Source organism: Nocardioides albertanoniae, assembly GCF_006716315.1.
GTDB classification, from domain to species: Bacteria; Actinomycetota; Actinomycetes; order Propionibacteriales; family Nocardioidaceae; genus Nocardioides; species Nocardioides albertanoniae.
Genome location: NZ_VFOV01000001.1, coordinates 4806501 through 4921843, shown reverse-complemented (window position 1 = coordinate 4921843; position 115343 = coordinate 4806501). Strand labels below are relative to the sequence as shown.

The 115343-nt window shown below is 68.7% G+C and carries 99 protein-coding genes, 1 tRNA gene, 1 other RNA gene and 1 pseudogene (2 of these 102 cut by a window edge); 66 read left to right on the top strand and 36 right to left on the bottom strand.

Features of this window, described 5'->3' with window-relative positions:
- Both FB381_RS23540 and FB381_RS23535 read right to left on the bottom strand, forming a co-directional pair.
- Positions 1-18, bottom strand: the start of a protein-coding gene (locus FB381_RS23540) for a serine/threonine-protein kinase (RefSeq protein WP_141782487.1). The gene continues 1605 nt to the left of window position 1, outside the view; the window shows 18 of its 1623 coding nt (coding positions 1-18); its start codon is at positions 16-18; the stop codon falls past the left edge of the window.
- Positions 19-227: 209 nt separating this feature from the next.
- On the bottom strand, positions 228-2048 hold the full coding sequence (locus tag FB381_RS23535; RefSeq protein ID WP_170225287.1) for a serine/threonine-protein kinase: 1821 nt from the start codon (positions 2046-2048) through the stop codon (positions 228-230).
- Positions 2049-2127: 79 nt separating this feature from the next.
- Between FB381_RS23535 and FB381_RS23530 the strand changes: the two genes are divergently transcribed.
- Entirely contained in the window at positions 2128-3306 is a 1179-nt protein-coding gene (locus FB381_RS23530; RefSeq protein WP_246088283.1) for a CaiB/BaiF CoA transferase family protein, read from the top strand.
- Positions 3307-3388: 82 nt separating this feature from the next.
- Here FB381_RS23530 and FB381_RS23525 read toward each other — a convergent pair whose 3' ends face one another.
- Positions 3389-4201, bottom strand: coding sequence for a hypothetical protein (locus FB381_RS23525; protein ID WP_141782484.1), 813 nt, complete (start codon positions 4199-4201; stop codon positions 3389-3391).
- Between the two features lie 274 nt (positions 4202-4475).
- On the opposite strand from FB381_RS23525, the gene FB381_RS23520 reads away from it, so the two are divergent.
- Together FB381_RS23520 and FB381_RS23515 are read left to right on the top strand one after the other, a co-directional pair.
- Positions 4476-5990, top strand: a complete 1515-nt coding sequence (locus FB381_RS23520) for a flavin-containing monooxygenase (RefSeq protein ID WP_141782483.1) — start codon at positions 4476-4478, stop codon at positions 5988-5990.
- Positions 5991-6073: 83 nt separating this feature from the next.
- On the top strand, positions 6074-6742 hold the full coding sequence (locus tag FB381_RS23515) for a TetR/AcrR family transcriptional regulator (protein ID WP_141782482.1): 669 nt from the start codon (positions 6074-6076) through the stop codon (positions 6740-6742).
- A 32-nt stretch (positions 6743-6774) separates the two neighbouring features.
- Here FB381_RS23515 and FB381_RS23510 read toward each other — a convergent pair whose 3' ends face one another.
- Complete coding sequence (locus tag FB381_RS23510; RefSeq protein WP_141782481.1) at positions 6775-7707, bottom strand: LysR family transcriptional regulator; 933 nt, start codon at positions 7705-7707, stop codon at positions 6775-6777.
- 81 nt (positions 7708-7788) lie between these two features.
- Here FB381_RS23510 and FB381_RS23505 point away from each other — a divergent pair, with 81 nt between their 5' ends.
- On the top strand, positions 7789-11202 hold the full coding sequence (locus FB381_RS23505) for a bifunctional proline dehydrogenase/L-glutamate gamma-semialdehyde dehydrogenase (protein ID WP_141782480.1): 3414 nt from the start codon (positions 7789-7791) through the stop codon (positions 11200-11202).
- A 198-nt stretch (positions 11203-11400) separates the two neighbouring features.
- Complete coding sequence (locus FB381_RS23500; protein WP_141782479.1) at positions 11401-11853, top strand: DoxX family protein; 453 nt, start codon at positions 11401-11403, stop codon at positions 11851-11853.
- Here FB381_RS23500 and FB381_RS23495 read toward each other — a convergent pair.
- The gene (locus FB381_RS23495; RefSeq protein WP_141782478.1) at positions 11780-13399 is read right to left on the bottom strand and encodes an amidohydrolase family protein; all 1620 of its coding nucleotides are present in this window, start codon (positions 13397-13399) and stop codon (positions 11780-11782) included. The two genes, FB381_RS23500 and FB381_RS23495, sit on opposite strands and share 74 nt — an antisense overlap.
- 106 nt (positions 13400-13505) lie before the next feature.
- On the opposite strand from FB381_RS23495, the gene proC reads away from it, so the two are divergent.
- A complete protein-coding gene (gene proC / locus FB381_RS23490) occupies positions 13506-14294 on the top strand; it encodes a pyrroline-5-carboxylate reductase (RefSeq protein ID WP_141782477.1) in 789 nt (262 codons plus the stop codon).
- A gap of 90 nt (positions 14295-14384) precedes the next feature.
- On the opposite strand, the gene FB381_RS23485 is transcribed toward proC, so the two are convergent.
- Together FB381_RS23485 and FB381_RS23480 are read right to left on the bottom strand one after the other, a co-directional pair.
- Entirely contained in the window at positions 14385-14780 is a 396-nt protein-coding gene (locus tag FB381_RS23485) for a VOC family protein (RefSeq protein ID WP_246088339.1), read from the bottom strand.
- A gap of 126 nt (positions 14781-14906) precedes the next feature.
- Entirely contained in the window at positions 14907-16055 is a 1149-nt protein-coding gene (locus FB381_RS23480; RefSeq protein WP_141782475.1) for an acyl-CoA dehydrogenase family protein, read from the bottom strand.
- A gap of 120 nt (positions 16056-16175) precedes the next feature.
- On the opposite strand from FB381_RS23480, the gene FB381_RS23475 reads away from it, so the two are divergent.
- The 8 genes from FB381_RS23475 (at position 16176) to FB381_RS23445 (ending at position 25152) form a co-directional block, all read left to right on the top strand.
- Positions 16176-16769 carry a MerR family transcriptional regulator gene (locus FB381_RS23475; protein WP_141782474.1) on the top strand — a complete coding sequence of 198 codons (594 nt, stop codon included), beginning with the start codon at positions 16176-16178 and terminating at the stop codon, positions 16767-16769.
- Positions 16770-16823: 54 nt separating this feature from the next.
- Complete coding sequence (locus FB381_RS23470; RefSeq protein WP_141782473.1) at positions 16824-18035, top strand: acetyl-CoA C-acetyltransferase; 1212 nt, start codon at positions 16824-16826, stop codon at positions 18033-18035.
- Between the two features lie 18 nt (positions 18036-18053).
- A complete protein-coding gene (locus FB381_RS23465; protein ID WP_141782472.1) occupies positions 18054-20225 on the top strand; it encodes a 3-hydroxyacyl-CoA dehydrogenase NAD-binding domain-containing protein in 2172 nt (723 codons plus the stop codon).
- Positions 20226-20366: 141 nt separating this feature from the next.
- Complete coding sequence (locus tag FB381_RS23460) at positions 20367-20891, top strand: SPFH domain-containing protein (RefSeq protein ID WP_141782471.1); 525 nt, start codon at positions 20367-20369, stop codon at positions 20889-20891.
- A 176-nt stretch (positions 20892-21067) separates the two neighbouring features.
- Positions 21068-21634, top strand: a complete 567-nt coding sequence (locus FB381_RS23455; RefSeq protein WP_141782470.1) for a PadR family transcriptional regulator — start codon at positions 21068-21070, stop codon at positions 21632-21634.
- On the top strand, positions 21631-21780 hold the full coding sequence (locus FB381_RS24005) for a hypothetical protein (protein ID WP_170225286.1): 150 nt from the start codon (positions 21631-21633) through the stop codon (positions 21778-21780). Before FB381_RS23455 ends, FB381_RS24005 begins: the two co-directional genes overlap by 4 nt.
- On the top strand, positions 21773-22495 hold the full coding sequence (locus FB381_RS23450) for an ABC transporter ATP-binding protein (protein WP_141782469.1): 723 nt from the start codon (positions 21773-21775) through the stop codon (positions 22493-22495). The genes FB381_RS24005 and FB381_RS23450 overlap by 8 nt, the downstream gene beginning before the upstream one ends.
- On the top strand, positions 22492-25152 hold the full coding sequence (locus tag FB381_RS23445) for an ABC transporter permease (protein ID WP_141782468.1): 2661 nt from the start codon (positions 22492-22494) through the stop codon (positions 25150-25152). Before FB381_RS23450 ends, FB381_RS23445 begins: the two co-directional genes overlap by 4 nt.
- A 173-nt stretch (positions 25153-25325) precedes the next feature.
- Here FB381_RS23445 and FB381_RS23440 read toward each other — a convergent pair whose 3' ends face one another.
- Positions 25326-25694, bottom strand: a complete 369-nt coding sequence (locus FB381_RS23440; RefSeq protein WP_141782467.1) for a VOC family protein — start codon at positions 25692-25694, stop codon at positions 25326-25328.
- Between the two features lie 113 nt (positions 25695-25807).
- On the opposite strand from FB381_RS23440, the gene FB381_RS23435 reads away from it, so the two are divergent.
- From FB381_RS23435 to FB381_RS23405, 7 genes are all read left to right on the top strand, one after another.
- Complete coding sequence (locus FB381_RS23435) at positions 25808-26407, top strand: TetR/AcrR family transcriptional regulator (RefSeq protein WP_211352518.1); 600 nt, start codon at positions 25808-25810, stop codon at positions 26405-26407.
- A complete protein-coding gene (locus FB381_RS23430; protein ID WP_141782466.1) occupies positions 26404-27210 on the top strand; it encodes a TIGR03084 family metal-binding protein in 807 nt (268 codons plus the stop codon). Before FB381_RS23435 ends, FB381_RS23430 begins: the two co-directional genes overlap by 4 nt.
- Positions 27207-28979, top strand: coding sequence for an acyclic terpene utilization AtuA family protein (locus FB381_RS23425; RefSeq protein WP_141782465.1), 1773 nt, complete (start codon positions 27207-27209; stop codon positions 28977-28979). The genes FB381_RS23430 and FB381_RS23425 overlap by 4 nt, the downstream gene beginning before the upstream one ends.
- Entirely contained in the window at positions 28976-30112 is a 1137-nt protein-coding gene (locus FB381_RS23420; RefSeq protein ID WP_141782464.1) for an acyl-CoA dehydrogenase family protein, read from the top strand. Before FB381_RS23425 ends, FB381_RS23420 begins: the two co-directional genes overlap by 4 nt.
- Complete coding sequence (locus FB381_RS23415) at positions 30109-31680, top strand: acyl-CoA carboxylase subunit beta (RefSeq protein ID WP_141782463.1); 1572 nt, start codon at positions 30109-30111, stop codon at positions 31678-31680. Before FB381_RS23420 ends, FB381_RS23415 begins: the two co-directional genes overlap by 4 nt.
- A gap of 144 nt (positions 31681-31824) precedes the next feature.
- Positions 31825-33702, top strand: coding sequence for an acetyl/propionyl/methylcrotonyl-CoA carboxylase subunit alpha (locus FB381_RS23410; protein ID WP_141782462.1), 1878 nt, complete (start codon positions 31825-31827; stop codon positions 33700-33702).
- Positions 33699-34877, top strand: coding sequence for an acyl-CoA dehydrogenase family protein (locus FB381_RS23405; protein WP_141782461.1), 1179 nt, complete (start codon positions 33699-33701; stop codon positions 34875-34877). The genes FB381_RS23410 and FB381_RS23405 overlap by 4 nt, the downstream gene beginning before the upstream one ends.
- Positions 34878-34991: 114 nt before the next feature.
- Here FB381_RS23405 and FB381_RS23400 read toward each other — a convergent pair whose 3' ends face one another.
- Together FB381_RS23400 and FB381_RS23395 are read right to left on the bottom strand one after the other, a co-directional pair.
- Positions 34992-35645 (bottom strand): RDD family protein, encoded by a 654-nt coding sequence (locus FB381_RS23400; protein WP_141782460.1) that lies wholly within the window; start codon positions 35643-35645, stop codon positions 34992-34994.
- A gap of 102 nt (positions 35646-35747) precedes the next feature.
- The gene (locus tag FB381_RS23395) at positions 35748-36323 is read right to left on the bottom strand and encodes an RDD family protein (RefSeq protein WP_211352517.1); all 576 of its coding nucleotides are present in this window, start codon (positions 36321-36323) and stop codon (positions 35748-35750) included.
- Positions 36324-36409: 86 nt separating this feature from the next.
- On the opposite strand from FB381_RS23395, the gene FB381_RS23390 reads away from it, so the two are divergent.
- The gene (locus FB381_RS23390) at positions 36410-37576 is read left to right on the top strand and encodes a YihY/virulence factor BrkB family protein (RefSeq protein WP_246088282.1); all 1167 of its coding nucleotides are present in this window, start codon (positions 36410-36412) and stop codon (positions 37574-37576) included.
- On the opposite strand, the gene FB381_RS23385 is transcribed toward FB381_RS23390, so the two are convergent.
- A complete protein-coding gene (locus FB381_RS23385; protein ID WP_246088281.1) occupies positions 37573-38151 on the bottom strand; it encodes a protein-L-isoaspartate O-methyltransferase family protein in 579 nt (192 codons plus the stop codon). The genes FB381_RS23390 and FB381_RS23385 overlap by 4 nt on opposite strands.
- A gap of 19 nt (positions 38152-38170) precedes the next feature.
- Here FB381_RS23385 and FB381_RS23380 point away from each other — a divergent pair, with 19 nt between their 5' ends.
- The 6 genes from FB381_RS23380 (at position 38171) to zwf (ending at position 46759) form a co-directional block, all read left to right on the top strand.
- The gene (locus FB381_RS23380) at positions 38171-38938 is read left to right on the top strand and encodes an enoyl-CoA hydratase family protein (RefSeq protein WP_141782458.1); all 768 of its coding nucleotides are present in this window, start codon (positions 38171-38173) and stop codon (positions 38936-38938) included.
- Positions 38939-39054: 116 nt separating this feature from the next.
- Entirely contained in the window at positions 39055-41244 is a 2190-nt protein-coding gene (locus tag FB381_RS23375; RefSeq protein ID WP_141782457.1) for a HelD family protein, read from the top strand.
- A 179-nt stretch (positions 41245-41423) separates the two neighbouring features.
- Entirely contained in the window at positions 41424-43364 is a 1941-nt protein-coding gene (locus tag FB381_RS23370) for an anthranilate synthase family protein (RefSeq protein WP_141782456.1), read from the top strand.
- Positions 43365-43388: 24 nt separating this feature from the next.
- Positions 43389-43952, top strand: coding sequence for an anthranilate synthase component II (locus tag FB381_RS23365; RefSeq protein ID WP_141782455.1), 564 nt, complete (start codon positions 43389-43391; stop codon positions 43950-43952).
- On the top strand, positions 43949-45211 hold the full coding sequence (locus FB381_RS23360; protein ID WP_141782454.1) for an anthranilate synthase component I family protein: 1263 nt from the start codon (positions 43949-43951) through the stop codon (positions 45209-45211). The genes FB381_RS23365 and FB381_RS23360 overlap by 4 nt, the downstream gene beginning before the upstream one ends.
- Positions 45212-45301: 90 nt before the next feature.
- The gene (zwf, locus tag FB381_RS23355; RefSeq protein ID WP_141782951.1) at positions 45302-46759 is read left to right on the top strand and encodes a glucose-6-phosphate dehydrogenase; all 1458 of its coding nucleotides are present in this window, start codon (positions 45302-45304) and stop codon (positions 46757-46759) included.
- 143 nt (positions 46760-46902) lie between these two features.
- Here the strand turns inward: zwf and FB381_RS23350 are convergent, their stop codons facing one another.
- From FB381_RS23350 to FB381_RS23325, 6 genes are all read right to left on the bottom strand, one after another.
- A complete protein-coding gene (locus FB381_RS23350; RefSeq protein ID WP_141782453.1) occupies positions 46903-47481 on the bottom strand; it encodes a hypothetical protein in 579 nt (192 codons plus the stop codon).
- On the bottom strand, positions 47478-48911 hold the full coding sequence (locus tag FB381_RS23345; RefSeq protein ID WP_246088280.1) for a sensor histidine kinase: 1434 nt from the start codon (positions 48909-48911) through the stop codon (positions 47478-47480). The genes FB381_RS23350 and FB381_RS23345 overlap by 4 nt, the downstream gene beginning before the upstream one ends.
- A complete protein-coding gene (locus FB381_RS23340) occupies positions 48908-49630 on the bottom strand; it encodes a response regulator transcription factor (RefSeq protein ID WP_281285069.1) in 723 nt (240 codons plus the stop codon). Before FB381_RS23340 ends, FB381_RS23345 begins: the two co-directional genes overlap by 4 nt.
- A 55-nt stretch (positions 49631-49685) precedes the next feature.
- Entirely contained in the window at positions 49686-50468 is a 783-nt protein-coding gene (locus tag FB381_RS23335; protein ID WP_141782452.1) for an ABC transporter permease, read from the bottom strand.
- A complete protein-coding gene (locus FB381_RS23330; protein WP_141782451.1) occupies positions 50461-51459 on the bottom strand; it encodes an ATP-binding cassette domain-containing protein in 999 nt (332 codons plus the stop codon). Before FB381_RS23330 ends, FB381_RS23335 begins: the two co-directional genes overlap by 8 nt.
- Positions 51460-51615: 156 nt before the next feature.
- Positions 51616-52257, bottom strand: coding sequence for a PadR family transcriptional regulator (locus FB381_RS23325; RefSeq protein ID WP_246088279.1), 642 nt, complete (start codon positions 52255-52257; stop codon positions 51616-51618).
- Positions 52258-52392: 135 nt separating this feature from the next.
- Between FB381_RS23325 and FB381_RS23320 the strand changes: the two genes are divergently transcribed.
- Positions 52393-53097: a winged helix-turn-helix transcriptional regulator gene (locus FB381_RS23320; protein WP_141782450.1), complete on the top strand. Its 705-nt coding sequence runs from the start codon at positions 52393-52395 to the stop codon at positions 53095-53097.
- A 17-nt stretch (positions 53098-53114) separates the two neighbouring features.
- On the opposite strand, the gene FB381_RS23315 is transcribed toward FB381_RS23320, so the two are convergent.
- Positions 53115-53426 (bottom strand): hypothetical protein, encoded by a 312-nt coding sequence (locus FB381_RS23315; protein WP_141782449.1) that lies wholly within the window; start codon positions 53424-53426, stop codon positions 53115-53117.
- Between the two features lie 125 nt (positions 53427-53551).
- Between FB381_RS23315 and FB381_RS23310 the strand changes: the two genes are divergently transcribed.
- Both FB381_RS23310 and FB381_RS23305 read left to right on the top strand, forming a co-directional pair.
- Positions 53552-54430 (top strand): AAA family ATPase, encoded by an 879-nt coding sequence (locus FB381_RS23310; RefSeq protein WP_141782448.1) that lies wholly within the window; start codon positions 53552-53554, stop codon positions 54428-54430.
- Positions 54427-55788 (top strand): vWA domain-containing protein, encoded by a 1362-nt coding sequence (locus FB381_RS23305; protein WP_141782447.1) that lies wholly within the window; start codon positions 54427-54429, stop codon positions 55786-55788. Before FB381_RS23310 ends, FB381_RS23305 begins: the two co-directional genes overlap by 4 nt.
- A 16-nt stretch (positions 55789-55804) precedes the next feature.
- Here FB381_RS23305 and FB381_RS23300 read toward each other — a convergent pair whose 3' ends face one another.
- Positions 55805-56581, bottom strand: a complete 777-nt coding sequence (locus FB381_RS23300; RefSeq protein ID WP_141782446.1) for a GntR family transcriptional regulator — start codon at positions 56579-56581, stop codon at positions 55805-55807.
- Between the two features lie 476 nt (positions 56582-57057).
- The gene (locus FB381_RS23295) at positions 57058-58566 is read right to left on the bottom strand and encodes a spermidine synthase (protein WP_246088278.1); all 1509 of its coding nucleotides are present in this window, start codon (positions 58564-58566) and stop codon (positions 57058-57060) included.
- Between the two features lie 105 nt (positions 58567-58671).
- Here FB381_RS23295 and FB381_RS23290 point away from each other — a divergent pair, with 105 nt between their 5' ends.
- The gene (locus FB381_RS23290; RefSeq protein ID WP_170225283.1) at positions 58672-59673 is read left to right on the top strand and encodes a MerR family transcriptional regulator; all 1002 of its coding nucleotides are present in this window, start codon (positions 58672-58674) and stop codon (positions 59671-59673) included.
- 87 nt (positions 59674-59760) lie between these two features.
- On the opposite strand, the gene FB381_RS23285 is transcribed toward FB381_RS23290, so the two are convergent.
- From FB381_RS23285 to FB381_RS23260, 6 genes are all read right to left on the bottom strand, one after another.
- Positions 59761-60861, bottom strand: coding sequence for a hypothetical protein (locus tag FB381_RS23285; protein WP_141782444.1), 1101 nt, complete (start codon positions 60859-60861; stop codon positions 59761-59763).
- Between the two features lie 93 nt (positions 60862-60954).
- Positions 60955-62058, bottom strand: coding sequence for a hypothetical protein (locus FB381_RS23280; protein WP_141782443.1), 1104 nt, complete (start codon positions 62056-62058; stop codon positions 60955-60957).
- A gap of 114 nt (positions 62059-62172) precedes the next feature.
- The gene (locus tag FB381_RS23275) at positions 62173-63549 is read right to left on the bottom strand and encodes a hypothetical protein (protein ID WP_141782442.1); all 1377 of its coding nucleotides are present in this window, start codon (positions 63547-63549) and stop codon (positions 62173-62175) included.
- Complete coding sequence (locus FB381_RS23270) at positions 63546-64427, bottom strand: hypothetical protein (protein ID WP_141782441.1); 882 nt, start codon at positions 64425-64427, stop codon at positions 63546-63548. The genes FB381_RS23275 and FB381_RS23270 overlap by 4 nt, the downstream gene beginning before the upstream one ends.
- A complete protein-coding gene (locus tag FB381_RS23265) occupies positions 64424-64786 on the bottom strand; it encodes a hypothetical protein (protein ID WP_141782440.1) in 363 nt (120 codons plus the stop codon). The genes FB381_RS23270 and FB381_RS23265 overlap by 4 nt, the downstream gene beginning before the upstream one ends.
- Positions 64787-64881: 95 nt before the next feature.
- A complete protein-coding gene (locus FB381_RS23260) occupies positions 64882-66057 on the bottom strand; it encodes a pyridoxal phosphate-dependent aminotransferase (protein WP_141782439.1) in 1176 nt (391 codons plus the stop codon).
- Positions 66058-66131: 74 nt separating this feature from the next.
- Here FB381_RS23260 and FB381_RS23255 point away from each other — a divergent pair, with 74 nt between their 5' ends.
- On the top strand, positions 66132-67622 hold the full coding sequence (locus tag FB381_RS23255) for a potassium/proton antiporter (protein WP_141782438.1): 1491 nt from the start codon (positions 66132-66134) through the stop codon (positions 67620-67622).
- Positions 67623-67637: 15 nt separating this feature from the next.
- On the opposite strand, the gene FB381_RS23250 is transcribed toward FB381_RS23255, so the two are convergent.
- Together FB381_RS23250 and FB381_RS23245 are read right to left on the bottom strand one after the other, a co-directional pair.
- Positions 67638-68153 (bottom strand): LytR C-terminal domain-containing protein, encoded by a 516-nt coding sequence (locus tag FB381_RS23250; protein WP_141782437.1) that lies wholly within the window; start codon positions 68151-68153, stop codon positions 67638-67640.
- A 25-nt stretch (positions 68154-68178) separates the two neighbouring features.
- Positions 68179-68472 (bottom strand): type II toxin-antitoxin system VapB family antitoxin, encoded by a 294-nt coding sequence (locus FB381_RS23245; RefSeq protein WP_141782436.1) that lies wholly within the window; start codon positions 68470-68472, stop codon positions 68179-68181.
- A 183-nt stretch (positions 68473-68655) separates the two neighbouring features.
- On the opposite strand from FB381_RS23245, the gene FB381_RS23240 reads away from it, so the two are divergent.
- The gene (locus tag FB381_RS23240) at positions 68656-70203 is read left to right on the top strand and encodes a helicase HerA-like domain-containing protein (RefSeq protein WP_141782435.1); all 1548 of its coding nucleotides are present in this window, start codon (positions 68656-68658) and stop codon (positions 70201-70203) included.
- Positions 70204-70287: 84 nt separating this feature from the next.
- A complete protein-coding gene (locus tag FB381_RS23235; RefSeq protein ID WP_141782434.1) occupies positions 70288-71781 on the top strand; it encodes an amidohydrolase in 1494 nt (497 codons plus the stop codon).
- Between the two features lie 86 nt (positions 71782-71867).
- Here the strand turns inward: FB381_RS23235 and FB381_RS24000 are convergent, their stop codons facing one another.
- Positions 71868-72041, bottom strand: a complete 174-nt coding sequence (locus tag FB381_RS24000; RefSeq protein WP_170225282.1) for a hypothetical protein — start codon at positions 72039-72041, stop codon at positions 71868-71870.
- Positions 72042-72278: 237 nt separating this feature from the next.
- Positions 72279-73163: a spermidine synthase gene (locus tag FB381_RS23230; RefSeq protein WP_141782433.1), complete on the bottom strand. Its 885-nt coding sequence runs from the start codon at positions 73161-73163 to the stop codon at positions 72279-72281.
- Between the two features lie 126 nt (positions 73164-73289).
- On the opposite strand from FB381_RS23230, the gene FB381_RS23225 reads away from it, so the two are divergent.
- The 12 genes from FB381_RS23225 to FB381_RS23170 all read left to right on the top strand — a co-directional run bounded on the left by FB381_RS23225 (position 73290) and on the right by FB381_RS23170 (position 85913).
- Positions 73290-74711 (top strand): RDD family protein, encoded by a 1422-nt coding sequence (locus FB381_RS23225; protein ID WP_141782432.1) that lies wholly within the window; start codon positions 73290-73292, stop codon positions 74709-74711.
- A gap of 67 nt (positions 74712-74778) precedes the next feature.
- Positions 74779-79284, top strand: coding sequence for a type VII secretion EssC family protein (locus FB381_RS23220; protein WP_141782431.1), 4506 nt, complete (start codon positions 74779-74781; stop codon positions 79282-79284).
- Positions 79285-79298: 14 nt separating this feature from the next.
- The gene (locus FB381_RS23215) at positions 79299-80024 is read left to right on the top strand and encodes a hypothetical protein (RefSeq protein WP_141782430.1); all 726 of its coding nucleotides are present in this window, start codon (positions 79299-79301) and stop codon (positions 80022-80024) included.
- A gap of 265 nt (positions 80025-80289) precedes the next feature.
- On the top strand, positions 80290-80577 hold the full coding sequence (locus FB381_RS23210) for a WXG100 family type VII secretion target (protein WP_141782429.1): 288 nt from the start codon (positions 80290-80292) through the stop codon (positions 80575-80577).
- A gap of 259 nt (positions 80578-80836) precedes the next feature.
- On the top strand, positions 80837-81124 hold the full coding sequence (locus tag FB381_RS23205) for a WXG100 family type VII secretion target (protein WP_141782429.1): 288 nt from the start codon (positions 80837-80839) through the stop codon (positions 81122-81124).
- 317 nt (positions 81125-81441) lie between these two features.
- Entirely contained in the window at positions 81442-81729 is a 288-nt protein-coding gene (locus FB381_RS23200; protein ID WP_141782429.1) for a WXG100 family type VII secretion target, read from the top strand.
- 125 nt (positions 81730-81854) lie between these two features.
- Positions 81855-82160 (top strand): flagellar protein FlgN, encoded by a 306-nt coding sequence (locus tag FB381_RS23195; protein ID WP_141782428.1) that lies wholly within the window; start codon positions 81855-81857, stop codon positions 82158-82160.
- Between the two features lie 47 nt (positions 82161-82207).
- Entirely contained in the window at positions 82208-83383 is a 1176-nt protein-coding gene (locus FB381_RS23190; protein WP_141782427.1) for a hypothetical protein, read from the top strand.
- A 31-nt stretch (positions 83384-83414) separates the two neighbouring features.
- Positions 83415-84041, top strand: coding sequence for a hypothetical protein (locus FB381_RS23185; RefSeq protein WP_141782426.1), 627 nt, complete (start codon positions 83415-83417; stop codon positions 84039-84041).
- Positions 84038-84760: a hypothetical protein gene (locus FB381_RS23180; RefSeq protein WP_141782425.1), complete on the top strand. Its 723-nt coding sequence runs from the start codon at positions 84038-84040 to the stop codon at positions 84758-84760. The genes FB381_RS23185 and FB381_RS23180 overlap by 4 nt, the downstream gene beginning before the upstream one ends.
- A 3-nt stretch (positions 84761-84763) precedes the next feature.
- Positions 84764-85396 carry a protein TPRXL gene (locus FB381_RS23175; RefSeq protein ID WP_141782424.1) on the top strand — a complete coding sequence of 211 codons (633 nt, stop codon included), beginning with the start codon at positions 84764-84766 and terminating at the stop codon, positions 85394-85396.
- A gap of 61 nt (positions 85397-85457) precedes the next feature.
- The gene (locus FB381_RS23170) at positions 85458-85913 is read left to right on the top strand and encodes a hypothetical protein (protein WP_141782423.1); all 456 of its coding nucleotides are present in this window, start codon (positions 85458-85460) and stop codon (positions 85911-85913) included.
- 74 nt (positions 85914-85987) lie between these two features.
- Here FB381_RS23170 and FB381_RS23165 read toward each other — a convergent pair whose 3' ends face one another.
- Both FB381_RS23165 and FB381_RS23160 read right to left on the bottom strand, forming a co-directional pair.
- Positions 85988-86848 carry a hypothetical protein gene (locus tag FB381_RS23165; RefSeq protein ID WP_141782422.1) on the bottom strand — a complete coding sequence of 287 codons (861 nt, stop codon included), beginning with the start codon at positions 86846-86848 and terminating at the stop codon, positions 85988-85990.
- 284 nt (positions 86849-87132) lie between these two features.
- Positions 87133-87765: a transcriptional regulator gene (locus FB381_RS23160; protein ID WP_141782421.1), complete on the bottom strand. Its 633-nt coding sequence runs from the start codon at positions 87763-87765 to the stop codon at positions 87133-87135.
- A gap of 281 nt (positions 87766-88046) precedes the next feature.
- Between FB381_RS23160 and FB381_RS23155 the strand changes: the two genes are divergently transcribed.
- The 4 genes from FB381_RS23155 (at position 88047) to FB381_RS23135 (ending at position 95893) form a co-directional block, all read left to right on the top strand.
- A complete protein-coding gene (locus tag FB381_RS23155; RefSeq protein ID WP_141782420.1) occupies positions 88047-89453 on the top strand; it encodes a hypothetical protein in 1407 nt (468 codons plus the stop codon).
- Positions 89454-89640: 187 nt separating this feature from the next.
- The gene (locus FB381_RS23150) at positions 89641-91272 is read left to right on the top strand and encodes an ABC transporter substrate-binding protein (protein WP_141782419.1); all 1632 of its coding nucleotides are present in this window, start codon (positions 89641-89643) and stop codon (positions 91270-91272) included.
- A gap of 71 nt (positions 91273-91343) precedes the next feature.
- Positions 91344-93554 (top strand): protein kinase domain-containing protein, encoded by a 2211-nt coding sequence (locus tag FB381_RS23145; RefSeq protein ID WP_141782418.1) that lies wholly within the window; start codon positions 91344-91346, stop codon positions 93552-93554.
- A gap of 290 nt (positions 93555-93844) precedes the next feature.
- A complete protein-coding gene (locus FB381_RS23135) occupies positions 93845-95893 on the top strand; it encodes a protein kinase domain-containing protein (protein WP_141782417.1) in 2049 nt (682 codons plus the stop codon).
- Between the two features lie 78 nt (positions 95894-95971).
- Here FB381_RS23135 and eccCa read toward each other — a convergent pair whose 3' ends face one another.
- Positions 95972-100009 carry a type VII secretion protein EccCa gene (eccCa, locus tag FB381_RS23130; protein WP_141782416.1) on the bottom strand — a complete coding sequence of 1346 codons (4038 nt, stop codon included), beginning with the start codon at positions 100007-100009 and terminating at the stop codon, positions 95972-95974.
- Positions 100010-100182: 173 nt separating this feature from the next.
- Here eccCa and FB381_RS23125 point away from each other — a divergent pair, with 173 nt between their 5' ends.
- The 6 genes from FB381_RS23125 (at position 100183) to FB381_RS23100 (ending at position 106437) form a co-directional block, all read left to right on the top strand.
- Positions 100183-101556, top strand: a complete 1374-nt coding sequence (locus FB381_RS23125; protein WP_141782415.1) for a ubiquitin family protein — start codon at positions 100183-100185, stop codon at positions 101554-101556.
- Between the two features lie 156 nt (positions 101557-101712).
- The gene (locus FB381_RS23120) at positions 101713-102042 is read left to right on the top strand and encodes a WXG100 family type VII secretion target (RefSeq protein ID WP_141782414.1); all 330 of its coding nucleotides are present in this window, start codon (positions 101713-101715) and stop codon (positions 102040-102042) included.
- Between the two features lie 27 nt (positions 102043-102069).
- Positions 102070-102363 (top strand): WXG100 family type VII secretion target, encoded by a 294-nt coding sequence (locus tag FB381_RS23115; RefSeq protein WP_141782413.1) that lies wholly within the window; start codon positions 102070-102072, stop codon positions 102361-102363.
- Positions 102364-102536: 173 nt separating this feature from the next.
- Complete coding sequence (gene eccD, locus FB381_RS23110) at positions 102537-103907, top strand: type VII secretion integral membrane protein EccD (RefSeq protein WP_141782412.1); 1371 nt, start codon at positions 102537-102539, stop codon at positions 103905-103907.
- Positions 103907-105316, top strand: coding sequence for a type VII secretion protein EccB (locus FB381_RS23105; RefSeq protein ID WP_141782411.1), 1410 nt, complete (start codon positions 103907-103909; stop codon positions 105314-105316). Before eccD ends, FB381_RS23105 begins: the two co-directional genes overlap by 1 nt.
- Before the next feature lie 5 nt (positions 105317-105321).
- The gene (locus tag FB381_RS23100) at positions 105322-106437 is read left to right on the top strand and encodes a S8/S53 family peptidase (protein WP_141782410.1); all 1116 of its coding nucleotides are present in this window, start codon (positions 105322-105324) and stop codon (positions 106435-106437) included.
- A gap of 65 nt (positions 106438-106502) precedes the next feature.
- On the opposite strand, the gene FB381_RS23095 is transcribed toward FB381_RS23100, so the two are convergent.
- Positions 106503-106590 (bottom strand) — tRNA-Ser (locus FB381_RS23095).
- Positions 106591-106689: 99 nt separating this feature from the next.
- Between FB381_RS23095 and ffs the strand changes: the two genes are divergently transcribed.
- The 8 genes and pseudogenes from ffs to FB381_RS23060 all read left to right on the top strand — a co-directional run bounded on the left by ffs (position 106690) and on the right by FB381_RS23060 (position 113629).
- Positions 106690-106780, top strand: an RNA gene (gene ffs / locus FB381_RS23090) — signal recognition particle sRNA small type.
- Between the two features lie 78 nt (positions 106781-106858).
- Positions 106859-109015, top strand: a complete 2157-nt coding sequence (locus FB381_RS23085) for a DNA polymerase III subunit gamma and tau (protein ID WP_141782409.1) — start codon at positions 106859-106861, stop codon at positions 109013-109015.
- 21 nt (positions 109016-109036) lie between these two features.
- Positions 109037-109426 (top strand): YbaB/EbfC family nucleoid-associated protein, encoded by a 390-nt coding sequence (locus FB381_RS23080; RefSeq protein WP_141782408.1) that lies wholly within the window; start codon positions 109037-109039, stop codon positions 109424-109426.
- Between the two features lie 31 nt (positions 109427-109457).
- The gene (recR, locus tag FB381_RS23075; RefSeq protein ID WP_141782407.1) at positions 109458-110054 is read left to right on the top strand and encodes a recombination mediator RecR; all 597 of its coding nucleotides are present in this window, start codon (positions 109458-109460) and stop codon (positions 110052-110054) included.
- Between the two features lie 100 nt (positions 110055-110154).
- Complete coding sequence (locus FB381_RS23070) at positions 110155-110742, top strand: DUF5063 domain-containing protein (protein ID WP_141782406.1); 588 nt, start codon at positions 110155-110157, stop codon at positions 110740-110742.
- Positions 110743-110753: 11 nt separating this feature from the next.
- Positions 110754-112055, top strand: a pseudogene (locus FB381_RS23065) (aspartate kinase); the annotation flags it as partial.
- Positions 112038-112589, top strand: a complete 552-nt coding sequence (locus FB381_RS24385; RefSeq protein WP_246088338.1) for an ACT domain-containing protein — start codon at positions 112038-112040, stop codon at positions 112587-112589. The pseudogene FB381_RS23065 and the gene FB381_RS24385, both read left to right, overlap by 18 nt.
- Positions 112586-113629 (top strand): aspartate-semialdehyde dehydrogenase, encoded by a 1044-nt coding sequence (locus tag FB381_RS23060; protein WP_141782404.1) that lies wholly within the window; start codon positions 112586-112588, stop codon positions 113627-113629. The genes FB381_RS24385 and FB381_RS23060 overlap by 4 nt, the downstream gene beginning before the upstream one ends.
- 231 nt (positions 113630-113860) lie before the next feature.
- On the opposite strand, the gene FB381_RS23055 is transcribed toward FB381_RS23060, so the two are convergent.
- Together FB381_RS23055 and FB381_RS23050 are read right to left on the bottom strand one after the other, a co-directional pair.
- On the bottom strand, positions 113861-114670 hold the full coding sequence (locus FB381_RS23055) for an MFS transporter (RefSeq protein ID WP_141782403.1): 810 nt from the start codon (positions 114668-114670) through the stop codon (positions 113861-113863).
- Between the two features lie 53 nt (positions 114671-114723).
- A complete protein-coding gene (locus tag FB381_RS23050; protein WP_141782402.1) occupies positions 114724-115182 on the bottom strand; it encodes a nitroreductase family deazaflavin-dependent oxidoreductase in 459 nt (152 codons plus the stop codon).
- A 156-nt stretch (positions 115183-115338) separates the two neighbouring features.
- Between FB381_RS23050 and FB381_RS23045 the strand changes: the two genes are divergently transcribed.
- Positions 115339-115343, top strand: partial view of a DsbA family oxidoreductase gene (locus FB381_RS23045; RefSeq protein ID WP_141782401.1) — the beginning only. The gene runs 673 nt beyond the window's last position; 5 of the gene's 678 nt are visible here — the first part of the coding sequence; the start codon lies at positions 115339-115341; the stop codon falls past the right edge of the window.

Here is a 115343-nt window from a genome sequence, read left to right as displayed (position 1 = left end):
CAGGGAGTACGGCCCCATCTCGCGAGGATCGTTCGCGGTCAGCGGACTGGGCGGGATCGGGCCGGGTTGGGTCGATCCGGTCGGGGTCGGGCCGATCGGGGTCGATCCGGTCTGGGTCGGGCCCGACGGGACCGGGGGCTGGGGGGATGCGGGGGTGTCCCGAGACAACGTTTCTCTCCTGTGCAGGTGTGCGTCGGAGCGTATCGGACCAGCGGGCAAGGTGGCAGTTACGCCGCTCTGACGGGCCCGCGTGTGTCGCTCTCACGCGCTTGACTCTTGTATCCGGTCTTGATGCCGTGGATCGTGCAGTAGATCTCGCGACCCTGTGCCTTCTTCGGGACCGTCGCGGAGGATCTGGGCGTGGCCTTCTCGCGGGTGCCGCCGAACTGCACCGGGCCGCTGTCGGTGCGGCGGTAGAACTTGATCCGGTACGTCACCCCCGACTGCTCCGTCGTGGAGCAGGTCACCGACCGGCCCACCCGCGCGGTGCCGGACAGCGTCGGAACGGGCACGTCGAGCCAGGGTTTCGTCACGGTCGAGGTGTACGCCGAGGAGCGGTCCGCCGCCCGGTAGCCACTCGCGCGACCGGTGAGCACCGCCTTGATCCGGTGGTCGATGTCGCCGGTCTGGACCGTGTACGCGCAGGACCCGTCCGTGCTGAGCCGACTGTTGTCGCGATACCAGACGCAGGTCGCGCTCGTCGGTGCCGGAGCCCAGCCGGAGGCGGCGGCCGTCAACCGGGTGCCGTACTTCGCCCTGCCCGAGATCGTCACCGTGCCGACGTCGAAGGTCTTCGCTCCGGAGGACGCCTCGTCGGCCGAGGAGGGGGCGGACGGCCGGCCGGACGCCGACTCTCCGCCGAGCGAGATCGCGCCGTCAGGGACGTTCCGTCCGTTGCCCGAAGCGCTCGACCCGGCAGATGCACCTGCCGACGAGCTCGAGCCCGACCGTGCCGGGTCCACCGCGACGGTGTCGGGCGTCGAGCCGCGGGTGACGGCGAAGACGACGACGGCCGTGGCCAGGACCGCGATCGCCGCGACGACGGCGGCGATGACCCGGTAACGGCGAGCGCCCGTCGGAGCCTCCGTCTCGGGGTGGGTCTGTGCCTGATGAGGTGCGGGGGTGTCGCCCGCGACGTCCGCGGCGCCGGTGCTCGACGACGTCGGACGTACCTCGGTGTCGGCCTCCAGGGAGACGCGGGGGCCCAGACGGGTCCAGTCGCCGTTGGCAGCCACGATGTCTTCGGCGGTCGGGCGGGCCGTGGGGTCGGACGCCAGGCAGGCCTGGACGAGCGGGCGGAGATAGTCGGGGCAGTGGCCGAGGTCGGGTTGCTCGTCGCTGAGCAGGTGGCCCATCGAACCGATCTCGCCGGCGTAGGGCCACTCGCCGGTGGCACACACGAACGCCACCAGCCCGAGGCCCCAGATGTCGACCGCGCTGGAGAACGTGCCGGTGCGGAGCTGCTCGGGAGCCTGGTAGCCCACGGTGCCGACGTTGCGCCCGGTCTGGGTCAGCGCGGTGTCGTCGACCGACCTCGCGATGCCCATGTCGATCACGCACGGGTCGCCGGTGCCGTACAGGATGTTGCCGGGCTTGATGTCTCGATGCACGAGCCCGACGGCATGGATCGCTCGCAGCGCCTGTGCGGTGCCGTCCACCACCGTGCGTACGTCGGCCTCCGGCAGCGCCGCGTGCGGACCGACCCGTCGGTTGAGCGGTGGGTCGGGGACGAACTCGGTCGCCAGCCAGGGCTGCTCGGCCTCCGCGTCGGCGGCCAGCACGCGGGCGGTGAACCGGCTGCGGACGCGCATCGCAGATTCGATCTCCCGCCCGAACCGTCGCCGGAACGACTGGTCAGCGGCCAGCTCGGGAAGGATGATCTTGACCGCGGCCAGCGCGCCGTCGGCGGACCTGCCCAGGTAGACGACGCCCATCCCGCCCCGGCCGAGACGCCCGAGGAGCACGTACGGCCCCACCTCGCGCGGGTCGTCGGAGGTGAGGGGCTGGGACGAGTTCGGAGGAGGGGGCGGGCTGGTGTCGCGGGACAACGGTTCGCCTTCCTGGACCGGTCCGGTCCGTGCACTGCAAGACTGACGTACGGTAACCGACTCTGCGAAGATCGCTCGCATGACTGAGTCGATGGAGAAATCCACAGTGACGTTGGGCCAGGGCACGGGTCCCCTCCGCGGGGTCAAGGTCGTCGAGCTGGCCGGGATCGGGCCGGGGCCGCACGCGTGCACGCTCTTGGCCGACATGGGCGCGGACGTGATCCGGGTCGACCGCCCGGGCGGAAATGTGCTCGGCGGTGGCTCCGGAGATCTGCTGACCCGCGGCCGTCCGAGCATCGCGCTGGACCTCAAGAACCCTGACGCCGTCGAGACCGTCCTGCAGCTGGTGGAGAGTGCGGATGTGCTCATCGAGGGGCTGCGTCCGGGCGTCACCGACCGCCTCGGGCTGGGCCCCGACACCTGCCTGGAGCGCAACCCGCGCCTCGTCTACGGCCGGATGACCGGCTGGGGCCAGGACGGCCCGCTGGCCCAGTCGGCCGGCCACGACCTCACCTACATCGCCACCACCGGCGTGCTCAACGGGCTCGGTCAGGACCGCGCCCGACCGCACTTCCCGCTCAACCTGCTCGGTGACTTCGGTGGTGGGTCCACCTATCTGGTGATGGGCATCCTCGCGGCGCTCGTCGAGGCCAAGACCACCGGCGAGGGCCAGGTCGTCGACGCGGCGATCGTGGACGGCACCGCCCACCTCGCCACGATGATCTCCGGCATGCTCGCCTCCGGCGCCTGGCACGAGCAGCGGCAGAGCAACCTGCTCGACGGCGCGATGCCGTTCTACGCGCTCTACGACACCGCCGACGGCCGCCAGGTCGCGGTCGGTGCGCTCGAGGGCAAGTTCTTCGCCGAGATGGTCACCCGGCTCGGGCTCGACGGCGTCTGCCCGGGGCAGTACGAGATGGAGCGCTACGACGAGATGCGCGACCTCTTCGCCAAGACCTTCGCGAGCAAGACGATGGCCGAGTGGGCCGAGCTCTTCGAGGGCACCGACGCCTGCGTCGCCCCCGTGCTCACCCCGTCCGAGGCCGCCGAGCACCCCCACCTGCAGGCCCGCCAGACGTACGTCACCCACCACGGTGTCACCCAGCCCGCTCCCGCTCCGCGGTTCAGCCGCACGGCCTCCACCTTGGGTGCGGCGCCGTCGGCCAGCGCCGGTCAGCACACCCGCGACGCGCTCGCCGCCTGGGGCGTCGCCGACGTCGACGCACTCATCGAGAAGGGCGCCGCGGTGCAGGACTGAGGACCAACACAGCTGCGAACGAGAAACGGCGCGGCGTACGACCCGAAGGTCGTACGCCGCGCCGTTCTCTCAGCGGGTGAGCTCAGTCGTTGCGGACCAGAGCGGCAGCGCGGCGACGCAGGACCACGACGAGCGCGGTGCCGGCGGCGGCAGCGCCGGCGAGCATGGCCAGCAGCGGCCACATCGCGGGCACGGGCGAGTCGTTCTCGCCGGCGAGACCGGCGTCGATGTTGGTCGGCACCGCGGAGTCGTCCTCGGCGACCGGAGCAGCGGAGGAGGTCTCCTCGGCGGGCTCGTCGGCGACCGGGGTGGCCTCGGTCGGGGTCTCAGACGGCTCCTCGGACGGCTCCTCGGCGGGCGTCGACTCGGACGGGGTCGGCGTGGGCTCCTCGGTGGGCTCCTCGGTCTCGCAGTTCTGGAACCAGAGGACCTTCGACTTCGTCTCGTTGCCCTTGCTGTGCGGCGTCTCGACGGTGACCTTCACGTGGAAACCCTGCTTGGGGTGGGCGAGGCCGGTGGAGGAGAGCGTGTAGGTCTGGCGGGCGTCGAGGTCGTTGCCGGCGCCGGACGCGGCGTCCTCGCCGACGTAGACCTCGGACGGGCCGTCGACGGTGAGCTCGCCGGTCAGGGTCGGGGCGTGCAGCTCGAAGTTGATCTTCGAGATGACGTCCTGGCCCTCGTCGAAGCCGTACCACTCGACATCGAGCTGGCAGCCGACGTGGGGCTCGTTGTCAGGGATGTCGTCGATGTTGCCGTGCTTGATGATCTTGACGGTGCCGTTGTTGCCCTTCGGGTCACCGTGACCGTGATCGCCGGTGGCGAACGCCGGAGCCGTCGCGAGGCCGGCCAGGGCGATGCCGGCGACAACCGCGCCGGCGCGAACGAAACTGAACACTCGAAAACCTTTCGAAGACCATGGATCGCACCTTGCGATCGGGTTCGTGGCGCAGCCCCGGCCATCGAAAGCGACAGGTGTCAGACCTCGGATCGCCGTGGACGCGTGCCGCCCCCCACGGCTGCCGACGGCAGCGTAGTGACCCGCGGGTACGCCTGGAAGGGAAAATCGGCGATGTTGCCGGTCCGTTCCTCAGCGGTAGGAATCTGCTGTGCTTGCAAAAGTTAGTGGGACAGGGTGTCGCAATGACCCTGGTTCCGGCTAGCCTGGCGATATGCATGTCGACGTACTCATCATCGGTGCCGGCGTCTCCGGCATCGGCGCCGCCGCCCAGCTCCGCGAGCGCCTGCCCGGAAAGACGCTCGCGATCCTGGAGCAGCGCGAGGCCAGCGGTGGCACCTGGGACCTGTTCCGCTACCCCGGGATCCGGTCCGACTCCGACATGTTCACCTTCGCCTTCCGCTGGCGCCCGTGGGAGAGCTCCCAGGCGCTCGCCGACGGTCACCAGATCCGTGACTACCTGCGTCAGACGGCGAAGGACTACGGCATCGACAAGCTGATCCGCTACGGCCACAAGGTCGACGGCGCCGCGTGGAGCTCCGCCGACAAGCAGTGGACGGTCTCGGTCGAGACGCCCGACGGTCCGGACGAGATCACGGCCGGCTTCGTGTGGAACTGCACGGGCTACTACGACTACGAGGGCGGCTACCAGCCCGAGTTCGCCGGCCTGGACGACTTCGAAGGCACCTTCGTCCACCCCCAGCACTGGCCCGAGGAGCTCGACTACGCGGGCAAGAAGGTCGTCATCATCGGCTCCGGCGCGACCGCCGTCACCCTGCTGCCCAACCTGGCCGGCAAGGGCGACGACAGGGCCGAGAAGGTCACGATGCTGCAGCGCACCCCGACGTACATCCTCTCCCGTCCGGGCCAGGACGCCATCGCCGCGCTGCTGAAGTCGGCGCCGTTCAGCCTGCTCGACAAGCTCCCCTTCAAGCGCGTGCGCGAGAAGGTCGGCCACGAGGCGGTCCGCTGGGAGAACATCGGCCTCACGGTCGGCACCTACCTGCTGGCCCGCAAGGCGCCGAATGTCGTCAAGAAGGCGATCCGCGACCAGTGGATCAGCGGTCTCTCCGCCCGAGGCGGCCGACCCGGCATGACGAAGGACGAGGCGGTGGCCTACGTCGACACCCACTTCAACCCGCCTTATGACCCGTGGGACCAGCGCATCTGCTTCGTGCCCGACGGCGACATGATGAAGTCGATCCGCGAGGGCTACGCCGCGGTGGTGACCGACCGGATCAAGACGTTCGTGCCGAAGGGCGTCGAGCTCGAGTCCGGCGAGACGCTCGAGGCCGACGTCGTCATCTCCGCGACCGGGCTCAACCTCAAGCTCTTCGGTGGCATCGACTACTCGGTCGACGGTGAGGCGATCAGCCTGCCCGAGCAGATGGCCTACAAGGGCCTGATGATCACCGAGATGCCCAACTTCGCCTACACGATCGGCTACACCAACGCCTCGTGGACGCTGAAGGCCGACCTGGTCACCGACTACGTGATCCGGCTGCTCGACTTCATGGAGGAGAACGGCTACGACGTCGCCTCGGTGACCCGGGACCCGAGCGTCGAGGAGCGACCGTTCATGGATCTCGCCTCCGGCTACATCCAGCGCTCGCTGGACCAGATGCCGAAGGCCGGCGACCGGGCGCCCTGGGCGGCGAAACAGAACTATCTCGTCGACATGAGGGCGCTCGGGGCGCAGGTCGCCGACGGTGTGATCCGCTTCGGCTGAGGTCATCGCGCCGCGTCGTTGCGGTAAGTGCGACACCGGTTCCATGACCGGCGTGAAGTACGTGGGACTACGATGGTCCCACTATGGATGGCCGGGCGGTGCGCTGGAAGCGGCACAACGATGACCGACGCAAGCGCATCGTCGACGCTGCGATCGGCCTGATCGAGGTCGAGGGCGCCAGCATCAGCCTGCAGTCGATCGGAGAGGCCGCCGGGCTCTCCCGCTCGGTCGTCTACCGTCACTTCGCCGACCGCCGCGAGCTCGACCTGGCCATCCAGGCCGACATCCTCGCCGGGCTGTGGGCCAGGCTGCTGCCGGCGATGGAGCTGACCGGCTCGATGCGGCAGATCATCGCCCGCACCGTCGGCGCCTACGTCAACTGGGCGCTCGAGCACCCGCTCCTGCACAAGGTGGCCGACGTCGACACCGCACCCAACGGCAGCGGACCTCTCCAGCAGGGCCTCGACCGGATCGCCGTGCGGATCAGGGAGCTCATCCTGACCGCCTTCGAGCTGGCCCAGGTGGAGGTCTCCGAGGTCGACAAGAAGGCGATCGACCCGCTCATCTACGGCCTGATCGGGATGGTCTTCGGTGCCGTACGCCGCTGGGTGCACCTCGACGAGCGCATCCCCGACGCCAAGCACCTCACCGACGTCGTCACCGAGTGCATCCTGGCCATGATCGACACCCGCACCGTGGCGTACGGGCTCACGGTCGACCACGACCAGCCGCTCGAAGAGCTCTTCGGCTGATCCGTCAGCCGGGCAGGCTCAGCCGGGCAGGCTCAGCCGGGCAGGGTCAGGTCGGGCAGGGTCAGGTCGGGCGGTACGACGCGGGCCAGTGCCGCGCGGCACGCGATGATCCCCGGATCCTCGGCGATGGTGGTGCGGGTGGCAGTGAAGACCGTGCGCCGAGGCGACGCCGGCAGCTCGATGAGCCGCACGGCCGTGCGGTGGCGCACGCGCATGAGGTCGGAGAGCAGGGCGACGGCGTTGCCGGACTCGACCAGCGCGACATGGGCCTCGACGTCGTCGGTCTCGTAGCGCACCTCGGGCTCGAATCCCGCCCGGCGGCACTGCTCCTCGATCCAGTGACGCGACGCCGTGCCCGGCGGCTCCATCGCCCACGGCACGCGGCCGGCATCGGCGAGAGAGGTGATGGCGTCCCAGGCCGGCCCCGATCCCGCGGGCGGCACGGCGAGCCTGAGCCGGTCGGTGGTGAGCGGCTGCCGGTCGACACCCTCGAAGTGAGGAGCGCCGTGGTCGGGGTAGAACTCGGCGACCACCAGGTCGAGCTCGCGCATGGCGAGGTCGTTGAGCGCCTGCTCGGGTGCGCGCTGGGAGAGCATGACCCGCAGCCGCGGATGGCGGCGGGTCAGGTCGGCGAGGGCCTGCGGCATGTAGGCGAGCGCGACGGACTGGAAGACGGCGACCCGCACGGTGCCGGCGGTCTCGTCGCCGAGCGCGGTGACCGCGGCCTCGGCCGCCTCGAGCCGGGCCAGGATCTCGGTGGTGTGCTCGACGAGCACCTCGGCCGCAGCGGTGAGCTGCACCCGTCGCCCGGTCTTGCGCAGCAACGGCACCCCGACCTCCTTCTCGAGCTGGCCGAGCTGCTGGGAGACCGACGACGGGCTCTGGTGGAGCGCCTCGGCGACCTCGGCGAGGGTGCCGCGGGCGGCGAGCTCCGCGAGCAGTCGGAGGCGGCGTACGTCGAGCATCTAAACGTTCATCTCTGCTTATGAATCATCCTCAGGAAACATCGCTTTATCTTACGTGATACAGGTCGCATACTCGGGAGCATGACCACCTCTGACGCGCTCATCGACGAGGTCGACCACCTCGTGCGCAGCTGGCTGGAGACGGCTTCGACCAAGCCGGCCGATCCCGCCGCTCAGCGCCTCGCCGACGTTCTCAAAGATCCCGCCGGCCTCGGCTTCACCGTCGGCTTCGTCGACCGCGTGATCCGCCCCGAGGATCCCCGTGCCGCGGCGGCCGCGCTCCAGGATCTCGCCCGCAACACCCCCGGCTTCCTGCCGTGGCACCTCCGCCTCGGCCTCAAGCTGGGCGCGCTGGTCTCGATGGTCGCGCCGGGCTTCGTCATCCCCGTGGTGCGTCGCGCGCTGCGCGAGATGGTCGGTCACCTGCTCATCGACGCCACCGACCGCAAGCTCGGCCGGGCCGTCGAGAAGCTCCGGGCGCGCGGGGTCGACCTCAACATCAACCTCCTCGGCGAGGCCGTGCTGGGGCAGAAGGAGGCCGACCACCGTCTGGCCGGCATCCGCAAGCTGCTCGAGCGTGACGACGTCGACTACGTCTCGGTGAAGGTCTCCTCGCCGGTCGCACCGCACTCGGCGTGGGCCTACGACGAGGCGGTCGCCCACGTCGTCGAGCGGCTGCTCCCGCTCTACCGTTATGCGGCGAAGTCGTCGGCCGCCGGGTCGAAGAAGTTCATCAACCTCGACATGGAGGAGTATCGCGACCTCGACATGACGATCGACGTCTTCACGCGGCTCCTCGACCTGCCCGAGCTGGCCGACCTGGAGGCCGGCATCGTGCTGCAGGCCTACCTGCCAGACGCGATGAGCGCGATGATGCGGCTTCAGGAGTGGTCGGCCGCGCGACGTGCGCGAGGCGGCGCGGCGATCAAGGTGCGCCTGGTCAAGGGCGCCAACCTGCCGATGGAGCAGGTCGAGGCCTCGCTGCACGGCTGGCCGGTCGCCACGTGGTCGACCAAGCAGGACTCCGACACCAACTACAAGCGGGTGCTCTCCTGGGCGCTGACGCCCGAGCGGATGGACAACGTGCGGCTCGGCGTCGCCGGCCACAACCTCTTCGACGTGGCGTACGCCTGGATCCTCGCGGGTCAGCGCGGTGTTCGTGACTCGGTCGAGTTCGAGATGCTGCTGGGTATGGCCGAGGGCCAGGCCGAGGCCGTGCGCGAGACCGTCGGCAGCCTGCTGCTCTACGTGCCGGTCGTGCACCCGAAGGCCTTCGACGTCGCGATCTCCTATCTCGTGCGTCGTCTCGAGGAGGGCGCGAGCACCGACAACTTCATGTCGGCCGTCTTCGACCTCAACACCTCCGAGACGCTCTTCGAGCGCGAGAAGACCCGTTTCGTACGCTCCCTGGCGGCCGTCGACTCCTCGGTGCCCGAGCCGAATCGCACCCAGGACCGGCGACAGCCCGTCAGCGACGAGGTGCTCGTCGATTTCGACAACACCCCCGACACCGACCCCCACCTGCCGGGCAACCGCGCGTGGGGCAAGGCGATCACCGCGCGGGTGGCGTCCTCGACGTTGGGTGACCAGCTCGTCGCCGACCACACGCTGACCTCGGTGGACGCCGTCGAGTCGGTGCTCGAGGGTGCCGTCGGCGCGCAGGCCGACTGGGCGAGCAAGACCGGTGCCGAGCGGGGCGCCGTGCTGCGGGCCGCCGCGGTCGAGGTCGAGCACCGCCGGGCCGAGTGGCTCGAGGTCGCAGCCTCGGAGTGCGGCAAGACGCTCGACCAGGGCGACCCCGAGGTCTCCGAGGCGATCGACTTCCTCAACTACTACGCGAGCCTGGCCGAGGAGCTCGACGAGGTCGACGGCGCGCGTCACCGGCCGGTGCGGCTCACGCTGGTCACACCGCCGTGGAACTTCCCGCTCGCCATCCCGACCGGTGGCGTCGCCGCGGGGCTCGCGGCCGGGTCGGCCGTCGTGATCAAGCCGGCCCCGCAGGCTCAGCGCTGCGGCTCGGTGCTGGTCGAGACCCTGTGGGCTGCCGGTGTGCCGAAGGAGGTGCTGCGCCTCGTGCACGTGCCCGAGAACGAGGTCGGTCGCGCGCTGATCGCGTCGCCGCTGGTCGACCGGCTCGTGCTGACCGGTGCGTTCGAGACCGCCGAGCTCTTCCGTACGTTCCGTCCCGACGTGCCGCTGCTGGCCGAGACGTCGGGCAAGAACTCGCTCATCGTGACTCCCGACGCCGACCTCGACCTGGCGGTCAAGGACCTCGTCTACTCCGCCTTCGGTCACGCCGGGCAGAAGTGCTCCGCGGCGTCGCTGGGCATCCTGGTCGGCTCCGTCGCCAACTCGCGGCGCTTCCGCGACCAGCTGATCGACGCGGTCACCTCGCTCCAGGTCGGCTACCCGACCGATGCGACCGTGCAGGTCGGACCGGTCATCGAGCCCGCCTCCGGCAAGCTGCTGAAGGCGCTCACCGCGCTCGCTCCCGGCGAGTCGTGGCTGGTGAAGCCGCGTCAGCTCGACGACACCGGCAAGCTCTGGTCGCCGGGTGTGAAGACCGGGGTCGAGCGCGGCTCCGAGTTCCACCTGACCGAATACTTCGGCCCGGTGCTCGGTCTCGTCTCCGCCGACTCGCTGGAGGAGGCCATCGAGATCCAGAACCAGGTCGACTACGGCCTCACCGCCGGCATCCACACCCTCGACCGGAGCGAGATCTCGTCGTGGCTCTCCTCGGTCGAGGCGGGCAACGCCTACGTCAACCGCGGCATCACCGGTGCGATCGTGCGCCGCCAGCCCTTCGGCGGTTGGAAGAAATCGGCCGTCGGGGCGGGCACCAAGGCCGGCGGCCCCAACTACCTGGTCGGGCTCAGCGACTGGGTCTCGGCGCCCGCCGCCGAGCTCGCCGCGCCGTCGGCAGCCGTCCAGGCTCTCGTCGACCGCGCCCAGGACCTGCAGCTCGACGACATGGAGATGCTCGAGCGCGGCACCGGCTCCGACGCGGCCGTGTGGGCGCGTGAGTTCGGCACCGCCCGCGACGTCTCCGGACTGATCGCCGAGGTCAACGTGCTGCGCTACTCCACGGTGCCGGTCACGATCCGCTACGAAGGCGGGCCGATCGCCCACCTGCTCCGGGTCGTTGCCGCGGGCGTCGCCGCGGAGGCTCCCGTGACGGTCTCCGTCGCGGCCGATCTCGACGACGGAGTCGTCGCGCTGGTGCGCGCCAGCGGCGCCACCTATGTGGTCGAGGATGCCGACGCGTGGACAGCGACGCTTGCGGGGGCCGATGCGCCCGGCCGCGTACGTCTCCTCGGTGGGTCGCGCGAGGTCTTCGCCGCCGCGAGCCGGGGCCGGGTCGACATCGCCCTCTACGCCCAGCCCGTGCTGGAGGCCGGCCGCGTCGAGCTGCTCACCTTCCTCCGCGAGCAGGCAGTCTCCGTCACCGCCCACCGCTTCGGATCGCCGACCCAGCTGGCCCAAGGCCTGTTCTGACCCCATCGCCGTCGAGTCGGCTCGTTCTGACACGAATAACTGTCGAGTCGGCTCGCTCTGACCGAAATCAGCGTCGAGTCGGCCCGTCCTGACACGAATGAGTGCCGAGTCGGCTCGTTAGAACGAGCCGACTCGGCGGGGGATCTGGTTAGGACGAGCCGACTCGGCGTACGGGCGGGGTGCTCCTACAGTGGAGCGATGATCTCGATCGCGCGCACTGTGGCGCGCCTCCTGCTGGGTGTGGCGATGACGGTCGTCGGGGTGGCGCACCTGACCACCCTGCGTCAGGAGTTCCGGGCGCAGGTGCCTGGCTGGTTCCCCATCGACGAGGATCTGACGGTGCTCGGCTCGGGTGTCGTCGAGATCGGGCTCGGGCTGGCGTTCCTCCTGCTGCCGGCCAAGCGCCGTCTCGTCGGGGCGCTGCTCGCCGCGTTCTTCGTGGCCGTCTTCCCCGGCAACATCGCGCAGTATGTCGAAGGCGTCGACGCGTTCGGTCTCGACACGGACAGCGCGCGGCTGGTCCGGCTGTTCTTCCAGCCCGTGCTCATCCTCTGGGCTTTGTTCGGGGGCGGGTGGTTCAGTCGGCCGCAGCCCGAGCCCCCGCCCACGTACGCAGGTAGGAATCGGGGCCGCGGACGAGGTCGTCGATGACGTCTTGGCCTCCGGTGAGGCGGAGGTCCTCGACGTAGTCGGGGACCATCCCGTAGTGGGCGACGCCGTCGGTGTTGTAGTCCCAGATGCGCTGGCCGGTGACCTGGCGGTCGATCATCGAGTCGCCGACGACGCTGCGGAAGGGGTAGGTGACCTGCGACTTCGCAGGACCCGGGGTGCCTCCGAAGCCGTTCATGTCGAAGCCGAACCCGATCCCGGCGCCGTGGCGGTCACGGATCGGCGCGGTCCGCGAGTACTCCTCCAGCAGCTGGTCGGTGTTGTGGCCGTAGATCGTGGAGAAGCCGCCGAGGGCGTAGAGCCGGTCGAGATAGCGCTCGTCCATCCAGGAGTGGCTGGCGAGCACGCCGGGGTAGTCGGCGGCCTCGAGGATGTCGAAGGCCTGGCCGGCGGCCTTGGCGCTCATGTGGTCGACCTCGACCATCATCCCGCGCTCGATCAGCCCGTTCAGGGCGTACTCACCCAGCGAGGTGAGGCCGTAGGGGTTGCAGACGGTGCCGGAGGGGTAGATCGGCGGCTGGGGGAGCCAGTCGAGCTCCTTCGGCCGCTCGACGAGACGCGGGTTGTTGTCGTGCGGCTGGCCGGGGTCGCAGGACTTCGGCGTCCAGAAGGTGCCGGTGGTGAGGAACTGACCGGCGTTGACCAGCAGCCCGGTGGTGCCCTTGTCGTAGCGCACCCCGCACAGCGCGTTGTCGAACTTGTGGCACAGGAACATCGAGGAGACGCCGAGCGACTTCAGCTCGTCGAGCCCCGCGTCGATGTTGGCGCGGGTGCAGGAGGGCAGGTGCAGCTTCTGGGAGCAGCCGAACGGCTCCGAGGTCTCCATGCCGAGCACGACGGCGAGCTTGCCGTCCTCGATCACCTCGCGTGCCTGCCCGGGGTCGGTGACGATCCGATACCAGCCCTTCCCCTCGCCGCCGTACTGCTCGTCGATGAAGGCCTGGGTGTCGTAGGCGTCCTGCGCCTGCTTGCGCACCGCGGTCATCTCGTCGCAGCTCTGGTTGGTGCCCGGGTTGATCTGGCACAACGCCTTGTTGCTGGTCAGCTGCACCACCAGCGTGCGCTGGCCGGCGCGCCAGGCGCGCTCGACCCAGCGGTAGTACATCTGCTGGTGGGTCAGCGAGTCGTGGGCCGGCCAGTCGGCGAACGAGGGCCAGCCGGTGGTGTCGTGGAAACCGAGCGGGCTGCCCGTGCGGGTGAGGTTCTCCAGCAGCGCCGTCTCACCGGCGATGCCGTGGGAGGGGCAGTCCTGCAGAGCGTCGGCGATGCCGGCCTCCGACCAGGCCTTCCCGCACACGGCCGCGCCGCCGATGCCGTCCTGCATGAACATGTGGCTGTGGGCGTCGATCAGCCCCTGCACGGTGCCGTCGGGTGCGGTGCCGGTGAACGGCTCTCCGGTGACGTTGACCTCCGACTCCGGGGTCGGCAGCCGGGGTTGGTCGCTCTCGGCCGAAGCCGGCGGCCCGGTCATCGCGAACGTCGCCGCGAGGGCGACCACAGCAAGCAGGGACGTACGACGGATGCGCATGTGGCCTCCCGATGACCAGCGACACTTACTGGGGCGGGTATCGAAACTAGCAGCGCCGGAGGCCGGCCGGGGCGGAATCGCGAGGGTGCTCTGAGAGACTGCGACCATGACGATCGCGATCATCGGTGCAGGCAACATGGGCGGGGCTGTCCTCGCCGGACTTCTCGAGGCCGGACACGCGCCCGAGAGCGTCATCGTCGTCGAGGCCCGCGAGGAGCAGGCGGCCGCGCTGCGCGAGAAGCACGGTATCCGTACGCTGCCCGCCGCCGAAGCCGTCGCGGAGTCCGACATCGTGGTGCTGGGCGTGAAGCCCTACGGCGTGGTGCCGGCGCTGGAGTCGATCGCGTCGTCGCTGCGCGAAGGGGCCACGGTGGTCTCGCTGGCCGCCGGCGTGCCGACCTCCGCGATGGAACCGGCCGTGCCCGAGGGCGTCTCGGTCGTGCGGGTCATGCCCAACACCCCGGCCCTGGTCGGCGAAGGCATGTCGGCGGTCGCGGGCGGCGCTTCGGCAACCCCCGAGTCGATCGCCGCGGCCGCTGAGCTGATGGAGGCGGTCGGCAAGGTCGTGACCGTGCCCGAGTCGCAGATCGACGCGGTCACCGCTGTGAGCGGGTCGGGCCCGGCGTACGTCTTCCTGATGGCGGAGGCCTGGATCGAGTCAGGCGTCCACCTGGGTCTGACCAGGGACGATGCGACCACGCTCGTCATCCAGACGCTCGCCGGATCTGCCGAGCTGCTCAAGAGCGGCACCCACCCGGCCATCCTCCGCGAGCAGGTCACGTCGCCCGGCGGCACCACCGCCGCCGCGCTGGGCGCGCTGGAGCAAAACGGCCTGCGGGCGGCCTTCCTCGAGGCCACCCGCGCCGCCTACGTACGCAGCCAGGAGCTCTCCTGACGAAAGTGGTCGATATGGGTCCTCGTCGGGTGTCGTGGCGGGCCGAAACGACCATTCCTCGGCTGATGCCGGTCTCCTGGATGCGTGAGGTCACGCTTCCGACGGCTGTGTTGGCTGCACAACCTGGATCAGATGTCCGTCAGGATCCTCGAGCCATGCGATGAGGAGGCGTCCGAGCCACGGTGAGGGCGCCTTCGCGGGCTTTGCCCCGAGTCGTTGAAGATGCTCGTAGGCCATCGATGTGTCGTCAGTCCACAAGATCACGGCTGCCCGCTGACCTGCGACGACCGGATCCATCTCATGGTCGTTTCGCGTCGACTCCTCGCTGGCCACACCGATGCGGTAGCCGTCGAGCTCGAGGTCGATATGTATGGGCGTCCCCTCTGTCGGGGTTCGGAAGAGCTCGCTGAATCCCGCGCTCTTGTAGAAGGTCGCAGCACGTTCGACATCGCTGCTGAACAGCACGATCTGCGGAGTCTTGAACATCGGCACGGTCCCATGCTCACAGACGTGATCGGCTCCCGTCGCGCGTCGACCAGGATCGCGTGTAGATGCGGAACAGCGGCGTCGGTCGAGCCGAAGCCCGTCCGACGCCGCTGCGTACGACCTTGGTCAGAGCCCCAGGTGGCGGCTGATGATCAGCTTCTGCACCTCGGTGGTGCCGCCGTAGATGGTCTGGATGCGGCTGTCGACGAAGGCCTTGGCGATCGGGTATTCCATCATGTAGCCGTAGCCGCCGTGGATCTGGACGCCCTGGTCGACGAACTTCTTCTGCAGCTCGGTGGTCCACCACTTCGCCATCGACGCGAGCACGGTGTCGGCGGTGCCGGCGTTGAGCTGGGTGACGGCGTCGTTGAGGAAGAGGCGGGCGAGGTAGGCCTCGGTGGCCATCTCGGCGAGCGTGAACGAGGTGTTCTGGAAGCGGCCGATGGGGCGGCCGAAGGCCTCTCGGGTGCGGGCGTAGTCGAGGGAGAGCTCGAGCACCTGCTCGACGGCGGCGACCGCGATCGAGGCGACCGAGATGCGCTCCTGCGGCAGCAGGGTCATCAGCGAGATGAAGCCGGAGCCCTCCTCGCCGAGGAGGTTCTCCTTCGGCACGACCACGTCGGTGAAGGAGAGCTCGGCGGTGTCCTGCGCCTTCATGCCGACCTTGTCGAGGTTGCGGCCGCGCTCGAAGCCCTCCATGCCGCGCTCGACGACGAGCAGCGAGATGCCGTGGGCGCCGGCGTCGGGGTTGGTCTTCGCGACCACGATCACCAGGTCGGCGTTGATGCCGTTGGAGATGAAGGTCTTCGAGCCGTTGAGGAGGTAGTGGTCGCCCTTGTCGACCGCGGTGGTGCGTACGCCCTGGAGGTCGGAGCCCGCGCCCGGCTCGGTCATCGCGACGGCGGTGATGATGTCGCCCGAGACGCAGCCCGGCAGCCAGCGCTGCTTCTGCTCGGGGGTGCCGAGGTGGGAGATGTAGGGGACGATGATGTCGGTGTGCACGAAGAAGCCGGGGCCGCTGGCGCCGATCTTCGCCATCTCCTCGTGGAGCACCGAGTTGAAGCGGAAGTCCTTGATGCCGGGGCCGCCGTACTCCTCGTCGACGTCGAAGCAGAGCAGCCCGGTGTCGCCGGCCTTCTTCCACAGCTCGCGCGGGACGATGCCTGCCTTCTCCCACTCGTCGTGGAACGGCACGACCTCCTTCTCGAAGAAGGCCTTCGCGGTGGAGCGGAAGTCCTCGTGCTCGGCTTCGTAGATGGTGGGCTTCTCGGGCATGACACTCCTTGGTAGACGGTCGAGCTGATCGTGCCCCACGCCTGTGACGCACGACACCGACGGAGCAACAGTGACAGTAACACTGGCAAAGTAGCAACCGTTGGTCTACGGTCCGTGGCTATGACCGAGACGACCGAAGAGCTGATGACGATCGATGAGCTGTCGTCCGCCACGGGGCTGTCGGTGCGCACCACGCGCTACTACGCGAGCCTCGGGCTGATCCCGCCGCCGGTACGCCGCGGCCGGGTCGCCCTCTACGGCCCCGACCACCGCGCCCGGCTCGACCTGGTCACCGCGCTGCAGGACCACGGGTTCACGCTCCAGGCGATCGAGCGTTATCTCGGCCGGCTGCCCGACGACGTCACCCGCGAGGATCTCGCGATGCAACGGGCGATGATCACCTCGTGGGCGGTCGAGCCGACGGAAGACATCCAGGCCAGGATCGGTCGGCAGCTGATCGAGCTCGGGCTGCCGCGCGACGCGCTGGCCGCGGCGTACGCCGCGACCTCGCGGCACATGGCCGGCCTCGCCGCCGAGCTGAACACCATCTTGCGCGACCAGGTCGTCGACCCGTTCAAGCGCACCCATCACAGCGCGGAGGAGGCCGAGCACCTCGAGGACGTGCTCCCGCGGCTGCGCCAGCTGACCACGGAGGCGATCGTGGTCAGCTTCCAGGACGCGGTGAATCGCACCATCTCGAGAAACCTCTCGTGAACCTTTCAGCCCAACCCTGTTGACGTTGACAGTTTTAGTGTCACAATCTCCTGCATGGCTGAAGCATTCATCTATGACCACCTGCGCACGCCGCGCGGGAAGGGTAAGAAGACCGGAGCGCTCCACGAGGTCAAGCCGATCGACCTGGTGGTCGGCCTGATCGACGAGGCGCGCAAGCGCAACCCCAACCTCCTCCCGGAGACCATCGACGACGTCGTGCTCGGCGTCGTCACGCCGGTCGGCGAGCAGGGCGGTGACATCGCCAAGACCGCTGCCATCAAGGCCGGCCTCCCCGAGACGACCGCCGGCGTGCAGCTCAACCGCTTCTGCGCCTCCGGGCTGGAGGCCGTGAACCAGGCCGCCTCGCGCGTGCGCGGCGGGTTCGAGGACCTCATCATCGCCGGCGGTGTCGAGTCGATGAGCAAGGCTCCGATGGGCAGCGACGGCGGCGCCTGGGCGCAGGACCCCGACACCGCGCTCAAGACCGGCTTCGTGCCGCAGGGCATCGGTGCCGACCTGATCGCGACCCTCGAGGGCTTCAGTCGCGCCGACGTCGACCGCTACGCCGCGCAGTCGCACGCCCGTGCGGCCGCGGCCTGGGAGAACGGCTACTTCAAGGACGCCGTGATCCCGGTCGTCGACCAGACCGGCCTGACCGTGCTCGACCGCGACGAGCTGATCCGCCCCGGCACCACCGCCGAGACGCTGGCCGGCCTCAAGCCGTCCTTCCTCCAGCAGGGCCAGGAGGCCGGTTTCGACGACGTCGCGCTGGCCAAGTACCACTGGGTCGAGAAGATCGACCACGTCCACCACGCCGGGAACTCGTCGGGCATCGTCGACGGCTCCGCGCTGATGCTGATCGGCTCCGAGGCCGCCGGCAAGGCCAACGGCCTCACCCCGCGGGCTCGGATCGTATCGGCCGCCGTCTCCGGCGCCGACCCGACGATCATGCTCACCGGCCCGGCGCCGGCCTCGCGCAAGGCGCTGGCCAAGGCCGGCCTGAGCGTCGAGGACATCGACCTGTTCGAGATCAACGAGGCGTTCGCCGCGGTCGCGATGCGGTTCATCAAGGACATGGGCATCGACGAGTCGATCACCAACGTCAACGGCGGCGCGATCGCCATGGGTCACCCGCTGGGCGCGACCGGTGCCATCATCCTCGGCACCCTGGTCGACGAGCTCGAGCGTCAGGGCAAGCAGCGCGGTCTCGCCACGCTGTGCGTCGGTGGCGGCATGGGCATCGCCACGATCGTCGAGCTGGTCTGAAAGGGAGTCTGAAGAGCAATGAGCGCAGTTCGTTATGACAAGGATGCCGACGGCATCGTCACGCTGACCCTGGACGACCCCAACCAGTCGGCCAACACCATGAACGACCTCTACAAGACCTCGATGGCCGAGGCCGTCGAGAAGCTGTACGCCGAAGCGGCCGCCGACGAGAACAGCGTCAGCGGCGTCGTCATCGCCTCGGCGAAGAAGACCTTCTTCGCCGGTGGCGACCTCAAGAAGATGATCCAGGTGCGTCCGGAGAACGCCGGTGAGGTGTTCGAGGAGGTCGAGGCGATCAAGGCGACCCTCCGCAAGCTGGAGACCTTCCCGAAGCCGGTCGTGGCCGCGATCAACGGCGCCGCCCTGGGCGGCGGGCTGGAGATCGCACTGGCCGCCCAGCACCGCATCGCGCTGGACGCCCGCTACGACATCGGCCTGCCCGAGGTCTCCCTCGGTCTGCTCCCCGGCGGCGGCGGAGTCACCCGCGTCGTACGCCTTCTGGGCATCATGACCGGCCTGATGGACGTGCTCGGTCAGGGCACGAAGTTCAAGCCCGCCGCCGCCCTCGAGAAGGGTCTGGTCCACGAGCTGGTCTCCTCCCCCGACGAGCTCGTGCCCGCCGCCAAGGCGTGGATCAAGGCCAACCCCGACGAGATCGCGCAGCCGTGGGACAAGCCGGGCTACAAGATGCCCGGTGGCAAGCCGACCTCGCCGGCTCTCGCGGGCTTCCTGCCCGCGTTCCCGCCGATCCTGCGCAAGCAGCTCAAGCAGTCCGACATGCGCGCGCCGAAGGCGATCCTCTCGGCCGCGGTCGAGGGCGCGATGGTCGACTTCGACACCGCCAGCCGGATCGAGTCGCGCTACCTCACCCAGCTGCTCGCGGGCCAGCAGTCGAAGAACATGATCCAGGCGTTCTTCTTCGACCTCGGTGCGATCGGCGCCGGCACGCTGCGTCCCGACGGCGTCGAGAAGTTCACGGCGACCAAGGTCGGCGTGCTCGGCGCCGGGATGATGGGGGCGGGCATCGCCTACTCCTTCGCGCGGGCCGGTGCGGAGGTTGTGCTCAAGGACGTCGCCATCGAGTCGGCCGAGAAGGGCAAGGCCTACACCGCCAAGCTCAACGAGAAGGCTGTCTCGCGCGGCAAGCTCACCCAGGACAAGGCCGACGAGATCCTCAACCGGATCACCGCGACGGTCGCCCCGGAGGACTTCGCCGGTGTCGACGTCGTCGTCGAGGCCGTCTTCGAGGACGTCTCGCTGAAGCAGAAGGTCTTCAGCGAGATCGCCCCGTTCGTCAACGACGACGCGGTGCTCTGCTCCAACACCTCGACGCTGCCGATCACCGAGCTCGCCAAGGGCATCGACCGCCCGGCCGACTTCATCGGCCTGCACTTCTTCAGCCCGGTCGACAAGATGCCGCTGGTCGAGATCATCAAGGGTGCCGAGACGAACGACGTGGCGCTGGCCAAGGCCTACGACATCGTCCAGCAGATCAAGAAGACCCCGATCGTCGTCAACGACAGCCGTGGCTTCTACACCTCGCGCGTCATCGGCACCCAGATCCAGGAGGGTCTCGAGCTGCTCGCCGAGGGTCTCGCGCCCTACTCGCTCGAGCGCGCCGCGACCCAGGCCGGCTTCCCGGTCGGGCCGCTGCAGATCGCCGACGAGCTCAACCACGAGCTCATGGTCAAGATCGGGCGTACGACGCGGGAGGCTGCCGGCATCGAGGAGCTGACCACCACGGAGAAGGTGCTCGGCAAGCTCATCGAGGTGGGTCGGTCCGGCAAGCTCAAGGGCGCCGGCTTCTACGACTACGTCGACGGCAAGCGCGGCTCGATCTGGTCGGGCCTCGGGGATGTCTTCCCGGTCGCCGAGAAGCAGATCCCGCTGCGCGACGCCGAGGAGCGGATGCTCTTCATCGAGGCCCTGGAGACCGCGAAGTGCTTCGAGGAGGGGGTCATCACCTCCGCCGCGCACGCCAACATCGGCTCCATCTTCGGCATCGGCTTCCCCGCCCAGACCGGTGGTGCGGCGCAGTTCATCACCGGCTACGAGGCGGCCGACGGCTCGATCGGCATCGACGCCTTCCTGGCTCGGGCCGACGAGCTGGCCGAGGCGTACGGCGATCGTTTCCGTCCCACGCAGTATCTCCGCGACCTCGCGGCGAAGGGTGAGGGCTTCCCCGCCTGACCTGCTGCAACGTGTGAACCGGCACGGCTTCTTCCGAGAGGCCGTGCCGGTTCTCTGTGTGTGGCCAGAGTGCGTGGCCAGAGCGTTAATGGGTGGAGGCACCCATTCGGAATCGGCCGCGAAACCGGAAGACTCGAAGCCATGAGGGAGACGGTGACGATTCTGGTGATCGCGGTGATCGCGGTCGCGCTGGTGGTGGCCTCGCTGCTGCGGCGGGCGGGACGCGGTCAATGCCTGGTCGTGACCCGCCACCGGCGGATCGTACGCATCGCCTCGGGGTCGACGACGGTGGCGATCCCCGGTTTCCACGAGGTGCTCGAGTGGCCGACGGGGCCGACCGAGATCGCGATCGTGGTGCGCACCCGGACCGCCGACGAGCAGGAGGTGCGGGTGCTCGCCACCGTCTCCGCCGTCGTCGACGCGCCCCGCATCGGCACGGCCTACGTCGACCCGCGGGGCGTGCTCCACTCGGCGCTGGAGCGCAAGGTCGCCGAGACGGTCCACGCCCTCCCCGCGGAGCAGCTCGTCGACGAGCGCGGTGGGCTCGAGACGGCCATCCATGGCCTCCGCCTCAACGGCCTGGCCAGCGGCGTCGTGACCGACGTGGACATCGACGAGGTCGATCTCCTGCTCCACCCCGGCCGCCCCGGTCACGACGAAACCTGACCCCACACGTCGAAGCGTCACTTCTGCAGGTCGAGTCGGCACGCTGGTGCCGACTCGACCTGCACGAGTGACGCTTCGACCTGCAGGAGTGACCTCTCGGCTGGGCGGTGCTGCCTTGCGTTCGGATGCATACCGGGTATATACATACTCAGTATGCAAGCGAAGGAGGTGGCTGGATGTCGGTGAAGCATGCGTTGCTGGCGCTGCTCGAAGATGCGCCGCGCTATGGCTATGAGCTGCGCGCGGAGTTCGAGGAGCGCACCGGTGCGAGCTGGCCGCTGAACGTCGGGCAGGTCTATACGACCCTGTCGCGGCTGGAGCGGGACGGGCTCGTCGAAGCGGGAGGGACCGACGCGGAGGGGCGGTCGCTCTATCAGCTGACGGAGGCCGGGACGGTCGAGGTCAAGGGATGGTTCGACACCCCCGTGGAGCGTACGCAGGCGCAGCGCGACGAGCTCGCGATCAAGCTCGCCGTGGCGGTCGCGGTGCCGAGCGTCGACGTGGGCAAGGTCGTGCAGCAGCAGCGCAGCGCCACGATGCGGGCGCTGCAGGGCTATCGCCGCCAGGCACGCTCCGGTGTCGCCGACGACCTCGCCGCCGGACTGGTCCTCGACCGTCTCGTCTTCGCGGCCGAGGCCGAGATCCGCTGGCTCGACCACTGTGAGTCCCGGCTCCGCCGGGCCGCTGCCCAGGCGTCGACCCAGGGCACAGCACCCGAACCCGCTGAGGGGGAGCGTCGATGAACGACACCCTCGCCCGCGACCTCCGGCGCATCAGTCACGACGGCGACCGCTGGCTCGCCGATGCGCGCGAACGGCTGAGTCGCCGCGCCCATGCAACGCCGGCCACCCCGGCACCCACTCGAACCAAGGAGTCCACCGATGAGTGAACCCGTCCTCCGGCTCACCGACGTGAGCCGCGTCCATGGCACCGGCGCCGCCGAAGTCCACGCCCTGCGGGGCGTCAGCATCGAGGCGTACGCAGGTGAGTTGGTCGCCATCATGGGACCCAGCGGATCCGGCAAGTCGTCGATGCTGACCATCGCCGGTGGTCTCGACTCGCCGACGTCGGGTGCCGTCGAGGTCGACGGCCACGATCTCGGCCGGGCCGGGATCAGCGGGCGCGCGCAGCTGCGGCGTACGTCGATCGGCTATGTCTTCCAGGAGTTCAACCTGATCCCGGCGCTCACCGCAGCGGAGAACGTCGCCCTGCCGCTGGAGCTCGACGGCGCCGGGCGCCGCGCCGCACGGGATGCGGCGAAGGCCGCGCTCGACGAGGTCGGGCTGGGCGGTTTCGCCGATCGCTTCCCCGACGAGCTCTCCGGCGGCCAGCGGCAGCGGATCGCGATCGCTCGTGCGATCGTCGGCGAGCGCCGGCTGATCCTTGCTGACGAGCCGACCGGCGCGCTCGACACCGAGACCGGTGAGGACATCCTCAAGCTGATCCGCGCGCGGTGCGACGCGGGCGCCGCCGGCGTGCTCGTCACCCACGAGCCGCGCTACGCCAGCTGGGCCGACCGGGTGATCTACGTGCGCGACGGCCTCGTGGTCGACGAGGCGGGCGAGACGCCGGGCACCGGTCTCGGTGACGAGGTGGAGGCGTGATCGGCGCGGGCGGCTGGCGGCTCGCGCTCCGGATCGGCCGGCGCGAGGCCTGGCGGGCGAAGTGGCGCAGCCTGCTCATCGTCGCGATGATCGCGCTGCCGGTGGCGGGTGTCACCGCGGTCGCGGTGACCTACAAGACCTACGACGTCAACACCGCCGAAGGGCTCGACCGCCGGCTCGGCACCGAGGCCGCGGCGCGGGTCGAGGTGCAGAGCCCTGGAGCCGTCCGGCAGGGGATCGACCCCGAGAAGGCCGCCTCATGGCTCGAACCGGACTCCGCGGACAAGCCGTTGGACGAGGCCGGTCTTCGTGCCGCCGTCGGCGACCGTCCGGTGCTCGAGGCCGACGACTACGGGCTCGACGTACGCACCGACAAGGGCGCCACCGGGGCCACCGGGCTCCGGACGGACCTGACGGATCCGCTCGCCGCCGGGCTCGTCCGGTTGACCGACGGCCGCCTTCCGCAGGCATCGGACGAGGTCGTCGTGAATGCCGCTCTCGCTGCCCGCGGGCCGAGCATCGGCGACGAGCTCGAGATCCGCACCGGGGAGTCCCGCGAGGTGCGCAAGGTCGTGGGGATCGCCGAGTCGACGACCGTACGCAACGACGCGTTCGTCGCCGGAGCGGGCCTCCCGCGAGGGGAGTCTGCGATCCCTGCCTGGCTCGTCGGTGGTGGAGCGTTCACCTGGGCCGACGTCGAGAAGCTGAACGCGAGCGGTGCCTTCGTGCTCTCGCGCTCGGTCGTGCAGAACCCGCCGGCCGCCGCGCGAGCGGCCGACCGCGAGCTTCAGCCGCGGATGGAGGCCCCCGACCCCGCCGACGCGGTCGTCGTCGTGCTGATCGTGGTCATGGCGCTGCTCGAGGTGGTGTTGCTGGCCGGTCCGGCGTTCGCGGTGGCCGCCCGGAGGCAGGCTCGCGACCTCGCTCTGATCGCCGCATCCGGAGGAACTGCCCACCAGTCTCGTCGCGTCGTGCTCGGCTCGGCGGTCGTCATCGGTGCCGTGGCCGCCGCTGCGGGTGCGTTGCTGGGGGTCGGGGTCGCTCGACTGCTCCAGCCGCTCGCCCAAGATCAGGTCTCGGCATGGTTCGGGCCGTTCGAGGTGCCGTGGCTGCAGGTGCTGGCGGTCGCCTGCACCGGGTTCGCGGCAGCGATCTGTGCCGCGCTCGTGCCGGCCTGGGTCGCGTCGCGGCAGAACGCGGTCGGCGTCCTGTCGGGCCGCCGCTCGGCGAGCCGGCCTTCGCGGCGCTCGCCGGTCATCGGCGTCGTGCTGCTCGCCGCCGGTGTCGCCTCGGCCGCCTTCGGCACCCAGAACGCGTTCAGCGGCCTCCCGATCGCCCTCGGTGTGCTGCTCTGCGTCACCGGGCTGCTGTTCATCCTGCCGGTCCTGATCTCGGTGGCCGCCCGGCTCAGCGCACGGATGCCGTTGGTGGTGCGATTCGCCACCCGCGACGCGGATCGGCATCGCACACGGACGGTGCCGGCGGTCGGGGCCATCGCGGTCACCGTGGTCGGTGTGATCACGCTCGGGATCGCGTTCGGCAGCGACGAGGAGCAGAACCAGAAGACCTACCAACCTTCGATCGCGATCGGCGATGCGGTGGTGCAGCCGAGGTTCGGCGGTGCCGAAGCGGGTGATGCCCCGTCGGCAGCGCGCTGGGAGACCACGAGGGCGCAGGTCGAGAAGGCGGTGCCGGGGTCGACCGTCACGCCCATGTCGGGTGCCGTGTTCGGAGAGGACGGCTCCTACTTCTCCGTCGAGACCGCCGATCGCGGCCAGGTCGCGCTCGACAACGGCGGCGGGTTCGGCGAGCTCACCGTCGTCGGCGACGACGGGAAGCTCCCGCCGGCCGTGACCCGGTCGCTCGTGGGTGTCGATGTCGACGCCGCCGAGAAGACGCTGCGCTCCTCCGGGGTCGTCGTGTTCACCACCGACGACTCGCTGGTGACCTCGCGATCAGCACGCCTGGTGGTCCGGGAGTTCTCCGAGGAGGACGATCAGGAGCACGAGCGCGTGGGGATCGAGGCGCCCGCGACCTATGTCGACGTCGGCGATCGGGTCGCTCCGTCTTATGCGGTGGTCACCGAGGCGACGGCGAGACGTCTCGGCGCAGACCCGCAGGTCATCGGTCTCTACGTCGAGGATGCGCGGATCAGCGCTGCCGCGGAGACCGACCTCGACGAGGCGCTCGCCGCCGGAGACATCTCCTCGACGCTCGAGGTCGAGCGTGGGTTCCAGAGCGACGACTACACGGTGATCGTGTGGCTGCTCCTGGTCACGCTGGGTGCCGTGCTGATGATCGGCGGTGCACTGACAGCGACGCATCTCGCGCTCAACGACGCCCGCCCGGATCTGGCGACCCTGTCGGCCGTCGGAGCCAGGACGCGTACGCGGCGGGGAGTCGCAGCGGCGTACGCGATCGTCGTGACGCTCCTCGGTGCGGTCCCGGGCGCGATCATCGGGCTCGTCCCCGGGATCGCGGTGACCTATCCGCTCACCGCCGAGGGGTGGCCGGCCCGTGACGACGTCGCCTCCCACTATCTGGTGATCCCGTGGGGGCTGATCGGGCTCATCGTGGTCGGTCTCCCGCTGCTGGCTGCGCTGATCGTCGTGGCCACCACCCGCAGCCGGCTGCCCATGGTCGCCCGCGTCGAATAAACCTCCGCCGAGAGGTCACGTCTGCAGGTCGAAGCGTCACGTCTGCGGGTCGAGTTGGCACCAGCGTGCCAACTCGACCTGCACGAGTGCCAACTCGACCTGCACGAGTGCCAACTCGACCTGCACGAGTGACCTCTCGACCTGCACGAGTGACCTCTCGGCGGAGGGATGGTTCAGGCCTGGCAGAGGCAGAAGGGGTGGCCGGCGGGGTCGAGGAACACCCGGAAGGTGGTGCCGGGCTGGTGGTCGGCCTTGGTGGCACCGAGGGCGAGCACCTGCTTCTCGCCCTCGTCGAGGTCGTCGACGTCGACGTCGAGGTGGATCTGCTGGGGAGTGTCCTGGGAGGGCCAGGTGGGTGCCTTGAAGTCGCTGACCTGCTGGAACGCGATGCTTCCTCCCTCGCCCCTGATGTCGGCCCAGGCGTCGTCCGGGTCGTCGTTGTCGACCTTCACCTCCCAGCCGAGGAGCTCGGCGTAAAAGGCCGAGAGGGCGGTGACGTCGGGGCAGTCGATGGCGAACTGTGGGTTGCGTGCGATAGCCATGAAACCGACGCTAGGCCCGGTTCCGGACGTTTGGCTTCCGCCTGACGCAGGCCGTCTCACGAATATAAAGTCAGGGTTGACTGTTTGTTTCTGGCACGGCAGAGTGCCTGTCTGTGAGTCAGGCAACCCGCGTCCCGCAAGAGGCACGCACCCGCGCGATGCGCACCCGACTGCTCGACGCCACCGTCGAGCTGCTCGCCGAGCGCGGTTTCGCCGGCACCTCCACCACGCTCGTCTCCCAGCGCGCGGGGGTCTCGCGTGGGGCGCAGCTGCACCACTTCCCGGCCAAGAACGACCTGGTCGTGGCGGCGGTCGAGCACATCACCGAGGCTCGCGGCGTGGCGCTCAAGGCTGCGGCCGGTGCGCTTCCCGACGGCGGGCGGCGTACGCGGCACGTGCTCGCCATGCTCGCGGAGCAGGTCACCTCGCCGGTCTTCGCGGCCGCCCTGGAGCTGTGGGTCGCGGCGCGCACCGACGAGCAGCTCGCCGAGGCGGTCGGGCCGCTCGAGCAGCGCATCGGCCGCGAGCTGCACCGGGCCACGATCGAGCTGCTCGAGGTCGACGAGACGAAGCCAGGCGTGCGCGAGCTCGTGCAGGCCACGCTCGATCTGGTGCGTGGCCTGGCCCTCGCCGACATCATCACCGACGACGCCGCCCGACGCGAACGGATCCTCGACCACTGGGCCGAGGTCTTGGAAAGAGAGCTGCAATGAGTCTGTTGGACCAACTTCTCGAAGATCTCTCCATGGAGGGGTTCGAGCTGCGCCAGGTGGTGGCGGGGCTGAGCGAGACGGGCTGGCACGAGCCGACGCCGGCCGAAGGCTGGAACGTCGCCGCCCAGATCGGCCATCTCGCCTGGACGGACGAGGCCGCGCTCGCTGCGACCGAGTGGCTCGGGGGTGACTCGACCGGCTGGGACGAGCTCGTCAACGAGGCGATCAAGGACCCCGAAGGATATGTCGACGAGGCCGCGCTGGCGCTCGCCGTGATGCCGCCGACCGAGCTGCTGCAGCACTGGGACGGCGTACGCGGCGAGCTGGCCGCGGCGCTCGCCGCGATCCCCGACGGGCAGAAGCTGCCCTGGTTCGGCCCGCCGATGTCACCGGCGTCGATGGCGACCGCGCGGCTCATGGAGACCTGGGCCCATGGCCTGGACGTGCGCGAGGCGCTCGGGCTGGCGTACGAGCCGACCGACCGCATCAAGCACGTGTGCCACATCGGCACCCGCACTCGTGACTTCGCCTTCGGCGTGCACGGCCTGACCCCGCCGAGCGAGCCGTTCCGCATCGAGCTCACCGCTCCTTCCGGTGACCAGTGGGAGTGGGGGCCGGAGGATGCCGCGCAGAGCGTCCGCGGCGCGGCGTACGACTTCGCGAGGGTGGTCACCCAGCGCCTCCACCGCGACGACACGACCTTGGAGGCGACCGGGGCGGATGCCGAGAAGTGGCTCTCGATCGCCCAGGCGTTCGCCGGCCCCGCCGGCGGCGGGCGCGCAGCGAAGGGAGCACAGCAGTGATCAGGATCGGCAACTGCTCCGGCTTCTACGGCGACCGGTTCTCCGCGATGCGGGAGATGCTCGAGGGCGGCCGGCTCGACGTGCTCACCGGTGACTACCTGGCCGAGCTGACGATGCTCATCCTCGGCCGGGACCAGCTCAAGGACCCGTCGGTGGGCTACGCCAAGACGTTCTTGCGCCAGCTCGCCGACGGTCTCGACCTCGCGCTTCAGCGGGAGGTGAGGATCGTCTCCAACGCCGGTGGTCTCAACCCCGCCGGCCTGGCCGCCGCCATCGATGCGCTCGGCACCGGGGCGAAGGTCGCCTACGTGGACGGCGATGATCTCAAGGGCCGTATCGACTCCCATCCCGACGCCCTGACCGCCAACGCCTACCTCGGCGCCTTCGGCATCGCGCACGCTCTCGAGGAAGGGGCCGACGTGGTCGTGACCGGCCGGGTGACCGACGCGTCGGTCGTCGTCGGGCCCGCGATCGCGCATCACGGCTGGAAACGCGACGACTACGACGAGCTCGCCGGGGCGGTCGTCGCCGGCCACGTCATCGAGTGCGGCACCCAGGCCACCGGCGGCAACTTCTCCGGGTTCATGACGATGTCGCCCCAGGCCAGGTCGCGCCCGCTCGGCTTCCCGGTCGCCGAGATCGAGGCCGACGGCTCCTCGGTCATCACCAAGCAGGACGAGACCGGTGGAGCGGTCACCGTCGACACCGTCACCGCCCAGCTGCTCTACGAGATCCAGGGCCCTCGCTACCTCGGCCCCGACGTCACCACCGACCTCACCTCGATCCGGCTCGCCGAGAGCGGCATCGACCGGGTCGCGATCTCCGGCGTCACCGGCACGCCGCCACCGGAGAAGCTCAAGGTCGCGGTCAACTCCGTCGGGGGCTACCGCAACTCGATCGAGTTCGTGCTCACCGGCCCCGACATCGACGCCAAGTCGGCGTGGCTGCGCGACCAGCTCGACGCCGAGCTCTCGATCGGACCCGACTACAGCTGGTCGACCTACCGCATCCCCGCGCCCGACTCACCGACCGAGGAGGGCGCCGCCTGCCTGCTGCGGCTCACCGCCCGCGCCGCCGACGCCGACGCGGTCGGGCGCGCCCTGACCGCGCCGGCCATCGAGCTGGCCCTCGCCTCTTACCCGGGCTTCCACGTCACCGCACCCCCGGGACGGCCGTCTCCGTTCGGGATCTACAAGGCGGCGTACGTCGGGCGCGACCGCGCTGTGGAGACGGTTCACCTCCCCGACGGCTCGACCCATGAGGTCCCGCCGCCCCTCGCCTACGGCGAGGGTGTGGGCACGCGAACCGCCGAGAAGTCACGTACGCAGGCCGAGACGTCACCCGACGCGAACCAGGTGACCTCTCGACCTGCAGAAGTGACGCCTCAGCCTGCGGGACTGACGTCTCGGCGAGAGCTGGGGGAGATCGTCTACGCGCGGTCCGGAGACAAGGGCGGTGACGCCAACCTGGGGCTGTGGGTGCCGCAGGGGCAGGTAGACGCGGCGGACGAGTGGCTGCTGGCGACCGTCACCCCCGAGTGGGTGCGAGCGCTGCTGCCCGAGGCCGAGGAGCTGGCGATCGACATCACCCCGCTGCCGCATCTGCGCGGCGTGAACATCGTCATCCACGACCTGCTCGGCGAAGGCGTGGCCGCCTCGACCCGGTTCGACCCGCAGGCGAAGGGGCTGGGCGAGTGGGCCAGGAGCCGGCTCGTCGCTCTCCCGGTCGAGTTCAAGGCCGTCGAGCTCGGCGAGGGTGGATCCCGATGACCGCCGAGGATCTCTTCCAGCTCGGCGCGGAGTTCACCCGCCGCAACGTCGCTCTCGACCTGCAGACCTGGGAGGACGCGCAGGAGATTCCGCGCGAGCTGCATCAGGCCGCCGGCAAGCAGGGCTTGCTCGGGATCGGGTTTCCCGAGGAGGTCGGCGGCGAGGGCGGTGGCCTCGCGGAGACGGTCGCGATGACCGAGGGGATGATGTCGGAAGGTGCCTCCTCCGGTCTCCTCGCAGGCCTGTTCACCCACGGCATCGCGCTGCCGCACATCGCCAAGCACGGCTCGCACCACCTCATCGACACCTACGTGAAGCCGACCCTGGCTGGCGAGAAGATCGGAAGTCTCGCGATCACCGAGCCCGACGGCGGCTCCGACGTCGCCCACCTGCGCACCACCGCGGTGCGCGACGGCGACGAGCTCGTCGTCAACGGCGCCAAGACGTTCATCACCAGCGGGGTGCGTGCCGACTTCGTCACCACCGCGGTCCGCACCGGTGGCCCGGGGGCCGGCGGGATCAGCCTGCTCGTGATCGACAAGGACACGCCTGGCTTCACGGTCACCCGCAAGCTCGAGAAGATGGGCTGGAAGTGCTCCGACACCGCGGAGCTCGCCTTCGAGGACGTACGCGTCCCGGCCGCCAACCTCGTCGGCGAGGAGAACGCGGGGTTCGTCTACATCGCCGAGGCGTTCGTGACCGAGCGGATCGCGCTGGCCGTGCAGGGTTACGGCACCGCCGCCCGCTGCCTGGCGCTCACCGCCGACTACGCGCGCCAGCGGCAGACGTTCGGTGAGCCGCTGATCAAGCGCCAGGTCGTACGCCACAAGCTCGTCGAGATGCACCGCCAGGTCGAGGTCGCCAAGGCCTACACCCAGGCCGTGGTCGCACGCTACGACCGCGAGGGGTCGAACCCGGCCACGATCGCCGAGGCGGCGCTGGCCAAACAGACAGCGGTCGAGGCCTGCAGCTGGGTCGTCGACCAGGCCGTCCAGCTTCACGGCGGGACGGGATACATGCACGGGACCGAGGTGGAGCGGCACTACCGCGACGCCCGGATCCTGCCGATCGGAGGAGGAGCCACCGAAGTGATGACGGATCTGGCGGCCAAGCTGTTGGGATACACAGGATGAGCGGCAACAGAGAGGCCCTCGTCGAGAAGATCGAGGCGCTGGACGCCGAGCATGCCAAGGCGGCGGCCGGCGGCGGCGAGAAGTACGTCAAGCGCCACAAGGCCCGCGGCAAGCTGCTCGCCCGCGAGCGGATCGAGCTGCTGCTCGACGAGGGCAGCCCGTTCCTGGAGACCCAGCCGCTGATCGGCTGGGGCAGCGACTTCCCGGTCGGCGGCTCGATCATCACCGGAATCGGTGTCGTCGAGGGCGTCGAGTGCATGATCGTCGCCAACGATCCGACGGTGAAGGGTGGCGCGCTCAACCCCTACTCCCTCAAGCGCTCCTTCCGGGCCGCCGAGATCGCCGAGAAGAACGGCCTCCCGACGATCAACCTGACCGAGTCCGGCGGCGCCGACCTGCCCACCCAGAAGGACATCTTCATCCCGGGCGGCAAGGGCTTCCGCGACCTGACCAGGTCATCGGCCCGCAAGCAGCCGACCGTCTCGGTGGTCTTCGGCAACTCCACGGCCGGTGGTGCGTACGTCCCCGGCATGAGCGACTACGTGATCATGGTCAAGGAGGGTGCGAAGGTCTTCCTGGCCGGCCCGCCGCTGGTGAAGATGGCCACCGGTGAGGACACCGACGACGAGTCCCTGGGTGGTGCCGAGATGCACTCGCGCATCTCCGGCTCCTCCGACTTCCTCGCCGTCGACGAGCACGACGCCATCCGCCAGGCGCGCCGTGTCGTCGCCCGGCTCAACTGGCGCAAGCGTGGCCCGCTCCCCAAGGAGATCTACGAGCCCGAACTCGACCCCGACGGCCTGCTCGACCTGATCCCGACCGACCTCAAGGAGCCGTTCGACCCGCGCGAGGCGATCCTGCGGATCGTCGACGGGCCGGGCGCCGACAACGGCCAGTCGTTCGACGAGTTCAAGCCGCTCTACGGTTCGAGCCTCTGCGTCGGCTGGGCGCGGCTGCACGGCTACGAGATCGGCATCCTCGCCAACGCGCGCGGGGTGCTCATGTCGGAGGAGGCGCAGAAGGCGGCGCAGTTCATCCAGCTCGCCAACCAGAAGGACACGCCGCTGCTCTTCCTGCACAACACCACCGGCTACATGGTCGGCGCGGAGTACGAGCAGGGCGGCATCATCAAGCACGGCGCCCTGATGATCAACGCGGTCTCCAACTCCACGGTGCCGCACCTGACCGTGATCATGGGCGCCTCCTACGGCGCCGGCAACTACGGCATGAACGGCCGGGCGTACGACCCGCGCTTCCTCTTCACCTGGCCGTCGGCCAAGTCGGCCGTCATGGGCCCGCAACAGCTCGCCGGCGTGATGGAGATCGTCGCCCGCGAGTCGGCGGAGAAGAAGGGCGAGGTCTTCGACGCCGACGGGTTCAAGGGCGTCAAGGAGATGGTCGAGGGGATGATCGAGGAGCAGTCGCTGCCGATGTTCCTCTCCGGCCTCGGCTACGACGACGGGGTCATCGACCCGCGCGACACCCGCACCGTGCTCGGGCTGTGCCTCTCCGCCATCGCGACGACGGAGATCGAGGGGGCGATGAACTTTGGCGTCTTCCGCATGTGACCAGCCACCGTCGGTCGAGCCGCGAGCGCTAGCGAGCGTGTCGAGACCAACACGGTCCCCTGCCGTGCTCGATCAGAACTGTGTTGGTCTCGACACGCCTCCGCCTAGCGGCTCCGGCGGCTCGACCAGCGAAAGGAAGTGCCCATGATCAATCGAATTCTTGTCGCCAACCGCGCCGAGATCGCCTCGCGCGTCTTCCGCACCGCCCGCAACCTCGGGATCGGCACCGTCGCGGTCCACTCCGACGCCGACGCGGGCCTGCCCTTCGTGGCGGAGGCCGACCATGCCGTACGCCTCCCCGGCAACACCCCGGCGGAGACCTACCTCCGTGCCGACCTCGTCATCGAGGCGGCCAAGGTGGCCGGCGCCGACGCGATCCACCCGGGCTACGGGTTCCTCTCGGAGAACGCCGACTTCGCCCGTGCGGTCGAGGCGGCCGGTCTGGTCTGGATCGGGCCCTCCCCTGCATCGATCGAGAAGATGGGCTCGAAGATCGAGGCCAAGAAGATCATGGCCACCGCCGGGGTCCCGGTGCTCGAGGCGCCGGCCTCCCCGGCCGAGTCCGACCTGCCGCTGCTGGTCAAGGCGTCCGCGGGCGGCGGTGGCCGCGGCATGCGCATCGTCCGCTCGCTGGACGCGCTCGCCGCGGAGGTCGCCACCGCCGAGGCGGAGGCCGCGTCGGCGTTCGGCGACGGCACCGTCTTCGTCGAGCCGTACGTCGAGGCCGGCCGTCACGTCGAGGTGCAGGTCGTCGGTGACGGCGCCGGCAACGTCGCCGTCTTCGGTGAGCGCGACTGCTCGCTGCAGCGGCGCCACCAGAAGGTCATCGAGGAGGCACCGGCTCCGCTGCTGCCCGATGCGGTCCGGTCTGCGCTGCACGAGGCGGCCCGCAACGCCGCGGCGGCGATCGACTACCGCGGTGCCGGCACCGTGGAGTTCCTCTACGACGCGGCCACCGAGCGGTTCTGGTTCCTGGAGATGAACACACGCCTGCAGGTCGAGCACCCGGTCACCGAGCTGGTGCACGGTGTGGATCTGGTCGAGCTGCAGATCGCGGTCGCGGAAGGCGGAGGTGTTGGTGTCGAGGCCAACACAGCCGGCCATGCGATCGAGGTGCGGCTCTACGCCGAGGATCCGTCAGCCGACTACCAGCCGCAGTCGGGGACGCTGCGCCGACTCGAGTTCTCCGGCGATGTCAGGATCGACGCCGGTTACGCCTCGGGCTCCGAGGTCAGCACGTTCTACGACGCGATGCTGGCGAAGGTGATCGTGCACGCTCCGAGCCGGCAGGCGGCGATCCGACGACTGGTCGGGGTGCTGCGTACGGCCAAGATCCACGGTCTGGTGACCAACCGCGAGCAGCTGGTCGAGCTGCTCGGATCGGAGGCGTTCCGCACCGGAGAGGTCACCACCTCTCTGCTGGACGGACGAAAGTTCGTTCGCCCGGCGGAGGACCCCGGTGCACCTGTCGCCGCCGCGATCGCACTGGCCGAACGGACCCGTCGCCCCGGCGTCCCGGTCGCCTGGCGCAACGTCACCAACCAGCCGCAGCGCACGGTGTTCGAGGACGGCGAGGACGAGATCACCGTCGAGTGGCACGGCACCCGCGACGGCTACCGGATCGACGGTGCGGAGGTCATCGCCGCAGGTCAGAGCCGGGTCGTTCTCGAGAAGGACGGTCTGCGGACCGCCTACGAGATCTCGGTCGACGGCGACCGTGTCGACGTCGACTCCGCCTCGGGGCACACCGCGCTGCGGAAGCGACCGCGGTTCGTCGACCCTGCCGACCAGGTCGCCGAGGGCAGCCTGCTGGCGCCGATGCCGGGCAGCGTCGTCTCCGTCCACGCGGAGCGCGACGAGCGCGTCACCGCAGGTCAGAAGCTGATCGTGCTGGAGGCGATGAAGATGCAGCACACCGTGACCGCGCCGACTGACGGCGTACTCACCCAGATCAACGTCACACCAGGAACCCAGGTCGCTGCCGGCGAGGTGCTGGCCGTCGTCGAGGAGGAGACAGCATGACTGCAACAGCGTCGAACGCATTCACCGAGCCCGAGGAGCGGATCGCGCTGCGCGAGGCGGTCTCGAAGCTGGCCGGGAAGTATGGCCACGACTTCGTCGCCAAGCAGGCCCGCGAAGGCGGCAAGATGACCGAGATGTGGCTCGAGATGGGCCGTCACGGCTTCCTCGGCGTCAACATCGCCGAGGAGTACGGCGGCGGTGGCGGCGGCATGGGCGACCTGGCCGCCGTGCTCGAGGAAGCCTCCTCCACCGGGGCTCCGCTGCTGATGATGGTCGTCAGCCCCGCGATCTGCGGCTCGATCATCGGCCGCTGCGGCACCGAGGAGCAGAAGAAGCGCTGGCTCCCGTCGATCGCCGACGGCTCGCTGCTCATGGCGTTCGGCATCACCGAGGCCGACGCCGGCTCCAACTCCCACAAGATCACCACCACGGCCAAGCGTGACGGCGACGAGTGGGTGCTGAGCGGCCAGAAGACCTTCATCTCCGGTGTCGACGAGGCCGACGCGGTGCTCATCGTGGCCCGCACGGAGGATGCCAAGACCGGCAAGCTCAAGCCCGCGCTCTTCGTCGTCCCGACCGACGCGCCGGGCTTCGAGAAGCAGGTCATCCCGATGGCCTGGGAGGCGCCGGAGAAGCAGTTCACCCTCTTCATCGACGACGTACGCCTCCCCGCCGACGCCCTGGTCGGCGACGAGGACGGCGGCATCTGGCAGCTCTTCGCCGGCCTCAACCCCGAGCGGATCATGGGCGCGGCGCTCTCTTGCGGCACGGCGCGCTACGCGCTCGAGAAGGCCGTCGAGTACGCCGGCACCCGCTCGGTCTGGAAGGACGCCCCGATCGGCTCCCACCAGGGGATCGCGCACCCGCTCGCGAAGGTGAAGATCGAGCTCGAGCAGGCCCGCCTGCTGTGGCAGAAGGCCGCCGCCCTCTACGACGCCGGTGACGACGCTGGTGCCGGGGAGTACGCCAACATGGCCAAGTACGCCGCGGGCGAGATCGCCTGCAACGCCACCGACGCCGCCGTCCACACCCACGGCGGCAACGGTCTGACCGTCGAGTACGGCCTGGCCAACCAGCTGGTCGCGGCTCGCCTGGGCCGGATCGCGCCGGTCAGCCGCGAGATGATCCTCAACTACATCGCGATGCACACCCTGGGGCTGCCCAAGTCCTACTGAGCACGCTGGTCGAGCCGCGAGCGCCAGCGAGCGTGTCGAGACCAACACATCAAGCGACTGTGTTGGTCTCGACACGCCTCCGCCTAGCGGCTCCGGCGGCTCGACCGACGGGTGCTACTTCTGCTTCGGCTCCACGATCACGATCGTGCTGAGGATCTTGTCGGCGAAGGTCTGGCGCTTCGCGTCCCACAGCGGCCAGAGCCAGCCGATGTAGCAGGCCAGCGAGTCGACGATGTGGACGAACTGGCGACCGATCGAGAGCCAGAGCCCGAGCACCTGGCCGTCGGCCTCCTTGACGACCTTGATGCCGAGCACGCCCTTGCCGATGGTGTAACCGGTCTTGCCCTGCTTCCAGCCCCAGTTCCAGAAGGCGAAGGCGAGCATGATCAGCGCGCCGACAAGGCTCAGGATGACTCCGACGACGACCAGGCCGGTGTTGGGGTCCTCGTAGCTGTAGCTGCCGGTCGCCGGGTCGTACTCGCTGCTGGTGCTGCCGGAGGCGATCAGGATCCCGTAGCCGATCCAGTAGACGATGCCGGAGACCATGATCAGCAGGTAGTCGAGCAGCCAGGCGCCCAGGCGCATGCCCCAGTGGGCGAGCGGCGGGGTCGCTGCCGCGCCATAGCCGCCGGGTGCGGCGCCGTAGCCGGCCGGCGGGGTGCCGTAACCGGCCGGCGGGGTGCCGTAACCGGGCGGAGGAGGCGGAGGCATGGGCTGCTGGCCGGAGGGATCCTGCGGGGCGCCGGGAGGAGGTCCGTAGTTGGACATCTGGGTTCTACTCGCTTTCAGCGTCAAACTTTTACGTTACCGAGGTTGTTGCCGCGAGTATGGCCACAATCCGACCCGAATGTCGGCGCACACGCCTAGCCCTTACGACTTCGCTTCGACGACCAGCGTTCCGACGAGCTTGTCGGCGAAGGTCTGCCGCTTCTCGTCCCACAGCGGCCACAGGTAGCCGACCATGCAGAATCCGTCGAGCACATGGAGCACCTGGCGCAGCAGCGTGACCGGCACGCCGACGGTGCCGTCGGTCCTGCCGTCGACCGTCGCGGCGGCGTCCTTGGGCACCAGCTTGATGCCGACGACGCGCTTGCCGATCGTGCGGCCGGTGCGCCCCTGCTTGATCAGGTAGTTCCAGACCGCGAAGGCGACGACCCCGACCCAGCCGACCAGGGTGACCAGCAGACCGAAGGCGGTGACGAAGAAGCCGGACTCCTGCGCCAGCCCGCCGCCCACGCCTGCGACCAGGTAGAACGGCAGCAGCAGGGCCGCGTCGATGAGCGCACCGCCGGCCCGGAGACCCCAGTGGGCCAGCGCCGGCCCCGTCGGGGCGTACGCCTGCTGCTGCCACGGCGGCGTGCCGGGGGGAGGGCCGGGAGGAGAGCCGGGCGGAGGCCCGGGAGGCATGCCTGGGGGTGGGCCGGCCGGAGGGCCGAAGTTCGACATCTGGTGGGTCATCTCCTCGAGATCGCGGTCCTGCTGACCTGGCCGAACTTCAATCTACCGGGTGGGGCAGGCGTAGCCTGACGCCTATGGCTGAAGCGGCGAGGGCAATCGACCGGGCGCAGCGCCGGTTCTCGCCGGCGGCGTTCCCGATCGCGGTGCTCTACAAGTTCTACGAGGACCAGGGCAACAACCTCGCCGCGATCATCACCTACTACGCCTTCGTCGCGATCTTCCCGATCCTGCTGCTCGCCTCCTCGATCCTCGGGTTCGTGCTCGAGGGCAACCCGAGGCTGCAGGAGACCGTGCTCAACACCGCGCTGGCGCAGTTTCCGATCATCGGGGACCAGCTCGGGCGCAAGGAGCTGACGGGATCGACCAGCGCGATCGTCGTCGGTGGTGTGGCTGCGCTCTACGGTGCGCTGGGCCTCGGGCTCGCCCTGCAGAACGCGGTCAACACCGCCTGGTCGGTGCCGCGCAACAGCCGCCCCAACCCGATCCTGCTACGGGTGCGGTCGCTGTTCATGCTCGCGGTCGGTGGCCTGGCCATCATCAGCGTGTCCACCCTTTCTCTGGTGCTGAGCCACACCGAGTTCTTCGGGTTCAAGGCGGTCGACATCGGCTACTGGCTGGTCATCCTCGGCACCGTCGTGATCGTCACCGGCATGCTCTGCGTGGTGTTCCGGATGGCGACCACCCGTGACCACTCGCTCGCTCACGCCCTGCCCGGCGCGCTCACGTTCGCGCTCCTGTGGCAGGTGCTGCAGTACTTCGGCGCCGAGTTCGTCCAGCACGTGCTGGGCGCGACCCGAGGCATGAACCAGACCTTCGCGCTGGTCCTGGGGCTGGTCGGTTTCCTCTACATCGCCGCGCTGATGGTGGTGATCTCGATCGAGGTCAACGTCGTCTCCTCCCGTCGGCTGTGGCCGCGTGCGCTGCTGACCCTCTTCACCGACGACGTCGACCTGACCGAGGCCGACCGCCGGGCCTACGCCAGCTATGCACTCATGCAACGTCACAAGGGATTCGAGACGGTGGCGGTCAGCTTCGACGGCCGCGACGGCAACACCCACGAGATCGTGATGGACCCGTCGTGGCTGAAGAAGACCGCGCGTCGCATCCGGCGCCGCGACGAGTTCAGCCGGCCGTTGGCGCCGACCAAGCCCCCGCCCCCAGTGCCGCCGGGGCAGCTGCGCTCGGTGCCGCATCCCGACGAGGACGAGGGCCGCAGCGGCTCGCGTCGTACGGGCGCCTAGCTCGGTCGCAGCGGCACGAACCGATACCACCCGTGCTCGCTGAGCCGTGTCTTCCCGGTCGCGGAACGTTCGACCAGGGTCATCAGCCCAGCGACCGGCAGGACCATCCGTCCGGGTGCGGCGAGCTGCGCCACCAGCTCGCTCGGCATCGCCTCGGCCTCGGCGGAGACGAGGATCCGGTCGTACGCAGCCTCCCGAGGCCATCCGAGCACGCCGGGCTCCGCCTGCTCGATGCGCGACCACGCCTGACCGGTCGCCGCCAGGTTGCGGCGACCGAACTCGACGAGGTCAGGCTCCAGCTCGACCCCGACCACGCTGCCCTCCGGGCCGGTGAGGTGGGCGAGCAGCGCTGTGGTCCAGCCCGACCCGGAGCCGACGTCGAGCACCGTGTCGCCCGGGGTGACGTCGAGGAGGTGGAGCATGTCGGCGACCGTCCGCGGCTGCGAGTTGGTCTGTCCGTGGCTGATGGGCAGCGGCTCGTCGAAGCGTGCGAACCCACGCTCCCCGGGTGGGAGGAAGCCCTCCCGGGGCACGGCGGAGAATGCGTCGAGGACGGGGTCCACACGTCCAGTCAAGCACCGTATGGTCTTCCCCATGACTGAGTCCCCCCAGACGCCGGCCGAGCTCGTACATCTTCAGGTCGCCGATGGCGTCGCCACCATCACCCTCGACTCGCCCCACAACCGCAACGCGCTCTCGAGCCGGCTGGTCACGCAGCTGTTCGACGCTCTCCACGCGGCCGACAAAGACTCCTCGGTCAAGGCGGTCGTGCTCGCGGCTACCGGCACCGTCTTCTGCTCCGGTGCCGACCTCACCGAGGCCGCGACGGTCTCCATGGAGGAGGGCACCCGCGGGATCGTACGTCTCCAGCGCACCATCGTGGCCCTGACCAAGCCGGTGGTGGCCAAGGTGCAGGGCCCAGTGCGTGCGGGCGGCCTCGGGCTGGTGGCTGCTGCCGACATCGCGATCGCCGCCGACTCGGTCTCGTTCGCGCTCACCGAGGTGCGGCTCGGGCTCGCCCCCGCCGCGATCTCGCTCTCGATCCTGCCGCGTATCGACGCCCGCGCCGCGTCGCGCTACTTCCTTACCGGGGAGAAGTTCGACGCCGCGGAGGCCGCCCGGATCGGCATCCTGACCGCTGCCGTGCCCGCTGACGCGCTCGACGACGAGGTCGGCGCCATCACGTCCTCGCTGCTCGAGGGCTCACCCCAGGGCCTGCGCGAGACCAAGCGGCTGATGGTGCGCGGGCTGGTCGACCACATCGACGCCGGTGGCGAGGAGATGGCGCAGCTCTCGGCCCGGCTCTTCGGGTCCGACGAAGCCCGCGAGGCGATGACCGCGTTCCTCAGCCGGAAGCGCTAGACGTCACAGTCGCCTGAGTCACGGGCATACCCACGTCGGGGGTAGAGTTGCCTCCTTGCCGTGCGCCATGGGGGGCGCGCGGCGGGTCGGATCATTCTTGACGGGGGAAAGTCCAGTTGAATGACGAGCTGGCCGAGCGCGAGATCGCATCGGAGCAAGAGTTCGTAGATCGTGTCTACCTCCAGCTGAGCGAATCTGCGCGTGCGGCGCAGGAGCTGGCCGACGAGGGCCGCGACCGCGGACGGCTGGGTCACGAAGGTGGCCTGGTCGAGCGCGACGCGTTCGCCTTCCAGGCCGCACGGCGCATCGCGCAGCTCGACGCTGCCCACGAGGGGCTGATCTTCGGGCGCCTCGACCTCGACCCCGACGTCGACGACAAGCCCCGCTATGTCGGCAGGATCGGGTTGCGCGACGCCGAGCGCGACTCGCTGCTGATCGACTGGCGCGCGCCGGCGGCCGCCGTGTTCTACCAGGCCACCGCGGTCGAGCCACGGTCCGTGATCAGGCGTCGAGTGCTCCGCTCCGTGGGCAAGAGCGTCATCGGTGTCGAAGACGAGCTGCTCGACGCCGAGACCCTCGAACGCACCGGAGCCGACCTGCCGATCGTCGGCGAAGGTGCGCTGATGGCCCAGCTGAGCCGCGCGCGCGACCGGACGATGCACTCCATCGTCGCCACCATCCAGGCCGAGCAGGACAAGGCCATCCGCGCGCCCGGCAAGGGCGTCACGGCCATCTCCGGCGGACCCGGCGTCGGCAAGACCGTGGTCGCTCTGCACCGCGCCGCCTACCTGCTCTACACCGAGCGTCGCCGCTACGAGTCCGGAGGCGTCCTCATCGTCGGACCCTCGGGCGTCTTCATGCGCTACATCGAGCGCGTGCTGCCCTCCCTCGGTGAGACCGCGGTGGCGCTGCGGTCGCTGGGTGAGGTCGTCGACGGCGTACGCGCCACCTGGCACAACGACTCGGCCGTCGCCGACGTCAAGGGATCCTCGCGGATGGCCGAGGTGCTGCGCCGTGCCGCCCGCCAGCAGGCGCCGGGCTCGCCGCGCGAGTTCAAGGTCTTCTACCGCGACGACTCGCTCCGGCTGGAGCCGAAGCGACTCGGCGAGCTGCGACGTCAGCTGATGAGCCAGGGCCGTCGCAACCAGCAGCTGCGCCGCGTGCCGCAGCTGCTCCTCGACATGCTCTGGCGCCAGGTGCGTGGCGACCGTGGCCGCGAGCGCGGGCGCGAGGTCTTCGACGACGAGATGCTCGACAACCCGGCCTTCCTCGAGTTCGCCGCCGAGTGGTGGCCGCCGCTCGGTGCCCGCGACGTGCTCGGCTGGCTCCGCGAGGCCGACTTCCTCGCCCGAGTCTCCGAAGGCATCCTGACCTACGACGAGCAGCAGCTGCTCCTCAAGTCGTGGTCCGGGCGCGGGCTGAGCGACGCCGACCTGGCCATCGAGGACATCCCGCTTCTCGACGAGCTCCGTTATGCGATCGGCGACGTGGCCGAGCAGGCCGCCGACGAGCGCGACGCCGACCACAGCGGCATCGACATCGCCGAGCTGATGACGGCCTCCGACCGCGAGTTCTCCTCCGGCCGTGGTTGGCGTCCGCCGACCTACCGCATCGACGACGACCCGTTCGCCCACATCCTCATCGACGAGGCCCAGGACCTCACCCCGATGCAGTGGCGCATGGTCGGTCGCCGTGGACGTACGGCGTCGTGGACCATCGTCGGCGACCCGGCCCAGTCGTCGTGGCCGGTGGCCGAGGAGGCCGAAGCCGCGCGCGCCGAGGCGCTCAAGGGCAAGCCGGTCCACTCCTTCCACCTCTCGACGAACTACCGCAACTCGGCCGAGATCTACGCCTTCGCCGCCGCGTACGCCGAGCGGGTCGGCCTCGACGCCGACCTGCCGACCGCGGTGCGCTCCACGGGCGTCGAGCCGCAGGTCATCGAGCACTCGGTCGACCTGGAGAAGACCACCCGCGAGGCCGTCGGTGACATCGCCGCCCAGGTCGGCGGCACCGTCGGCATCGTGGTGCCCGTCGCCCGGCGCTCCGAGGTGAACTCGTGGCTGGCGTCATGGACCGAGTTCGCCACCGACGCCCCCTCGGCCGCCGCGTCCGCCGCCGACCCGACCTCGGTGCCCTCCGGCGAGGACCGCATCGTCGTGCTCACCGGCCTCGACACCAAGGGCCTCGAGTTCGACGGCATCATCGTCGTCAGCCCCGACGAGATCGAGCGCGAGTCCGCCACCGGCCGCGCCACCCTCTACGTCGTCCTCACCCGCGCCACCCAGCTCCTCACCACCGTCTCCTGACCCATAAAGGTCGAGTCGGCTCGTTCTGACCAAATCAACCGCCGAGTCGGCTCGTTCTGACCGGATCTGAGCTCGAGTCGGCTCGTTAGAACGCGCCGACTCGGCGATAGGGGGCGTCGGCCACGCTCACCATCCGAATCGAATGCGTCTCGCGCGAGAGCGCGGATTAGGCTCCTCTCATGACGACCCAGACGCCTGCCAGGACCGCGATCGAGGAGATCACGGGGCACGAGGCGTGGGCGATCATCCGGCGCTCGTCGCGGGCCGGTGATCGCGACACGGTCGGTGTCCTGGCGGGCACGCGCACGGAGGTCGAGTCGCTGCTCGACGTGCCTCTCGAGGAGGGTGTGCCGGAGCCGGGGAAGGTGGCCGATCGGCTGCTCGCGGTGCCGTTCCGGCAGGTCAGCGAGCGGGGGTTCGAGGCTCACGACGACGGCGCGCCGCTGGTGGTCGTCGACGTGGAGCGCGAGTGGGAGTTCTCGGTCGCCGAGGTGCTCGAGGCGCTGCCCGACGTGCCGGTGGAGTTCATCGATCGTGGTGGGTTCGAGATCGACGACGACACGTACGCCCAGCTGGTCAAGACCGTCATCGAGGACGAGATCGGCCAGGGCGAGGGCGCCAACTTCGTCATCGGGCGCCACTACCGGGCTCAGGTCGCCGACTGGAACCACGAGCGCGCGCTCACCATCCTGCGCCGGCTCTTGGAGCGTGAGCGCGGGGCGTACTGGACCTACTGCTTCTTCACCGGCGACCGCTACCTGATCGGCGCGAGCCCGGAGCGGCACGTGAGCGTCCACGGTGGCGACGTCCGCATGAACCCGATCTCCGGCACCTTCCGGCTGCCGCGTGATCTCGAGGGCAGCCCGGAGAAGATCGCCCACGACCTCAAGGGCCGGCTGACCGACTTCCTGAAGGATCGCAAGGAGGTCTACGAGCTCTTCATGGTGGTCGACGAGGAGCTCAAGATGATGTGCGACATCTGCGACCAGGGCGGCCAGGTGCTCGGTCCGTTCCTGAAGCCGATGTCGCGGCTGATCCACACCGAATACCTCCTAGCCGGCCGCAGCGAGCGCGACCCGCGCGAGATCCTGCGCGACACGATGTACGCCGCGACCGTCACCGGATCGCCGGTGGAGAACGCGTGCCGGCTGATCAAGAAGTACGAGCCGGAGGGCCGTGGCTACTACGGGGCCGCGCTCGCGCTGCTCGGCCGCGACGAGTCCGGCGCCCCGACCGTCGACAGCCCGATCGTGATCCGCACGGCCGACGTGTCGGTCGACGGCCGGCTGAAGGTGAGCGCGGGGGCGACGCTGGTGCGCGACTCCGACCCCGACTACGAGGTCGCCGAGACCCACGCCAAGGCCGGCGGGATCCTGTCCGCCTTCGGCCTCGTGCCGGCCGCGCCCGCGCTGGCGCAGGACGTCTCCGAGCTGGTCAACGACGAGGACCTGCTGCTGACCCTCGCCGCCCGCAACCGCCGGCTGTCGTCCTTCTGGCTCACCGACCAGGGTGACGAGGAGCCGGCCGCCCACCTGGCCGGCAAGCACGCGGTGATCCTCGACGGCGAGGACGATTTCGTGCGCATGCTGCGCCACCTCCTCCGGGTGCTCGGGATGACTTCGTCGGTGGTGCGCCACGAGGACTATCGGGCCGGTTCCTTCGACGGCGCCGATCTGGTCATCGTCGGTCCCGGGCCCGGCGACCCCCGCGACGACGCCGACCCGAAGATGGCCAAGCTGCGCGCCGCCGTCGCCTCGCTGCTCGAGACCGGTCAGCCGTTCCTGGCGGTCTGTCTCGGCCATCAGGCGCTGTGCCACCAGCTCGGCATCGGGCTGCACTACAAGGACATCGTCTTCCAGGGCACCCAGACCCGGGTGGGCGTCGGGTTCGGCGGCCGGCCGCGGCGCGAGCGCGTCGGGTTCTACAACACCTTCGTGGGTCGGGCCGGGTCGGCCGAGCTGCCCGCGGATGTGTCGGTGGATGCCGATCCCGAGACCGGAGACATCCATGCCATCTCCGGGCCGCACTATGCCGGCATCCAGTTCCACGCCGAGTCCGTCCTCACCGAGCGCGGCTACGACCTCATCCACGACGTCGTCAGCGACCTGCTGGCCCAGTGATGCCGGCCCAGTGATGCTGACCCGATGGTGAGGGTCGTCGTGGTCGACCACCACGACTCCTACGTGTGGAGCCTCGTTCACATGATTGCCCAGGTCAGCGGGGTGATGCCGGATGTCGTCGAGCACGACGAGGTGAAGCTCGGCGACCTGGCGACCTACACCCATGTCGTGCTCTCGCCCGGCCCCGGCCACCCTGCTGATCCGGCCGACTTCGCGGTCGGACGCGAGCTGCTGCTCGCGGCCGGCCGCCCGGTGCTCGGCGTCTGTCTCGGCATGCAGGGCCTGGTGACCACGTTCGGCGGCGTCGTCGACCGGATCGAGCCCGCCCACGGCGAGGTCGCGCGGGTCGCCCACGACGGCCGCGGGGTCTTCGCCGGCCTCCCGTCGCCGTTCGAGGCGGTGCGCTACCACTCGCTCGCGGCGGTCTCCGTGCCCGAGGTGCTGGAGGTGACGGCACGCTCCGACGACGGGGTCGTGATGGGCGTACGTCACCGGGAGCTGCCGCTCGAAGGTGTCCAGTTCCATCCCGAGTCGGTGCTCTCCGAGCAGGGCGCGGCGATGGTCGCCAACTTCTTGGGGCGGCCGTGAGCGTCGAGGACCTCTTTGCCGAGGTGGCAGCGGCGCATCCGCGCTGCGTCTGGCTCGACGGCGGTGGTGCACGGAAGTGGTCGGGGGCCCGGTCGCTGGTCGGCTGGCTGGAGGACGACGACGTCTCGCTGACCTACTCGGCCGCGCGCCGCGAGGTGCTGCGCCACTCCGGTGGCAGGTCCGAGGTGGTCGGTGACGACATCTGGGAGGTGCTCGAGCGCGAGGTCGGACCTGGGGAGCAGTGGTTCGGGTATCTCGGCTACGCCTGCCGTACGGACCTGCCGGCGACGCCGTCGGAGGACGTTCCGGACGCGATCTGGCTGCGCCCGTCTCACCTGACGGTCATCGATCACGAGCCTGACGGGCACTTCGTGGACTTGACGGGTGTTTCAGTGCCCGCCCAGTCCAGGGATACCCGGTCGACCGGGTATCCCACGTCGCCCGCCTACCGCGCCGCCTTCGACCAGGTCCAGGAAGCACTTCACGCCGGCGACACCTACGAGGCGAACCTGACCTACCGCACCGCCGTCGAGGCGCCCGCCGACCCGGTCGAGACCTACCTGCGGCTGCGGAGCATCAACCCCGCCCCGTACGCAGGGTTCCTCCAGCACGACGTCGAGGATCACCGGGCGTGGCTGCTGAGCTCGAGCCCCGAGCGGTACGCCCTCATCGACGAGGATCGCACGATCGAGACCAGGCCGATCAAGGGCACGACCCCACGAGGCGCCACGGCGCAGGAGGACGCCGCCAACGCCGAGCTGCTGCGCACCGACCCCAAGCTGCGCAGCGAGAACCTGATGATCACCGATCTGCTCCGCAACGACCTGGCGATGGCCTGCGAGCCCGGCACCGTGGAGGTGCCGGCGCTGATGCAGGTCGAGTCCTATCCGAGCGTGCACCAGCTGGTCAGCACCGTCAGAGGGCACCTGCGCGACGAGATCTCCACGGTCGAGGCGCTGCGCAGGCTCTTCCCGGCCGGCTCGATGACCGGAGCGCCGAAGCTGCGCACGATGGAGGTCATCGAGCGGGCAGAGCGTGAGCTGGGTGGGCCCAGGGCTGCGTACGCCGGTGCCTTCGGGTGGATCTCGGGCGACGGTCCGGCCGACCTGGGCGTCGTCATCCGCACGCTCACGACCCACGACACCACCACCTGGCAGATCGGCACCGGCGGCGGCATCACCGTCAGATCCGACGTCGACGAGGAGGCCGCCGAGGCAGGGTGGAAGGCGGAGCGGCTGCGTCAAGCACTCGGCAGATGATCAGTTGGGTGAAAAGACAGCGACACGTTGTGACTGCTTCCTCGCGTCTATTGGATCGTTCATAAAACGAGGACTACCGTGGAACACATCATGGCGACCATCGACGACAAGGCCCTCCCTCACGTCATCGTTCTCTTCGGTGCGACGGGAGATCTGGCGCGCCGAAAGCTCCTCCCCGGCCTGCTCAGGCTGCATGAGGCCGGGCTGATGATGGACGCTCAGATCGTCGGCACCTCGCTCGAGGAGATCTCCGACGAAGACTTCGTCGCCTTCGCGCGCGAGGCGTGCGAGGAGTTCGGCAAGGGCGATATCACCGACGAGCGCTGGGCGCCTTTCGCGGAGATGCTCTCCTACGTCTCGACCAAAGACGGCCCGCACGCGCTCGCCGACGAGGTCAAGCTCGCCGAGAAGAAGCTGCAGTCGCTCGGCCGCGACGTGCGTCGCCTCCACTACCTCAGCGTGCCTCCGAAGGCCGCCCAGAACGTGATCCGCCAACTCGAGGAGGCCGACCTCGTCGAGGGCGCGCGGATCATCATGGAGAAGCCGTTCGGCACCGACCTGGAGTCGGCGAAGGTGCTCAACGCGAAGATCCACGAGGTCTTCGAGGAGGAGCAGATCTTCCGGATCGACCACTTCCTCGGCAAGGAGGCCGCGCAGAACATCTTGGCCTTCCGCTTCGCCAACGGTCTCTTCGAGCCGATCTGGAACCGCAACTTCATCGACCACGTGCAGATCGACATCCCCGAGACCCTGGGGCTCGAGGGGCGCACCGCGTTCTACGAAGGCACCGGTGCCTACCGCGACATGGTGGTCACCCACCTGATGCAGGTGCTGGCGTTCATGGCGATGGAGCCGCCGACCTCGCTGGCCCCCGACCCGATCGGCGAGGAGAAGAACAAGGTCTTCCGCTCGATCCAGCCGCTGGAGCCGCGCAACGTCGTGCGCGGGCAGTACTCGGGCTACCGCGGCAAGAACGAGGTCTCCGACGACTCCGACACCGAGACCTTCATCGCGCTGAAGGTGACCATCGACAACTGGCGCTGGGCCGGCGTGCCGTTCTTCCTCCGCACCGGCAAGAAGATGGCCGAGGGGGCGCGGATCATCTCGATCGCGTTCAAGGAGCCGCCGCTGACGATGTTCCCGTCCAACTCCAACGCCGGCACCCAGGGGCCCGACCACCTCACCTTCGACCTCGCCGACCTCTCGAAGATGTCACTGTCCTTCTACGGCAAGCGCCCCGGGCCCGGCATGAAGCTGGAGAAGCTCTCCATGCAGTTCGCCACGCAGGAGACCGACTCCTCGACCGGTGTCCTCGAGGCGTACGAACGCCTCATCCACGACGCCATGCGCGGCGACCACACCCTCTTCACGACCGCCGAGGGCATCGAGACGCTCTGGGAGATCTCCCAGCCCCTCCTCGACAACCCCCCGCCCGTACGCCTCTACGCCCCCGGCTCCTGGGGCCCCAACTCGATCCACCAGCTCATCGCCCCCCACGCCTGGCGCCTCCCCTTCGAGCGCTCCTGGCGCGAGACGAAGAAGCCCTAGCCGAGAAGTCACCCCCGCAGGCCGAAGAGTCACGTCTGCAGGTCGAGAAGTCGCTTCTGCAGGTCGAGTGGGCACGAAGATGCCCACTCGACCTGCAGAGCCGACGCTTCGACCTGCACGAGTGACTTCTCGGCTGGGGCGGGTCAGGGGGCGTTGGCGCTGAGGGCCTTGAGGAGGGCTAGGGCGGCGCGGTCGATGGCGTCGCCGTCGTAGGGCTCGAGATCGACGGAGTTGAAGCTCTGGATCAGCGGACCGTTCTGCACGAAGGCGGTGACCGCGTAGGAGCTGACGCCCTGCTGCTTGACCAGCCGGGCGTCGTCGGCGCCGGCGACCTCGGGGCGGCTGACGTCGCCGGACTTCACGTCCATGGTCTTCCACGCCTCGGCGAGGGTGCCCTTGAAGGGGAGGTAGTTGAGCTCGTACGCAGTGCCGCCGGACTTCTTGGGGAGCAGTGCGCAGCGGGGTGCCGCCGAGGTGCCCCGTTCGATGCGAAGCTCGGCGCCGAGAGCCTTCTCCACGGGCTTGATGTCGAGCCCTTCGCAGGGGTTGAACGTGGGCTTGTCCGAGCCGTGTCCGGACGCAGATGCCGACGCCGGAGCGTCGGCGGACGAGTCGGCCGACTTGTCAGAGCCGCATCCGGCGAGCAGCCCGAGCGCGGCCAGGGCGGCCAGGCCGGGCAGGACGGCGCGGGCGGGAGCGCCCGAGGCGATCCGGTTCTTCATCTCTCCAGCACTTCCGTGGGTGGTTCGGTCGGTCGCGGCGAGGACGAGCCGGGCAGGAGCATCGTCATCCTGGCCCCACCGTGGGGCGAGCGGGAGGCCGAGACCGACCCGCCGGTGCGCTCGGCGACCTGACGGACGATAGCGAGCCCGAGCCCGGACCCGGGCATCGAGCGGGCCTCGGTGGAGCGGTAGAACCGGTCGAATACGAACGGGAGGTCGTCGTCGGCGATGCCCGGACCTTCGTCGTCGACGTTGAGCACACCGTTGTGGAGCGACACGTGCACGGTGCCGGCCTCCGGCGACCACTTGGCGGCGTTGTCGAGCAGGTTGGTCACTGCGCGTTCGAGCGACCCGGAGTCGCCCAGCACCCACCACGACGCCATCGTCTCGGAGAAGTCGACCGACGGTGCGCGCAGGCGGACCCGCGACAGCGCTCGCTCGACGACCTCGGAGAGGTCGACGGACTCCAGGGTCGGCTCCGCGGGCGCGTCCCGGGCCAGCTCGACCAGGTCGCCGATCAGGTTGGTCAGCTCTTCGATCTGCGCCCGGATGTCGCCGAGCAGATCGGCGCGCTGCTCGCCGGAGATGGAGGAGTCGGCCTGAGTGAGCAGCTCGACGTTGGTGCGCAGCGAGGTCAGCGGGGTGCGCAGCTCGTGCGAAGCGTCGGCCACCAGCTGTCGTTGCCGATCCCGGGAGCCGGCGAGCGCCGACAGCATCCGGTTGAACGAGGTGGCCAGACGGGCGATCTCGTCGTCGCCCTCGACGGGGAGCGGGGTGAGATCCTCGGTCGTCGCGATCCGGTCGACCGAAGCGGTCAATCGTCGTACGGGCCGCAGCCCGCCGGCGGCCACGACCCAGCCGGCGAACGCCGCGGCCACGACCCCGCCCGCGCCGAAGAAGAGCACGATGAGCCCGAGCCGTTTGTACATCTCCTCCTGTGGCTCCAGCGCCTGCGCCAGCATCAGCGCCTCGTCGGTGCCGGAGATCGGCACCGTGGCCGCGCGGAACACCTCGCCGTGGTCGGTCGTGATCGTGCGTACGGCGTAGGGCTCCTTCCCCTGCGCGACGAACGCCTCCGGCGCACCGGGGATCGGGAAGTCGTTGTCGGCCCGCTTCTGCGGGTTCCAGTAGTCACCGTTCTGGTTGACCGACATGAGCGCGATGTCGCCGGCGTTGAGCGCGAAGACGGGGAAGTAGCTGCCGTCTCGTGCATCGCGGATGTATTGCGGGTTCGAGGCAGCCGCGTGGGCCCGCTTCAGCAGAGACTCGTCCATGTTGGCCTGCAGCTGGATGCGTACGGCGAAGTAGAGCCCCATCGCGATCAGCGCGATCGACCCGGCGACCGCGAGGGTCGTCAGGATGGTGACCCGGCCCGCCAGAGAGCCGCGGTAGCGCGAGCTGGTGGCCGTCGTGGTCACGGCGCTGCTCACGGCTCCTTCAGTACGTAGCCGATGCCGCGCACCGTGTGGATCAGCCGTGACTCACCCTCGGTCTCGGTCTTGCGGCGCAGGTAGCCGACGTAGACCTCGAGCGAGTTGGCGGTGGTCGGGAAGTCGTAGCCCCAGACCTCCTCGAGGATGAACGAGCGGTCGAGCACCCGGCGCGGCCGACGGAGGAACATCTCCAGGAGCGTGAACTCGGTGCGGGTCAGCTCGATGGCCCGCTGGCCGCGGGTCACCTCGCGGGTGGTGATGTTCATGGAGAGGTCGGCGAAGGTCAGCGCCTCCTCGTCGTCGTCGCTGACCGGCACGGCCCGGCGCAGCAGCGCGCGCAGGCGGGCCAACAGCTCCTCGAGCGCGAACGGCTTGGTGAGGTAGTCGTCGGCCCCCGCATCGAGCCCGTCGACCCGGTCGCCGACGGCATCGCGTGCGGTGAGCACGAGGATCGGCACGTCGTTGCCGGCCGAGCGCAGCGCCTTGGTGGCCTCGATGCCGTCGAGGCGAGGCATCATCACATCCATCACGACCACGTCGGGGTCGTGGTTGGCGATGCCGGCGAGCGCCTCTGCGCCGTCGCCCGCCATGGCCACCTCGTAGCCGTTGAACTCCAACGACCTGCGCAGCGACTCACGCACGGCCCTGTCGTCGTCGACGACCAGCACGTGCGGCTTCTCGCTGGGCCTGTCGCCCGGGGTGGCAGAGGTGTTCACACTCCTACATTGCCACCCCGGGCTGAGCCGCTACTGAGAACGACCCGCGAGATCGCTAAGCGTTCTCCTTGCGGAACGTCGAGATGCCCCACCAGACAGCTAGTGCGAACAGCACCGCCGTCCAGCCCACACCCCAGCCGATGTCGCCGATCCCGAGGTTACCGAAGAACGAGGAGCGGACCGCGTCGACGATGTGCTTGGTCGGGATGATGTCGGCGAGCGTCTGGAGCCAGTCGGCCCCGAAGCTCATCGGCAAGAAGATGCCGGAGAGCAGCAGGATCGGCATCAGCAGCATGTTGGTCACCGGCGCCATCACGTCCTCGCTCTTCACGAGCAGCGCGAAGGCGTTGGACGCGGCAGCACCCGCGCCACCGACCAGCACGGTGATCGCGACGCCGACGACGATGCCGAGGGGCTTGAAGTCCATGCCCATCACCAGGCCGAGGGCGACCAGGATGATCGCCTGCACCAGGATCTGCAGCAGGTCGCGGTAGAGCCGCCCGAAGAGCAGCGCGCCACGAGACGCCGGGGTGACCCGCTCGGCCTCGATGACGCCCTCACGCCACTCGCCGATGAGCGAGAACCCGGCGAACATCGCGCCGAAGATGCCGAGCTGCACGAGCATGCCGGGCACGAACCAGTTGTAGGCGTTGCCACCGAGCTGCTCGATCAGCGGCTCGAGCAGCGGACCGAAGAGCACCAGGTAGAGGACCGGCTGCATCACGCCGATCAGCACCCAGGCCGGGTTGCGGAGGTTCATCCGCAGCTGGCGGTTGAAGACGACCATCGACTCCCGCAGGAAGCCGGCCTTGAGCACGGGCTGCTGGAACTCAGTCATCGTGGGCCTCCTCGTCGGCCTCGGGGGCGCCCGCCTCGGCGTCGCGCAGCGTACGTCCGGTCAGGGTCAGGAAGACGTCGTCGAGGGTCGGCCGGGCGACCTCGATCGACTCGAGCGAGACACCGTTGGACTCCAGGTCGCGCAGCAGCCCGGGGACCGCCTTGCCCGCGCGGGGCACCCGGCCGCTGACCAGGCGCTCGTCGACCTCGATGTTGTCGGAGATCGAGCCGAGCTTGTCGCGCGCGATGGCGACCTGCTCGTCGGTGGCCACCTCGAGGGAGACCAGGTCACCGGAGACGGCCGCCTTGAGGTTCTCCGGGGTGTCGTTGGCGACGATGCGGCCCTGATCGATGACCACGACCCGGTCGGCGAGCGCGTCGGCCTCGTCGAGGTAGTGGGTGGTCAGGAAGACCGTCGCCCCGTGGTCCGTACGCAGCGAGGCGATGTGGTCCCAGAGGTTGGCCCGCGCCTGAGGGTCGAGGCCGGTGGTGGGCTCGTCGAGGAAGACCAGCTTCGGGGCGTGGATCAGCGCCATCGCGATGTCGAGACGGCGCTTCTGGCCGCCGGACATGTTGCGTGGCTTGCGACGCCACAGACCGTCGAGCTGGAGCCGCTCGAAGAGCGCCTGCCCGTGGGCGACGGCGTCCTTCTTGGACATCCCGTAGAGCATGCCGTGGTCGACGACCTCGTCGCCCGCGTAGGCGCCGGAGAAGGTCGATCCGACCTGTGAGCAGTAGCCGATGCTCCGCCTGACCTCGACGGACTGCTTGGCCACGTCGAAGCCGGCGACCGTGGCGGTGCCGGCGGTGGGCTGGAGGAGGGTGGTGAGGATGCGCAGGGTGGTGGTCTTGCCGGCGCCGTTCGGGCCCAGGAAGCCGACCACCTCACCCTCTGCGACGTCGAGGTCGACCCCGTCGACCGCGACGACTTCTTTCTTCTGCTTGCCATGGCCGGAGGCGAAGGTGTGCCTCAGGCCGCGTGCGTGAATCATGCGTGTGCTCCTTATGAGTGGAGTCCAGCCAAGCACGGAGCACCGACAGTGTTCACCCGCTTTTCCTGGCTGTTCAAATTTGATCACCGACTTTGGGTGGGAGAAGTGTTCAATTTTGAATATCCGATGTCAACAACACGATGTCGAGCGATCGGGTCAGCGGCGCAGCATCTCCCGGTAGCGCTTGCGGTCGGCATCCATCTGCCAGCCCGGGTCCTCCGCGGCCGGTGCCCAGTCGGGTGCGTCGCCGGCGAAGGCGAGCTCGCCGCTGCGTACGTCGTCGAGCACCTCCACCAGCCAGGCGCGCTCGGCGCGCAGCTTGTCGAGCTGGAGGCGGAGCGCCGAGATGGTGTGCGGAGGGGCCAGGAGCGACTTGACCTGCGTGGCGGCGTCGAGCTCCTTGACGGTGCGTTCGAGGGCCTTCAGCCGGTGGCTGAGGTGGTCGATGGCGTCCGGACGCTTCAGCAGGGTCACCAGCGAGAAGCCCGCGTAGAAGGAGACGCCGTTGTAGGCGTCGACGGTGCGCAACGCGTCGGCCACCAGCCGCTCGAGCTCCGTACGCCCCGTCGCGCTGATCTCGTAGACCGCGACCGGTCGCCCGTTGTCGACCAGGTCGTGCCTGGTCAGGTGGCCTTTGTCGGTCAGCGACGTCAAGGCGTGGTAGATCGAGCCGGGGTTGATGTTGGCCCACTGGTCGACCTGCCACGACATCAGCTCGCGCCGGATCTGGTAGCCGTTGACCGGCTCGAACAGGGCCACCGCCCCCAGGAGCAGCATCCGTGTCTCGTTTCCGGCCATGCTCCGGAGTCTAGGTCCGGCCGGCCACGGCAGACGACCGGCCACATCAGCGGCACGCCGGGACCTCTGGCACTAACAGCAACAACTTCGCGATCACTACCCTCGACGGGATCGAACGACTCGGAGAGGATCGAAGTGAGTCTGAACCTGTCCTACGGGGACCTGGGTGACGCCTGCGCGGCCGCGCACGCGCTGGATCTGATCGGCGACAGGTGGAGCCTGATCGTCGTGCGTGAGCTGATGTTCGGGCCGCGCACCGCCCCCGACCTCAGGTCGTCCCTGCGCGGCATCGGCGCCGAGGAGCTCAACGAGCGGCTGCGGTTCATGGAGCGGGCCGGCGTGGTCGTCGAGACCGAGCTCGGCTACCTCACCAAGACCACGGCGTACGCCCTGACCGACTGGGGCCGCGACCTGGAGAAGATCCTCAGTGCGCTGTCGTTGTGGGCGCTGGAGGGCTCGGCCCACTACCCGGTGCCGTCGACGGGGATGACTCCCAGCGGTGTGATGGTCGCGATGCGCACGATGGTGCCGCCCCAGAGCGTGACCACCCAGATGCCGGTCCGGGTCTCCTGGAAGCTGAGCGACGCCCGCTGCCCGGAGGTGGAGCAGCAGCAGTTCCGGCTCGACTGGAACGAGCAGGTCTTCGACCTCGACGTCGGCGACGTCCCGCGGGCAGACGTGAAGGTCGCCGGCGACTCGACGGCCTGGGCAGGGGTGGCCCTCCTCGGGCACTCCCTCGACGAGGCTCTCGCGCAGGGTGCGCTGCGGGTCGACGGCGACCGGCCCGCCCTCGAGCGCGTGATCCGGGTCTTCTCCGAGGCGATGGCCGCGGTCGGCTGACCCCGGGCTGACCCTGGCTAGCGGGGAGCCGGGTCGGCGCAGAACGCGACCAGCTCGCCCCGGGTCTTGCCCTGCTCGACCAGCTGCCCGACCCTGAGCGAGACGTGCTTCAGCTCGCCCAGCGGTGAGCGGACGATGGCGCTCTCCCGGCGCCAGGGCGCGATCGTCGGGGCGGCCACGCAGTGGTGCTGGTCGAGCATCGCGGCGAGCTCCGGCTGCTCCTTCTTGGCCAGCGACTGCGGCTCTGACGGGGTGGCGACGGCGACCACGCAGAAGGCGGCGAGCGCGGTGAGTGCGCAGACCTTCAGGGCGGTGACGGCTAGCGTCAACGGTCGCGGCGTCTCCGAGTGCACGCTGTGCTCAACGACGTACGCACTCGGCGGTGACGGTTCCGCCCCTTGGTATGACCAAGGTCCCACCCCACACGGGCCTGGACAACCATTAGGGTCGCGACATGGCTTCTCGTACGTCTTCCTGGTTCTCCTCGCCCGCCGAGGCCGTCAGCCGGCTGGGAGACGTCGGCTACCTGGCGGACGGCTCGACCGCGTTGACGACCTACCTCGCGGGCGCGCTGGAGAAGCCGGTGCTCGTCGAAGGGCCGGCGGGTGTCGGGAAGACCGAGCTGGCCAAGGCGATCACGCGTGCGAGCGGGGCCGAGCTGGTGCGCCTGCAGTGCTACGAGGGTCTCGACGAGGCCCGCGCGCTGTATGAGTGGAACTACAAGAAGCAGCTGCTCCGCATCCAGGCCGTGGGCGACGGTCAGGCGTGGGAGGAGACCCACGACGACATCTTCTCCGAAGAGTTCCTGCTGACCCGGCCGCTGCTGACCGCGATCCGCCGCGAGGAGCCGACGGTGCTGCTCATCGACGAGGTCGACAAGACCGACGTCGAGGTCGAGGGGTTGCTGCTCGAGGTGCTCTCCGACTTCCAGGTGACCATCCCCGAGCTCGGTACGATGACCTCGACCCGTCGGCCGCTGGTGGTGCTCACCTCCAACGCCACCCGTGAGCTCTCCGAGGCGCTCAAACGACGCTGCCTCTACCTCCACCTCGACTATCCCGACGCCGACCGCGAGCGCGAGATCGTGCTCTCCCAGGTGCCCGGGCTCGACGACAAGGTCGCCCGCCAGCTCGTCTCAGTCGTCGGTCGTCTGCGCGAGCTGGAGCTCAAGAAGTCACCGTCGATCGCCGAGTCGGTCGACTGGGCGCGCACGCTGATCGCGCTCGAGATCACCGACCTCTCCGACAAGGCCGTCGCCGACACCCTCGGCGTGGTGCTCAAGCACTCCTCCGACGTCGACCGGGCGGTGCGAGAGCTGCGGTTGAAGCGGTGACGCTCCTCGACCGGCACATCGAGTTCCTCGAAGCGCTTCGGGGAGCGGGGCTGCCGGTGTCGCTCTCGGAGGGGCTCGACGCGGTCACCGCGATGGGCCTGATCGGTTGGACCGACCGGCAGCAGGTCAAGGAGGCGTACGCCGCCACGCTGGTCAAGCGCGCCAACCAGCGGGCCACCTTCGACGGGCTCTTCGAGCTCTATTTCCCGCGGATGATCGGCTCCGGGATGGACGCAGAGGCCGAGGCTGCCGGGGTGGCGAAGGACGGTCCCGAGGCGCTCTCGGAGTTCACCGCGCGGCTCGAGGAGGCCTTGGAGGCCGACGATGCCGAGATGCTGCGCCAGCTGGCCGCCGAGGCCGTGGCGCGGTTCGGTGCGATGCCCGGCCGCGGCCCGGGGCTGAGCTCCTGGTCGTCCTACACCGCGCTGCGCCGGCTCTCCACCGGCGAGCTCACCGCACGGCTCATCGAGGGACTCCAGCAGGGCGGCTGGACCGACGAGGAGGCCACGAAGGTCGTGCGCCGGCGGGTGGGCCGCTTCGAAGGCCTCGTCGAGGCCGACGCCCGGCGCCGGATCGCGGAGGAGAAGGGGCCCGAGCAGATCGCCAAGATCGCCGTGCGCCCCACCATCGAGAAGCTCGACTTCCTGCACGCCCGGCGCGCCGACCTTGAGGCGCTCCGGCGCGAGATCTACCCGCTGGCCCGGCGGTTGGCGACCAGGCTCACCCAGGAGCACCACGCTCACCGGCGAGGTGCGGTCGACCTGCGGCGTACGCTGCGGTCGTCGATGTCCACCGGTGGTGTGCCCGTCGACCTGCGCTACCGCCCGAAGCGGCCGCACCGCACCGAGCTGGTCATCCTGTGCGACGTGTCGGGCTCGGTCTCCAACTTCGCGACGTTCACGCTGATGCTCGTCTTCGCGCTGCGGGAGCAGTTCGGCAAGGTGCGCGCGTTCACCTTCGTCGACGAGATCCACGAGGTCACCCCCTACTTCCGCGCCGGCGCCGACCTGGTCGACACGATGACCGAGCTGACCCGGGCGACCGAGCACGCGGCCCGGATGGGGCGCACCAACTACGGCCGCGCCTTCTCCCTCTTCCAGGAACGGCACGCCGACGCCCTCGGTCCGAAGTCGTCGCTGCTGATCCTCGGCGACGCCCGCTCCAACTACTCCGACCTCGCCGTCGGCTCGCTGCGCGCGATGTCGGAGGCGAGCAGGCATGCCCACTGGCTCAACCCCGAGGTGCGTACGCAGTGGGACACCGGTGACTCCGAGGCCAGTCGCTACGGCTCGATCATCGAGATGCGGGAGTGCCGCAACCTCACCCAGCTCTCCGAGTTCGTCCACGACCTGGCCTGAGCCCGGCCAGCCCGCGTCACTGCAGGTTGAGGTCGAGCCCGTAGACGATGCGGTCGGCGACCCCGACGGAGTCGGTGATGCACACGACGCGGTCGTCGGCGAGGAAGCGGCGCCGGTCGGAGAGCACCGGGGTGCCGTCGGGGATCTGCAGGTCGAACGACTCCTGCGGCGTCGGCATCCGTGACTCGATGTCCACCGCGACGGTGGTCACCTTCACGCCTACGCCGGCCAGCTGGTCCTTGATCGGCGGCTGCGGCCAGTCGTCGCTCGGGGTGGCCAGCGGGGTGTCGATGACCAGCGGATACGGGACGTAGGCCACCGTGCGGTATTCGGCCGTGTCGCCGCTGATGAAGAACGTGTAGGTCGAGGCGAGCAGCTCGCTGCGCGGGTCGAGCTCGAAGGCCGCGCCGAGCTTCTCGCCGGCGGCGACCACCTCGTAGGTGTGCTCGATCGAGAGGCCGTCGTCGGGTCCGCGCGGGGGCTGGTTGTAGGCGGCGTCCGGCTTCGCCGGGTGGCTCCGGTCGGTGATCAGCATGCTCATCAGGTCGTAGCGGGTCTTGGTGGCGTCGCGTACGAAGACGCCACGGCCCTGCTCGCTGGTGATCAGGCCCTCGTTGCGCAGGACCGCCAGACCTCGCCTGATCGTGGCGCGGTCGTAGGGGAAGGTGTCCATCAGCTCGGGCTCGGTGGGGAGCCGGTCGCCGGGCTGGTAGGTGCTGTCGTCGATCTGGGCCCGCAGGTAGTCGGCCACGTGGAGGTATTTCGGCAGGCCGCGCGGACGGGGATTGCTCATAGGAGCAACGTTAGTGAGCCGTACAGATCCCGAATAGCCGCATAGGCCCACCTTTTCACCCTTGACCCATTGCAATGAGTGGACTTATGGTCGGACGAGTCTCGGGGCGTCGGGCGTGCGGCCCCCGCCGTCACACCGGCGTCTCGAGGCACTCAATGACGAGAGAGATCGAGATTCCTTGGGGGGAATTCGTGTTCGTGGACGACAGACTCAGCCCGGGCGGCAGCGGCGCAAGGCCGCCGAGCATGGCGAGCGACCCGCTGGTCTACCGCACCGATCGGGGCAGCTTCTGGCACCTGCGCTCGGCCAAGAAGGGCCATGGCTACGTCTACACCGCGTGTGGACGCCGCCTGGGCACCTGGCACGTGCTGCCGGCGCGCAGGCTCAGCAAGGTCGAGCCGAGCCTGGTCTGTGTCGGGTGCCTGCGCAAGACGCGGATCGGGGAGGTCGAGCCCACGACCGGACCGCGTCGGCGCTCAGGCGACCTCGAGAAGGCTCAGGTCGGTCAGCCACTCGACCGGCGCGACATCGTCGGTGTAGACCTTCCCGCCGCGCATCCCCGGCTCGAGGCTGGCGGCCGAGCCGGTGAGCACGTCGGCCAGGTCGCTCGGCTCAGCAGCGGCGTTGCGGGTGAGGTTGGCCGCCGGATCGGCAGCAGGGTCGACCGTCGCGACCAGGTGAGTGTTGGTGTCGCTCGAGTCCGAGCGCCAGACGGCCTCGCCGAAGGAGGTGCGCAGGGTCGCGGTGAGCACCTTCTCCAGCGCGGTCGACCCCTCCGGGTGGGCTGAGTTCACGACGAGCACCCCGCCCGGGTTGAGGTGTTCCTTCGCGAGCTCGAAGAACTCCTTCGTGGTCAGGTAGAACGGGATGTAGGGCTGGTGGTAGGCGTCGACCATGATCGCGTCGTACTTCCGGGTCTGCTTCTGCAGCCACGGGCGGGCGTCGGCGGTGTGGAGGTGGAGGTTGGGCTGGTCCTGGAGGTCGAAGAGCTCCTGGCCGACCTTGGTCACGTCCTCGTCGATCTCGACCGCGTCGACCCGGGTGTCGGGGGCGTAGTGGCCGAACTGGCGCGCGGTCGTGCCGGCGGCGGAGCCGAGGATCGCCACCGACTCCGGGGCCTTCGCGCCGGCGTAGGAGAGCGAGAGCATCTCGTCCCAGTAGTTGCCGGTGAGCCACTCGCCCTCGTTGTAGACCGAGTGGACGGCGTGGCCCTCGTTGAGCTCGAGGTAGCGGCTGCCGTCGCCGTACTCGACGACGCGGGCGTACTGGTATTCCGTCTCCTTCTCCCAGATCACCTCGCCGCCGTTGCTGGTCAGCGTCTTGATCGAGCCGGTGGGCAGTGCGATCAGGCCCAGGATCACCGCCGGCACGACCGCGGCCGGCAGCCGGTGGCGCACCAGGTGGGGGATCGCGGCGATGGCCATCAGCAGAGCGAAGACCAGGAACGTACGCCGTGTGCCGGCCACCGGGATGAGGAAAAGCGAGGCGGCGAAGGTGCCGACCAGGGAGCCGACCGTCGAGATCGCGTAGAGCCGGCCGGCGGTGTGGCCGGCGCCCTCGACGGAGTCGAGGCTCAGCCGCACCGCGTAGGGGCTGACGATGCCGAGAAGGAAGAGGGGGATCGCGAGCAGCACGCCGACGCCGACCAGCGAGCCGGCGAACGTGGCGACGCTGAGCTGGTCGACAGCCTTGACGGCCAACGGCAGGAACGGGTCGGCGATGAAGGGCACCGCCGCCAGGAGCGCGGCAGCGACGAGCACGATCCTGGCGAGGCCGGAGGGGTTCGGGTTCTTGTCGGCGAGGCGGCCGCCGACGGCGTAGCCGATCGAGAGCGCGACCAGCACCGTCGCGATCGTGTTGGCCCACACGATCGTCGAGTCGCCGAACCATGGGGCGAGCAGCCTGGCCGCGGCCATCTCCGCCCCCAGGGTGCCGGCGCCGACGGTGAAGACGAGGAGCTCGAGTGCACGCGCACGCAGGTTCATGGCAGTGAACCTATCGGGGCCACCCCAGCGCTGGGCTTGAGGTTGCCCCAAGGTCAAGCGCGAATCTTCTTCCACCGGTGACCGTCACCGGGGAGGATGGGGATCATGAGCGGGCTGCAAGGGCTTGTGAACATCGGCGACTTCGCCCGGGCGACCGGGTTGACGCCGAAGGCACTGCGGCTCTACGACGACCTGGGACTGCTTCCGCCCGCCGAGGTGGACGCACACTCGGGTTATCGTCGATATGCCCCTGACCAGGTCGAACGCGCCCGTCTGGTGGCGTCGTTGCGTCTGGTCGGGATGCCGCTGGCCCGGATCCGGGAGGTGCTCGACATGTCTGCTGCTCACGCGGCGGCCGAGGTCGAGACCTACTGGCGTCAGGTCGAGGCCGACACCGCTACCCGCCGCACCATGGTCTCCACCCTCGTCCACGCGATGAGGAACGAGGCACCACCGATGAACACCTCCACCACCACGCTGCACGCCGAGCTCGGTGTCAGCCACGAGCAGGGCGGCCGACCCGCGCAGCAGGACGCCGTCATGGTCACGCCCGAGCTGGTCGCCGTCGCCGACGGTTTCGGCGAGCGTGACGACCTTGCCGGAGCAGCGCTGACCGCGTACGCCGCGGGCGGGCTGGGGTCGGCGATCCACGAGGTCGTCGCCGAGCTCCCCGCCTCAGGCACCACACTGACCGCGGTCGACCTGCACGGCTCGACCGCACGGATCACCCACGTCGGGGACGGTCGCGTCCACCTGGTGCGCGACGGCGAGGTGCGCCGGGTCACCCACGATCACACCGTGGTCGCCGCCATGATCGAGTCGGGCCATCTCACCCCCGACGAGGCCCGCTCCCACGAGCACCGCTCGGTGCTCAACCGGGCGCTCGTGCCCGGCGTCGTCGCCGACGAGCTCTCTCTCGACCTCCTGCCCGGCGACCGCCTCGTCGTGACCACCGACGGCATCCACTCCTGGGTCGACGACCTCGACGCGCTGATCACCGCCGACGCCTCCCCGCAGCAGGTCGCCGACGCCGTAGCCGCCGCCGTAGCCGCCTCGGGTGAGCCAGACAACCACACCATCGTCGTCGCGGACCTCACTGCTGGTTGAGCCGCCGGAGCCGCTAGGCGGAGGCGTGTCGAAACCAACACAGTCGCATGCTGTGTTGGTTTCGACACGCTCGCTGGCGCTCGCGGCTCAACCAGCAGTGTGGGTGCGGTGCCACCAGCGGCGTCTCGGGGCGGCCGCAGGCTCGTCGAGGGCGGCGGCCGCCCGGGCGAAGGATTCGCGCAGCGACGGGTAGACCAGCTCGATCTCGGGGTGCTCCACGAGCGTCTGGGCGATGCGGCGGGTGAGGCGCTTGCCGACGGTGGCGATGTGCTGCACGACGGCGTCGACCTCGTCGTCGGTGAGCTGCTGCGGGTGAAAGGGCTTGGGAGCCTGATCCCACAGCAGCTCGCGCATCGGCTCGAGGGTGTCGATGTCGTAGCGCAGCGCCAGTGCCCGCAGCTCGTCGTCGGCCAGCTTGCGGAGCCGCTGGTGGTCGGCGGGCGGGATCAGCGTGTAGCTGGTCGGCCCGAGCGGGCACGACTGGAGATGTACGTCGAGGCGCTCCTGCAGCTGCTCGCCGAGAGGCAGTGCGTTGAGCGCGCGCTTGATCTCGAGAGCGTGCAGCGAGTAGGAGAGGTTGACCTGCTTCAGCGACAGGTCGCCGAGCTCGGTGGCGTCGATGCCGGCCGTGTCGAAGAGGTCGGTGAGCAGGTTGCCGCCCACGAAGAGCTCGGGACGGTAGGGCCGCAGCACGAGCCGGGAGCGCACCGACTCCGAGCCGAGCGCATGGTAGAGGTGCTGGTGGCCCAGCCAGCCACCGTAGGCATCGGGCTCGGCGGCGAACGGATGCACGTGGGGCAACCGCTTGACCCGCTGGTTGTAGTCGGACTCGAGGAAGGCGAGGGGGTCACGGACGTACAGCACGAACCTGGTCTCCGGCGGCATGAGGTCGGCGAGCTCGGGCAGCTCGGGGAGGAACGCCTCCGAGGAGAGCAGCAGCGTGTGGCATCCGCTGGCGTCGAAGTCTTCGAGGGTCTTCGTGACCTCCCGAGGGGAGGCCACGAAGAGGTGGCCGGAGAGCTCCATGAGCGACCCGGCGTTGCCGGCGCTGATGCTGTTCTTGTCGACGGTGTGGCGGGGGTAGAAGATGCCCGCCTCGGCAAGCCGGTCGTTGGTGGAGCTGAGGAAGGCCTGCACGGCCGACGTGCCTGTCTTGGGCAGGCCAGCATGGATGACGATGGACTTCACGGCGACCGATCGGGGTAGGGGCCAGAGCGCCCCGGCGCGGTCGGCTCTCGCCGCCTCAGGGATGGTGCGCGGGGCGGTCTACACCGTATCGACTCACGCGTTGCGGGCAAGTCGGTGCCACCAGCGCCGCCGCGGCTGGGGTGACGCCTTCGCGTCCAGCTCCCTCACCGCCTGCGCGAAGGAGTCGCGCAGCGTCGGGTAGGGCAGCTCGATCTCGGGGTGCTGCTCGAGCGCCTCGGCGATCCGCCGGGTGAGCCGCTTGCCGACCTTGGCGAGGTGGCCGACGACGGCGTCGACCTCCGCCTCGGTCAGGGCCTGCGGGTGGTAGGGCCGTGACGGCAGGTCGCGGAGCTTCTCGCGGAGCGGCTCCAAGGAGTCGATGCCGTATTTCTCGGCGAGCTCGTGGAGCTCCTCGTCGGCCTGCTTGCGCAGCCGGACGTAGTCTGCGGGCGGGATCAGGGAGTAGGACCGCGGACCGAGCCGGCAGGACTGCAGCCGCATGTCGAGCCGTTCCTTGAGCTCGTTGCCGAGCGGCAGCGCGTTGAGTGCTCGCTTGATCTCCAGCGCATGGAGCGAGTACGAGGTGTTGACCTGCTTCAGCTCCAGGGCGCTGAGCTGGGCGGAATCGACACCGGCCGCGTGCAGCAGGTCGGTGAGCAGACTGCCACCGACGAACAGGTCGGCGTGGTAGGGCCGCAGCTCCGAGCCGGCGCGTACGGCGTCGGAGGCGAGCGCGTTGTAGAGATGCTCGTGGCCCAGCCAGCCGCCGTAGGCGCTCGCGTCAGGGACGAACTCGTGCAGCTGGGGGACCCGCTTGACCCGCTGGTTGTAGTCGGACTCGAGGAAGGCGAGGGGGTCACGGACGTACATCACGAACCGGGTGTGCGCCGGGAGCGCCTCGGCCAGGTTGGCCAGCTCGGGGAGGAACGCCTCCGAGGAGAGCAGCATCGTGCGGCAGCCGCTGGCCTCGAAGTCGACGAGGGTGCCCTCGATCTGGGTGGGCGAGGTGATGAAGTGCGGCCCGGAGCGCTCCATGAGGGATCCGGCGTTGCCGGCGCTGATGCCGTTCTTGTCCAGGTAGTGCCAGGGGTAGAAGACCCCTGCCTCCGCGAGCTGCTCGGTGTTGTGATGGAGCCACGCCTGGACGGCGGAGGTGCCGGTCTTGGGCAGGCCGGCATGTATGACGATCGACTTCACGCAGGTCCGATCAGATAGACAATCAGAATGCCCTGCGGCGACAACCGGACAAACCGGGTGGGGGATGTGCTGAGGGTGGACCCAATCTAGCGAGGTTTACCCCACCCGTCTCCTTTACGTCAGGTATCCCAGGGTGCGGATGCGCTCGATCTCCTCGCGCAGCTCGTCGTGGCTGGCGTTGTCGGCGGCCCGCCCGCCGGCCACGTAGTGGCTCTCCTCGGCTGCGGCGCCACCTACGCCGCCGGCCGCGCTGTCGTAGACGACGGTGAACCGGTGACCCACGCCCGCGTTGATCAGCCCGCCGAGCAGCGCCACCGGGTCGGAGCGGTCCTCCAGCGAGAGCACCCGGGTGGTCTCCGGGACCCGCGGCGCTGCCGCGCCGGGAGCACCCACGGTGACCACCTGATCCACGACGTACGCCGCCCCGGCTGTCACCGCGATCGCGGCCGCCGCGGTGCCTCCGGCCGCGGCCCCGACGAGCATCACGTGGGAGTCGGCGCCGACTGCCGCCTCGATCGACTGTGACGCGGCGGCGATGTAGTCGGAGAGGTCTCCGGAGACGAGCCGTAGCCGCCTGCTGCCGGCGTAGGGACCCGGGAGGTAGGCGATGTAGCGGTGTGCCGCGACCTGGTGCACCGAGACGCTGGTCTCGGTGGCCTCGAGGTTGCGGATCAGCTCCTCGATGGAGTGTGGGGTGTCTGCCTCGACGGTGCCGTCGGCGGTGCCCTCCCAGGCCGACTGGGCCATCGGCCCGCCGACGTCACGCAGCGCGTGACCGGCGTCGGCGGCGAACACGTCGATGCCAGCCGCCTGCAGGGCCCCGGCGGTGGCCGCCTCGGCGAGCTCGCCGCGCGGGAAGTCGGCGGTGAGCAGGGAGCGCAGCTCGAGCGACTCGAGCAGGCCTCCGCCGGTGGCGATGTGGTCCATCAGCTCGGGATGGCCCTGGGCGAGCTCGCCGAGATAGGCGGTGACGCCCTCACGGTCGAGCGCGTCGGTCTCGATCAGACCGGCCGACAGCAGCGACCCGCCGAGCTCGACCTCGGGGGCGAGATAGTCGAGCGCGTTGGCGGCGATGGCTCCGAGCGACCTGCGCGCCGCGGCCTGGAGGTCGTCGATCCAGCGGTAGGTCTGCACCGTCGCCCGCACCGACAGCGCGTCGGCGTCGAGCTCCGTGCCGAGGCCGAGAAGGCCACCCTTCTCGGAAGCCGTGGCCCGGATCTCCTCCTCGGCGGGCTCCCAGGTCTTCGTGGAGAGCTCGGCCGAGTCGGTGACGTCGTCGTCGGCCAGGATCGCGGGCCCGAGCTCGGCCCACTCACGCAGCTGCGAGCCGGCGTCGCCGATGGCGCCGGCCAGCCCGAGGATCTGCTCGTACTTGTCCTCGGCCGGCGCCGACTGCTGCGCCGCGTCGGGAGCGCCGCCGGGCAGCGGTCCGAGACGGTTCGCCGGGTTGTCGGCCAGGTTGTCGGCCGGGTCGTTCCTGGAGTCGTTCATCGGGCCACCTCCGCGAGCACACGGGCAATGTCGGCGGCGAGCTCCGAGGGCTCGACGCTGGTGATCAGCAAGGTCAGGTCGCCGTCGAGCGAGACCGTACGCATCGAGCGCCAGCCGTCGTTGACCAGCGACCAGGAGACGGTGCCGATGAGTGCGTCCTCGGCGTCGGTCGTGGACGCGACGATCGCGCGCAGCCGGCCGTGGGTCTCGGTGGCCATCGCCTCCAGAGCCGTCGCGGTGACGATGTCGCCCTCGGTCAGCACGGGCACGAGGTCGCCGCGTCCGGTGCGCAGGGCCTCGAAGACGGCGTCGGCGACGGCGAACGGCACCTCGAGCTGCTCGGGCACCGAGGAGGTCATCCGGGCGGTGTCGCCGGGCAGGGTCGCGGTGCGGCCGAGCTCGGTCGTCCACGCCGCCGAGGGATACCAGGAGAGCTCGAAGACGAGGCCGTCCACGGTGGCGAGCGATGCCGCCGCCTCACCCTTCTGACGGTGCCAGGCGCGGCCACGGCGATCGTCGACGACGACGTCGAGGTCGATGACGACCTCGGGGGTCGCGAGCAGGCCGAGGGCTCCGGCGATGCCGGCCTCGAGGGTGCCGTCGGAGTCGAGGAGGTCGCGCCGCTGCAAGGAGGTGGCGCCGTCACCGAAGCCGGCGACGGCCCGGGTCAGCGCCTCTGCCTCCGCCGCGGCGCGGCTGCGCCCCAGGCGGGCGTCGAGGCCCTCCTCCTGACGGTCGTTGACCTCGAAGGGGAGGGGCGCCCCGATGATCTCGCAGGCGCGGGTGAGCTCGGAGAGGGTCAGGCCGACTCGGCGGGGCACCCCGGCCCACGGCTCGGTCGGCGCCGCCGGAGCGGGTCCCAGGTCGATCGTGGTCATCGGAAGGTGACCTCCAGCCAGTCTTTGTGGCCCGGTTCGGGGGCCTCGAATCCGTGGAGCTTGCCGTCGGCGAGCAGAGCCTCGGCGCGCGACTCGGCCTCGGCGATCTGATCCTTGTGCAGGTCGACCTGCTTGAGGTGCTTGGCCAGTGAGTCGGCCGCGCGGTCGTGCTGCTCGCCCGCGCCCCGCAGCGCGGTGGCACGCTCCTTCATGCGCCCGCGGAGGGACTCGGCGGCGCGCCCGTGCCACGGCACGGCCTCTGCCTGGGCCACCAGCTTGTCGGCACTCGCACGGATGTCGTCCGCCTGCTCGCGCAGCCGGTCGACCCGGCTGCGGATCACATCGCTATCGCCGTACATTTCCCTCCTCGGACAGGTGTCTGTGGTCCTCCTACCCCGCTCGGCCGGTTCTAAACGTAAAATCGTGAACTTTCTCAGATCACCGTTCGGCCGGGTCAGTGAAGCACGGTGGCGAGGCGGTCGAGACCCTGCTCGATCTCGCTGGTCGACCCGGCGAACGAGAGGCGTACGAAGCGGTGGCCGTCGACGGGATCGAAGTCGACGCCGGGCGCCATCGCGACGCCGGTGCGATCGAGGATCTGGTGGCACCACGTCATGGTGTCGTCGGTCCAGCGGCTGACGTCGGCGTAGACGTAGAAGGCGCCGTCGGCCGGCGCCATCTCGGTGACCCCGAGCGAGGTGAGGCCGTCGAGCAGCAGCCGTCGGTTGGTGGCGTAACGGGTGACATGTCCGTCGAGCTCGGCATAGGTCTCCGGGCTGAACGCGGCCACCGCCGCGTGCTGGGCCAGGGCCGGCGGGCAGATGGTGAAGTTGCCGACCAGCACGTCGATCGCGCGACGCAGATGGGCCGGGGCGAGCAGCCAGCCGATGCGCCAGCCGGTCATCGAGAAATACTTGGAGAACGAGCCGAACACGACCGCGTCGCGCGAGGTCTCCCAGGCGCTGCGGCCCCGGCTGTCGTCGGAGGCGTACGTCAGGCCGTGATAGATCTCGTCGGAGATCAGCTGGATGCCTTCCTCCTCGCAGTATCGAGCCAGCGCGGCCAGCTCCTCGGGCAGCAGCATCGTGCCGGTCGGGTTGGCCGGACTGGCCACCACGAGCCCCTTCAGTCCGACGCGTTCATGCAGGTCACGCACCTGTTCCACGGTCGGCTGGAAGCGTTCGGCCGGGCCCGTCGGGATCTCCACGACCTCGCACCCGAGCGCCGCGAGCACGTTGCGATAGCAGGGGTAGGAGGGCCGTGCCATCGCCACCCGGTCGCCGGTGTCGAACGCGGCGAGGAACGCTGCCAGGAAGCCACCGCTGGCTCCGGTCGTGACGATCACGTCGTCGGGCGAGACCTCGATCCCGTGCCAGGCGCGGTGGTGGGTCGCGATCGCCTGGCGCAGCTCCAGGATGCCGATCGACGGCGTGTAGCCGAGCGGGTCGCCGCTCTGCAGCAGCCGCACCGCCTCGGCGTTGACCGGTCGCGGCGCCCCCGTCGACGGCTGCCCCGAGGTGAACGAGATCAGATCGGCGTACGTCCGCTGCCGCTGCGCCGCCCGCTCGAGCATGTCCATCACGTGGAAGGGAGGCACGTTCGCGCGCTGGGCAACAGTGAGGCGGCTCATGGAAGAAACACTAAGGGCGTGCCTTGGCGAGCATCTAAGATGCAGTCCCAGAGGTCAGAGGGGGACCCGACCGCATGAGTTTTGATGTCCATCAACTCGACCTGTTCGTGCTGGTCGGGTCGATGGTCACGCTCCTGGCGATCCTCGCCGTGCGGGTCTCGACGAAGGCCGGGCTGCCCTCGCTGCTGATCTATCTGCTGATGGGCGTGCTGCTGGGCGACTCCGTGCTCGGCATCCGGTTCGACGACGCGGCGCTCGCGCACGCGCTCGGCTTCGCGGCGCTCGCGCTGATCCTGGCCGAGGGTGGTCTGACGACGACCTGGAACGACGTACGCCCCGCGTTCAAGCTGGGGCTGACGCTGGCCACGCTCGGTGTGGTGGTCTCGATCGGCATCGTCGCGGTGGGCGCCCACTATCTGCTGGGGCTTCCCTGGCAGCTGGCGTTCTTGCTGGGCGCGGTGACCTCGCCGACCGACGCGGCGGCGGTGTTCTCGGTGCTCCGGGTGGTGCCGCTGCCCAAGCGGCTGACCGGTGTGCTGGAGGCGGAGTCGGGGCTCAACGACGCCCCGACGGTCGTCATCGTGACGCTCATCGCGAGCGGTGCGATCGGCGAGCACCACCCGGCGGTGGTGCTCGGGATCGTCGTCGGCGAGCTGCTGCTGGGCATCGTCGTCGGTCTGGCCGTCGGCTTCGGCGGCGCCTGGATGATGCGCCGGGCGGCCCTTCCGTCCGCGGGTCTCTACCCGCTGGCGGTGATGGCGCTGGCCTTCCTCGCCTATGGCGGGGCCTCGTGGCTGCACGGGTCGGCGTTCGCGGCGATCTACGTCGCCGCGCTGGTGCTCGGCAACACCGACCTGCCCCACCGCGGCGCCACCAGATCGTTCGCCGAGGGGGTCGCCTGGCTGGCCCAGATCGGTCTCTTCGTGATGCTCGGGCTGCTGCTCTCCCCGGGCCGGATCGACCTCGGCACCGTCGGTCTCGCGCTCGCGGCCGGGCTGATCCTGACCCTCGTCGCCCGGCCGGCCTCGGTGCTGGTCAGCACCTTGGTCTCCCGGATGTCATGGCGGGAGTCGGCCTTCGTCTCGTGGGCCGGTCTGCGTGGTGCGGTGCCGGTCGTGCTCACCACGATCCCGCTGGCCGAGGGGGTCGACGGTGCCCAGGACCTGTTCGACCTGGTCTTCGTGATGGTCGTCGCCTACACGCTGCTGACCGGCCCGACGCTGCCCTGGGTCGCGCGCGTGCTCGAGGTCGCTCGCCCCAACGACCCGCGGGCTCTCGACCTCGACGTGGCCCCGTTGGAGCAGATCGCGGCCGACCTGATCCAGCTCCGGATCCCACGGGAGTCACGCATGCACGGCGTCGAGGTCGGGGAGCTTCGGCTGCCGCGAGGAGCGTCGGTCTCGCTGCTGATCCGCGACGGCGAGACCCGGGTGCCCGAGCCGACCACCGTGCTCCGTGCCCGCGACGTCATCCTGGTCGTCGTGCCCCGCGACCTGCGTGAGCAGGCCGAGCGCCGGCTCGAGGTGGTCAGCCGGAAGGGACGCCTGGCCGGCTGGCTGCGCTGAGCGGAGGCGTACGCATCACTCGACCGGCGGGCTGCAGATCTGCCCGTCGGCCTTGGCCTTGACGGTCTGCTCGCCGCCCTTGACCTCGGGGAACTTCTCGCCGGTGACGACGACGATGCCGGGGCGGTCGGTCTTGGTCTCGACGATCTTCGCGTCGCCGAGCCAGCTCGCGACGAGCGCGGCCGAGGGAGCGTCCTTGTCGGGCGCCCACACCTCGACGGTGCGCAGCTTGGTGCCTCGGGGCGCGTTGCCGGTGCCACCCTTGACGAAGCCCTCGTCGACCAGGTCGGTGATGGCCCGGTTGGCGAGCCCGGCCCGCGTGCTCGCGTTGAGCACGGTGACCACGACCTGCGACGGGTAGACGGTGGAGCCCTTCTTGACCGGGGTGTCCACGCACGGCCCCACGTCGACCTTCTGCGGGAAGGGTGCGGTCATCGACTTCCATCCCCACACGCCGGCCAGAGCGACCGCCACGACCAGGACGGCCAGGATGATGAACGTACGAAGTCCAGTGAGGGCCGAGTCGAGCATGTCGCCGAGCCTAACGGTTGAGGAGCTATCCGAGGCTGTGCACGCGGGCGTGGAGCACGTTGCGCTGCTGGAGCGCGGCGCGCAGGGCTCGGTGGAGGCCGTCCTCGAGGTAGAGCTCGCCGTTCCACTCCACGACATGGGCGAAGAGGTCGCCGAAGAACGTCGAGTCCTCGTTGAGCAGAGCCACCAGCTGGAGGGTGTCCTTCGTGGTCACCAGCTCGTCGAGACGGACCGTCCGAGGAGGCAGCGCGGCCCACCCCTTGGTCGAGAGACCATGGTCAGGGTAGGGGCGAGAGTCGCCGACACGCTTGAAGATCACCCTCGTGACTGTATCGCCCTCGCCGCAATTCCCCACACAGGTGTACGGCTGCCGAGAGGAGAGCGCCCGCCACCCACCGTCCGGAGGCACGCCTGCTCCGTCGTCCGCCGACCCGATGGACACGCGCCGGTATGCCGCAGGTTTTCGGCGTCCGAACGGGCGCCGAGGTCGTAGAGTCGCCGCATGACGGATGCTGCAGCTCTCTCAGAAGCGGTCGGGCCGGGCTACCAGTTCGAGGGCGCGGCCCTCGAGCTCGGAGGGCTGATGGCCGACGCCGAGACGTTGACGGAAACGCCGATCCGCATCCCGCTGGGGATGCTCAACCGGCACGGCCTGGTCGCGGGCGCGACCGGCACGGGCAAGACCAAGACCCTGCAGCTGCTGGCCGAGCAGCTCTCCGCGGCCGGGGTGCCGGTCTTCGCCGCCGACGTCAAGGGAGACCTCTCCGGGCTGGCGACCGCGGGCCAGGAGAGCGAGAAGCTCACCGCCCGGGCGGCCACCGTCGGGCAGACCTGGCAGGCGCGCGGGTTCCTGGTCGAATACTTCGCGCTCGGCGGTGAGGGCACCGGCATCCCGGTGCGGGTCACGGTCGACGCCTTCGGGCCCACCCTGCTCTCGAAGGTGCTCGGGCTCAACGAGACCCAGGAGTCGTCGCTCGGCCTCGTCTTCCACTACGCCGAGAAGGCCGGTCTGAAGCTGATCGACCTCGACGACCTGCGCGCGGTGCTGCAGTGGCTGGTCTCGGATGAGGGCAAGGCCGACCTCAAAGGTCTGGGCGGCCTCTCGTCGTCGACGACCGGGGTGATCCTGCGTACGCTCATCGCCTTCTCCGACCAGGGAGCCGACGAGTTCTTCGGCGAGCCGGCCTTCGCGGTGGCCGACTTCGTCCGCCTCGACGGCGACCTCGGGATCATCTCGCTGCTCGAGCTGCCCAACCTGCAGGACCGGCCTGCGATCTTCTCCACCTTCCTGATGTGGCTGCTCGCCGAGCTCTTCCGGGCGTTGCCCGAGGTCGGCGACGTCGACAAGCCCAAGCTGGTCTTCTTCTTCGACGAGGCCCACCTGCTCTTCAACGACGCCTCCGACGCGTTCCTCGACCAGATCACCAACACGGTGCGGCTGATCCGGTCCAAGGGCGTGGGCGTCTTCTTCGTGACCCAGAAGCCCACCGACGTGCCCGAGGACGTGCTCGGCCAGCTCGGGTCGCGCATCCAGCACCAGCTGCGAGTGGCGACGCCCAACGACGCCAAGGCTCTCAAGGCGAGCGTCAACACCTACCCGACCTCGTCCTACGACGATCTCGGCGCCGTCATCCAGACGCTCGGCATCGGCGAGGCGATCGTGACCGTGATGAACGAGCGGGGTGCGCCGACGCCGGTCGCGTGGACCAAGCTGCGGGCGCCGGAGTCGCTGATGGCGCCGACGGAGGCGGCGGCGATGCAGGCAGCCGTCGAGGCCTCACCGCTGGCGTCGAAGTACGTCACCGAGGTCGAGGTGGAGTCGGCCGCCGACCAGCTCGCGGCGAAGTCGGAGGCGGCCGCGGCCGCCGTCAAGACGGCCGAGGAGAAGACGGCTGCGAAGAAGGCGGCACCCAAGAAGTCGTCGGGCTCGCGGTCGCGTCCGAAGGACGACGACTCGATGATCGAGTCGGTCGTGAAGTCGTCCGCTTTCAAGCAGGCGGCCCGCACCGCGGCCCGGGAGATCGTGAGGGGAATCTTCAAGCGACGGTGACTTCGTCCCGTCGCCGCGGGTGACACGCACGACAATTGCTGGACGGGACTCGCGTGCGGACGACTTTGTCCTTATCGTCTATTCATGCCCGACCTTCTCCTCCGGAACGTACGCATCGTTCCGCTCTCGCCGCGGGCCGTCGTGCCCGCTGGAGTTGTTGACGTCCTCGTCGTCGACGGTGTGGTCACCAAGGTCGGAGAACGTCTGTCCAGACCGGTCGGGGCCGAGGTCTACGACGCCGGCGGCCGGTGGCTCGTGCCGGGGTTGTGGGACGCCCACACCCACCTCGCCCAGTGGACCCTGGGCGCCAGCCGACTCGACCTGCGCGGCACCCGTTCGCCCGCCGAGGCGCTGGCGCTGGTCGCGGCCGCCGCGCCGGATGTCGAGCCGGGCGAGGCGATCGTCGGGATGGGTCATTCGGCCGGCACGTGGGACCGCTGGGGCACCGTCGCCGAGCTCGACTCGGTCACCGGCGGAGTGCCCGCGATCCTGGTCAACCACGACTTCCACCACGCCTGGCTCAACACCGCCGCGCTCGACGCCGTCGACCTGCCTCGTCGCGACGACATGGTGCAGGAGGTGGAGTGGTATCAGGCCTACCCGCGGGTCGCGGAGCTCTTCGAGGCTACCGGGAGCAGGCCGTCGGCCTACCGTCGGATGCTGACCCGCACCGCCGCGCTCGGTGTGGTCGGGATGACCGACTTCGAGGTCGGCGTCCGCCTCGACGACTGGCGCACCCGGTGGCTGTCCGGCTGCGACCTGCTGCGCATCCGGGTCTCGACGTACGCCGACCAGGTGGAGGACGCGATCGCCGAGGGGCTGCGCACCGGAGACCCGCTGCTGCCCTATGAGGACCGCCTGACGATGGGGCCGCTGAAGATCATCAGCGACGGCTCGCTCGGCACCCGCACCGCGTGGTGCTGTGACCCGTACGCCGACGACCCGGAGAGCCACGGTGCGCCCAACCAGTCGCCCGACGAGCTCAGGGGGCTGCTCGGCAAGGCGCACGCGGCCGGCCTCGACGTGTCCACGCACGCGATCGGTGACCGTGCGGTCTCCGAGGCGCTGGCGGCGTACGCGGAGACGGGGGCGCGGGGGCGGATCGAGCACGCTCAGCTGGTGCGGCGCGCAGACCTGGCGGTGATGGCTCGTCTCGGGATCACCGCATCGGTCCAGCCGGCGCACATCCTCGACGACCGGGAGATGACCGAGGGGCTCTGGCCGGGGCGCGAGGACCGCTGCTTCGCGACCCGCTGGATGCTCGACGCCGGGGTCGAGATCGTGCTCGGCTCGGACGCGCCGGTCGCTCCGCTCGACCCGTGGCTGGCCATCGCGACGGCTGTCGGGCGTTCGCGTGATGGCAAGACGGCCTGGCATCCCGAGCAGGCGCTGACCGCTCAGGAGGCGCTGGCGGCGTCGGTCGACGGGCAGCCGAGCGTCGGGGTCGGTTCCATCGGCGACCTGGCCGTGGTCGACGTCGACCCACTCAGCGCCTCTGTCGCCGACCTGGCCGCGATCTCGCACGGCGGGGTCGCGCTGACCACTGTGGGCGGGCGGATCGTCCACCAGCGGGCCTGAGAAGCAGGCCGCGGAGAAATGGCGAAGGCCCGGCCGTCGTCGGCCGGGCCTCCCGCTGGGATCGTCGATCCCTCAGTGATTGCCGATCAAGCAGACCAGCGGACCGAGTCGTCGACGAAGTCGGCGAACACGTGAACGCCACGCAGGTCCTGTCGCTCCTCCATGAGCTTGGTCAGGGCGCTGGCGTGGCGGAACTTGAGGCTGTAGCCATGCTGGATGGCGGTGTTGGCCTCAGGTTCGGTCGCGGTGAGTGTTTCCATCGAGGTCCCCCCTACAACGGATAGGCGTGCATCATCAGTGAACGCATGTCTCCGATCCTCGAGTGCCCAGCACCCACGGCCCCGAAGCCATGCAGCAGAAGCATCCCGCTCCTAAGTCGCGAGCAGGTTGTTTGAACGTTACAAGCCGGTTTCGGTAAAAGGAATGCCTGTTGACGCCTATCGGGGTATCTGCCGAGCGATAGGGCCGAATCTCGCTAGACAAAGGGCATTCTGGGCTCAGGTGCGCGGTGGGCGGAGCGTCTCGACCGCCTGGCGGGCCTGTTCGAGGAGCTTCAGTGCGGCGCTCGCATCGGGCAGGTTCGGCACCGGCGACCAGAGCTCGTCGGCGTCACGGATCGGGGCGGCTCCGTCGATGATCGGGTCGATGTCGGTCACCAGCGCACCCATCGAGGGGTCGCCCGCGATCGCGGACCGGATCGGCGCGGCATCGATCGGGGAGTCCGAGGCGATCAGCGTCGCGTTGCCGAACCTCGCGCCGGCCAGCGCGGAGCCCTGCACGATCATCGCCACATGCTCGAAGAGCGTACGCAGCGTGGCGAGCTCTCGCCGGGTGAAGAGCAGGTCGGGGCCGGCGACGGAGTTGAGCACCAGCCGGCCCTGCGCGCTCAGGGCGGCGCGCGCCGCGTCCATGCACTCCAGCGACGTGAACGCTGGTGGGATCCGGTTGCCGACGAAGATGTCGATGACGATGGCGTCGTGCTCGCTCCCCGGGTTGGCCTCGAGCCACGAGCGTGCCTCGGCCGTCTCCATGGTGATGCCGGTGGGCAGCGGAAATCGTGACCGGGTGAGCTCGACGAGCGCGGGCTCGAGCTCGACCACCGTCTGCGCCGACTCGGGCCACCGGTGTGCGACCGCACGCGGAAGCGCCAGCAGCGCTCCGCCCAGGTGGGCGGCCCTGCGCGGCGCACGATCACCGAGCGCTGCCAGCATCCACCGGATCGAGGCGAGCTTCGGCGGCTGTGCGGGATCGCCCACGTGGGACTGCGCGACGCCGTCGATCTGGATGACCCACCCGTCGTCCTTGCGTACGAGGTCTGCCGTGGTTCCGTCGGAGAAGACGATCTGCTCGGGACTCGCGGAAGGCTCCAACGGTGTTGACATACCTCGATCCTGCCAGACACCATCGCGCCCGGGCCGGGACAGTCCGGTAGCCTTCTGGCGTTGTCGATTCAGCGCCGCAGTACTCGCATATCGGGACTCGGACATCGGGCGTGAGGAGCTCTAGCGGTGGAGATATGGGAGGTCGCCGAGCAGGTCGACCAGATCGAAGGCCTCACCGCTGACGGAAAGCCCGATCCTGACTACGCCGCCTCGCTCGGGCTCAAGGATGCGCCTCTCGGTCGCCGGGCCCTCGGGTCGGGCGTCGACATCGTCGTCTACCTGCTCCTGCAGATCCCTTATCTCGTCTTCACGGTCCCGCTGCTGCTCAAGCTGGTGCAGGGACGCTTCGGCTTCTCGCGCTTCCTGAGCCACCCCGACTTCCTGCTGGCTCTGATCGCCGCTGCCGCCACCACGCTGCTGACGCTGATCTTCGCCGTGCTCCAGATCGTCTTCCACGGTCGTCAGGGGGTCACGCTAGGCAAGTCGATCGCAGGCATCCGCTCCGTCAACGTCAAGACGCTCGAGCGCCCGGGGCTCGGCAAGGCTTTCCTCCGCGCGCTGGTGGTGTGGGGCTCCTCGATCGTCGTCGTCGGCCCGATCGTCTTCCTGATCTCGCCGCTGCTCAACAAGGAGAACCGCAATCGCGGTTGGCACGACCAGGCCACCGACATCTGGACCGTCGACGTACGCGAAGGGCTCGACCCCTACGACGAGAAGCGGATGCGCATCGCACGCAAGACCGTCGCCGCCGAGCCCGTCGCGGAGCGCAAGTCGCTGCCCTCGCTCAGCACGCCCAACGAGCAGGCCGGCGGCTACCGGCCCTCGGGGCGGGTCAGCGCCGGCGTGCTCGGTGTCTCCCGGCCGAAGGGGAAGGGTGACGACGGTGGCGCTCCGGGTGGCTCGCTCGCCACCCCGTCGTCCGGGCCGGCCGCGCCGAAGCCCGTGGCCCCCGCGATCCCGCCCTCGCGCGGAGTGACCCCGCCGCCTCCGACCCCCACGCCGACTCCTCCGAGCCCGACGCCGACACCTCCGACGCCGGCACCTCAGCCGCAGACTCCGCTCCCGACCCCGCCGCCGCCCACCGGGGCGACCTCGGGCGGTCCGGTGACCAGCAGCGGTACGCCCCTTCCGCAGCCTCCGGCCCAACCCGGACAGCCCGCCCAGCCCGGACAACCCGGACAGCCCGGACAGCCGGCCCAACCGGCTCAACCGGCGCAGCCCCGTCCGAGCGGCGTCATGCTCAAGGTCGACTCCGGTGAGCGCATCCCGGTCGCCGGTGTGGTGCTGGTCGGCCGCGACCCTGCGCTCACGGAGAACACGCTCGGTGCACGCACCGTCTCGATCATCGACGTCTCGGTCTCGAAGACCCACATGTCGCTGCGTCCCAGCGGCGACGGTGTCGAGGTCACCGACCGAGGCTCGACCAACGGCACCGTGGTGATCCACGAGGGCGCCAGCCGTCGGCTGAAGGCCTGGGAGCCTGTCGTGGCTCCTGTCGGAGCGATGATCCGCTTCGGCGACCGCTCTGCACTGGTCCGTCGCGGGTGACTGCGACTCCGGCGATCGCGACTCTGCTCGCGCAATCTCTTAACTCGGCTCATGAGGGAGACGAAGGATGAAGGTCAAGCTCACGCTGCACCGGCCGGGTGTCGCACCCGCGGATGTGGTCGTCACCGCTGACTCGACGGCGACCGCGAGGGACGTAGCGCGCCACATCGCCGATGCCGACCCGGCGCGGTCGATCATCGCCGGTGAGCACGACGTGCTGACGTTGGCCGTCGCCCCGCCCACCGCCGAGCGGATGGAGCCGCTCGAGCCCGACGTGCCCATCGGTGACGCACCGATCGGCTCGGGGTTCGCGGCAGCCGTGGTCAACCTGGGCCCCGACGCCGAGACGACCGGCTCGCGGCGTAAGAGCGTCGGCGTGCTGCGGGCGATCGACGGTCCGGTGCGCGGGCAGGCCTTCCCGCTGGTCACCGGTCACGCCTCGATCGGCCGTGGCCCGGAGAACGAGATCGTGCTCGCCGACCCGATGGTCTCCAAGAAGCACGCCCGCATCGAGGTCGATCGCGCCGTCGAGCTGGTCGACCTCAACTCGGCCAACGGTGTCGTCGTCGACGGCACCCAGCTCTCCCGCGTACGCCTCGCGCCCGACACCCCGGTCGTCATCGGCAGCACCACCCTGGTCATGCAGCTCTCGGCCGACTACGTCTCGGCCGTCGAAGACCCGGTGCTCGAGCGCGGCGGCGGTCTGCTCTTCAACCGCAGCCCGCGGGTCGACGTGCGCTACCCCGGCACCGAGCACCCGCCGCCGTGGATGCCGACCGAGATGCAGAAGAAGCTCTTCCCGTGGTTCGTGCTGATCGCGCCGATCATCATGGCGCTCTCGATCTACGCGATGACCGGGCGTACGCGTGCGCTGCTGCTGGTCGTGATGACGCCGATGATGGCGGTCGGCAACTTCATCAACCAGCACCGCCAGGCCGGAGCGAAGCAGGATCACGAGATCGAGCTCTTCGAGCGGCAGTTCGAGAAGCTGGAAGAGGTCTTCTACCGCAGCAAGCCCGAGGAGGAGCTCGCCCGCAACGAGGAGGTCCCGCCGGTCGCGGAGGTCTTCGAGCAGGCGATGCAGCTCGGCCCGCGGTTGTGGACCCGCCGCCCCGAGCACTGGAACTTCCTGGCCGTACGCCTCGGCACCACCCAGGCACCTTCGCGCAACTCGATCGCGGAGCGCGACAACCAGAACGGTCTGCCCGAGTTCATCGAGCGCATCGACCGGCTGATGGAGCGCTACAAGTACGTCGACGACGTGCCGCTGCTCGAGTCGCTGCCCGCGGTGGGCTCGGTCGGCGTGGCCGGTCCTTCCGGGCCGGCGGCCGATGCGATGCGTGGGCTCGCGGTGCAGCTCTTCGGTCTGCACGCGCCCAACGAGGTCGTCACCGTCGCCTTCGCCGACCCCGACTGGGTCGACGAGTTCGAGTGGCTCAAGTGGCTGCCGCACACCACGTCGGAGACCAACCGGTTCAAGGACATGCCGCTGGCCGACTCCGCGCCGACCGCCAACGCGCTGCTCAGCGCGCTGGAGGAATACATCATGCGCGCCGGCCGCACCGCCGAGCACCGGGGCCCGTTCGCGGAGGGCTGGAACCCGATGCAGTACGGCACCGACGTGGCCCGCGCCGGTGACGAGACCAACGCCCGGGTGCAGGTCTCGATCGTAGTCTTCGTCACCAACGACGCGCCCGTCGACCGCGCGCGCCTGGTCCAGGTGCTCGAGCGCGGAGCCGACGTCGGCGTACACGCTGTCTTCCTGTCCTCGACCGTGGAGGCGCTGCCGGCGGTGTGCCGCAGCTTCATGGATGTCAGCGACGGTCTGGAGCGCGCCACCGTCGGCCTGGTCCGCAACGGCGACCTGCACGAGGGCGTCACGATCGAAGGCGTCTCTAACGCCTACATGGAGATGTTCGCCAAGCGGCTCGCGCCGGTCGTCGACGCCAGCACCGTCGTCCACGACTCCTCCGACCTGCCCAACTCGGTCGGCTTCCTGTCCCTGGTCGGCAACGAGGTCGCCGAGGACCCGAGCTCCGTCGTCGAGCGCTGGCGGCAGAACAACTCGATCATCGACCGCTCCGACCGCCCGCGAGGCCGGCTGAAGAAGGCCGGCAACCTGCGCGCGATCATCGGGCAGGGTGCCTCGGACGCGATGACGCTCGACCTGCGTACGCAGGGCCCGCACGCCCTCGTCGGTGGCACCACCGGTGCCGGAAAGTCGGAGTTCCTGCAGGCGTGGGTGCTCGGCATCGCCTCGGCGCACTCGCCCGACCGGGTGACCTTCCTCTTCGTCGACTACAAGGGCGGTTCGGCGTTCGCAGACTGCATCGAGCTGCCGCACTGCGTCGGTCTGGTGACCGACCTGTCGCCCCACCTCGTACGCCGCGCGCTGACCAGCCTCAAGGCCGAGCTGCACTACCGCGAGCACCTGTTCAACCGGAAGAAGGCCAAGGACCTCCTGGAGCTGGAGAAGCGCCAGGACCCGGAGTGCCCGCCCGCGCTGGTGCTGGTCATCGACGAGTTCGCGGCGCTTGCCGGTGAGGTGCCGGAGTTCGTCGACGGCGTCGTCGACATCGCTCAGCGAGGCCGTTCGCTCGGCATCCACCTGATCATGGCGACCCAGCGCCCGGCCGGTGTCATCAAGGACAACCTGCGCGCCAACACCAACCTCCGCGTCGCGCTGCGTATGGCCGACGAGACCGACTCCAAGGACGTCGTCGACGACCCGATCGCCGGCACCTTCCCGCCGTCGATCCCTGGCCGCGGCATCGCGAAGACCGGTCCCGGTCGCCTGACGCCGTTCCAGTCGGCGTACGCCGGTGGTTGGACCCGCGACGACGAGGTGGTCACCGCCGACGTGAAGGTGGCCGAGCTGAAGTTCGGTTCGATCACCGAGTGGGAGCCCGAGCGGCCGCCGGAGAGCGACTCGCACGACGAGGACCTCGGGCCCAACGACCAGAAGCGGGTCGTGACCAACCTGATCCGGGCCTCCGACGCGGCCGGGCTGATGACGCCGCGGCGTCCGTGGCTCGATGACCTGGCCACCGTGGTCGACATGCGCGACCTGCCGCTGGAGGGCGACAGCCAGATCCTGCTGGGTCTCGCCGACATCCCCGAGCGCCAGCAGCAGAACGCGACCTACTTCGTTCCCGACCGCGACGGATCGCTGCTCATCTTCGGCTCCTCCGGCTCGGGCAAGTCGACCCTGCTGCGTACGATCGCGACCGCCGCCGGCGCCCGCCCCGACCTCGGCGCAGTCAAGGTCTACGGCCTCGACTTCGCCTCCGGTGCTCTCGGTGCCATCCAGCGGCTGCCGCACGTCGGCTCGATCATCGACGGCGACGACGCCGAGCGGCTGCAGCGCCTGATGCGCACCCTCGAGCGGGAGATGGACCGTCGCTCGGAGCTGTTCGCCCAGGCGTCGGCCGCCAACCTCAGCGAATACCGCGAGCTCGCCGACAAGTCGATGCCGCGCATCCTGCTCATGATCGACAACTACCCGGAGTTCAAGAAGGAGTGGGAGATCGCCGCCGGCCGCGCGCCGTTCTACCAGTCCTTCATGCGAGTGCTCGGCGAGGGCCGTCCGCTCGGCATCCACGCGGTGATCACCGCAGACCGCTCCGGGTCCGTCCCGACGGCCGTCTTCGCGAACATCCCGCGCCGTGTCGTCATGCGGCTCTCCGACCCGAGCCAGTACGTGCTGGTCGGTGCGCCCAAGGACGTGCTCAACGAGCAGTCGGCACCCGGTCGTGCCGTCGTCGACAAGGCCGAGGTGCAGCTCGCCGTGCTCGGCGGCACCACCAACGTCGCCGAGCAGACCAAGGCTCTCGACGAGGTCGTCGAGCAGCTGCGTGCCCAGGGCGTCGAGGAGGTCGGCGAGATCGGCGCGCTGCCGACGAAGATCTCCAGCCGCGACATGCCCGTCCAGGCGAACGGCCAGCCGGTCTTCGGTATCGGCGACGACACCCTCGAGCCGCGCGGCTTCGACCCGATCGGCTCGTTCATCATCACCGGGCCGCCGCAGTCGGGTAAGACGAACGCGCTCAAGGCCCTCATCGAGTCCGTCGAGCGCTTCGACCCCGAGGTCAAGCTGTTCCACCTCGGCAGCCGCCGCGCCCTGCTCGGCGACTTCAGGCCGTGGGTACGCAGCGCCACCCGCCCCGACGACGAGAAGGCGCTCGTGACCGAGCTCGCCGAGATCGTCGCCGACGAGTCCTTCCCCGGGCGCATCATGATCGTCGCCGAGGACATGACCCACCTGGCCGACGGCCCCGCGGACCGCCCCATGCGAGCGTTGCTGCAGGCGATCAACAACTCCGACCACCTCTTCGTCGGTGACGCCGACGTCTCCCGCGCCGGCGGCGGCTCGGGCGTGATGGGCGAGTGGAAGTCTGCCCGCCAGGGCATCGCCCTCAAGCCCGACACCTACGACGGCGACACCCTCTTCAAGGTGCCCTTCGGCAAGCTCAAGCGCACCGACTTCCCCGCCGGCCGAGGCATCTTCGTCCAGGCCGGCCGGATGGTCACCATGCAGATGCCTGTGTCGAGCGACAGCGAGGGGTCTGCGTGAGGTTGGCGGCATAGATGAGACTGCGGCGCCGGTCGGTCGAAGAGTGGGCTCGCCACACGGAGTTCACCGTCCCGCTCCACTGGGGCGAGATCGAGGCAGAGGTGCTGAAGCGTCGTCATCCGCGTCTTCCCGACGAGCCCGCGAGCGGGCGCGTCGTCGACGTCGCAGTCTCGATCGGCCTTGTCGTCACCGTTGTTCTGATCTTCGGGTCGGCGTTCTGGGCCACACTGCTGGTCGGGGTAGGTCTTGGCGTCGCTGACCCCGCATTGGCGGACCAGCTGCTCGCGATCGCGCAGTTTCCCCTGGCGGTGACGACCGCGGTCTCCGCGGTGTTCTTGATCGACGCCCGCGATGACAGCTGGCGGCAACGCTGGGAGATCGCTCTCGCCGCGTTCAACGGAACCCTTGCCTTCGTGGCCTACGCACTCCTGGCGAACGTGGCCGATGTCGGCAGCGCGTCGACGGTTGCGTGGTACGCCCTCATCGCTGTGCTCGTGAGCATCCTCGTGCTGATCGTGCTCGGCACCCTCCAGATCCGTGCGCGCCGCCGCCGGAGCTCACAGCCAACCCGGCAACCCAGCAAGCCCAAGGTGCCCTCGAGCTTCTACCTCCGCCAACGATGCCTGGCTGCCCGCGAGAGGGTCATGGACGTCCTCGACGAACGGGGGCTCGTCGATCTTCAAGAGTCCAGGAAGCAGAAGATGCTGCGGATGCCTCTTGGGTCGTGGGCCAGCCTGTGAGATCGGTGTTTGCTGGATCCGCGCCCCGTACGTCTCCGAGCGGTTGACGTCTCGGGAGCACGAGCCGGTGACCCGACGTCCGCCACGAGAAAGTGGTTGTTAGGGCAACCTCGCAGGTGGTGCCAGAGGCAGCGTCAGAAGGCTTGATTGAAGGTGACAGCCGGAGTGGAATTGCGGTTCACTACTCGGCGTCGCGTGCAATACCGTGACGTCCGGCGTCCCGACGGGACGTCATGCAATGCAATCGCGGGAAAGGCAATGATCGATGAGTGACTTCGGTGCAACATACGACGAGATGACCGGTGCGGCCGACAAGCTCGACCAGGGCAAGGACACGATCGAGTCCGCTCTTGACGAGTGCCAGGGCTACGTCGACGAGCTGGTTCAGGACGGGTTCAAGACCGAGAAGGCTTCGGGCAAGTTCCAGGACGGCTACACCGAGATGACCACGGGTCTCAAGGACGCCATCGGTGGTGTCGAGGACATGGCGCAGTCGCTGCGTGACATGGCGACCGCTATCCAGGACCTGGACTCGCAGCTCGCCGGCGGCTGATTCGACCGTCTGGCTGGATGGTGGGCTGGTGTCTGCTGGCCCGCCATCTTCCATTTATGCTACGTAGGCCGGGCTGCGGGCCGTTCGGAGTCTGTGCTCAACCGGTCATGAGGGCCATACCTCGGCCACGACCCGAACGGCATATGAAGACCGCAACGAAACGGTATTTACTCTTCACAAGCCTGACGGGCGTGACTTACCGTGGCCACGGCATCCGGACGGGTGCCTGTCAATGAACTCCCGGGGAAGGTAATGACCGATGAGTGACTTCGGTGCAACATACGACGAGATGACCGGTGCGGCCGACAAGCTCGACCAGGGCAAGGACACGATCGAGTCGGCGCTTGATGAGTGCCAGGGTTACGTGGACGAGCTGGTGCAGGATGGCTTCAAGACGGAGAAGGCGTCTGGGAAGTTCCAGGACGGCTACACCGAGATGACCACGGGTCTGAAGGACGCCATCGGTGGTGTCGAGGACATGGCGCAGTCGCTGCGTGACATGGCGACCGCTATCCAGGACCTGGACTCGCAGCTCGCCGGCGGCTGATTCGACCGTCTGGCTGGATGGTGGGCTGGTGTCTGCTGGCCCGCCATCTACCCATCCCAGCTCGGGTGCGATGCCGGCCCAGGAGGCCACCACAGGCCGCACGGCCGAGCTAACAAAACTTTACTTTCGAACACGTTTGAAACTCGCCGCAGCGGGTAGGACGACCGTGATGGAGTCAGATGCTTGTCCTCGGACGATGTCCGCGAGGAGCGTTTCGACCCGTCGGGATCGCGCTTGACGTGGGCGCGAGAGTGACAGTGACGAACGGCGCCGCAGCTGGGTGTCGTGCAATGCAATCGCGGGAAAGGTAATGACTGATGAGTGACTTCGGTGCAACATACGACGAGATGACCGGTGCGGCCGACAAGCTCGACCAGGGCAAGGACACGATCGAGTCGGCGCTTGATGAGTGCCAGGGTTACGTGGACGAGCTGGTGCAGGATGGCTTCAAGACGGAGAAGGCGTCTGGGAAGTTCCAGGACGGCTACACCGAGATGACCACGGGTCTGAAGGACGCCATCGGTGGTGTCGAGGACATGGCGCAGTCGCTGCGTGACATGGCGACCGCTATCCAGGACCTGGACTCGCAGCTCGCCGGCGGCTGAGTCTTCATTGGTATGCAGTGGTGGGACCGAGTCCCGCTCGGTCCCACCACCGTCTGACCAGATGCGGTACAGCACTCCAGTGCTGCCGTTGAATCCGTGGTTCCAAACGAATCTGGAAGGTTGCGATGGGCGACAAGGTTCATATCAAGATCTCCGAACTAGAGACCATGCATGCGTCACTTGAGAGCATCGTAAAAGAATTTGAGGATGCGACCGACAGGTCGGAGGACCTCGAATCTGACATCGGCAGGCCGTTTGGCAGAGGCGAGTTGCAAGACGCGGTGAAGGACTTCGAAGAGCGTTGGGATGACCAACGAGGGAAGTTGAAGGAAAGTCTCGAAGAGATCGCGAAGAAGACCAAGGCTGTTGTTGATGGGTTCAACAAGTTTGACGACGACGCGGCTGGCAAAATGTCCAACAGCGGAAAATAGCACGGGCCGACCTGATATGTCAGTCCCGTTTTTGAAGGGTGTTTGATATGAGCGGTGGAGGAACGTCTCCGAAGAATCGGACCATTGAGTCGATCGCTGATGACGGCGATGCGATCTGGGATCGGGGCTATCAGATCGAGCGGCTTGGCGAGATGATGGAAACCGCTGCAGACACTCTTGAGGGCATCAAGAATGGCACCCTTGAGGGTGAAGCGATGGTAGGCGAAGCGGTCACCTCCCTCAAGGACGCGATCGGCGACTCCTTCGAAAAGCTTCGTGAGGCCGCCGACTTGTACAAGCCCGTGGGGCCGCCGATCCAAGAATACGGATCGTCCCTGATGGTGATTAAGCATGGATTGAACGCATCTGTCGATAACTGCAATACAAAGTGGACTGAGTATCAGAACGCGCCTGGTCCGGAGATTGGCATGGCTCCGCCTGCGCTAGGACCAGAGCCCGAAGGTCCGGAAGCGGACGACGCTGCCAAAGAGGCAGAGAAGAAGCAGGACCTCTACGACGCGTGGCATGAAGAGGCCGAGAACTTCGACAGTTACTACGACACCTGGGAAGATGCCTATGAACAGGCAGTCTCAGGTGTAACCAACGGTACCTCTGGGCAGATCGAGGACAGTTTCTGGGATGACATCGGGCCCCTTCTGGATGCTCTTGGGTACGTGGCCCTCGCGCTCGCTATCGCGGCCATCTTCCTTACGGGGCCGTTCGCCGCTCTAGCGCTCATCTTGTCGGCCGTGATTCTGGTCGGTCGCCTGGGTCAGGCGATCTTCGGCAACGGAAGTTGGGCGGATGTTGGGTGGGCCGCGCTCGGTGTGATCCCATTTGGTGCAGCCGGGCGGGCGCTCAGCGGCGCCATGAAGGGCGCAAGTAGGGTCGCCGGGCTGGGCGGCAAGTTCTCTACGGCGGGCACGGTCTTCGGCAAGGTCGGGTTCAGGGCTACAAAGGCGGCCCTGAAGGGCGGCTGGGATGACGCAATCCGTGCGCGCCCGAGGGGCGACATCCTCTCCGCGTTTACTCGTGGTGGCGCGGGGTCGACGGCTCACGGAAGAGTCTGGGAGCAAGGGCATACTCTCGTGTCTAACTGGGCAAAGGGTCCTGAAGTAGTCGATTCCATTTCGAAGTTGGCCGGTGGGCCCACTCTGAACCCCTTCTCACATGACTTTGAGCCCGGCGGGGCGGTCTCCGACGTTCTGGACGTTGTGTGGTGATCCTGCTGACTAGCGAGCAGAGGAAGACTTCATGACCGCGTGGAGTGTGAATGCGGAGGTTCTTGAACCAGGCTGGTTCGAGATCCCAGACTTGGCGGAGCCCGAGCTTTCCGATTGGTCGGCAGAAGTTGCTAGCGCATTGCGGACCTTCTGGGGGCCCGAGTGGAACTCGGATGTGGAATCGCGGGTCAGAAGTGACCTCGAACGAGCACAGCGTCTTCGACCGGACAATGCGAACCTGACGGTTGCGTACTGGCCGCCCTTCAGCGACCTGTTCTTCGGAGTCAGGGTACTTTCTGGCAGAGCGCCTCAGGTCGAGCAATGGGCAGACGATGGATACGAGTTGCGTAGCTACGAGGCCCAGAATCTGGGGGCCGGAGTGGAGTGCATCAGCGTCGACCCGATCTTGCGAGAGTCGGGGAGTGGCGTCGACATCCAGGTGGTTGTCGCAGACTATGTCTTTGTTCAGGGCCCTCGATGTGTGACTGTCTCACTCGATCCGATGCCAGTGAACTACTTCGTAATGATGAGGTCCGGGATCGACCAGTTCCTGCAGAGTCTGGAGGTCTTCAGTGAGGACGGCGAGACCTTCCGGGGTGAAGCAGTTGATTGCGGTCAGGTGGCTCTGGCTGGCGATGTATGGGGATTGCCTGAATGAGCAAGATGTGGCACGACGCGTTCGAGTGGGCCGAACGACTTGGTCCCGGTGAGCAGGTCGACGTAGGCGATGTCGAGCAGCAAGTAATCGATCGCGCACCTTTTGTCCTGCATCGTCGTGAACGGTTGCAAGGACTCTGGTCGGTTTGTTTGCCGCGATCGGTCGGGAATCAGATCCTCGTTCTCCTCTCGGGCCTTGCCCCGATCGCTGGCGCCCTTGCGTTCGCGGGCAACGTGCAGTTTCGGAATATTCAGAGTCCCGGGGTGGCGGTTGGTATCGCTGGTCCGATTGTGTTGCTCTGCTTCGTCCTCGGGTTTTTGTGCCAGATCATCGGATTCGGGGGGTGGTTGCGAGTTGGGAGACGGTCGCGCGAGTCTGATCTCATCCTCTCGGGACTACTCCTGATAGGGTCGAGCCTGACCCTTGTTTTCGCGGCGGTTCACGAAGCGGTTCAAGTCAGCGACTTTCATCTGTGGCCAGCCTGGGCGTCATTAGTTGCGTCGACGGTTGCGACCGCCGCCTTCTCGCTTGGTAATTCATCCCAAGTTCTCCCGGCTGCGGATGTTTCTCGATTGACGGAACTAGAGAGTCAGTTTCTGGTTGATCAGAGGAATGCTGCCCTCAAGGAAGCTGCCAAGCGAGGGGCAGTAAAGCTGAAGAACGTCAACAAGGCAATCAACAAGCCATTGGGCGCGTTGGTTGCCCCTCGGAAGGGTTAGCGAATGAATTCCGCGTCGGAATCGACTTCATTGAGGGAGATGCTGGGTGCATCCAAGGATCCCGAATTCGAGATAAAGCTGCTCCCAGGGTGGGAGCGGCGAACCCCTGACGATGATGACAGGGAACGTCTCAACTCCGATCTCAAGGCGCGGCTCAGTGACCTGAGACGTCCGGATCTGTACGGCACAGTTTCTAAGATGGTCGATGAGTCATATGATTCGCTGAATCAGCAGTCCGCCATTGCCTACTACGCTCCTATGAATGTGGACGACGACGCGACGTTGATTCCTGGGTCCCTTGTGGCCTCGATCCGTCGCTCGCCGGCCGATGGAACGCTCGATGACTTGATCGCTAGTCTGATTCGAGACCACGGTGCGCGGCCACTGTTTGGTGACAAGCGGTTCGTGCGATTTGAGCGCGAGAGCACTGTGAAGATGGAAGAGTCGACGGTTTATCAGAACACGATTATCTATCTGACGCCAATACCAGGCTCGAAGCATCGACGTGCGCTGCAGTTCACCGCGAGTTTTATCCGGCCGCTAGAATCCTCTAGCGAGGACAAGTTGGTCCGTTCGTGGAAGTTCGCTTTCGATGCGTGCGTGTCGACACTTCGGTGGCTTCCTGCCGGGTCGTGAGCCCGACCTGGGTAGGTCGAACGAGCCCTACGTGGCGAGCAGAATTGAGTAGGTGAGTTGCATGCGCGATACACGCGAAATGTCGGTAGAGGTTCCGGAGTCTGCCGACGCAGTATTTGATGCGTTTCTTGGAGTCTTCCAAAGCACAAAGAGCTGCAAGATCTTGGCTGTCCACTGCGAGGGGCGCCGGTTGGTTATCAGGGAGAAGCCTTGGTACTCGAACCCGCGGTTTACCCTTGTGGCCGTTGACGAGAGCGGGCCCGGCTCGCAGTTCCACGTCGTGGTGGGGGCCGATCCTCGAACGCCAGCGGCGATTCTCGATGGCCGGTTGAATGCCCGTGCGCTGACGAAACTTCTTGTGCGCGTTCGGGCGGCAGTGGACGGCAGCGAACCGGCTCCAGCGTCGCCTGTGGATAATTACTATCTGCAGAAGAAGACGCAGGTCCCTTGGGTGGACGTTGAGCAGCCCCCCGAGATCGAGCTCGGCGGAAACGTGCTAGCGATGTACGGGCTGTAAAAAGGGTCAGGGGCCGGGGCGGTGCAACTTGAAGGTCGCGTCGCGCCGGACGAAATTGGCATCTGGTATAAGGATCATTTCCAAGGACCCCCATTCTCGGCGTACGAGAGTTCGACCCGGACGGTCTTCAGGGGGTGGCCGCTAGAGTCGGTGACGCCAGACGTGTCGTTCCATTTGAACGTGACGGTGTACTCGCGCGGCTCCCCCGGTTGGACAACGCGCTCGGCGTCACACCACTGCAACGAGTCATCGCATTCGATGGCATCGATGGGTCCGAACTCGCTGCGCTCCCAGACGGTCGAGTCGTTGACCCATGCCTTCATCTCACCGTATGTGACGGGAGCATAGAAGGACTCTTCGAGCTGGGCGTGCGGCGACCTGTATGCGGTGTGGTCGTTCTTCCAGTCGTCCGACGGTTCACCAACGCGCTCCCAGTCCTCAGGCAGGGGCATCGAGGCAAGTTCCTCTGGCATCGCGTCTATTTCCGCGGTGGAGAGAAGGTGCCATGGACGGAAGTCCATCCAGATGAGGATCGTAGCCAGGATGATGCCCCCGATCATGATGAGCTGGAGTAGCCAACGGAGCCAGCCCAACCCGAAGGCAACGAGCGGAGTGAAGTCGTCGTCGAACTGATCGCCGCCGTCCCGACCGCTGGCCGCACCTACACCCCAGAACCCGAATGCGAACATCATGGGTAGCGGAATGGTGACCGCGATGACAGTGGCGAGGATCGCCGGGATCCAGTGGATGCTATCGAAGGCGGGAGCCAACCCGATCGACCAGATAAGGACGACAATTGCGAGCGGAAGCAGGTGGACGCCGATCAGGATCCACGGTGCCAATTTGGGATTACCGCGGCTGAGCCTTCCGAGGAGCCCGGGCTGTGTCAGGTAGTGCACAAGTCCTGCGCGCTTGTCTGTCGTGGTTGTGGTCAAAGGCTTCCACTCCGAGTCGCGATGGGGCACGGTGTATGTACCTGACTGTGGCCAGGTAGCCGCGCGGGTTTGGTGCAATCCTTGCTCCGACACCCTGCTTGGGGCCGAACTTTAGTCTCAAGCGCTCGGGGACTTCGAAGGCAGGTGCCGCCCGATGTTCCTAACGTTGTCACCACGGATAACGAGCCGCGTGCGAGTAGGGACTCGTGTATAGCGTGCACTGAACTGCGTCCGGCGGGGAGTGGCCTCAGCCCGCTCCCCACCGGCTTGGAGTTTCCGTAGGATCAGGACGCCGGGATCTCGATCTCCTGCTTGAACTCGTTGATCTGCTTGTCGGAGCCGATGACCTTGGCGGCGTCGCGGGTGTAGGAGACGACGTACGTGTCGGCCTTCTCGTCGACCTGGAAGGCGATCCAGCCGGTGGCCTCGCCGCCGTCGCGGCGGGCGATGTCGTCGAACGGGGTGCGCTTGGCGGCCTCGAGCTCGTCGGTCATGAGGCGGGTGTCGTCGGTGGAGAAGTCGGACTTGTCGGCCGAGATCTCGAAGTTGCCGCTGGAGACGCGGCCGCCGAACTCCTTGCCCGGCTTGACCTTCACCTGGAGCAGCACGACCTCGCCACCGTCGGAGATGAGGTCGGCCTCCTCCTTGGAGGGGAAGTCGCGGACGGCGGAGACGACCTCGATGGAGTCGCCCATGTCGGGGTCCTTGAGGGTCTTGCCGATCTTGACCTCCTTCTCGTCGGCCGCAGGCGCGGCTGCGGACTCAGAGGCCGCGGCGCTGGACTCGGCCTCGGCCGGAGTCGACGCTTCGCTGGAGTCCGAACCGGTCTCCTCGGAGCCGCACGCGGTCAACGCGAGGGCGAGGCCGAGGCCGACTGCGGGCACCAGACCGGCACGGCCGGCAGATCGAATACGCATGAAGATTGTCCCTTCAACTGTGATGTTCCCGAGGACGCCAGGTAGGGACATGAGCGTTGGGCTCATGACTGTCGGCCATCGCGTTCTTTGCCATTCACGACGTACCTTGGCAAGCGATTCATCTGCGTGCCAATTCCTCCGAGATGTTGACTCGGCAACTCATCACGTAGTCGATCGGGCGGTCTGACCTGCTGCGTTGTCCCCTCGCTGATGTCGGTAATGTGCGCCGCCGATGATTGAACCGCGGCCACACGGCCGTGACTCGGACAGGCGGTTTCTCGGTGAGTGCAGACGACTCCAGGTCGGACCTATGGCATTGGTACGAGTATCCGGTCGGGCTGGTCGGTGAGATCACTCGGGCGTTCGAGAGGACCCTCTTTCCCTTCCTGACCGGTTTGGGCGGCACCTTCGTGCTTGTGCTGGGTGTGGGGATGATGGCGGACGAAGGCATGCTGGGCGATCCCGGCGTCGCGAATGCCGTCGAGTCTCTCCTGCTCGCGTCGCTCCCGCTGCTGATGATCGCCGCGGTTGTGGTCTGGGCCGGTTACGCCTCAGCAGCATGCCTGCGCGACGTGACCACTTCCCGAGCGATCGTCCGCGCAACCCGAGACGGTGCGGACAGGCATCGCGTGCCGTCGCCCGAGCAGGTCGTGGCTGTGATCCGCGAACCGGGCCGGCTGCTCAGATACTTCGCCTTGGGCACCGGAGGCCCGACGGCCGTTCTCGGAGTCATCGGTGTCGGCATCGCGTTCACCAGGGACGATGTCGTCGAGACCCTGACGATCAGCGCCATTGCGCTCGCCTGGGCGGCGGCGATGGTGCCGCTGGCGTTCTACGTGCCCCAATGGCTCACCGCTGCCCAGGAACGGCGGCAGAAGGTGATCGCCGCGTTCTGGAGCACCGAGGATGAAGCGAACGCCTGGAAACGAGCACGTCAGGATCGGTCCCGGCCACGAGCAGGATCGGGCGGGTTCCGGTCGGCCGACAAGGTGATCTACGCAGCCACGTTGGTGGCGCTCCTAGGGTTCCTCATCCTCCAGCTCTCCGTGGGCGCGCGCTGCTCGACCGTCCCCGGATCCAGCCCGGCTCAGCAATGCGACACGACCCACTACGGCTCGTTCATAGAACGGATTCTCGGGTGGGGATTCAGCGCCTTCGTCGTGGCGATGGTGATCGCCATCCTCCTGGCCGCCGGCGGCGCACTGTTCGATTGGCGCCAACGCCGTTCGGAGCGGAACGACCTGCGGCGGCGGCTGGACGATATGACCGCGGAGCGACCGGACGACTTGGTCCTGGCACACCATTCCGAACGACACACCCACCCGATCATCACGATGGCGGTGATCCTGTCTGCCTTCACCATGATCGTCGCTGCTGCGGCGTACTTCGCGGGTAAGCGTGAGGACTCCGAGGTGGAGATCTTCTACTCGCCGCATCAAGACCTGGAGCTGTCGATCGCGGCCGCCGCGCTGGCGCTCTTCGTGATCGCGTTGGTCACCACTGCCGTGGTGAACGTGCGCGGTCGCGAGTTCCGCAACGTGCTGATGCGACGGTGGCCGGCGGGCCCGACCTGGTCGGCGGGCGAGGACGGCCGGGTGCTGCGCGCCAAGGCCGGACCCGCGCTGCACGCTGCCCGTTACAAGAAGGTCGGCAAGGGCAAGAGCTCGCAGAACACGGCTCCGTACTGAACCTGTCCACCAGCGACTGGCTACGTCGGTGGCAGTCGGGTCGAGCAGGTCGTTAGGATCTGGGCGTCCGTTGTCTCGGAGAGGGGACTTGAAGGTGCTTCCTGGGGCACGTCGTCGCGTAGGGCTCGTTTCCATCGCCAGCCTGGCGCTTGTTGCAACCGCATGCTCGGGTGATCTGCCGGGGTCGGTGGAAGAGGGCACCGAGGTCTCTGTCGCCTGGTCGGAGTCTCTGACCAGCACGAATCCGGCGAGCGCCGCGAGCGTGACCGACGGCAACCTCGACGTCGCGTCGCTGACGCGGGGAGGTTTCGGCACGGCGGTCGGCGACACCGTCGAGATGGACGAGACCTTCGGCAAGGTCACCATCGACGGTGGCAAGCAGGCGCGGGTGCGCTATGACCTGGCCAAGCCCAACTGGTCCGACGGGGTGCCGATCGACACCGCCGACCTGATGCTCGCCTGGGCGGCGTCCTCCGGCTATTTCAGCACCCCCAAGGAGGGGAGCCCCGACGCGAAGATCGACTTCGGCGGGGTCACCACCGGCCTGGACAAGAGCTCCTACATCCCCGAGATCCACGAGGGCGCCCGCGCGATCGAGGTGCCGCTCGTGACGCCGATCGTCGACTGGCGTACGGCGCTCGACGTCGCCGTGCCCGCACACGTCGTCGGGCAGAAGGCGCTCAAGATCGAGGACCCGATCGAGGCCAAGGAGGTCGTCGAGACCGCGATCGAGGAGTCCGACACCGCCAAGCTGACCAAGATCGCGAAGGCGTGGAGCGAGGCGTTCGCGATCGCCGAGGACGGCAAGGCCTCCGAGGAAGCGTTGCTCTCCAGCGGGCCCTACCAGGTCTCGAAGATCTCGGCCGGCGAGGCCGGGCAGGAGGTCGACCTGGAGGCGAACTCCGAATACAAGGGCGAGGCCAAGCCGACCTACGAGAAGGTCCGGCTCACCCCGACGAGCTCGGCGGAGGCCCTCGACAGCCTCGGCGACAAGGTCGACGTCGTGCAGGTGAGCCCGACCAAGGGCAACCGCAAGCAGGTGCGCGACCTCGAGCGTCGCGACTACGGCGTCGCCAACGGCAACGACGGCACCATGTGGGCCCTGATCCTGCGGGCCGACCGTGGCGTGTTCAAGAAGAAGAACTCCCGCACGGCCTACCTACGCACCGTGCCGCGGGGCGACGTCTCCCAGGGCGGTGCCGGCGACTGGTCGGAGGCTTATGAAGCCACTGACATCGTGCTGTTCCCGCCGGGTGGTGAGGGCTACCAGATCGCCACGGAAGACTCCGGGTTCGCCACCAAGTTCGGCGCCTCCGAAGAGGCGAAGGCCCCTGGCCGCGCCGCCGCCTGCGTGGCCTACGACAAGTCGAGCGCCTACGCCTCCGGCGCGTACGCCGCCCTCTCGAACGCCGTCGACGACGAGGGGTGGAAGACCACCGACTGCGGCGCACCCTCGGCCGACAAGGTGACGTCGGGCAACCGCTGGGACGCCGCGATCGTGCGCATCCCGATCCCGCAGACGCCCGACGACATCACCGAGCAGTGGGGCAGCAAGGGCGGCAAGAACGCCACCGGCCTCGCCAACCGCGAACGCGACCGCCTCATCGGCGACCTCGCGCGCACCTCCGACCCCTACGCCGCCCGCGACGCGCGTGTGAAGATCGAGCAGACGCTCGTCCAGGACTCGATCGTGGTCCCGATCGCGATGAACCCGACCGTCACCGTGGCCGACAAGAGCGTCGACAACGTACGTCCCAGGTCCGGTCACGTCGCGCCGTTGCTCTCGACCGTCGTCGAGTGGTCACCGACGAAGAAGTGAGCCCACGGGCCGCAGCGACCGATCGCTGATTTGGCTGGTTAGTTGCACAACTCCACACATAAGGTCTCCGCATGACGACGCTTCATCCCGGGGCTGTGTTCGGCCACTACCGCATGGATCGCATCCTCGGCGAGGGCGGGATGGGGGTGGTCTATGACGCGTTCGACACCCAGCTCGAGCGTCAGGTCGCCCTGAAGATGGTCCATGCCCACCTCGCCGACCGGCAGTTCATCGACATGTTCATCCGCGAGGGGCAGACGCTGGCGCAGATCAGGTCGCCCCACATCATCGCGATCTACGACATCGGCGAGCAGCAGGGCAGCCCGTTCATCGTCACGCAGTACATCAAGGGCGGTGACGTCACCGGCCTCGTACGCTCCAAGGGGCCGTTGGCGCCGCACCTGGCCTGCCTGGTGAACGCGCAGGTGGCGGAGGCGCTGCACGACGCCCACCAGGCGGGGATCATCCACCAGGACGTGAAGCCGTCCAACGTGCTGGTGCGCAACCCGAACAGCCCCATCGACCCCTTCGGGTTCCTGTGCGACTTCGGCATCGCGACCTCGTCGTCCGACTCGCCCGCCGGCGGCATCACGGGCACCTGGAACTACCTGGCCCCCGAATACATCCGCGACGAGCGCGACGAGCAGGGCCGGCCGATCGCTCCGGCGCCCTCGCGCGACATCTACGCCGCGGGCTGCATGCTGTGGTTCACGCTGACCGGCAAGGTGCCTTACTCAGGTGAGGCCGTGCAGGTCGCCATGGCTCACCAGAACGCGCCGATCCCGCAGTTCGTCGGCGACGACGCCTGGACCCGCGGAGCCAACCGGATCCTGCAGCTCTCGATGGCGAAGGACCGACGTCAGCGCTACCAGAGCGCGGCGGCCTTCAAGGACGACCTGCTCAAGTTGCGGGAGATCACCGCACCCGCCCAGCTCGTGCCGGCGCCGTCGATGGCCGACCGGAACCCGGCGCCGATCCCCGTCTCCGCGGTCCGGGCGCCGACCGAGAGCGAAGCCATCCTGATCGAGGAGGCCGAGCGCCCCTCCAGGATCACTCCGTTCCGGGTCGGCGCGGCCATGGTCGGCGTCGCAGCGCTCGGCATCGGTGGCGCCCTGGCGATCACCCAGCCGTGGAAGGCGGACGGACCCGAGCCGATCGTCCCGACCGTCAAGGGCGCGGCGTACGCCGACGTGAACGGTGACAAGTTCGGCGACGTGGTCACCAACGTGGCCAACCCCGACGGTGAAGGGGTCGACGTCGTCACCTGGAGCTCCGACGGCCGTACGCTGAAACCGTCGAAGCCGGTGACCGTCGACGATCCTGCCCTTCCCGCCGACAACGACGGCGACCAGGTGTTCCCGCTGTGCGCCGACTTCACGGGCGACGGGAAGAACTCGCTGGTGACCTTCGTACGCAGCAAGAAGGGGTTCAACTTCGACGGCGGGCTCGAAGGCTCCATCAAGGCTCCGGCCGGGGTGGTCGCGGACGGCAAGAAGATGGCCGGGTCGACCTTCTACTACGACCTGGGTGTGGACGACTTCGACGGCGACGGTGTCGCTGACCTGTTCATGTCGACCCGCTTCGGCAACCCGGACGCCACTCTCGACAAGCAGGGCCGAACGGTCGGAGAGGGAAAGATCTGGGTCTACCGCGGCACGAAGTCGGGATTTGCCGAGCCGACGCTGTTCGCGTCCTACCCGGCGACCCCGGTGGAACAGATCGCGGTCGGCGACTTCACCGGCGACGAGAAGGCTGACCTGGTCGTGCTGCGACGCGCGGCCGGCAACCCGGAAGACATCACCCTGACCACGGGTACGTCGGGGCTGGACCTCTATGAGGGCGACGGCTCGGGCGTCGCTGCCGCGAAGGCGTTCTCGTTCAAGCACAAGGGGATCAACTCGTTCCTCGCGGGAGACGTCAACGGCGACGGCCGTGACGAGGTCGTGGTCGAGGAGTCCGGGCGAGGCGAGGGTCAGTCGATCACGGTCGGAGGCTTCAGCGACGACCTGGCCGACTTCTCCATCGCCACCCGAGGACGGCTGCCCAAGCCTCGCGACACCCTCGAGTCCACCAGCCGTTATCCCGCCACCCTCTCCGACGTCAACGGCGATGGTCTGACCGACGTGGTGGCTGCCTCCAAGGAGGACAACGACAGCCCCTACACCTTCTACGTCGCGCTGGGCTCGAAGGATGGATCGTTCCCCGGCCACACGATGGCCACCTGGAAGTCGTCGCCCGACGACGTCCACCTCTACAACCTCATGGGAGGAACTCTCGGATGAGCGATCCCACCGGAAACACCGGCAGTACGCCTCCCCGCAGACCCGAGTCCGACCCGGACAAGACCACGATCCGGCCCCGGCCGGTGCGGCCGACCACACCGCCCAGCACACCGCCGCCTCCGCCTCCGCCGCCTCCGCCGTCTCCGTCCGCCGCTCCGACGACGCCCCCACCGCCCCCACCCACGGGTCAGTCGCACTCCCAGAAACCGACCCAGACACCTCCGCCACCGCCTCCCCCCGCGGCCTCGGGAGCCGGCGCAGAGCCCACCGTTCAGCGCGACTCGCCCGGGATGATCGGTCCCTACCGGCTCGAGCAGCAGGTGGCGTCCAACGACATGGCGGTCGTCTACCGAGCGACGGACACCCGGCTCAACCGGGCGGTCGCGGTCAAGGTGCTCCTCGGGCAGACCGCCCGCGACCCCGAGTTCGTCTCGCGCTTCAACAAGCAGGCCTCGTTGATGGCCAAGCTCGACTCGCCCCACATCCTGGGCGTCTACACCAGCGGCCGCACGAGCGACGGCGCGCCCTACCTGGTCTCCCAGTACGCCGATGGCGGCGACCTCGCTTCGCTGCTCAAGACGAAGCGTCGCCTCCGTGGCGCGCTGGCCGCTGACATCTGTGCCCAGATCGCCGACGGGCTGGCGGCGATCCACTCGCCCGAGGTCGGGGTGGTGCACAGCGACGTGAAGCCGTCCAACATCCTCCTGCGCGACAGCAACGAGCCGCCGTACGCCTATCTCTCCGACTTCGCGGCAGCACGGGCTCACGACTCCGCGACCGCGAGGCCCGGGATCCACTCGGGCGCGTGGGACTACCTGGCGCCCGAGCGTGCGATGGGTGCGTCGGCTTCGCCGGCGAGCGACCTGTATTCGCTGGGCTGCCTCTTCTACGAGCTGGTCACTGGCACCGTGCCGTTCACCGGGGCCAACGACGTCGAGACCGCGATGGCTCACAGCTCTCAGGAGATCCCCGTCCTGCCGGGACGCGACGACTTCACGCTGCAGGCCAACGACCTGCTCTCCGGTCAGGGCGGGCTGCTCGTCAAGGATCCTGCCCAACGCACCAGCGACGCGGTGCGGGTGCGCGACCGCTTCGCGGCGATGGCAGGGCGCCAGATGGGCTTCGCCTCCGGTGCTGACGTCACCCTCAAACGTGCCAAGACCAAGTGGTGGATCGCCGCGGCAGCGGCTGTTGCCGTCGTCGCCGCGGGAGGCACAGCGGTCGGGATCACCCTGTCGACCACCGATTCTCCGGCCGAGCCCGAACCCGCCGTACGCGGTGACGTGACCGGCGACGGGAAGGGCGATCTGGTGCTCCGAAGCGGTCCGTTCCACCTCTTCGCCTCCGCTGGCGACAACGATCCCGCGACGTCGTTCGCCTCGACCGGCAAGGGCTTCGAGAAGGCCACCACCAAGGGCCTCGGCTCCGGCAACCTGATCGGTGACCTGGATGCCGACGGCCGCGCAGACGTCATCAAGGTCTCGGGTGTCGGATCGCAGTTCAACGTCGACTCCAACGCGAAGAACCAGCCCGACGGCGCCATCCAGGTGCCTGCCGCGGGCAAGCGCCTGGCCATGTTCTGCGACGACTTCAACGGTGACGGCCGCGACGACATGGCGATGATCTCCATCGGCAACGGGAAGAAGCTGCCCGCCGAGGACGAGGATCTGGGCAAGCTCACAGACCTGAAGATGCACGTCACCGTCATGCTCAGCAAGGCCGACAACACCTGGGCCAAGTCCACCGAGTGGTTCACGACCACCTGGAAGGGCACCGCGTGGGACGTCAACTTCACCGTCGGTGACGTCGACGGAGACAAGAAGGCCGACATCGCCTTCGGCGGCAATCAGCGATCCCCGGCCGTGGCCACGATGCTGATGAGCACCGGCACGAAGTTTGAGAAGGCGCAGATGAAAGATCCCGGTCCCTGGGTCGCCGAGGCCACGAGCTCGGTGATCTTCGCCGACGTCGACGGTGACGGAAAAGAGGAGGCGGTCGTCTACGAGGGATCTGACATCCGCGTCTACGCCTATGACGCCGCCGAGGAGACGTTCGTCCATCGGAAGTCCTGGGAGACCGCAGTCCCTGTCACCGTCGACGACGACGTCATCGGGCCCGACTATCCTGCCGTCGCCGACCTCAACGGCGACGGTCGTGATGACCTGGTCCTCCCGCTCAGAGAAGTCGGCGGAGACTACAAGCACGTCAACGAGGCGTCGGTCCTGATTGCCGGTAAGGACAAGTTCACCGCGGAGATGTGGAAGATGCCGGGCGCGGACGAGGTCGCCACGGGTCCTGTCCTGCGGAACGGGTCCAACAACAACGGCACCGGGCACTGACCGTCCGGTAGCAGGATATGGATAGGGCTCGCGACCTGTGACCAGGTCGCGAGCCCTACGTGTCAGGTCGTCAAGGCACTAGACGGAAGACTCACTCCACGCCAGCTGGACGACCTCGATGCCGCGGTCGCGCGTGATCAGTCGACCACGACCGGGGTTCGTCGGCACCGGACGCAGGTTGCCGAGCAGCGGGCCCTCGTCGGGGCTGCCGGAGAGAAGCAGCCCCGGCATGGCCAGGTCGCGCATCGACTGGATCACCGACTCGTAGAGCGACCGCGAGGCACCACCCGAGCGACGGGCGATGATCACGTGGAGCCCGACGTCTCCGGCCTGGGCCATCAGCGGCTGCAGGGGAGCCAGCGGCGAGCCCTGTTGGGTCGAGACGAGGTCATAGTCGTCGACCAGGACGAACAGGTCCGCGCCCGTCCACCACGATCGGTTGCGCAGCTCCTCGGGTGTGACGTCGGGCCCAGGAATCCGCTTGGACATGTAGTCCGCCAGATCCTTCAGCGTGGGAGTCGCCTGGGTCGCCGAGGTCAGGTAGCCGACCTGGTAGTCGTCCGGGATCTCCCCGAGCAGCGAGCGTCGGTAGTCGACGACCGCGATCTGGGCTTCCTTCGGCGTGTGGGTCCGCATGATCTCGCGGGCGATGTTGCGCAGCATCGCGGACTTGCCGGACTGGCCGTCTCCGAAGACGAGCAGGTGTGGCTCGGTGGCGGGGTTGAGGCCTACCGGGGCCAGCTCCTTCTCGTTGATGCCGAGAAGAAGTCGCTTTCCGGGCTCCTCCTCGGTGACTCCGGCCTGCTCGCGGACTCGTTCGATCGCGATCTTCTCGGGAAGCAGTCGCAGCTTGGGCCCGGCGGGCCCCTGCCAGGCGGCTGAGACCCGGGTGATCAGGTCGTCGACCCCGTCGCCGAGGGTGCCGGGGGAGCTGTCGCCGTCCACCCGCGGCAGCGCGCTGAGGTAGTGCAGCTTCTCCTTCACGATGCCTCGACCGGGGCGTCCGGTCGGCACCAGCGCGGCCAGCTTGCGGTCGAGCTCGGAGTCCATCGGGTCACCGAGCCGCAGCTCGAGCTTGGTGCCGAAGACGTCGCGCATCGAGGAGCGGAACTCTGCCCAGCGACCGGCCGCGGCGACGATGTGGACACCGAAGGTGAGGCCTCGCGGAGCGAGCTCCTGGATGGCGTACTCGAGGTCGTCGAAGTCGGCACGCAGGGTGCCCCAGCCGTCGATGACGAGGAAGACGTCGCCCCAGCCGTCGTCGGCCTGGCCGCGGGCGCGGCGGGTGCGGTAGGTCTCGATCGAGTCGATGCCCTGCGCCCGGAAGTAGGCCTCGCGGCGGTCGATGATGCCGGAGACCTCGGCCAGCACGCGGCGTACGACATCGGGCTCGGCACGCGTGCCGACACCGGCGACGTGGGGGAGCTTGGTCAGCGGCGCGAACGTGCCGCCGCCGAAGTCGAGCACGAAGAACTGCACTTCCTGCGGCGTCATCGTCAGCGACATCGAGGTGAGGATCGTGCGCATCAGGGTCGACTTGCCGGTGCGCGGAGCGCCGATGACGGCGACGTGTCCGGCCGCACCGCGCAGGTCGATGGTGAGCGTGTCGCGCAGCTGCTCACGCGGCTTGTCGACGATGCCGAGCGGCACGATCAGGCCGCCGAGGCGCTTCCAGGCCGGCGAGTGGAGGCCCAGGTCGGGGTCGGTGGTCAGGTCGGGCATCAGCGAGTCGAGCGTGTCGGGCACGTCGAGCGGCGGCAGCCAGACCTGGTGGGCGGGCGTGCCGTGGCCGACCATCCGGTCGACGGCGATGTCGAGCATCGACTTCTGCACGCCGTCCTCGTCGACCACCGGTGCCGCGGGCGCCTCGTCCTCCTCGACCGGGAGCGCCAGCTGCTTCACCTCGGCGACGGAGAACGGGTAGATGCCCTGCAGCTTCCCGCCCTCGTCGCGACGGATCCGCGACCCGGCGGCCGGCGGCCCGGAGACGTACGCCGCCCGGAACCGCTGCATGTTGGTCGGGTCGGGCTTCAGATAACCCAGGCCCGGGATGGCCGGCAGCTCGTAGGCGTCGGGCACCCCGAGCACGGTCCGCGACTCCTGAGCGGAGAACGTACGCAGACCGACGCGGTAGGAGAGGTGGGAGTCGAGCCCGCGCAGGCGACCCTCCTCGAGCCGCTGCGAGGCGAGCAGCAGGTGGATGCCGAGGGATCGACCCAGGCGACCGATCGCGACGAAGAGGTCGATGAACTCGGGCTTAGCCGAGAGCATCTCGGAGAACTCGTCGACCACGATGAACAGCGACGGCATCGGATCCAGCGACGGGTCCTGCGTGCGCGCCTTCTCGTAGTCCTTCAGCGAGGAGAAGTTGCCGGCCTCGCGCAGCAGCTCCTGGCGCCGGGTCATCTCACCGGAGAGCGCGTCCTGCATACGGTCGACCAGGGTGAGCTCGCCCTCGAGGTTGGTGATCACCGCGGAGACGTGCGGCATGCCGGCCATGCCGGCGAAGGTCGCACCACCCTTGAAGTCGACCAGCACCAGGTTGAGCACCTCGGGCGGGTGGGTGAGCACCAGCCCGAGCACCAGGGTGCGGAGGAACTCCGACTTGCCGGAGCCGGTCGCACCGATGACGAGACCGTGCGGCCCCATGCCCTGCTGGGCCGATTCCTTGATGTCCATGTAGACCTGCTGGCCGGCCTCGCCGACACCCACCGGCACCCGCAGCCGGTCACGGTTGGCGCGCGGGCGCCAGGCGATCTCCGGGTCGAAGGAGCGTACGTCACCCAGACCGAGCAGCGCCATGTAGTCCTTCGGGGCGGCGATCTCGGTGTCCTGCGGGGTCTCGGCGGCCGCGTCGGAGCCCTCCGGTGCCACCGTGTAGAGCGCGGTCAGGCGCCGAGCGTAGGCCTCGGCGTCGGCCAACGTCATCTGGTCCACGCGCAGACGCACCGGGTCCATGCGTACGCGCACCTGATAGCCGGAGACCGTGTTGTTCTCGTCGGGCTCCTCGTCGTCGATCAGGAACCGCACTCGGCTGGAGTCGAAGAGCTCGTCCCAGTGCGTCGGTAGGTCGATGACGGTGACGCCCTGGATGCCGTCGTCGGGCAGCACGTGGTTGCCCGGCGGCACGCTGCCGCCGTCGACGAGCACCACCACCTGCGGCGTGGGGATCCGGTCGTCGGTGCCCCACCGGGCGCGCTCGCCGACCTCGGTCGGAAGCAGCGCGCCGAGGTCGTTGATGTTGGTGACCACCATGCGCCGCGGGCCCACGGCGTCGACCTCGCGGCCGCTCTGCGCGTGGGGGAGCCACTTGACCCAGTCCCACTCGGCCAGGTTGCGCTCGGAGGTGAGCACGGCGACGACCAGCTGCTCGGGGGAGTGGAAGGTCGTCATCCCGCAGATCAGCGCCCTGGCGAGCGCCCTGGCCTGGTCTTCGTTGCCGCAGATCTCCATCTTGTCGAAGCCGCGCAGGTTGGTCGCCGCGGGCAGGTCGGGCTGGATCCGGTGCACAGTCAGAAGCCGGTGCAGCGCGCTCGCCGAGGCCGGGTCGACCTGGTCGATCGGCGTCTGCTCGGGCGGCCTCAGCGTGAGGGCCAGGGGCTGGTGCGCCACGCCGTAACGTACGTCGAGGTAGCGCTTGTGGGTGTTGGGCCGCTCCCACAGCCGGCTGCGCTCCTCGGCGATCGCGGGCAGCGACGTCGGCGCGGGATAGTGCCAGGTCAGCGCCTTGCGCTGCTGCTCGCCGGCCTTGCGGGCCGACTTGCGGATGCCTGCCAGATAGCGGAGATAGTCGGTGCGCTGACCGCCGACCTGCTTCTGCTTCTGCTTCCGCTGCCGGTCGATCTGCACGAAGATGAAGCCGAGCGTCGCGAAGAGGAACATGCCCGCTGCGAGATACTTCTGGATCGGTACGCCGCCGCCCGCGCCCGCCGCGGGCTGCATGGTCGCCACCAGCACGATCGAGCCGAGGCTGCCGAGCATGGGGATGGCGTTCATCAGCACGCCGCCGACGCCCTCGCCGTCCTCGATGGCCGGTGGCGGGTTGAGGGCGAGCTCCCCTTCGGGGACCTCGGGCTCCTCGGTGCGGGTGCCGCCGGCAGTCGCAGCGATCGTCACGTGTCCCCCTGAGACTGATTCGGTTCCCGCGGGCCCGGATGCCGCAGGACGTGTGGATCTTAGAGCGCTCGACCCGCCGCTACTACCCTTGACCGCGCGGGTCCGGTAAAACGGGCGCTGGAGCTTCCGATGTGGAACTCTGTCACAGGGTCTTTACACATCCGGGAGGTGTCATGCCCACTCAGGCGGCCGAAGCCGTTGAGCCGGCGCTCGCAGCAGGTGGGCTGGCAGTCACGGTCCACGGCACTGCCGGCGTGGTCGACATCGTCGTTCCCTCCGATGCACACGCCGCCGACCTCGCTCGGGAGTACGCGACCGCAGTCGGGCTCCCGGCAGCGCCGGCGCTGCGTGACCGGCGTGGCGACGTGCTCGACCCCGACGTCTCGCTCGCCTCGCGCGGCATCACCACGGGCGTGCTCCTGGCCGCCGACTCGCCGCCCACGCAGGCCTACGTGACGCGTGAGGTCGTCGAGACCTCCGCTCCCAGGCGGGCCGGCAGCTTCTCGTTCTACTGGGTCGGTCTCGCCACGTTGCTGGCGGTCGCGGGCGCCGGGTTCGGTGCTCATGCCGACGGCTGGCATCGGCTGGCCACCGCCGTCCTGCTCGCGGTCGGAGCCGTCGTCGGCATCGCCCCCGCCGGGCCGTACGCCGCACGCCGGGCGCTCGCCGCCCCGGCCTTCGCCGGCGGTGCCGCCTTCGTCGTCGTCTCGACGCCTACCGTGGAGACGCTGCCGATGGCGGTCGGCATGGCCGGGCTGAGCGCAGCCGTCGTCGCCACGATCTCGCGCTCGCTGGTCGACCATGTCGACGCGGCGCTCAAGGTCTGGACCTCGACCGGCGCGGCCGTCTTCGTAGTGACGGCGCTGTGTGCCCTGTTCGGCACGTCGCCGCAGGTGCCGTGGTCGATCCTGTTCGCGGCTGCCGCACTGGCCGCGCGGATCGTGCCCTCCTACGCCGTCGACGTGCCCGACTCCTATCTCCTCGACGTCTCCAAGCTCTCGGTGACCGCCTGGTCGGCGCGGGCGAAGACCACCTCGGGCACGTCGACGGTGCCGTACGACGAGGTCACCGTCGTCGCCGACCGCGGCGCCCGCACGCTGGCGGCCGCGTCGTGGGCGGTGCTCGGTCTGGTGGCGGTGAGCGGTCCCGGTGTCGTGGCGACCGCGACCGCCGACGTGGATCAGATCGGTGGCTGGGTGATCCTGCTCGCCGGTGCCTTCGTGATCCTGCTCTCGGCGCGCAGCTATCGCTACTGGCTGCCGCGCGGCGTGCTCCGGGTCGCCGGCGTTATTGCGCTGGCCGTCGGCATCCATGCGTTCGTAGGCTGGGCCGACCCCGACCTGGTCCGTTGGTTCGGTCTCGGTGTCGTGGTGATCGGCTTCGCGACGGTCATCGCGGCGATCGCGACCGGCCGGGGCTGGCGTTCGGCGAAGTGGGCCTCGCGGGCAGACTGGGCGGAGTCGCTGTGCGGCGCGGCCGTCATCGCTTCCTTCGTGGTTTCCTCAGGGTTCTTCCGTCATCTGTGGGAATCGGGTTTCAATGGGTAAAGAGCAGGGCTAGAAAAAACTTCAGGAAATTGTGTTTAGAACTCCGGCGACGGGGTAAGAGCACATTGTCCGGACCTCGGGGGGAGCCCATCGGGAGCCGGGCTCCATCAGGTATCAACCTAGGAAAACCGGTTCCGCCGGTGGAAGGACAGCTCCATGAGCAGTGAGATCAAGCAAGGCCAGGCGATCAACACCGCCGTCGGCTTCATCGAAGAGACCAAGCAGAAGCTGGACAGCATCAACTCCCGCACTGTCACCGAGGCTCAGTCGGCTGGATCCTCGGGGTGGAAGGGCGCTGGCGGCACCTCGTTCCAGCAGCTCATGAACACCTACAACGACAAGGCCCGTGAGATCACCAAGGCGCTCGACCTGCTCACGCAGGGTCTGACGAACGCTCGCAGGCTCGGTTCCGACGCTGACCAGGACGTTGCTTCGCAGAGCAGCGCCATCGCCGGTCAGGTCGAGGGCACCAAGTACACGTTCTGACACCGCAGCGACTTCAAGGGGACTGACATGAGCGAAGAAATTGTCGTAAACCACGGACAGATGGGCAACATCACCGACATCCTGCTCAAGGGCGTGGCGGAGATGGACCGCGAGCTCGACGGGCTGGAGAGCCAGATCCTGAAGCTCCAGCAGGACTTCACCGGTGAGGCGGCGAACGCCTACAACCAGGCTCAGGCCAGGTGGAACGCGAGCATCCGCGAGCTTGCCTTCTCGCTGGACAAGAGCAGCAAGTTCGTGAACGAGGCCGGCGCTGAGATGCACAACGCCGACCGACGCGGCGCGGCCGGTCTCGGCGGCTGAGACCGCCTGAGAGCGCAACACGAGGGGGCCCGGTGCCATGCACCGACCCCCTCGTAGCTCGTTTTGTGGCAAAGTCAGCGCTGCTGCTCGCCGTCTGAACCGGCGGGCGAATCACTCTCGGGACAGTCGGTCGGTCCGTCCCGGATACAGGCACGACGCGAGGAGTTCGTGAAATGACGCAGGCGCAGGTGGCGCCCACCGGGCTGGTCCGGGTCACGGTTGCCTCCGGCACCCGCCGGATGGATCTGGTGCTGCCCGGATCGGTGCCGGTGGCCGAGCTCGTTCCCGAGCTCGCTCGAAGCGTCGGCATGCTCGACCCGCAGACGGCCTACGCCGGCTACCGCGTCGTGCTCGCCGATGGCCGCAAGCTCGCCGGCGATCTCGGGCTGATCCCGCAGGGTGTCGAGGACGGCGGCGTACTCACCGTGAGCGCCGGCATCGACGATAAGCCGCCGCGGGTCTATGACGACGTGGTCGAGGCGATGACCGACGTCGTCGAGGGCGAGATGGCGCCGTGGAAGCCCGAGGCCGGACGACGTACGTCGCTGCTGGCTGCCGCGCTGCTGCTGCTCCTCGGGGCCGGTGCGCTGTGGACCCAGGCGCCGTCGACGCTCGCCGGCGTCGCTGCCGCGGTGATCGGCATCGTCCTCGCCGGCGGAGCGATCGTGCTCTCGCGGCTCGAGGCCGAGAACGACGCCGCGATCTCCGCGGTCTGGATCGGTGAGGTCTACGGCGCGGTCGCCGGCTTCCTGATCGGCGCCGCGGCCATCGGTGACGGCGGCGACGTCGGTCTCCCGCTGGCCTTCGCCGGCGCTGGCGCCATGCTCGTCTCGGCGGTCGGTTTCCTCGGTCTGGGCGAGGCCCGGATGCTGGCGATGCCGGGCGCCCTCGTCGGCGGTGTCTTCCTGGTCGCCGGCCTGCTGCTGACCGCCACCGGCTGGAAGGCCGGTGTGGTGCTCGGCATCGTGCTGGTGGTCGTGGTCCTGGCCGGCAGCTTCTTCCCGTGGCTGGCGCTGAGCACCACCAAGACCGACGTGCCGCAGCTCTACTCCGACGAAGACATCAACCTCGACCCCGACGAGATCACGGCCAACCAGGTGCGGGTCGACGCCCGGGTCGCCCACGAGATCCTGGTCGCGATCTCGCTCTCGGTCGGCGTGCTGGTCGTGCTGACCTCGCCGTTCGTCGTCGGGCTCGGTCTCTTCGGCACGCTGCTGGCCCTGGCCGCGTGCGTCGTGCTGATGCTGCGTACCCGGCAGTACCGCACGGGCACCGAGGTGCTCGTCGGTCTGGTCTCCGGTATCGCCGGCCTGCTCGCGATCGGCGCGGCCCTGCTGATCTACCACGAGTCGTGGCGACCGACGACCGCCGTCGTGCTGGCGGCCGCCGGTGGCGTACTCCTGGTGCTCACGCTCGTCCCCGACGTCGGTTCGATCCGGCGCGGACGCCTGGCTGACCTCGCCGAGACGATCTGCCTGCTGGCGATGCTGCCGCTGATGGTGCTCGCATCCGGCCTCTTCGGCGCCGCGGTGGCTGGTTTCTGATGGCCAGCAAGAAGGACCTTGTAGAGGCCCATGCCTTCAGCCGCCGCCGGCTCGTCTCCGCGTTCCTCTCCGGCGCCCCGGGCGGGCGCGAGGTGGAGCCGGCTCGGCCCGGCCGGTCGGTCTTCGGCGGCCTCGTGCTCGCGGTGCTGCTCATCGCCGGCGGCGGTGTCGCTCACTTCCTCTCGCCCAAGGCCGCGACCGGCTGGGCCGACCAGCCCGGCCTGATCGTGACCAAGGGCGGGGCGCGGTACGTCGTCACCGGCCCGGAGAAGGAGAGGGAGCTGTACCCGGTCGTCAACCTCGCCAGCGCCCAGCTCATCCTCGGGCTCGACCTGGAGAAGAAGTCGAAGGTCATCGACCAGGAGGAGATCGACAAGGAGTTCCCGAAGGGGACCATCGGCATCTCCGGCGCGGGCGTGCCCGAGGAGCTGCCGCGGAAGTCCGACTTCATCAACTCCGGCTGGACGACCTGCACGGCGAACGGCTCCGGCACCTTCCTGAACATCTCTGCCAAGCCCGATGTGCACGAGGCGGCAGGGGCCGGCTTCATGGTGCAGTCGGAGGAGGGGACCTACCTCATCGCGGAGAGCCAGGATCTGGACGGTTACACCCAGGCCTACAGCTACAAGATCGATGACGACGCGGAGACGTACGCCGACGGTGCGTTCAGCGGACCTGTCTCGACCCCGACGGTGCCGCAGGCCTGGGTGAACCTGTTCCCCGCCGGGGCGCCGCTGTCGGGCGAATCCTTCGGGAGCGCGTTCACCAAGGCCGGCCAGACGGTCGAGGGCGAGGACTACCCGATCGGCACCAAGGGCAACTATCAGGCGAAGAACTACCTGATGACCGAGAGCGGTTGGATCCGGCTCGAGGCGTTCGCCAGCGAGGTCTACGACGTGGCGTTCGGCAGCAAGGTCAACCCGCAGTCGCTCGACTCCCAGCCGAACATCCACGGCGATCGGCTGGAATCGTCCACCTTCTGGCCGCGAGAGACGCTGACGCCGGCCACCGGCCCCGCGTGCGCCAAGCTCGAGGCCGGCAAGAAGACAACGGTGCGCCTCGGCACCGAACCGGGCGCGGACGCGTGGCCGACGACCGAACCGCCGGAGGCCACCGACCTGACCTCTGCCCGGGTCGACCCCGGAAAGGGCGCTTTCGTCTTTGCGTCCAACGGCGAGGACCTGGACAAGAAGAGTGCCACCCCATTCCTCGTCGATGCTCGGGGGAGCGCCAACACGGTGGATGGTCCGGTCACGGTCGATCGTCTCGGTCTGACCTCGGACTCGGGCACGCTCATCCCTGGCACCTGGCTCCGTATGCTGCCCAGCGGTGCCGCCCTGTCGACCGAGATGGCACTGTGCCCGCCCGGTAGCGGCAAGGTCGAGGAGAGCAAGTGCGTGGCCGAGTGACATCGGTGCGCAGCGCTATCGCGCTCGCTGCCGTCGTGGGTGGGCTGTCTCTGCTGGGCAGCCCGGCTGCGTACGCCGCGGAGGAGCGGGCCGTCTGCAAGGCCTACGAGAAGAACACCGGTGGCGCCCCGCAGAAGGCGGAGACCCAGACGGCTCCCGTGCCGACCACGGCGGCTCCGTTCGCGATCATGCGGATCTCCGAGGCGCAGGAGGTCAGCAAGCAGGGCCAGGGAATCCGGGTCGCGGTGGTCGACTCCGGATACAGCCGCAGCGCGAAGGACTATCACGGCACCGTCGCCGCCGGCCTGATCTCCCAGATCGCGCCCAAGGCCAAGCTCAGCGACCACGCGGTCCTCAAGGTCGGTCAGGAAAAGTCCACGGTCGACGTCAAGCAGATGACCGCTCAGCTCAACTCGTTGGCCAAGGGCAACGCGAAGGGGCTGATCGTCGACGTCGGCCTCCCTGCGACACAGGGGTCGTCGGGCCTGGACGCGGCGGTCGACACGCTCATCAAGAAGGGGGCCATCGTCGTGATGGCGTCCGACTGGTCAGGCATCGCCACCGACGAAGACCGGGACATCTCGCCCAAGGTCTTCCCCAATGCCAACGACTCCGTGGTGACGGTCAGTGCCTCCGGCACCTGGGCCTCCGACCCGGAGTCAGCGGTCTTGCCCAACTCCGAGACCGACGTCGCCGCTCCGACCTACGGGGCGGCCTCGAAGACGCTCTTCGGCCAGCCGTGCTGGGTCGACTCGGTCACGACCTCCTTCGCCTCCGCCGAGGTCGCCGGTGTGCTCGCGCTGATCTGGTCCACCAACCGGGGCTGGAGCGCCGACGAGGTCATCGACCGCCTCTACGGCACCGCATCGGGCCGCGAGGGTCAGGGCGGACGCTTCTGGGGCGCAGGTGTGGTGAACGCCTACGACGCGTTGGCCCGCCCGGCCGTCAAGGACGACGAGAAGACGCAGGACGTCGAGCCGGCCCCGATGGCCAAGGAGCAGAAGGATCCGCTCGCCACCGTCCGCGAGAATGCGATCTGGTGGGGCATCGGTGGCGGCGGCGCGCTCGGTCTCGGGCTGGTCCTGCGGCCGCTGTTCTCGCGCCGCAAGGGCTCGATGTAGTCGGCCCACTCAGACGAGAACGGCGCCTGATCTGCAATCACTGCAGGTCAGGCGCCGATTTCGTGTGGCGGATCTGGGGGGATTCGAACCCCCGAGGGCTTGCACCCAACACGGATTCCAGCCGTGCGCCATAGGCCACTAGGCGACAGATCCGTGGGGAACCTTACGCGGCTGCGTACGTCTGGAGGAAATCGGCGGTGGGGTGCGGGCCGCCTTTGGGTTCGGCGGTGGGGCTCGTCTAGACTCTTCGGCAACCCCCCATGTGGCGACATCTTGTCGAACCTCCCCAGGGCCGGAAGGCAGCAAGGATACGCGAGCTCTGTTGGGTACGTGGGGGGCCTTTTCATGCCCGCACACAAGCCGGGACGTCACCGCCCAGGGTGGTTACGAACTGTCGGTGGTCGCGGATAGGGTCTGTCGAGTGGACGCACCCCTAGCTCTCTACCGCCGCTACCGGCCGGAGACGTTCGCCGAGGTCATCGGCCAAGATCACGTCACCGGCCCGCTGCGCAACGCGCTGGCGGGCAACCGGGTCAACCATGCCTATCTCTTCTCCGGGCCCCGTGGCTGTGGCAAGACGACCTCGGCGCGGATCCTGGCGCGGGCGCTCAACTGCGAGAAGGCGCCGATCGCCGACCCGTGCGGGGAGTGCGAGTCGTGCCGCGACCTGGCGCGTGGCGGGCCGGGCAGCATCGACGTGATCGAGATCGACGCGGCCTCCCACGGTGGCGTCGACGACGCCCGTGACCTGCGGGAGAAGGCGTTCTTCGCGCCGGTCAAGAGCCGCTACAAGGTCTACATCATCGACGAGGCCCACATGGTCTCGACGCAGGGCTTCAACGCGCTGCTCAAGCTCGTCGAGGAGCCGCCGGAGCACCTGCGGTTCATCTTCGCGACCACCGAGCCGGAGAAGGTCATCCCGACGATCCGGTCGCGCACCCACCACTACCCGTTCCGGCTTTTCCCACCCAAGCTCGTCGCCGACTACATCGCGACGCTGTGCGACATGGAGGGCATCAAGGTCGCTCCGGCCGCGTTGCCGCTGGTCGCCCGCGCGGGCGGCGGGTCGATGCGCGACAGCCTCTCGGTCATGGATCAGCTCCTGGGTGGCGCGGGTCCGGAAGGCGTGACGTACGAGCTCGCTGCCGGGCTGCTCGGCTACACCCCCGATGCGCTGCTCGACGAGGTCGTCGACGCCTTCGCCGCCCATGACGGGGCTGCGGTCTTCGGGGTGATCGACAAGATCATCGAGACCGGTCAGGACCCGCGACGGTTCACCGAGGATCTGCTGCGTCGACTGCGCGACCTGGTCATCGTCAAGGCAGTGCCTGACGCGCCCACGACCGGGCTCATCGACGTCTCCGAAGACGGCGGCGAGCGCCTCGTCGGCCAGGCCGGACGATTCGGGCCGCATGATCTCTCGCGTGCCGCCGACGCCGTCGCGACCGGTCTGACCGAGATGCGTGGCGCCACCGCGCCCCGGCTGCTCCTCGAGCTGATCTGTGCCCGCGTGCTGCTGCCCGCGGCCGACGGCGCCGACGGCCTCGCCGCTCGCCTCGACCGTCTGGAGAGGCGCGTCGAGGTCAGCGGTACGCCGACGGTGTCCGCCCACCCGGCGGCTGCCGCTCCCGCTCAGGACCGGCCGGTGCTCAAGCCGTCCGTCGGTGCGCCGGGGCACGAGACCGCCGCTCCCGCCCCGGCGGCGGAGCCTGCGCAGTCCTACGTGGCCGACGAGCCGGTGCGCGAGGCGGCTCCTGAGCCGGTTCGGGAGCCGAACCCCGAGCCGGTCGAGGAGACACCAGCCGCCGGCGTACCGGAGCCGCAGCCCGTGCCCGAGCCGCCGAGCCAGCAGCAGCCTCCCGCAGCGCCGCAGCAGCAGACTCAGCCGACACAGAGCGCCGGCATGGGCAATGTCGACGTCCGCCGGCTGTGGGACGACGTGATCGCGCAGACCAAGGGTCTGCGTCGCGCCACCTGGTCGCTGGTCGGGCAGAACGCATCGGTGATCGACTTCCGCGACGGGGTGCTCACCATCGGGTTCGGGTCGCCGGGTCTTCGTGACCGGTTCGCGACCGGTGGGCACGAGCCGATCCTGGGTCAGGCCCTGGTCAACGTGATCGGCATCCAGCCGAAGATCGAGGCGATCGTCGCCGGTGGCGGCCAGGGTGCGTCGCAGCGGCCGGCACCGCCCGCGCCTCAACCCCAGCAGCCGCAGCAACCCCAGCAGCCGAACCAGCCGTCGGATCCGGCCCCGCAGCAGCCGGACGGCTCCTGGAACGAGCAGGCACCCCCGCCCGACTGGGCGGCCGACGCGCCACCGGTTGATCAGTCCCAGGCGCCCCCGGCGGTGGTCCCGGTCGAGCCGGGGTCGATCGCGCTGGCCCGCGAGGCGATCCGCCCGACGCGTGACGCCGACTACCAGCCGCCCGTCGACGACCAGGCGGTCCGTCTGGCCGAGGCGGATGCGGCGGTCAATCCCGACGACCAGGCCTATGACGGTCCGGCCACTCTGGGGGCCGAAGACCTGCTCGCTCGGGAGCTGGGTGCAACGATGATCGAAGAGATCCCTCACAACTAGACCAACCCAAGGACGAAACAGATGACGAACCCTCTCGAAGGCCTCGGCGGAGAAGGCGGCCTCGACCTCAACGCGATCATGCAGCAGGCTCAGGCCCTGCAGGGTCAGATCGTCGACGCCCAGGAGAAGCTCGCGGAGACGATCGTCGACGGCACCGTCGCCGGCGGCGCGGTGACCGTGAAGGTCACCGGCACCGGTGAGCTGGTCGGCGTCGAGATCAAGCAGGGCGAGTTCGACGGCAGCAGCCCCGACGATCTCGAAGACCTCGGCTCGGTGATCGTCGCGGCCTACCGCGACGCGAAGAGCAAGGCCGACGAGCTCGCCGGCGAGACGATGGGCCCGCTCGCGGGTGGTCTCGGCGGCGGCCCCGGAGCCGCCGGCGGCGAGCCTCCGTTCAAGCTCGGCTTCTAGACCCGCACCGACGAGATAAGGCGACAACAACTTGTACGAGGGTGTGGTCCAAGACCTCATCGACGAGCTGGGAAGGCTGCCGGGCGTGGGCCCGAAGAGCGCCCAGCGGATCGCGTTCCACCTGCTCCAGGCTGATCCCGCAGACGTACACCGTCTGGCTGCGATCCTCAACGAGGTCAAGGCGAAGGTGAAGTTCTGCTCGGTCTGCTTCAACGTCTCCGAGGAGGAGACCTGCCGGATCTGCCGTGATCCGCGTCGCGAGCAGTCGGTGCTGTGCGTGGTCGAGGAATACAAGGACGTCGTCGCGATCGAGCGCACCCGCGAGTTCCGCGGTCGCTATCACGTGCTCGGCGGGGCGATCAGCCCCATCGACGGGATCGGCCCTGACCAGCTGCGCATCCGTGAGCTCGTCCAGCGGCTCAACGACCCCGGGATCACCGAGGTGATCCTCGCCACCGACCCCAACCTCGAGGGCGAGGCGACCGCCACCTACCTGACCCGTCAGCTGAGCCCGCTCGGTCTGAAGGTCACCCGGCTGGCCAGCGGCCTTCCGGTGGGTGGCGACCTGGAGTACGCCGACGAGGTCACTCTCGGACGCGCGTTCGCTGGGCGACGATCGGCTGAATAGTGGCTTAAGGCCTGCTAAGAGCCATCTCTTTACCCTCGTCAGGCCGCCTTATCGGAGGTAGCCTGACGATCCACAGGGACCTCGGGAAGGGGGGGGCGTCATGACGAACGAGTTGACCGGCAAGGACTTCGCCACCAGCATCGCCGACTCGGTGGAGAGCTTCTTGCTCTCGGTGCGTGCGATCGCTGCCGACGGTGATGGCGGCAGCGCCGTCCCGATGCTGCTGCTCGAGGTCAGCCAGATCCTTCTGGCGGGCGCCCGGATGGGTGCACAGCAGGACTTCAAGCCGCGCGAGGAGTTCCAGCCCGATGTAGGCATGGAGGCCGACGTCGACGAGCTCCGGATGGGCCTGGCCGAGATGTTCGGCAACATCGACACCTACAGCTTCGTCTTCGACCCTTACCGGCCCGACGTGGTCGACAGTCAGGTCTCCGACGACATCGCGAGCCTGGTGACCGATCTGGAGTACGGCCTGCGTCACTACCGTCTGGGCGATGTCGACGAGGCGCTGTGGTGGTGGCAGTTCAGCTACGTCAACAACTGGGGAAACCTGGCGGGAGCGGTGCTCAACGCGCTGCTGACCGTGGTCGCTCACGACCGTCTCGACTCCGAGCCGTTCACCGGTGAAGACGAGGATCTGGCCGCTGCAGATGAGATGCTTGAGAAGACGGCAACAGCGGCAACGTAGACTCTCCCGGCGTGGGAATCGTAGTTCAGAAGTACGGTGGCAGCTCAGTAGCCGACGCAGCAGGCATCAAGCGCGTCGCTCAACGGGTTGTCGCGACGAAAGAGCAGGGTCACGATGTCGTCGTGGCCGTCTCCGCCATGGGCGACACCACAGACGAGTTGGTCGATCTGGCCAACAAGGTCTCGCCAGATGCGACTGCGCACGCACGTGAGTTCGACATGTTGCTCACCTCCGGGGAGCGCCAGTCGATGGCGCTGCTTGCGATGGCGATCAACGACGTCGCGAACGAGCGCGGTCTGGCGTACGAAGCACGGTCGTTCACCGGCTCTCAAGCGGGCCTGATCACCGACGCCGAGCACGGCCGGGCGAAGATCCTCAGCATCACCCCGGAGCGGATCCAGGGAGCGATCGCCGACGGCGCGATCGCGATCGTGGCCGGCTTCCAGGGCGTCTCCCGTGACACGAAGGACATCACCACGCTGGGCCGCGGCGGCACCGACACCACAGCGGTCGCGTTGGCGGTGGCGCTCGACGCCGACGTCTGCGAGATCTACACCGACGTCGACGGTGTCTTCACCGCCGACCCGCGGATCGTCCCGACCGCCCGCAAGCTGGGCGAGGTCGCCTTCGAGGAGATGCTCGAGCTGGCGGCATCCGGGGCGAAGGTGCTCCACCTGCGATCGGTGGAGTTCGCCCGCCGTCACAGCCTCCCGATCCACGTACGCTCGTCCTTCTCGACCCTGCGAGGCACCGTCGTCAAGGGCAGTATCGACGCCGGTTCGCCTCAGGCCGACCAGGTCACCGAGGACGTGGGCATGGAGGCCCCGATCGTCGCGGCCATCGCGTACGACCGCAGCCAGGCGAAGATCACCGTCATCAATCTCCCCGACCGAGTCGGGTCCGCGGCGAAGGTCTTCGAGATCATCGCCGGCGTCGGGATCAACGTCGACATGGTCGTCCAGGACGCCTCCGCGATCGGCACCGACCACACCGACGTCTCGTTCACCCTGCCGCGTGACGCGGTCGAGTCTGCGAGCAAGGCGCTCGAGCAGTCGCGCGACGAGCTCGGCTTCGAGCGGGTCAGCGCCGAGCCGCTGATGGGGAAGGTCTCCCTGATCGGCGCCGGGCTGCGCACCCAGCCGAAGAAGATCGCCGACTTCTTCTCTGCCGTCGCGCAGGCCGGGGTCAACATCCAGATGATCTCGACCTCCGAGGTTCGGATCTCGGTCGTCGTCGGTGACGACGAGGTCGACCGTGCCGTCGAGGCGGCCGCGGGGCAGTTCCCCGACGTCGACGTGGAGAAGGTCTCCTACGGCGCCGACCTCGATGTGGACCGGCCCGAGATCGTCGGTGTCGCCCACGACCGCAGCGAGGCCAGGATCACCCTGGTCGGTGTGAACGACGAGCCCGGCGAAGCCGCGCGCATCATCGACACGCTCGCCGACAACGGCATCAACATCGACATGATCGTTCAGAACGTGTCCGCCGAGGAGACCCGACGCACGGACATCTCCTTCACGCTGCCGCGCACGGACATCAAGATGGCACGCTCCGTCCTCGGTGAGATCCAGGGCGAGGGCAGCTTCGCCGGCTTGATCACCGACCAGCAGATCGGCAAGCTGTCGATCGTCGGTGCCGGGATGCGTACGCATCCGGGGATCACGTCGCGGTTCTTCGCTGCGCTGGCCGCTGAGGGCGTCCTCATCAAGATGGTGTCGACCTCGGAGATCCGGGTCTCGGTGCTGGTTGGTGCCGACGACCTCGACCGCGCAGTGCGCGCCACACACAAAGCTTTTGGTCTCGACAGCGACGGCGAGGCCATCGTCTACGGAGGGACGGGTCGATGAGCATCAACCTTGGAATCGTAGGAGCCACTGGGCAGGTCGGCGTCGCCGTACGCCAGATCCTGCTCGAGCGCGGCTTCGACCTCGACGACGTCCGTTTCTTCGCCTCGGCGCGGTCCGCGGGCAAGACGATCGAGTTCGGTGAGCGTTCGGTGGTCGTCGAAGACGCCGCCACCGCAGACCCGTCAGGTCTCGACATCGCGATCTTCTCCGCCGGCGGCGCGACCTCGAGGGCGCTGGCCCAGAAGTTCGCCGACGCCGGTGTGATCGTCATCGACAACTCCTCGGCATGGCGCAAGGACCCGTCGGTCCCGCTGGTCGTCTCCGAGGTCAACCCGTCGGCCATGGCCGGGGTCATCGAGGCCCGACAGGGCATCATCGCCAACCCCAACTGCACCACGATGGCCGCGATGCCCGTGCTGAAGGCGCTCCACGACGAGGCCGGCCTCGAGCGGCTGATCGTCTCGACCTACCAGGCGGTCTCGGGCTCCGGTGTCGCCGGCGTCGAGGAGCTCGTCAACGGCGTCACTGCCGCTGAGGACAAGGCCCGCGAGCTGGCCTACGACGGATCCTCCATCACGTTCCCGGAGCCGTCGACCTACACCGACACCATCGCCTACAACGTGCTCCCGTACGCCGGGGCGCTGGTCGAGGATGGCCGTGGCGAGACCGACGAGGAGCAGAAGCTCCGCAACGAGTCCCGCAAGATCCTGGACCTTCCGGATCTGCGCGTCTCCGGCATCTGCGTCCGCGTCCCGGTCGTCACCGGTCACTCGCTCGCGATCAACGCCGAGTTCGCCTCGCCGCTGACCCCCGAGCGTGCCGCCAAGCTCCTCGCCGACGCCCCCGGCGTCGAGCTCCGCGACGTACCCACGCCTCTCCACGCCGCCGGCAAGGACCCGTCCTACGTCGGTCGCATCCGCAACGACGAAGGCGTACCCGACAACCGCGGCCTCGCGCTGTTCATCTCCAACGACAACCTCCGCAAGGGTGCCGCCCTCAACACCGTCCAGCTCGCCGAGCTCGTCGCCGCGGGACTCTGACCTAGCGAGAAGTCACCCACCAGGCCGAGACGTCACGTCTGCAGGCCGAAGCGTCACTTCTGCAGGTCGAGATGGCATTGAACGACTTCTCGACCTGCAGAAGTGACCTCTCGGCGCCGCGGCGGTGACGTTTCGGCCTGCGGAAGTGACGTCTCAGTCTGCAGAGGTGACTTCTCGACGCCGCGGGCCTGACCTCTCGGTCTGCAGAGGTGACTTCTCGGCTGAGGGTGGTCAGTCGATGTAGTTGGTGGTGACCCAGTGGGCGAGGGCGTACGCGGCGGCGGTGAGGAACACGACGACGATGACGCCCCAGGCGTAGTTGAAGAGCTCGGTGAGGAAGAGCATCGAGAGTACGGCGACCAGGGCTGAGCCGAGGAAGCTGATCGTGAACGGCGACCTCGCAGAGGCGAGGCGGAGCAGGTAGCCGCCGACGACGATCGCGAGGGCGAAGACAGCGATGAGGACGAACGCGCCGCTGTCGCCGAGCGACGAGGTGCCTCGCGTCCACTGACTCACGGTGCCGCTGAACCAGACGGCCAGGGCCATGAAGGCTCCGACGATCGCGCCGATCATCACGGCCGCGGAGAGCCCCGACGGCATGCCGATGTTCAGCCGGCGCTGGCTCGGGTCCTTGGGCTGCTTGGGTGCCTTCGGAGTGCTCGATGCCTTGGGCTCCTTGGCGGGCCTGGGCTTCTTCGCGGGCTTGGGCTTCGCGAGCTTTGGCTGCTTGGCGGACTTCGCCTTCTGAGCCTTCTCGGCCTTCTGCTTCTTCGGGGCGTCCTCGACGACTGGATCGGGGTCGACCGGGTCGGCCGTGGAGGGGGCCGCCTTCTCCAGGACCTGAGTCTTCTCGCCCTGCGCGGTCGCGCTGGTCGACTCGGCCGGGGCTGACTCGGCGGCGTCTGCCGCAGGCGCCGCCGTCTCGGGCTGGGTCGTGCTCGGAGTCGCCTCGGACTTCGCCTTCGCCGGCTTCGCGCCCCCACGCTTCTTCTTGAAACCGAACGACGGCGCAGCGAGCTTGTCGGCTGGGTCGTTGCTCATGAGGGGCAGTTTCGCATGCCGCAGGTCACAATTGAACTCAGGACCGGACGATCTCAGGCGCGGGCCAGGCGGATCACCGGGATCTCGCGGTCGGTCTTCTCCTCATAACCCCCGAAGTTCGCGGCGGAATCGACGATCGCGGCCCAAGCGCGCGAACGCTGCTCGCCATGGAGCTGCTCGGCGGTCACCGCGATCGTCTCGCCGCCGAGCTCGATGGTGACTCGGTCGGGGTTGGCGGCGAGGTTGTAGTACCACGCCGGATTCTTCGCCCCGCCGCCGGCGGAGGCGGCGATCAGCCAGGTGCCGTCGTCGCCGGGGAACCAGGCGAGCGGTGTCGAGCGCGGCTCGCCACTCTTCTTTCCGATCGTGGTGAGCACGAGCAGCCGCATCCCGGCCATCGTGGCGTCCTTCTTGCGAGCCCGGCTCATCATCAGCTTGTTCACCAGCTTCAGGAAGAGGCCGGCGGAGGGCTGTTTGGCACCGCGGGTGCCGTTGTGGGTGTCGAAGCTCATGCATCGAGATTACTCCGCCCGGAATGGGCCTGGCGCGGAGTGCCCCGGCGATCTCCACGCGTGGTTCCGATGTGCCCTACGCACCCGGAAGTGCCTTTTGTACGCCTCAATTAACGCACCTACGATGATGTTACGAACTAGTAGTGGGGTGGAACTTTGAA

Coding starts and splice junctions, on each gene's coding strand:
- FB381_RS23530 (WP_246088283.1), top strand. CDS start 2,128: ATGACTGAGTCGATGGAGAAATCCACAGTGACGTTGGGCCAGGGCACG.
- FB381_RS23520 (WP_141782483.1), top strand. CDS start 4,476: ATGCATGTCGACGTACTCATCATCGGTGCCGGCGTCTCCGGCATCGGC.
- FB381_RS23515 (WP_141782482.1), top strand. CDS start 6,074: ATGGATGGCCGGGCGGTGCGCTGGAAGCGGCACAACGATGACCGACGC.
- FB381_RS23510 (WP_141782481.1), bottom strand. CDS start 7,707: ATGCTCGACGTACGCCGCCTCCGACTGCTCGCGGAGCTCGCCGCCCGC.
- FB381_RS23505 (WP_141782480.1), top strand. CDS start 7,789: ATGACCACCTCTGACGCGCTCATCGACGAGGTCGACCACCTCGTGCGC.
- FB381_RS23500 (WP_141782479.1), top strand. CDS start 11,401: ATGATCTCGATCGCGCGCACTGTGGCGCGCCTCCTGCTGGGTGTGGCG.
- FB381_RS23495 (WP_141782478.1), bottom strand. CDS start 13,399: ATGCGCATCCGTCGTACGTCCCTGCTTGCTGTGGTCGCCCTCGCGGCG.
- proC (WP_141782477.1), top strand. CDS start 13,506: ATGACGATCGCGATCATCGGTGCAGGCAACATGGGCGGGGCTGTCCTC.
- FB381_RS23485 (WP_246088339.1), bottom strand. CDS start 14,780: ATGTTCAAGACTCCGCAGATCGTGCTGTTCAGCAGCGATGTCGAACGT.
- FB381_RS23480 (WP_141782475.1), bottom strand. CDS start 16,055: ATGCCCGAGAAGCCCACCATCTACGAAGCCGAGCACGAGGACTTCCGC.
- FB381_RS23475 (WP_141782474.1), top strand. CDS start 16,176: ATGACCGAGACGACCGAAGAGCTGATGACGATCGATGAGCTGTCGTCC.
- FB381_RS23470 (WP_141782473.1), top strand. CDS start 16,824: ATGGCTGAAGCATTCATCTATGACCACCTGCGCACGCCGCGCGGGAAG.
- FB381_RS23465 (WP_141782472.1), top strand. CDS start 18,054: ATGAGCGCAGTTCGTTATGACAAGGATGCCGACGGCATCGTCACGCTG.
- FB381_RS23460 (WP_141782471.1), top strand. CDS start 20,367: ATGAGGGAGACGGTGACGATTCTGGTGATCGCGGTGATCGCGGTCGCG.
- FB381_RS23455 (WP_141782470.1), top strand. CDS start 21,068: ATGTCGGTGAAGCATGCGTTGCTGGCGCTGCTCGAAGATGCGCCGCGC.
- FB381_RS24005 (WP_170225286.1), top strand. CDS start 21,631: ATGAACGACACCCTCGCCCGCGACCTCCGGCGCATCAGTCACGACGGC.
- FB381_RS23450 (WP_141782469.1), top strand. CDS start 21,773: ATGAGTGAACCCGTCCTCCGGCTCACCGACGTGAGCCGCGTCCATGGC.
- FB381_RS23440 (WP_141782467.1), bottom strand. CDS start 25,694: ATGGCTATCGCACGCAACCCACAGTTCGCCATCGACTGCCCCGACGTC.
- FB381_RS23430 (WP_141782466.1), top strand. CDS start 26,404: ATGAGTCTGTTGGACCAACTTCTCGAAGATCTCTCCATGGAGGGGTTC.
- FB381_RS23420 (WP_141782464.1), top strand. CDS start 28,976: ATGACCGCCGAGGATCTCTTCCAGCTCGGCGCGGAGTTCACCCGCCGC.
- FB381_RS23415 (WP_141782463.1), top strand. CDS start 30,109: ATGAGCGGCAACAGAGAGGCCCTCGTCGAGAAGATCGAGGCGCTGGAC.
- FB381_RS23410 (WP_141782462.1), top strand. CDS start 31,825: ATGATCAATCGAATTCTTGTCGCCAACCGCGCCGAGATCGCCTCGCGC.
- FB381_RS23405 (WP_141782461.1), top strand. CDS start 33,699: ATGACTGCAACAGCGTCGAACGCATTCACCGAGCCCGAGGAGCGGATC.
- FB381_RS23400 (WP_141782460.1), bottom strand. CDS start 35,645: ATGTCCAACTACGGACCTCCTCCCGGCGCCCCGCAGGATCCCTCCGGC.
- FB381_RS23395 (WP_211352517.1), bottom strand. CDS start 36,323: ATGTCGAACTTCGGCCCTCCGGCCGGCCCACCCCCAGGCATGCCTCCC.
- FB381_RS23390 (WP_246088282.1), top strand. CDS start 36,410: ATGGCTGAAGCGGCGAGGGCAATCGACCGGGCGCAGCGCCGGTTCTCG.
- FB381_RS23380 (WP_141782458.1), top strand. CDS start 38,171: ATGACTGAGTCCCCCCAGACGCCGGCCGAGCTCGTACATCTTCAGGTC.
- FB381_RS23370 (WP_141782456.1), top strand. CDS start 41,424: ATGACGACCCAGACGCCTGCCAGGACCGCGATCGAGGAGATCACGGGG.
- FB381_RS23365 (WP_141782455.1), top strand. CDS start 43,389: ATGGTGAGGGTCGTCGTGGTCGACCACCACGACTCCTACGTGTGGAGC.
- zwf (WP_141782951.1), top strand. CDS start 45,302: ATGGCGACCATCGACGACAAGGCCCTCCCTCACGTCATCGTTCTCTTC.
- FB381_RS23350 (WP_141782453.1), bottom strand. CDS start 47,481: ATGAAGAACCGGATCGCCTCGGGCGCTCCCGCCCGCGCCGTCCTGCCC.
- FB381_RS23335 (WP_141782452.1), bottom strand. CDS start 50,468: ATGACTGAGTTCCAGCAGCCCGTGCTCAAGGCCGGCTTCCTGCGGGAG.
- FB381_RS23330 (WP_141782451.1), bottom strand. CDS start 51,459: ATGATTCACGCACGCGGCCTGAGGCACACCTTCGCCTCCGGCCATGGC.
- FB381_RS23325 (WP_246088279.1), bottom strand. CDS start 52,257: ATGGCCGGAAACGAGACACGGATGCTGCTCCTGGGGGCGGTGGCCCTG.
- FB381_RS23310 (WP_141782448.1), top strand. CDS start 53,552: ATGGCTTCTCGTACGTCTTCCTGGTTCTCCTCGCCCGCCGAGGCCGTC.
- FB381_RS23300 (WP_141782446.1), bottom strand. CDS start 56,581: ATGAGCAATCCCCGTCCGCGCGGCCTGCCGAAATACCTCCACGTGGCC.
- FB381_RS23295 (WP_246088278.1), bottom strand. CDS start 58,566: ATGAACCTGCGTGCGCGTGCACTCGAGCTCCTCGTCTTCACCGTCGGC.
- FB381_RS23290 (WP_170225283.1), top strand. CDS start 58,672: ATGAGCGGGCTGCAAGGGCTTGTGAACATCGGCGACTTCGCCCGGGCG.
- FB381_RS23275 (WP_141782442.1), bottom strand. CDS start 63,549: ATGAACGACTCCAGGAACGACCCGGCCGACAACCTGGCCGACAACCCG.
- FB381_RS23270 (WP_141782441.1), bottom strand. CDS start 64,427: ATGACCACGATCGACCTGGGACCCGCTCCGGCGGCGCCGACCGAGCCG.
- FB381_RS23265 (WP_141782440.1), bottom strand. CDS start 64,786: ATGTACGGCGATAGCGATGTGATCCGCAGCCGGGTCGACCGGCTGCGC.
- FB381_RS23260 (WP_141782439.1), bottom strand. CDS start 66,057: ATGAGCCGCCTCACTGTTGCCCAGCGCGCGAACGTGCCTCCCTTCCAC.
- FB381_RS23255 (WP_141782438.1), top strand. CDS start 66,132: ATGAGTTTTGATGTCCATCAACTCGACCTGTTCGTGCTGGTCGGGTCG.
- FB381_RS23250 (WP_141782437.1), bottom strand. CDS start 68,153: ATGCTCGACTCGGCCCTCACTGGACTTCGTACGTTCATCATCCTGGCC.
- FB381_RS23240 (WP_141782435.1), top strand. CDS start 68,656: ATGACGGATGCTGCAGCTCTCTCAGAAGCGGTCGGGCCGGGCTACCAG.
- FB381_RS23235 (WP_141782434.1), top strand. CDS start 70,288: ATGCCCGACCTTCTCCTCCGGAACGTACGCATCGTTCCGCTCTCGCCG.
- FB381_RS24000 (WP_170225282.1), bottom strand. CDS start 72,041: ATGGAAACACTCACCGCGACCGAACCTGAGGCCAACACCGCCATCCAG.
- FB381_RS23230 (WP_141782433.1), bottom strand. CDS start 73,163: ATGTCAACACCGTTGGAGCCTTCCGCGAGTCCCGAGCAGATCGTCTTC.
- FB381_RS23220 (WP_141782431.1), top strand. CDS start 74,779: ATGAAGGTCAAGCTCACGCTGCACCGGCCGGGTGTCGCACCCGCGGAT.
- FB381_RS23215 (WP_141782430.1), top strand. CDS start 79,299: ATGAGACTGCGGCGCCGGTCGGTCGAAGAGTGGGCTCGCCACACGGAG.
- FB381_RS23210 (WP_141782429.1), top strand. CDS start 80,290: ATGAGTGACTTCGGTGCAACATACGACGAGATGACCGGTGCGGCCGAC.
- FB381_RS23205 (WP_141782429.1), top strand. CDS start 80,837: ATGAGTGACTTCGGTGCAACATACGACGAGATGACCGGTGCGGCCGAC.
- FB381_RS23200 (WP_141782429.1), top strand. CDS start 81,442: ATGAGTGACTTCGGTGCAACATACGACGAGATGACCGGTGCGGCCGAC.
- FB381_RS23195 (WP_141782428.1), top strand. CDS start 81,855: ATGGGCGACAAGGTTCATATCAAGATCTCCGAACTAGAGACCATGCAT.
- FB381_RS23190 (WP_141782427.1), top strand. CDS start 82,208: ATGAGCGGTGGAGGAACGTCTCCGAAGAATCGGACCATTGAGTCGATC.
- FB381_RS23185 (WP_141782426.1), top strand. CDS start 83,415: ATGACCGCGTGGAGTGTGAATGCGGAGGTTCTTGAACCAGGCTGGTTC.
- FB381_RS23180 (WP_141782425.1), top strand. CDS start 84,038: ATGAGCAAGATGTGGCACGACGCGTTCGAGTGGGCCGAACGACTTGGT.
- FB381_RS23175 (WP_141782424.1), top strand. CDS start 84,764: ATGAATTCCGCGTCGGAATCGACTTCATTGAGGGAGATGCTGGGTGCA.
- FB381_RS23170 (WP_141782423.1), top strand. CDS start 85,458: ATGCGCGATACACGCGAAATGTCGGTAGAGGTTCCGGAGTCTGCCGAC.
- FB381_RS23160 (WP_141782421.1), bottom strand. CDS start 87,765: ATGCGTATTCGATCTGCCGGCCGTGCCGGTCTGGTGCCCGCAGTCGGC.
- FB381_RS23145 (WP_141782418.1), top strand. CDS start 91,344: ATGACGACGCTTCATCCCGGGGCTGTGTTCGGCCACTACCGCATGGAT.
- FB381_RS23135 (WP_141782417.1), top strand. CDS start 93,845: ATGATCGGTCCCTACCGGCTCGAGCAGCAGGTGGCGTCCAACGACATG.
- FB381_RS23125 (WP_141782415.1), top strand. CDS start 100,183: ATGCCCACTCAGGCGGCCGAAGCCGTTGAGCCGGCGCTCGCAGCAGGT.
- FB381_RS23120 (WP_141782414.1), top strand. CDS start 101,713: ATGAGCAGTGAGATCAAGCAAGGCCAGGCGATCAACACCGCCGTCGGC.
- FB381_RS23115 (WP_141782413.1), top strand. CDS start 102,070: ATGAGCGAAGAAATTGTCGTAAACCACGGACAGATGGGCAACATCACC.
- eccD (WP_141782412.1), top strand. CDS start 102,537: ATGACGCAGGCGCAGGTGGCGCCCACCGGGCTGGTCCGGGTCACGGTT.
- FB381_RS23105 (WP_141782411.1), top strand. CDS start 103,907: ATGGCCAGCAAGAAGGACCTTGTAGAGGCCCATGCCTTCAGCCGCCGC.
- FB381_RS23080 (WP_141782408.1), top strand. CDS start 109,037: ATGACGAACCCTCTCGAAGGCCTCGGCGGAGAAGGCGGCCTCGACCTC.
- FB381_RS23070 (WP_141782406.1), top strand. CDS start 110,155: ATGACGAACGAGTTGACCGGCAAGGACTTCGCCACCAGCATCGCCGAC.
- FB381_RS23060 (WP_141782404.1), top strand. CDS start 112,586: ATGAGCATCAACCTTGGAATCGTAGGAGCCACTGGGCAGGTCGGCGTC.
- FB381_RS23055 (WP_141782403.1), bottom strand. CDS start 114,670: ATGAGCAACGACCCAGCCGACAAGCTCGCTGCGCCGTCGTTCGGTTTC.
- FB381_RS23050 (WP_141782402.1), bottom strand. CDS start 115,182: ATGAGCTTCGACACCCACAACGGCACCCGCGGTGCCAAACAGCCCTCC.